General features: G+C 70.4%; 102 protein-coding genes, 2 pseudogenes and 2 riboswitches (1 of these 106 running past the window's edge). Of the genes and pseudogenes, 67 read left to right on the forward strand and 37 right to left on the reverse strand.

What is annotated here, in order from left to right; all coding sequences use genetic code 11:
- The coding region (locus tag ACIBLC_RS20845) for an IS5 family transposase (protein ID WP_399212524.1) at positions 1-645 on the reverse strand (645 nt) is incomplete at its 3' end.
- 347 nt (positions 646-992) lie between these two features.
- Between ACIBLC_RS20845 and ACIBLC_RS20850 the strand changes: the two genes are divergently transcribed.
- Positions 993-1907, forward strand: coding sequence for a transposase family protein (locus tag ACIBLC_RS20850; protein ID WP_399212838.1), 915 nt, complete (start codon positions 993-995; stop codon positions 1905-1907).
- A gap of 67 nt (positions 1908-1974) precedes the next feature.
- On the opposite strand, the pseudogene ACIBLC_RS20855 reads toward ACIBLC_RS20850, so the two are convergent.
- A pseudogene (locus ACIBLC_RS20855) lies at positions 1975-2082 on the reverse strand (IS5/IS1182 family transposase); the annotation flags it as partial.
- Positions 2083-2094: 12 nt separating this feature from the next.
- Between ACIBLC_RS20855 and ACIBLC_RS20860 the strand changes: the two are divergent.
- Positions 2095-2181 (forward strand): annotated as a pseudogene (locus ACIBLC_RS20860) (IS5/IS1182 family transposase); the annotation flags it as partial.
- A gap of 78 nt (positions 2182-2259) precedes the next feature.
- Here the strand turns inward: ACIBLC_RS20860 and nadA are convergent.
- Positions 2260-3444 carry a quinolinate synthase NadA gene (gene nadA, locus ACIBLC_RS20865; protein WP_399212526.1) on the reverse strand — a complete coding sequence of 395 codons (1185 nt, stop codon included), beginning with the start codon at positions 3442-3444 and terminating at the stop codon, positions 2260-2262.
- 301 nt (positions 3445-3745) lie between these two features.
- Here nadA and ACIBLC_RS20870 point away from each other — a divergent pair, with 301 nt between their 5' ends.
- The gene (locus tag ACIBLC_RS20870) at positions 3746-4102 is read left to right on the forward strand and encodes an iron-sulfur cluster assembly accessory protein (protein ID WP_365427349.1); all 357 of its coding nucleotides are present in this window, start codon (positions 3746-3748) and stop codon (positions 4100-4102) included.
- A gap of 196 nt (positions 4103-4298) precedes the next feature.
- Here the strand turns inward: ACIBLC_RS20870 and ACIBLC_RS20875 are convergent, their stop codons facing one another.
- Together ACIBLC_RS20875 and ACIBLC_RS20880 are read right to left on the reverse strand one after the other, a co-directional pair.
- Entirely contained in the window at positions 4299-5852 is a 1554-nt protein-coding gene (locus ACIBLC_RS20875) for a hypothetical protein (RefSeq protein ID WP_399212527.1), read from the reverse strand.
- A 201-nt stretch (positions 5853-6053) separates the two neighbouring features.
- Positions 6054-6263, reverse strand: coding sequence for a hypothetical protein (locus ACIBLC_RS20880; RefSeq protein WP_399212528.1), 210 nt, complete (start codon positions 6261-6263; stop codon positions 6054-6056).
- A 144-nt stretch (positions 6264-6407) separates the two neighbouring features.
- Here ACIBLC_RS20880 and ACIBLC_RS20885 point away from each other — a divergent pair, with 144 nt between their 5' ends.
- Positions 6408-7382, forward strand: coding sequence for a carbohydrate kinase family protein (locus tag ACIBLC_RS20885; protein ID WP_399212529.1), 975 nt, complete (start codon positions 6408-6410; stop codon positions 7380-7382).
- On the opposite strand, the gene ACIBLC_RS20890 is transcribed toward ACIBLC_RS20885, so the two are convergent.
- Entirely contained in the window at positions 7383-8765 is a 1383-nt protein-coding gene (locus ACIBLC_RS20890) for a cysteine desulfurase/sulfurtransferase TusA family protein (RefSeq protein ID WP_399212530.1), read from the reverse strand.
- Positions 8766-9128: 363 nt separating this feature from the next.
- On the opposite strand from ACIBLC_RS20890, the gene coxB reads away from it, so the two are divergent.
- The 4 genes from coxB to ACIBLC_RS20910 all read left to right on the forward strand — a co-directional run bounded on the left by coxB (position 9129) and on the right by ACIBLC_RS20910 (position 13642).
- Complete coding sequence (gene coxB, locus ACIBLC_RS20895) at positions 9129-10121, forward strand: cytochrome c oxidase subunit II (RefSeq protein ID WP_399212531.1); 993 nt, start codon at positions 9129-9131, stop codon at positions 10119-10121.
- Complete coding sequence (ctaD, locus tag ACIBLC_RS20900) at positions 10118-11854, forward strand: cytochrome c oxidase subunit I (RefSeq protein ID WP_399212532.1); 1737 nt, start codon at positions 10118-10120, stop codon at positions 11852-11854. The genes coxB and ctaD overlap by 4 nt, the downstream gene beginning before the upstream one ends.
- A complete protein-coding gene (locus ACIBLC_RS20905) occupies positions 11851-12249 on the forward strand; it encodes a cytochrome c oxidase subunit 4 (RefSeq protein ID WP_383683581.1) in 399 nt (132 codons plus the stop codon). The genes ctaD and ACIBLC_RS20905 overlap by 4 nt, the downstream gene beginning before the upstream one ends.
- Positions 12250-12379: 130 nt before the next feature.
- Positions 12380-13642, forward strand: coding sequence for an Ig-like domain-containing protein (locus ACIBLC_RS20910; protein WP_399212534.1), 1263 nt, complete (start codon positions 12380-12382; stop codon positions 13640-13642).
- A gap of 86 nt (positions 13643-13728) precedes the next feature.
- Here ACIBLC_RS20910 and ACIBLC_RS20915 read toward each other — a convergent pair whose 3' ends face one another.
- Positions 13729-14130 carry a hypothetical protein gene (locus ACIBLC_RS20915; protein WP_399212536.1) on the reverse strand — a complete coding sequence of 134 codons (402 nt, stop codon included), beginning with the start codon at positions 14128-14130 and terminating at the stop codon, positions 13729-13731.
- 187 nt (positions 14131-14317) lie between these two features.
- On the opposite strand from ACIBLC_RS20915, the gene ACIBLC_RS20920 reads away from it, so the two are divergent.
- From ACIBLC_RS20920 to ACIBLC_RS20945, 6 genes are all read left to right on the forward strand, one after another.
- Complete coding sequence (locus ACIBLC_RS20920) at positions 14318-14938, forward strand: heme-copper oxidase subunit III (RefSeq protein ID WP_399212538.1); 621 nt, start codon at positions 14318-14320, stop codon at positions 14936-14938.
- Positions 14939-15002: 64 nt separating this feature from the next.
- Entirely contained in the window at positions 15003-15809 is an 807-nt protein-coding gene (locus ACIBLC_RS20925; protein ID WP_399212539.1) for a c-type cytochrome, read from the forward strand.
- On the forward strand, positions 15809-16876 hold the full coding sequence (locus tag ACIBLC_RS20930) for a Rieske 2Fe-2S domain-containing protein (RefSeq protein WP_399212540.1): 1068 nt from the start codon (positions 15809-15811) through the stop codon (positions 16874-16876). Before ACIBLC_RS20925 ends, ACIBLC_RS20930 begins: the two co-directional genes overlap by 1 nt.
- Positions 16873-18525, forward strand: a complete 1653-nt coding sequence (locus tag ACIBLC_RS20935; protein ID WP_399212541.1) for a cytochrome bc complex cytochrome b subunit — start codon at positions 16873-16875, stop codon at positions 18523-18525. Before ACIBLC_RS20930 ends, ACIBLC_RS20935 begins: the two co-directional genes overlap by 4 nt.
- 155 nt (positions 18526-18680) lie before the next feature.
- On the forward strand, positions 18681-19745 hold the full coding sequence (gene trpD, locus ACIBLC_RS20940) for an anthranilate phosphoribosyltransferase (protein WP_399212542.1): 1065 nt from the start codon (positions 18681-18683) through the stop codon (positions 19743-19745).
- A 117-nt stretch (positions 19746-19862) separates the two neighbouring features.
- Positions 19863-19979: riboswitch (SAM riboswitch) on the forward strand.
- 189 nt (positions 19980-20168) lie between these two features.
- Positions 20169-21530 carry an aminotransferase class V-fold PLP-dependent enzyme gene (locus ACIBLC_RS20945; protein WP_399212544.1) on the forward strand — a complete coding sequence of 454 codons (1362 nt, stop codon included), beginning with the start codon at positions 20169-20171 and terminating at the stop codon, positions 21528-21530.
- 57 nt (positions 21531-21587) lie between these two features.
- Here ACIBLC_RS20945 and ACIBLC_RS20950 read toward each other — a convergent pair whose 3' ends face one another.
- Positions 21588-21869, reverse strand: coding sequence for an Lrp/AsnC family transcriptional regulator (locus tag ACIBLC_RS20950; RefSeq protein WP_383683564.1), 282 nt, complete (start codon positions 21867-21869; stop codon positions 21588-21590).
- The gene (locus ACIBLC_RS20955; RefSeq protein WP_399212840.1) at positions 21866-22597 is read right to left on the reverse strand and encodes a rhomboid family intramembrane serine protease; all 732 of its coding nucleotides are present in this window, start codon (positions 22595-22597) and stop codon (positions 21866-21868) included. The genes ACIBLC_RS20950 and ACIBLC_RS20955 overlap by 4 nt, the downstream gene beginning before the upstream one ends.
- Before the next feature lie 153 nt (positions 22598-22750).
- Here ACIBLC_RS20955 and ACIBLC_RS20960 point away from each other — a divergent pair, with 153 nt between their 5' ends.
- The 5 genes from ACIBLC_RS20960 to ACIBLC_RS20980 all read left to right on the forward strand — a co-directional run bounded on the left by ACIBLC_RS20960 (position 22751) and on the right by ACIBLC_RS20980 (position 28205).
- The gene (locus ACIBLC_RS20960) at positions 22751-22990 is read left to right on the forward strand and encodes a hypothetical protein (protein WP_266465096.1); all 240 of its coding nucleotides are present in this window, start codon (positions 22751-22753) and stop codon (positions 22988-22990) included.
- 33 nt (positions 22991-23023) lie between these two features.
- The gene (locus ACIBLC_RS20965) at positions 23024-24370 is read left to right on the forward strand and encodes an NYN domain-containing protein (RefSeq protein ID WP_399212546.1); all 1347 of its coding nucleotides are present in this window, start codon (positions 23024-23026) and stop codon (positions 24368-24370) included.
- Positions 24371-24675: 305 nt separating this feature from the next.
- Positions 24676-25710 (forward strand): NlpC/P60 family protein, encoded by a 1035-nt coding sequence (locus ACIBLC_RS20970; protein WP_399212547.1) that lies wholly within the window; start codon positions 24676-24678, stop codon positions 25708-25710.
- A gap of 253 nt (positions 25711-25963) precedes the next feature.
- Positions 25964-26977: an NlpC/P60 family protein gene (locus ACIBLC_RS20975; protein WP_399212549.1), complete on the forward strand. Its 1014-nt coding sequence runs from the start codon at positions 25964-25966 to the stop codon at positions 26975-26977.
- Positions 26978-27008: 31 nt separating this feature from the next.
- A complete protein-coding gene (locus ACIBLC_RS20980) occupies positions 27009-28205 on the forward strand; it encodes a hypothetical protein (protein WP_399212550.1) in 1197 nt (398 codons plus the stop codon).
- 51 nt (positions 28206-28256) lie between these two features.
- Here ACIBLC_RS20980 and ACIBLC_RS20985 read toward each other — a convergent pair whose 3' ends face one another.
- Positions 28257-29495, reverse strand: coding sequence for a glycosyltransferase 87 family protein (locus ACIBLC_RS20985; protein WP_399212551.1), 1239 nt, complete (start codon positions 29493-29495; stop codon positions 28257-28259).
- Between the two features lie 148 nt (positions 29496-29643).
- On the opposite strand from ACIBLC_RS20985, the gene ACIBLC_RS20990 reads away from it, so the two are divergent.
- Positions 29644-30786 carry a glycosyltransferase family 4 protein gene (locus tag ACIBLC_RS20990; RefSeq protein WP_399212552.1) on the forward strand — a complete coding sequence of 381 codons (1143 nt, stop codon included), beginning with the start codon at positions 29644-29646 and terminating at the stop codon, positions 30784-30786.
- Between the two features lie 139 nt (positions 30787-30925).
- Here ACIBLC_RS20990 and ACIBLC_RS20995 read toward each other — a convergent pair whose 3' ends face one another.
- Complete coding sequence (locus ACIBLC_RS20995) at positions 30926-32722, reverse strand: AMP-dependent synthetase/ligase (RefSeq protein ID WP_399212554.1); 1797 nt, start codon at positions 32720-32722, stop codon at positions 30926-30928.
- Positions 32723-33019: 297 nt separating this feature from the next.
- Between ACIBLC_RS20995 and ACIBLC_RS21000 the strand changes: the two genes are divergently transcribed.
- The 6 genes from ACIBLC_RS21000 (at position 33020) to ACIBLC_RS21025 (ending at position 38383) form a co-directional block, all read left to right on the forward strand.
- The gene (locus ACIBLC_RS21000; protein ID WP_399212555.1) at positions 33020-33817 is read left to right on the forward strand and encodes a metallophosphoesterase; all 798 of its coding nucleotides are present in this window, start codon (positions 33020-33022) and stop codon (positions 33815-33817) included.
- A gap of 122 nt (positions 33818-33939) precedes the next feature.
- On the forward strand, positions 33940-34380 hold the full coding sequence (locus ACIBLC_RS21005) for an SRPBCC family protein (protein WP_399212557.1): 441 nt from the start codon (positions 33940-33942) through the stop codon (positions 34378-34380).
- 204 nt (positions 34381-34584) lie between these two features.
- Positions 34585-35757, forward strand: coding sequence for an ArsA family ATPase (locus tag ACIBLC_RS21010; protein ID WP_399212558.1), 1173 nt, complete (start codon positions 34585-34587; stop codon positions 35755-35757).
- A gap of 58 nt (positions 35758-35815) precedes the next feature.
- Positions 35816-36289 carry a DUF5304 domain-containing protein gene (locus tag ACIBLC_RS21015; protein WP_399212560.1) on the forward strand — a complete coding sequence of 158 codons (474 nt, stop codon included), beginning with the start codon at positions 35816-35818 and terminating at the stop codon, positions 36287-36289.
- A 54-nt stretch (positions 36290-36343) separates the two neighbouring features.
- On the forward strand, positions 36344-37297 hold the full coding sequence (locus tag ACIBLC_RS21020; protein WP_399212561.1) for an ROK family glucokinase: 954 nt from the start codon (positions 36344-36346) through the stop codon (positions 37295-37297).
- A 315-nt stretch (positions 37298-37612) separates the two neighbouring features.
- Positions 37613-38383 carry an endonuclease/exonuclease/phosphatase family protein gene (locus tag ACIBLC_RS21025; protein WP_399212562.1) on the forward strand — a complete coding sequence of 257 codons (771 nt, stop codon included), beginning with the start codon at positions 37613-37615 and terminating at the stop codon, positions 38381-38383.
- A gap of 18 nt (positions 38384-38401) precedes the next feature.
- Here ACIBLC_RS21025 and ACIBLC_RS21030 read toward each other — a convergent pair whose 3' ends face one another.
- A complete protein-coding gene (locus tag ACIBLC_RS21030) occupies positions 38402-39082 on the reverse strand; it encodes a hypothetical protein (RefSeq protein WP_399212563.1) in 681 nt (226 codons plus the stop codon).
- Positions 39075-39884, reverse strand: coding sequence for an alpha/beta hydrolase (locus ACIBLC_RS21035; protein ID WP_399212564.1), 810 nt, complete (start codon positions 39882-39884; stop codon positions 39075-39077). The genes ACIBLC_RS21030 and ACIBLC_RS21035 overlap by 8 nt, the downstream gene beginning before the upstream one ends.
- Positions 39885-40146: 262 nt before the next feature.
- Between ACIBLC_RS21035 and ACIBLC_RS21040 the strand changes: the two genes are divergently transcribed.
- The 5 genes from ACIBLC_RS21040 (at position 40147) to ACIBLC_RS21060 (ending at position 45410) form a co-directional block, all read left to right on the forward strand.
- Positions 40147-40971, forward strand: a complete 825-nt coding sequence (locus ACIBLC_RS21040; RefSeq protein WP_399212566.1) for a lysophospholipid acyltransferase family protein — start codon at positions 40147-40149, stop codon at positions 40969-40971.
- A 37-nt stretch (positions 40972-41008) separates the two neighbouring features.
- Positions 41009-42313, forward strand: a complete 1305-nt coding sequence (gene macS, locus ACIBLC_RS21045) for a MacS family sensor histidine kinase (protein ID WP_399212567.1) — start codon at positions 41009-41011, stop codon at positions 42311-42313.
- The gene (locus ACIBLC_RS21050) at positions 42310-42990 is read left to right on the forward strand and encodes a response regulator (RefSeq protein WP_399212568.1); all 681 of its coding nucleotides are present in this window, start codon (positions 42310-42312) and stop codon (positions 42988-42990) included. Before macS ends, ACIBLC_RS21050 begins: the two co-directional genes overlap by 4 nt.
- A 204-nt stretch (positions 42991-43194) precedes the next feature.
- Positions 43195-44223, forward strand: coding sequence for a 6-phosphofructokinase (locus ACIBLC_RS21055; protein WP_399212569.1), 1029 nt, complete (start codon positions 43195-43197; stop codon positions 44221-44223).
- A 191-nt stretch (positions 44224-44414) separates the two neighbouring features.
- Positions 44415-45410 (forward strand): 2-hydroxyacid dehydrogenase, encoded by a 996-nt coding sequence (locus ACIBLC_RS21060; RefSeq protein ID WP_399212571.1) that lies wholly within the window; start codon positions 44415-44417, stop codon positions 45408-45410.
- Here the strand turns inward: ACIBLC_RS21060 and ACIBLC_RS21065 are convergent.
- Both ACIBLC_RS21065 and ACIBLC_RS21070 read right to left on the reverse strand, forming a co-directional pair.
- On the reverse strand, positions 45362-47290 hold the full coding sequence (locus tag ACIBLC_RS21065; RefSeq protein ID WP_399212572.1) for an anthranilate synthase family protein: 1929 nt from the start codon (positions 47288-47290) through the stop codon (positions 45362-45364). The genes ACIBLC_RS21060 and ACIBLC_RS21065 overlap by 49 nt on opposite strands.
- A 116-nt stretch (positions 47291-47406) precedes the next feature.
- Positions 47407-47595: a trp operon leader peptide gene (locus tag ACIBLC_RS21070; RefSeq protein ID WP_399212574.1), complete on the reverse strand. Its 189-nt coding sequence runs from the start codon at positions 47593-47595 to the stop codon at positions 47407-47409.
- Positions 47596-47737: 142 nt separating this feature from the next.
- Between ACIBLC_RS21070 and ACIBLC_RS21075 the strand changes: the two genes are divergently transcribed.
- The 3 genes from ACIBLC_RS21075 to ACIBLC_RS21085 all read left to right on the forward strand — a co-directional run bounded on the left by ACIBLC_RS21075 (position 47738) and on the right by ACIBLC_RS21085 (position 50805).
- Positions 47738-48799, forward strand: a complete 1062-nt coding sequence (locus ACIBLC_RS21075; protein ID WP_399212575.1) for a glycoside hydrolase domain-containing protein — start codon at positions 47738-47740, stop codon at positions 48797-48799.
- A gap of 238 nt (positions 48800-49037) precedes the next feature.
- Positions 49038-50393, forward strand: a complete 1356-nt coding sequence (locus ACIBLC_RS21080) for a class II 3-deoxy-7-phosphoheptulonate synthase (protein WP_399212576.1) — start codon at positions 49038-49040, stop codon at positions 50391-50393.
- 169 nt (positions 50394-50562) lie between these two features.
- Complete coding sequence (locus tag ACIBLC_RS21085; RefSeq protein WP_399212577.1) at positions 50563-50805, forward strand: bacterioferritin-associated ferredoxin; 243 nt, start codon at positions 50563-50565, stop codon at positions 50803-50805.
- Between the two features lie 8 nt (positions 50806-50813).
- Here the strand turns inward: ACIBLC_RS21085 and bfr are convergent, their stop codons facing one another.
- Positions 50814-51293, reverse strand: a complete 480-nt coding sequence (gene bfr, locus ACIBLC_RS21090; RefSeq protein WP_399212578.1) for a bacterioferritin — start codon at positions 51291-51293, stop codon at positions 50814-50816.
- Positions 51294-51450: 157 nt separating this feature from the next.
- Here bfr and ACIBLC_RS21095 point away from each other — a divergent pair, with 157 nt between their 5' ends.
- A complete protein-coding gene (locus tag ACIBLC_RS21095; protein ID WP_399212580.1) occupies positions 51451-52083 on the forward strand; it encodes a sulfite oxidase-like oxidoreductase in 633 nt (210 codons plus the stop codon).
- A 31-nt stretch (positions 52084-52114) separates the two neighbouring features.
- Here the strand turns inward: ACIBLC_RS21095 and ACIBLC_RS21100 are convergent, their stop codons facing one another.
- The 6 genes from ACIBLC_RS21100 to thiO all read right to left on the reverse strand — a co-directional run bounded on the left by ACIBLC_RS21100 (position 52115) and on the right by thiO (position 57899).
- On the reverse strand, positions 52115-52594 hold the full coding sequence (locus ACIBLC_RS21100) for a DUF4396 domain-containing protein (protein WP_399212582.1): 480 nt from the start codon (positions 52592-52594) through the stop codon (positions 52115-52117).
- A gap of 87 nt (positions 52595-52681) precedes the next feature.
- Entirely contained in the window at positions 52682-53548 is an 867-nt protein-coding gene (locus ACIBLC_RS21105) for a deoxyribonuclease IV (RefSeq protein WP_399212583.1), read from the reverse strand.
- Positions 53549-53618: 70 nt separating this feature from the next.
- Positions 53619-55562, reverse strand: a complete 1944-nt coding sequence (pknB, locus tag ACIBLC_RS21110; protein ID WP_399212584.1) for a Stk1 family PASTA domain-containing Ser/Thr kinase — start codon at positions 55560-55562, stop codon at positions 53619-53621.
- 115 nt (positions 55563-55677) lie between these two features.
- Positions 55678-56472: a thiazole synthase gene (locus ACIBLC_RS21115; protein WP_399212586.1), complete on the reverse strand. Its 795-nt coding sequence runs from the start codon at positions 56470-56472 to the stop codon at positions 55678-55680.
- Between the two features lie 3 nt (positions 56473-56475).
- Positions 56476-56688, reverse strand: a complete 213-nt coding sequence (thiS, locus tag ACIBLC_RS21120) for a sulfur carrier protein ThiS (RefSeq protein ID WP_399212587.1) — start codon at positions 56686-56688, stop codon at positions 56476-56478.
- Positions 56685-57899, reverse strand: coding sequence for a glycine oxidase ThiO (gene thiO / locus ACIBLC_RS21125; RefSeq protein ID WP_399212588.1), 1215 nt, complete (start codon positions 57897-57899; stop codon positions 56685-56687). The genes thiS and thiO overlap by 4 nt, the downstream gene beginning before the upstream one ends.
- A riboswitch (TPP riboswitch) is annotated at positions 57897-58010 on the reverse strand. (Overlaps the previous gene by 3 nt.)
- Positions 58011-58062: 52 nt before the next feature.
- On the opposite strand from thiO, the gene ACIBLC_RS21130 reads away from it, so the two are divergent.
- From ACIBLC_RS21130 to ACIBLC_RS21155, 6 genes are all read left to right on the forward strand, one after another.
- Positions 58063-58461: a hypothetical protein gene (locus ACIBLC_RS21130; RefSeq protein WP_399212589.1), complete on the forward strand. Its 399-nt coding sequence runs from the start codon at positions 58063-58065 to the stop codon at positions 58459-58461.
- A gap of 95 nt (positions 58462-58556) precedes the next feature.
- The gene (locus ACIBLC_RS21135; RefSeq protein ID WP_399212841.1) at positions 58557-59726 is read left to right on the forward strand and encodes an NAD(P)/FAD-dependent oxidoreductase; all 1170 of its coding nucleotides are present in this window, start codon (positions 58557-58559) and stop codon (positions 59724-59726) included.
- Positions 59727-59863: 137 nt separating this feature from the next.
- On the forward strand, positions 59864-60235 hold the full coding sequence (locus ACIBLC_RS21140) for an Rv2175c family DNA-binding protein (RefSeq protein ID WP_399212590.1): 372 nt from the start codon (positions 59864-59866) through the stop codon (positions 60233-60235).
- 91 nt (positions 60236-60326) lie between these two features.
- Positions 60327-60995: a thiamine phosphate synthase gene (gene thiE, locus ACIBLC_RS21145; protein ID WP_399212591.1), complete on the forward strand. Its 669-nt coding sequence runs from the start codon at positions 60327-60329 to the stop codon at positions 60993-60995.
- A gap of 159 nt (positions 60996-61154) precedes the next feature.
- On the forward strand, positions 61155-62078 hold the full coding sequence (metF, locus tag ACIBLC_RS21150; protein ID WP_399212592.1) for a methylenetetrahydrofolate reductase [NAD(P)H]: 924 nt from the start codon (positions 61155-61157) through the stop codon (positions 62076-62078).
- Between the two features lie 56 nt (positions 62079-62134).
- Entirely contained in the window at positions 62135-63115 is a 981-nt protein-coding gene (locus ACIBLC_RS21155) for a hypothetical protein (protein WP_399212594.1), read from the forward strand.
- A gap of 85 nt (positions 63116-63200) precedes the next feature.
- Here the strand turns inward: ACIBLC_RS21155 and ACIBLC_RS21160 are convergent, their stop codons facing one another.
- The 5 genes from ACIBLC_RS21160 to ACIBLC_RS21180 all read right to left on the reverse strand — a co-directional run bounded on the left by ACIBLC_RS21160 (position 63201) and on the right by ACIBLC_RS21180 (position 69421).
- Positions 63201-64709, reverse strand: a complete 1509-nt coding sequence (locus ACIBLC_RS21160) for a phytoene desaturase family protein (RefSeq protein WP_399212595.1) — start codon at positions 64707-64709, stop codon at positions 63201-63203.
- A gap of 43 nt (positions 64710-64752) precedes the next feature.
- Complete coding sequence (locus tag ACIBLC_RS21165) at positions 64753-65367, reverse strand: DUF4126 domain-containing protein (protein WP_399212596.1); 615 nt, start codon at positions 65365-65367, stop codon at positions 64753-64755.
- Between the two features lie 499 nt (positions 65368-65866).
- Positions 65867-66496, reverse strand: a complete 630-nt coding sequence (locus ACIBLC_RS21170) for a TetR/AcrR family transcriptional regulator (protein ID WP_399212597.1) — start codon at positions 66494-66496, stop codon at positions 65867-65869.
- Between the two features lie 35 nt (positions 66497-66531).
- Entirely contained in the window at positions 66532-68616 is a 2085-nt protein-coding gene (locus tag ACIBLC_RS21175; RefSeq protein WP_399212598.1) for a YhgE/Pip family protein, read from the reverse strand.
- On the reverse strand, positions 68588-69421 hold the full coding sequence (locus tag ACIBLC_RS21180; protein ID WP_399212842.1) for an ATP-binding cassette domain-containing protein: 834 nt from the start codon (positions 69419-69421) through the stop codon (positions 68588-68590). Before ACIBLC_RS21180 ends, ACIBLC_RS21175 begins: the two co-directional genes overlap by 29 nt.
- A gap of 228 nt (positions 69422-69649) precedes the next feature.
- On the opposite strand from ACIBLC_RS21180, the gene ACIBLC_RS21185 reads away from it, so the two are divergent.
- The 3 genes from ACIBLC_RS21185 (at position 69650) to ACIBLC_RS21195 (ending at position 71830) form a co-directional block, all read left to right on the forward strand.
- Positions 69650-70189 carry an SAV_6107 family HEPN domain-containing protein gene (locus ACIBLC_RS21185; RefSeq protein ID WP_399212599.1) on the forward strand — a complete coding sequence of 180 codons (540 nt, stop codon included), beginning with the start codon at positions 69650-69652 and terminating at the stop codon, positions 70187-70189.
- 199 nt (positions 70190-70388) lie between these two features.
- The gene (locus tag ACIBLC_RS21190) at positions 70389-71159 is read left to right on the forward strand and encodes a methyltransferase (protein ID WP_399212600.1); all 771 of its coding nucleotides are present in this window, start codon (positions 70389-70391) and stop codon (positions 71157-71159) included.
- Positions 71160-71434: 275 nt separating this feature from the next.
- A complete protein-coding gene (locus tag ACIBLC_RS21195; protein WP_399212602.1) occupies positions 71435-71830 on the forward strand; it encodes a DUF3040 domain-containing protein in 396 nt (131 codons plus the stop codon).
- 334 nt (positions 71831-72164) lie between these two features.
- Here the strand turns inward: ACIBLC_RS21195 and ACIBLC_RS21200 are convergent, their stop codons facing one another.
- The 4 genes from ACIBLC_RS21200 to ACIBLC_RS21215 all read right to left on the reverse strand — a co-directional run bounded on the left by ACIBLC_RS21200 (position 72165) and on the right by ACIBLC_RS21215 (position 77773).
- Positions 72165-74564, reverse strand: coding sequence for a DUF3488 and DUF4129 domain-containing transglutaminase family protein (locus ACIBLC_RS21200; RefSeq protein ID WP_399212604.1), 2400 nt, complete (start codon positions 74562-74564; stop codon positions 72165-72167).
- Positions 74561-75925, reverse strand: coding sequence for a DUF58 domain-containing protein (locus ACIBLC_RS21205; RefSeq protein WP_399212605.1), 1365 nt, complete (start codon positions 75923-75925; stop codon positions 74561-74563). Before ACIBLC_RS21205 ends, ACIBLC_RS21200 begins: the two co-directional genes overlap by 4 nt.
- Positions 75922-76962, reverse strand: coding sequence for an AAA family ATPase (locus ACIBLC_RS21210; RefSeq protein ID WP_399212606.1), 1041 nt, complete (start codon positions 76960-76962; stop codon positions 75922-75924). The genes ACIBLC_RS21205 and ACIBLC_RS21210 overlap by 4 nt, the downstream gene beginning before the upstream one ends.
- A 262-nt stretch (positions 76963-77224) precedes the next feature.
- Positions 77225-77773, reverse strand: coding sequence for a beta-class carbonic anhydrase (locus tag ACIBLC_RS21215; protein ID WP_399212607.1), 549 nt, complete (start codon positions 77771-77773; stop codon positions 77225-77227).
- A 421-nt stretch (positions 77774-78194) separates the two neighbouring features.
- Here ACIBLC_RS21215 and rsmH point away from each other — a divergent pair, with 421 nt between their 5' ends.
- The 16 genes from rsmH (at position 78195) to ACIBLC_RS21295 (ending at position 96084) form a co-directional block, all read left to right on the forward strand.
- The gene (gene rsmH / locus ACIBLC_RS21220; protein WP_399212609.1) at positions 78195-79151 is read left to right on the forward strand and encodes a 16S rRNA (cytosine(1402)-N(4))-methyltransferase RsmH; all 957 of its coding nucleotides are present in this window, start codon (positions 78195-78197) and stop codon (positions 79149-79151) included.
- Between the two features lie 56 nt (positions 79152-79207).
- On the forward strand, positions 79208-79756 hold the full coding sequence (locus ACIBLC_RS21225; protein ID WP_399212611.1) for a septum formation initiator family protein: 549 nt from the start codon (positions 79208-79210) through the stop codon (positions 79754-79756).
- Between the two features lie 5 nt (positions 79757-79761).
- Positions 79762-81714, forward strand: coding sequence for a peptidoglycan D,D-transpeptidase FtsI family protein (locus ACIBLC_RS21230; protein WP_399212612.1), 1953 nt, complete (start codon positions 79762-79764; stop codon positions 81712-81714).
- A gap of 188 nt (positions 81715-81902) precedes the next feature.
- Complete coding sequence (locus tag ACIBLC_RS21235) at positions 81903-83435, forward strand: UDP-N-acetylmuramoyl-L-alanyl-D-glutamate--2,6-diaminopimelate ligase (protein ID WP_399212843.1); 1533 nt, start codon at positions 81903-81905, stop codon at positions 83433-83435.
- Positions 83436-83439: 4 nt separating this feature from the next.
- A complete protein-coding gene (gene murF, locus ACIBLC_RS21240; protein ID WP_399212614.1) occupies positions 83440-84843 on the forward strand; it encodes a UDP-N-acetylmuramoyl-tripeptide--D-alanyl-D-alanine ligase in 1404 nt (467 codons plus the stop codon).
- Positions 84843-85916 carry a phospho-N-acetylmuramoyl-pentapeptide-transferase gene (gene mraY, locus ACIBLC_RS21245; protein ID WP_399212615.1) on the forward strand — a complete coding sequence of 358 codons (1074 nt, stop codon included), beginning with the start codon at positions 84843-84845 and terminating at the stop codon, positions 85914-85916. Before murF ends, mraY begins: the two co-directional genes overlap by 1 nt.
- The gene (gene murD, locus ACIBLC_RS21250) at positions 85898-87325 is read left to right on the forward strand and encodes a UDP-N-acetylmuramoyl-L-alanine--D-glutamate ligase (RefSeq protein ID WP_399212616.1); all 1428 of its coding nucleotides are present in this window, start codon (positions 85898-85900) and stop codon (positions 87323-87325) included. Before mraY ends, murD begins: the two co-directional genes overlap by 19 nt.
- A gap of 146 nt (positions 87326-87471) precedes the next feature.
- Positions 87472-88842, forward strand: a complete 1371-nt coding sequence (ftsW, locus tag ACIBLC_RS21255) for a putative lipid II flippase FtsW (protein WP_399212617.1) — start codon at positions 87472-87474, stop codon at positions 88840-88842.
- A gap of 6 nt (positions 88843-88848) precedes the next feature.
- Positions 88849-89940, forward strand: a complete 1092-nt coding sequence (gene murG, locus ACIBLC_RS21260; RefSeq protein ID WP_266465266.1) for an undecaprenyldiphospho-muramoylpentapeptide beta-N-acetylglucosaminyltransferase — start codon at positions 88849-88851, stop codon at positions 89938-89940.
- Positions 89941-89975: 35 nt separating this feature from the next.
- Entirely contained in the window at positions 89976-90761 is a 786-nt protein-coding gene (locus tag ACIBLC_RS21265; protein WP_399212618.1) for a cell division protein FtsQ/DivIB, read from the forward strand.
- A gap of 275 nt (positions 90762-91036) precedes the next feature.
- Complete coding sequence (ftsZ, locus tag ACIBLC_RS21270) at positions 91037-92230, forward strand: cell division protein FtsZ (RefSeq protein ID WP_399212619.1); 1194 nt, start codon at positions 91037-91039, stop codon at positions 92228-92230.
- Positions 92227-92964 (forward strand): peptidoglycan editing factor PgeF, encoded by a 738-nt coding sequence (pgeF, locus tag ACIBLC_RS21275; RefSeq protein ID WP_399212620.1) that lies wholly within the window; start codon positions 92227-92229, stop codon positions 92962-92964. Before ftsZ ends, pgeF begins: the two co-directional genes overlap by 4 nt.
- 6 nt (positions 92965-92970) lie before the next feature.
- Positions 92971-93690: a YggS family pyridoxal phosphate-dependent enzyme gene (locus ACIBLC_RS21280; protein WP_399212621.1), complete on the forward strand. Its 720-nt coding sequence runs from the start codon at positions 92971-92973 to the stop codon at positions 93688-93690.
- 129 nt (positions 93691-93819) lie between these two features.
- Positions 93820-94461 (forward strand): cell division protein SepF, encoded by a 642-nt coding sequence (locus ACIBLC_RS21285; protein WP_399212622.1) that lies wholly within the window; start codon positions 93820-93822, stop codon positions 94459-94461.
- Between the two features lie 62 nt (positions 94462-94523).
- Positions 94524-94808, forward strand: a complete 285-nt coding sequence (locus ACIBLC_RS21290) for a YggT family protein (RefSeq protein ID WP_028803186.1) — start codon at positions 94524-94526, stop codon at positions 94806-94808.
- 46 nt (positions 94809-94854) lie between these two features.
- A complete protein-coding gene (locus ACIBLC_RS21295; RefSeq protein ID WP_399212623.1) occupies positions 94855-96084 on the forward strand; it encodes a DivIVA domain-containing protein in 1230 nt (409 codons plus the stop codon).
- 321 nt (positions 96085-96405) lie between these two features.
- Here the strand turns inward: ACIBLC_RS21295 and ileS are convergent, their stop codons facing one another.
- Positions 96406-99549 carry an isoleucine--tRNA ligase gene (ileS, locus tag ACIBLC_RS21300; protein WP_399212624.1) on the reverse strand — a complete coding sequence of 1048 codons (3144 nt, stop codon included), beginning with the start codon at positions 99547-99549 and terminating at the stop codon, positions 96406-96408.
- Between the two features lie 606 nt (positions 99550-100155).
- Between ileS and ACIBLC_RS21305 the strand changes: the two genes are divergently transcribed.
- From ACIBLC_RS21305 to ACIBLC_RS21325, 5 genes are all read left to right on the forward strand, one after another.
- Positions 100156-101214, forward strand: a complete 1059-nt coding sequence (locus tag ACIBLC_RS21305; protein WP_399212844.1) for a TraR/DksA C4-type zinc finger protein — start codon at positions 100156-100158, stop codon at positions 101212-101214.
- A gap of 88 nt (positions 101215-101302) precedes the next feature.
- A complete protein-coding gene (gene lspA, locus ACIBLC_RS21310) occupies positions 101303-101998 on the forward strand; it encodes a signal peptidase II (protein ID WP_399212625.1) in 696 nt (231 codons plus the stop codon).
- Between the two features lie 85 nt (positions 101999-102083).
- Positions 102084-103028, forward strand: coding sequence for an RluA family pseudouridine synthase (locus tag ACIBLC_RS21315; protein ID WP_399212626.1), 945 nt, complete (start codon positions 102084-102086; stop codon positions 103026-103028).
- Positions 103025-103492, forward strand: a complete 468-nt coding sequence (locus tag ACIBLC_RS21320; protein WP_399212627.1) for a GNAT family N-acetyltransferase — start codon at positions 103025-103027, stop codon at positions 103490-103492. The genes ACIBLC_RS21315 and ACIBLC_RS21320 overlap by 4 nt, the downstream gene beginning before the upstream one ends.
- A 100-nt stretch (positions 103493-103592) precedes the next feature.
- Positions 103593-105185, forward strand: coding sequence for a Na+/H+ antiporter (locus ACIBLC_RS21325; RefSeq protein ID WP_399212628.1), 1593 nt, complete (start codon positions 103593-103595; stop codon positions 105183-105185).
- Positions 105186-105250: 65 nt separating this feature from the next.
- Here ACIBLC_RS21325 and ACIBLC_RS21330 read toward each other — a convergent pair whose 3' ends face one another.
- Positions 105251-106366: a mechanosensitive ion channel family protein gene (locus ACIBLC_RS21330; RefSeq protein WP_399212629.1), complete on the reverse strand. Its 1116-nt coding sequence runs from the start codon at positions 106364-106366 to the stop codon at positions 105251-105253.
- A 122-nt stretch (positions 106367-106488) separates the two neighbouring features.
- On the opposite strand from ACIBLC_RS21330, the gene ACIBLC_RS21335 reads away from it, so the two are divergent.
- Positions 106489-107058, forward strand: a complete 570-nt coding sequence (locus ACIBLC_RS21335) for a dienelactone hydrolase family protein (RefSeq protein WP_399212630.1) — start codon at positions 106489-106491, stop codon at positions 107056-107058.
- A gap of 16 nt (positions 107059-107074) precedes the next feature.
- Here ACIBLC_RS21335 and ACIBLC_RS21340 read toward each other — a convergent pair whose 3' ends face one another.
- The 4 genes from ACIBLC_RS21340 to ACIBLC_RS21355 form a co-directional block, all read right to left on the reverse strand.
- A complete protein-coding gene (locus tag ACIBLC_RS21340; RefSeq protein WP_399212631.1) occupies positions 107075-108745 on the reverse strand; it encodes an alkaline phosphatase D family protein in 1671 nt (556 codons plus the stop codon).
- A gap of 160 nt (positions 108746-108905) precedes the next feature.
- The gene (locus tag ACIBLC_RS21345) at positions 108906-109718 is read right to left on the reverse strand and encodes a thioredoxin domain-containing protein (RefSeq protein ID WP_399212632.1); all 813 of its coding nucleotides are present in this window, start codon (positions 109716-109718) and stop codon (positions 108906-108908) included.
- Between the two features lie 94 nt (positions 109719-109812).
- Positions 109813-110502 carry a hypothetical protein gene (locus ACIBLC_RS21350; protein ID WP_399212633.1) on the reverse strand — a complete coding sequence of 230 codons (690 nt, stop codon included), beginning with the start codon at positions 110500-110502 and terminating at the stop codon, positions 109813-109815.
- A gap of 67 nt (positions 110503-110569) precedes the next feature.
- A complete protein-coding gene (locus ACIBLC_RS21355) occupies positions 110570-111898 on the reverse strand; it encodes a DUF2252 domain-containing protein (protein WP_399212634.1) in 1329 nt (442 codons plus the stop codon).
- Between the two features lie 258 nt (positions 111899-112156).
- Between ACIBLC_RS21355 and dnaE the strand changes: the two genes are divergently transcribed.
- Positions 112157-115343, forward strand: partial view of a DNA polymerase III subunit alpha gene (dnaE, locus tag ACIBLC_RS21360; RefSeq protein ID WP_399212635.1) — the 5' portion only. The gene runs 350 nt beyond the window's last position; 3187 of the gene's 3537 nt are visible here — the first part of the coding sequence; it begins with the start codon at positions 112157-112159; the stop codon falls past the right edge of the window.

Here is a 115343-nt window from a genome sequence, read left to right on the forward strand (position 1 = left end):
GATGACCGGCAGGATCCGGCGCTTGCGCAGCTCCTCGCGGTGAGGGTTGGAGTCGTAGCCCTTGTCGCCGAGCAGTGAATCGGGGCGACGGCGTGGCCGGCCGGGCCGCCCGGCCACGGATGGGGTGCCGTCGACCAGGGCGAGGGTCTGGGTGACGTCGTTGACGTTTGCCGCGGTCGTGATGACCGTGAGGGGAGTGCCGAGGCAGTCGCAGATCAGGTGGTGTTTGCTGCCCGTTTTCCGCCGGTCGACCGGCGACGTACCAGTGTCGGCGCCCCTTTTTTTTGCGCGGATGTGAGAGCCGTCCACGCAGGCCCTCGACCAGTCGAGGCGGCCGACCGCGTTCGGTTCGGCCAGCACGATTCGGTGCAGCTGGTCGAAGACCTCTGCCTGCTGCCAACGTTCCAGGCGTCGTCGGCAGGTCTGCCCGGAGCCGAACCCCAGCTCCAGCGGCAGGAGTTGCCAGGCTATGTCGTTGTAGAGGACGTACAGGATGCCCTGCAAGCAGTGTCGGTCAGCCGCCGACCGTGGCCCCGGTGACTTCTCGGGCCAGGGTGGCAGCAGCGGCTCGATCAGTGCCCACAAGTCGTCGTCCACGATCCACGGCCGAGTACTCACAGCATCACGAACGGCGAATCGTCGCACCGGTCACGCCCGACCAGGACATCTCACCAAGATCCTGTTACGAGCTCTAGGCTTCGAATTGAACACGGTCGCGGTAAGGGAGTCGATTCCCCGGGTACGGACCATTGCAACAGCGACGGCATGCTTCCGGCCGTGGACTGGCGGTGGCTTATCAAGCAGGCTGAGATTCGATTCATGGTCGCGACGCGCGCGTGGCTGGTTCCCTCAGATATCGTCTGATGATGCGGGCGAGGCTGAAGAAGGCTTGGTGAGGATGCATGCCGAGACCTGAGCCGGGTTACGAGTTGGTGCGTGATAGCGGGTGAGGCGTCGTGCCGGTCTGGTGACATGATCCGGATGTGGCGATCATGGTCAATCGGACAGTGCTGGCGCATCGGCTGTTCACGGGGATCTCGCAGTGTCATCTTGCATGCCTGGTGGAGGAGTTGGCGCTGCCGTGGCAGGCCGACCTCGAGGGCCGCCGTCATGCTGTACGGGGCGGGGCCAGGAAGCGGGCTGCGGGTGCCGGCGCTCGCCACCAGCTGGTGTTCGTCGACCGGTTGGTGGCCACGCTGATCCATCTGCGACACGACCTGTCGCACGCGGTGCTCGGCCTGCTGTTCGGTGTCGACCGCTCCACCATCACCCGCGCGATCACAGAAGTACGCGCGCTCCTGGCCGAGCGGGGGTGCGCGGTCCCCGACCGTCCCGGCCTGCGATTGCGCACGCTGACGGACGTGTTCGCCTACGCGCAGGCCGAAGGCATCGAGCTGCGGCTGGACGCAACCGAGATTCAGGTCCGTCGGCCACCGGCCGGCCGTGGTGGCCGGCGCGCGTTCGTCTCGGGCAAGAAGAAGCAGAACACGATGAAGGCCACCGTCATCGCGGACTGGCGGGGTCGCACGTTATGGACCGATGCCCTGCGGCCTGGTCGTATGCACGACGTGAGGGCCGCCCGCAATGAAGGCATCGCCGTGTGCTTCCAGCACTTCCCCGACGTCGAGGTCCTCCTGGACGACGGCTACCTCGGCCTGAGTCGCGACCACCGCGGGCAAGCGATCACACCGCCGAGAAAGCCCCGTCCGGGAGCACCGCGCAGCAGAGTTGAGCAGTGGGAACGTGACCGCCACTGGCATTCGTCCGACCGCATCACCGTCGAACACGCCCTCGCCGACCACAAGCGCTGGAAGCAACTGATGCGCTGGACCCATCGACGCGACCGCCTACCCGACACCTACCGCGCCATCGCCAACATCGTCTCCGATCGCACCATCACCGTCTGAAAAACAGACGACGACCAGGCCAAACACGCCACACCCGCTATCACGCACCAACTCGTTAGACGTCGTCTCACTTGGTGAGTTGGCGGTGATTGTTGAGGCTGGTGGCAAGGGCGGTGAAGGCCAGGAAGTGCTCGGCCTTGCGTTCGTAGCGCAGATGGAGCTGGCGGCATTCGCCGACCCAACCGTCTGGCTCATGCACCACCGACGCCTCGCCCGCACCCTCATGACCCGCCGCCTCACCCACGAAACCACCCCCAACTGGCGCGGCAGCTAAGCCAAATCAAACAGACATCGGAGAACTAGACGCTCACTAACTGCGGGCGCCCCTTACCCATGTCACTCATGCCAGGGTCTACGGCAGCGCCAGCATCCGCTCGAGCGCCAGCTTGGCGAACCGCTCCGTCTCCCGGTCCACCTCGATGCGGTTGACGAGGTTGCCCGCCGCCAGGGACTCCAGGGTCCACACCAGGTGGGGCAGGTCGATGCGGTTCATGGTCGAGCAGAAGCAGACCGTCTTGTCGAGGAAGACGATCTCCTTGTCCTCGCTCGCGAAACGGTTCGCCAGCCGCCGTACCAGGTTCAGCTCCGTGCCGATGGCCCACTTGGAACCGGCCGGAGCCGCTTCCAGGGCCTTGATGATGTACTCCGTGGAGCCCACGTAGTCGGCCGCCGCGACGACCTCGTGCTTGCACTCGGGGTGCACCAGCACGTTCACACCGGGGATCCGGGCGCGCACGTCCTCGACCGATTCGACGGAGAAGCGGCCGTGCACGGAGCAGTGGCCGCGCCACAGGATCATCTTCGCGTCCCGAAGCTGCTCGGCGGTGAGGCCGCCGTTCGGCTTGTGCGGGTTGTAGAGGACGCAGTCCTCCAGGGTCATCCCCATGTCCCGGACGGCGGTGTTGCGGCCCAGGTGCTGGTCGGGGAGGAAGAGCACCTTCTCGCCCTGTTCGAAGGCCCACTCCAGGGCGCGCTGGGCGTTGGAGGAGGTGCAGATCGTGCCGCCGTGCTTGCCGGTGAACGCCTTGATGTCCGCCGAGGAGTTCATGTACGAGACGGGCACGACCTGCTCGGCTATCCCGGCCTCGGTCAGTACGTCCCAGCACTCGGCGACCTGCTCGGCGGTGGCCATGTCGGCCATCGAGCAGCCCGCGGCGAGGTCGGGCAGGACGACCTTCTGGTCGTCGCCGGTCAGGATGTCCGCGGACTCCGCCATGAAGTGCACACCGCAGAACACGATGTACTCGGCCTCGGGCCGCGCGGCCGCGTCCCGGGCCAGCTTGAAGGAGTCACCGGTGACGTCCGCGAACTGGATGACCTCGTCGCGCTGGTAGTGGTGGCCGAGGACGAAGACCTTGTCCCCAAGCTTCTCCTTGGCCGCGCGGGCGCGCTCCACCAGGTCCGGGTCGGACGGCGAGGGCAGGTCACCTGGGCACTCGACGCCACGCTCGCTCCGCGGGTCGGCCTCGCGGCCGAGCAGCAGCAGGGCGAGAGGCGTCGGCTGTACGTCGAGCTCCTGGGCTTGGGCGGTGGTCACGACACCAACCCTTTCTTTTGCGCGGCTCGCTCGGATCGCGGTGGCGATCCAGCGGAACATGCCTTTTCGTCGAATTGACGTTATCTATCATAACTGCTTCACGTCACTTTGACGACTGGCATAGCGTCGATGTGACGTGAATCCCGGAGGGGTTGTCCACAGGGCGCTGTGCGTGCCGAGGCCCGTGTGCGAGCATGAAGAGAGAACGCGAAGACACTAGGGCTCGGCCCGGAATGAATCCGCGGCCCCGACGGTTGGAAACGTCGGCAAGCAGTCTCCGAACAACCCGGGAGAGAAGCAGATGTCCGTATCGGACGAGACCACCACCGTGAACGACGGCATCATCCTGTCCGAGTCGGCCGCGGCCAAGGTCAAGGCCCTGCTCGACCAGGAAGGCCGCGAAGACCTGGCGCTGCGCGTCGCCGTCCAGCCCGGCGGTTGCTCCGGCCTGCGTTACCAGCTCTTCTTCGACGAGCGCTCCCTCGACGGCGACGTCGTCAAGGACTTCGGCGGCGTCAAGGTCGTCACCGACCGCATGAGCGCCCCGTACCTGGGCGGCGCGTCCATCGACTTCGTGGACACGATCGAGAAGCAGGGCTTCACGATCGACAACCCGAACGCGACGGGCTCCTGCGCCTGTGGCGACTCCTTCAGCTGAGCCGCGACGCACGGCCGAGCTCCTGGCTCGCCCCCGCACGCACGCGTACGAAGGCGGCGTCCCCCTCCGAGGGGGACGCCGCCTTCGCGTATGCGCTCAGCCGGCCTGCGCCGACTCGGGCGCGCAGGACGTCACCGAGGCCTGTGCCGACTCCCGCGGAGCCGTCACCGAGCCTGTACCGACTCCCGTGCGGCTGTCACCGCGGCTGTGCCGACTTCTCCACGGCTCCCAGGTCCTTGCCCTCCGGGATCTCCTTGCCGTTCTTTCCCACGACCTCGCGGTCGCCGAGGGGCTTGTCCAGACTCACCTCGAGGTCGATCGCCTCGGCGATCGCGATGCAGACCTGGCCCGGCTTCGACGTGCCGGTCACCGTGACCGTCACCTTGCCGGCACTCTCGCTCGCCGAAGCCGAGTAGTCGCTGCACACCCCGCCCCAGAAGCTCACGGTCAGCTCCTTGCCGTCGGCGGTGTAGCCCTGCACCTCGACGTCACCGGACGTGGGCTCCCCGCTCGGTGAGGGGACCGGGTCCTGGTCGGCCTTCGGCGAGCTCAGGTACCGCGGCTCGACCGCCGGATTCGTCACCGTGACGCTGTCCCGCACACCCGGGGTCCGGACCTCGAACAGCCAGGACGGCACCAGTGCCTGCCGTCCGTCCACCGAGTGCGCCGCCAGCCCGAACGTGGCCTTCTCGACAGACACCGACGCGGGCTCCGGAGCCACGGTCGACGCCTCGCACGGCACCTCGTCCCGGTCCTTCAGCGGTACGGGACTGGCACAGCCACCGATCCCCTTGCGCCCGCCGCCCGACGCCTGCCCGTTCATCAGGTCCAGGGTCTCCCGCGCCGTCATGACGGGGTAGGTGTCCCCCTTCGCGGGCACCTTCAACTGCCCGCTGCCGCCGATGATCCGGCCCTCGGAGCTGACCTGGACGCCGGTCGTCCAGCCGTACGTCGGCAGCCCGCCGACCACCGGGTCCGCGTTCACCACCCGTACCCGGTCGTCGTTCATCAGCTGACTCGCGTCCAGCTTCGCGTCGTCCTGGCCGACGGCCTTCAGTACCGGGGCCGCCGCCTTCTTCGCCGCCGCCTCGCTCACCGCCGCCGGGCGCAGCCCCGCCAGGCCGCTGGACCCGACGGGAACGCAGCGCTTGTCCTTGGGGCAGTTGTCGCTCCCCGGCACGGAGGAGCGGTACGTCCAGGTCCCCGGCGCGTCCCTGCTCACCCGGAGACTCGGCTCCGCCGCGTCGTTCGTGGAGCCGACCGTCCAGTCGCCCCCGTCCGTCCGCGGGGTGCCCGCCACCCCGAGCGCCTCGGCCAGCCGCGCCACCTCGGCCTTGGTCACCTCGCCCTTCGCCGCGTACACGGGCGCGGAGTCCGGGCCGTCGGCGAGCTCGCCGTCCGCCCGGTAGGTGGTGCCGTACGGGTTGGGTTCACCGGGCGCGATGCCGTTCGGGGAGCCCGTACCACCGGTGCCGCCCGTGCTGCTCTCGGCGCTCCCGGAGTAGTTGTCGAGGGCGAGTGCCCGGGGAGTGCCGCCGGCCGCGGGCGTTCCGGAGCCGCTGCTCCCCTTCCCGCCGTCCGACGCGGTCGTGGCGAAGTACGCCCCGCCGCCGCCCATCAGCAGGACCGCGGCCGCGACGGAGACGACGGCCACCGGGGAATGCCGCCGGCGTGGCTGCGCCGTCCCGCCGTCCGTCTCGCCACCCTCGGGGGGTTCGGTCGCCTCGTTGTCGGGTCGCTCGGTGCTCACCGCATCGCTCCTTAGCTCCACTGCTGTCCTGACGGCCCGGCCCGGTCAAGATGGGGCGCCGGAAAAGGCGCTGTGGGTCGTATACCGCATCCCCTCTACGGGGGACAGCGATGGGACGCAGCGGGGGAGCGCACGGTTCCCTGCGAGCGCGGTTTCCGCCCGCTTTTCCCGTCGGCCTCGGCCGGCCTCCGTCCGTTCCCGTCAGTTGCCGTAGTCGGACATCGCGTCCAGCAGCCGGGCCGACGTGGGCGGCACCGTCACGCCGCGGATGAGGGAGGGCGGTACGGGAAGGGCGGTGACGCGGTCGGGCGCGGTCCAGTGCCCGGCCATTCGCGCGCAGTCGCCACGCAGCGACGCCAGATCGCCCTCGAGGTCTTGCGGAGCGGTGCCGTGGACCTTCAGGTTTGTCATAGCGGCACCGTAGGCACGGTGGAGCTCGCGAAGAAAGATCTACTATCGGGTAGTTTCTGCCGCTTCAGTGCGCGCGCGTCGACCGGGTAGCGTGAACTGTCAACGCCAGCCCCTCCACATCCCTCGCAGGAGCGTGTCCTCGCCGTGCGTATCGCAGTCACCGGCTCCATCGCCACCGACCACCTCATGACCTTCCCCGGCCGTTTCGCCGACCAGCTGGTCGCGGACCAGCTGCACACGGTCTCCCTCTCCTTCCTGGTCGACAACCTCGACGTGCGCCGGGGAGGGGTCGGCGCGAACATCGCCTTCGGTATGGGCCAGCTCGGCACCGAACCGATCCTGGTCGGGGCGGCGGGCGCCGACTTCGACGAGTACCGCGCCTGGCTCGACCGGCACGGCGTCGACACCAACTCGGTGCGCATCTCCGAGGTGCTGCACACCGCCCGCTTCGTGTGCACCACGGACGCCGACCACAACCAGATCGGCTCCTTCTACACCGGCGCCATGAGCGAGGCCCGCCTCATCGAGCTCAAGTCCGTGGCGGACCGCGTCGGCGGCCTCGACCTCGTCCTGATCGGCGCGGACGACCCCGAGGCGATGCTGCGCCACACCGAGGAGTGCCGCTCCCGTTCGATTCCGTTCGCGGCCGACTTCTCGCAGCAGATCGCCCGGATGAGCGGCGAGGACATCCGGGTCCTGCTGGACGGCGCGACGTACCTCTTCTCGAACGAGTACGAGAAGGGGCTCATCGAGTCCAAGACCGGCTGGAGCGACGAGGAGATCCTCGGCAAGGTCGGCACCCGTGTGACGACCCTCGGCGCGCAGGGCGTGCGCATCGAGCGGGTCGGCGAGGAGCCGATCGAGGTCGGCTGCGCGGAGGAGGAGCGCAAGGCCGACCCCACCGGAGTCGGCGACGCGTTCCGCGCGGGCTTCCTCTCCGGCCTCGCCTGGGGCGTCTCCCCGGAGCGCGCCGCCCAGGTCGGCTGCATGCTCGCCACCCTGGTCATCGAGACGGTCGGCACGCAGGAGTACCAGCTGCGCCGCACCAACTTCATGGACCGCTTCACCAAGGCGTACGGCCATGAGGCCGCCGCCGAGGTCCAGACCCACATGGTGTAACTAGGACACCCGGCGGACCACATAGGCGAAGCCGTGGTCCGCCGGCTCCTCGCCCACGTACTCCTGCCCCCGCATCTCGCACCACGCCGGAATGTCCAGCCGCGCCGCCTCGTCGTCCGCCAGGACGCGGACGGTGCCGCCGACCGGGACATCGCCGATGACCTTGGCCAGCTCGATGACCGGGATCGGACACCGCCTGCCCAGCGCGTTCACGACCAGCGAGTCGGAGGCCGCGGGCGTCCTCACCGGCACGGCAGGGGCGCCCAGCTTCTCCCGTACGGCCGTGACCGCGCCCGGCAGCACCGACAGGAACCGGTCGATGTCCGCCTCCGGGACACCCGGCGGCAGCGACACGCGGACATTTCCCTCGGTCAGTACGCCCATGGCCGCCAGGACATGGCTGGGCGTCAGCGTGCTGCTCGTGCACGACGAACCCGAGGAGACCGAGAATCCCTCCCGGTCCAGTTCGTGCAGCAGAGTCTCTCCGTCGACATAGAGACAGGAAAAGGTGACGATGCCGGGCAGCCGGCGGTCCGGGTCGCCGACCACCTCGACGTCGGGGACCAGTTCGGGCACCCGCAGCCGGATCCGGTCCGTCAGCTCCCGCAGCCGGGCGCCCTCCGCGGCCGCCTCGGCCCGCACGGCCCGCAGCGCCGCCGCGGCGGCCACGATCCCGGGAATGTTCTCGAACCCGGCGGCCCGCCCCGACTCCCGCTCGTCCACGGGCCCTTGAGGGGCGAACCGCACCCCCTTGCGTACGACGAGCAGCCCGACACCCGAAGGGCCGCCCCATTTGTGGGCACTCGCGGTGAGCAGCGACCAGTCGCCCTCCACCCGGCCCCACCCCAGCGACTGCGCCGCGTCCACCAGCAGCGGTACGCCCGCCGCCCGGCATTCCTGAGCCACCGCGCCGACCGGCTGCTCCGTGCCCACCTCGTGGTTGGCGGACTGGAGGCAGGCGAGCGCGGTGTCCGGGCGCAGGGCCGCCGCGTACGCCGAAGGGGAGACCGCGCCCGTACGGGCGACCGGGACCCGGGTCACCGAACCGCCCGCCGACTCGTGGACATCGGCCGAATGGAGCACCGAAGAGTGTTCGACCGCTGACACGATCAGGTGGTCGCCCACGCGTCGGCGTCCGGCCAGCGCGCCCGAGATCCCGGAGTGCACCGCCCGGGTTCCGGACGAGGTGAAGACCAGTTCGTCCGGGCGGCAGCCCACCGCGTCGGCCGCCGCCTCACGCGCCGCGTCGAGCAGCAGCCGGGCCCGCCGCCCCTCCCTGTAGAGACGTGCGGGATCCGCCCACCCCTCGTCGAGCGAGGCCTGCAGGGCCTGCCGGGCAACGGGATGGAGAGGAGCGGCGGAGGCGGCATCGAAGTAGGACACGCCGTAACGCTAAAGCTTCCGGTCGGGGGAGCGCTCCGGAGGGCGCGGGGCTGTGACAGGTGCGGCTCCGCCGCGTTGGCGCGATCGGCCACGACGCACCGGCAGCCGCACGACGAGGATCACTCTCCGGAACCATCGGGCACCCCGGATCCCCCGTCAGAAGCAGCCCGGAGCAGGGCAACCCACCCCCTTCGACTGACCCGGCGGCGCGTTGCGCACCCCTCCCCGCGCGACCCCGATTAGCGTCCAGTAGGGTTTGCTCCGCATAAACATCCAAACCCCTGCCCGTGTGCCAGGGCGGCGAGCGACCAGCGAGAAGGCCGTAGCCAACCAGCGCGGGCGAGACTCTCGGGAAGGCGCTACGTGAGTCCCAACGGCTCCGACCTCCCCCGCTCCCTGAAGGGCGCGGGCGGTACCCCCACGCCGCGGCGCCCGATGTGGCGGAAGCCGCTGCAGGCGATGACAGCGGGCCTGGTCCTGTCGACCGCCACCGGTTGCACATACAAGGACTTTCCCCGCCTTGGTTTCCCCACCCCGGTTACGGACGAGGGTCCGCGGATCCTCTCTCTCTGGCAGGGCTCGTGGGCGGCCGCGCTCGCCACGGGCGTGCTGGTCTGGGGCCTGATCCTGTGGAGCGTGTTCTTCCACCGGCGCAGCCGTACCAAGGTCGAAGTTCCCCCGCAGACCCGGTACAACATGCCCATCGAGGCGCTGTACACCGTGGTCCCGCTCATCGTCGTCTCGGTGCTGTTCTACTTCACAGCCCGCGACGAGACGAAGCTCCTCAGCCTCGAAAAGAAGCCCGACGTCACCATCAACGTCGTGGGCTTCCAGTGGAGCTGGGGCTTCAACTACATCGAGAACGTCGACGGTTCCACCGGTGACGCCGCGACCGACAAGAACCTGGCCGCCATTCCGAGCCGGTTCTACAAGGACTTCCCGGCGAACGCCGGCGGTGTCTACGACGTCGGCACGCCGAGCACGCGGAACCCGCAGACGAACAACCCCGGTCCGACCCTCTGGCTTCCCGAGGGCAAGACGGTCCGCTTCATCCTCACCTCGCGTGACGTCATCCACTCCTTCTGGGTGGTGCCGTTCCTGATGAAGCAGGACGTCATTCCGGGGCACACCAACTCCTTCCAGGTGACCCCCAACAAGGAGGGCACCTACCTGGGCAAGTGCGCCGAACTCTGCGGCGTCGACCACTCCCGGATGCTCTTCAACGTGAAGGTCGTCTCTCCCGAGCGCTACGAGGCGCACCTCAAGGAACTCGCGGAGAAGGGCCAGACGGGTTATGTCCCGGCCGGCATTGAGCAGACGGACCCCGAGAAGAACCGGGAGACGAACAACCTGTGAGCATCCTCAACGAACCCCAGGGTGCCGCCGAAGCCGAGGACTCGTACGAGAACGAGTTGCCGCTACGGCGCAAGGAGCCCGGCAGCGTCGTGATCAAGTGGCTCACCACCACTGACCACAAGACGATCGGCACGCTCTATCTGGTCACGTCGTTCGCGTTCTTCTGCATCGGCGGCGTCATGGCGCTGCTCATGCGTGCCGAGCTGGCGCGTCCGGGTCTGCAGATCATGTCGAACGAGCAGTTCAACCAGGCGTTCACGATGCACGGCACGATCATGCTGCTGATGTTCGCGACGCCGCTGTTCGCCGGTTTCACGAACTGGATCATGCCGCTTCAGATCGGCGCGCCCGACGTGGCGTTCCCGCGGCTGAACATGTTCGCCTACTGGCTCTACCTGTTCGGCTCGCTCATCGCGGTCGGCGGCTTCCTCACCCCGCAGGGCGCGGCCGACTTCGGCTGGTTCGCCTACAGCCCGCTGTCGGACGCGGTCCGCTCGCCGGGCATCGGCGCCGACATGTGGATCATGGGTCTGGCCTTCTCCGGCTTCGGCACGATCCTCGGTGCGGTCAACTTCATCACCACCATCATCTGCATGCGCGCTCCCGGCATGACGATGTTCCGCATGCCGATCTTCGTGTGGAACGTGCTGCTGACCGCCGTACTGGTCCTGCTCGCCTTCCCCGTTCTCGCCGCCGCGCTGTTCGCGCTGGAGGCGGATCGGAAATTCGGGGCACATGTCTTCGATGCAGCCAACGGCGGGGCACTGCTGTGGCAACACCTCTTCTGGTTCTTCGGCCATCCAGAGGTGTACATCATCGCGTTGCCCTTCTTCGGGATCATCTCCGAAGTGATCCCGGTGTTCTCGCGCAAGCCGATGTTCGGCTACATGGGCCTGATCGGCGCGACCATCGCGATCGCGGGCCTCTCCGTGACCGTGTGGGCGCACCACATGTACGTCACCGGTGGCGTACTCCTGCCGTTCTTCTCCTTCATGACGTTCCTGATCGCCGTGCCGACAGGCGTGAAGTTCTTCAACTGGATCGGAACGATGTGGAAGGGGTCCCTGTCGTTCGAGACCCCGATGCTCTGGGCGACGGGCTTCCTGATCACCTTCACCTTCGGTGGTCTGACCGGCGTCATCCTGGCCTCGCCGCCGATGGACTTCCACGTCTCCGACTCGTACTTCGTGGTGGCGCACTTCCACTACGTGGTCTTCGGCACCGTGGTGTTCGCGATGTTCTCCGGCTTCCACTTCTGGTGGCCGAAGATGACCGGCAAGATGCTCGACGAGCGGCTCGGCAAGATCACCTTCTGGACGCTGTTCGTGGGCTTCCACGGCACGTTCCTGGTGCAGCACTGGCTGGGTGCGGAGGGCATGCCGCGTCGGTACGCGGACTATCTCGCCGCCGACGGCTTCACCGCGCTGAACACGATCTCGACGATCAGCTCGTTCCTGCTCGGCCTGTCGATCCTGCCGTTCCTCTACAACGTTTGGAAGACCGCCAAGTACGGCAAGAAGGTCGAGGTCGACGACCCGTGGGGTTACGGCCGTTCGCTCGAATGGGCCACGTCCTGCCCGCCGCCCAGGCACAACTTCCTCACCCTGCCGCGGATCCGTTCCGAATCCCCGGCATTCGACCTGCATCACCCGGAGATCGCCGCTCTCGACCAGCTCGAGAACGCCGGTCACGGTGAGAAGGCCCTCGCTGGTGGCAAGGAGGCCGGCAAGTGAAGGTCCAAGGCAAGATGTTCATCTGGCTGGCCGTCTTCATCCTGGTCATGGCCATCGTCTACGGCGTGTGGTCGAAGGAGCCCGCCGGTACGACGGCGCTCTTCCTGGCCTTCGGCCTGAGCATCATGATCGGCTACTACCTGGCCTTCACGGCCCGGCGGGTCGACGCGCTGGCACAGGACGACAAGGAGGCCGACGTCGCGGACGAGGCCGGCGAGGTGGGCTTCTTCAGCCCGCACAGCTGGCAGCCGCTCACGCTCGGCGTCGGAGGCGCGCTGCTCTTCCTGGGCGTCGTCTTCGGCTGGTGGCTGGTGTACTTCTCGGCCCCGATCCTGCTGATCGGCCTGTGGGGCTGGGTCTTCGAGTACTACCACGGTGAGAACCGCACCCAGTAGCACGCGCTGAACGCCAGGGAGCCCGGACACTCCGTCAGGAGAGTCCGGGCTCCCTCGTTCGCCACACTTCCCGTCCCTCGCTCGGGTCACCCGGCGCGCCGTAGTCGACGGCGGTTCATAGCGTGGGCTCATGAGCCACTCACCGCGATTCCGCACGGTAGCCAGCTGCACCACGCTGCTGGTCGTCCTTGGCGCGGGCATCACCGCCTGCGGCTCCGACGGCCACCCGCTCTCGGCCGCGCCGTACGACGCGGCGGGGCAGATCTCCTTCAACACGCCGACGGGCGAGAACCGCAGGGCCGACCCCGACAAGCCCCTGGAGATCACCGCCGACGGTGACGAGGGGCGCATCACCGACGTGACGGCCACGGACGCCTCGGGCCGGTACGTCGCGGGCGAACTCTCCGCCGACGGCGGACGCTGGCACAGCACCTCACCGCTGGCCGCGGGCGCCCGCTACACCGTGCGGGTGAGCACGGAGGACGAGGACGGCGCCCCCGGCCGCAAGGTCGTCGCCTTCGACACGAGCACGCCCAGGACGAAGAAGCGGCTGAACGTGACCTTCGGGCCCAAGGCGGGCAAGTACGGCGTCGGCCAGCCCGTCACGGCCGAACTGAGCGCCCCCGTCAAGGACAAGGCCGCCCGCGCGGTCGTCGAGCGCGCCCTCAAGGTCGACTCGAAGCCCGCTGTGGAGGGCGCCTGGCACTGGGTGGACGACAAGACGCTGCACTACCGCCCGAAGGAGTACTGGCCCACGCACGCCACCGTGCAGGCGCACAGCAACATCGGCGGCATCAAGGTCGCGGAACGCCTGTGGGGCGGCGAGGCGAAGCCCCTGAAACTCACCATCGGCGACCGTCTGGTCGCCGTCACGGACGCCTCAGCGCACTCCATGACGGTCTACCGCAACGACGAGGCGATCAACGAGATCCCCGTCACCACCGGCAAGCCCGGCTTCGAGACCCGAAACGGCGTCAAGGTCGTGCTGGGCAAGGAGTACTTCGTACGGATGCGCGGTACCAGCATCGGTATCGCCGAGGGCACCTCGGACTCCTACGACCTGCCCGTGTACTACGCGACGAGGGTCACCTGGAGCGGCGAGTACGTGCACGCCGCGCCCTGGTCGACCGGCTCCCAGGGGTCCGCCAACGTCAGCCACGGCTGCACCGGGATGAGCACGGACAACGCCGCGTGGTTCTACGAGACCGTCCGCGAGGGCGACATCGTGAAGGTCATCAACTCGTACGGCGAGGACATGGACCCGTTCGGCAACGGATTCGGGGACTGGAACGTCAGCTGGAAGAAGTGGCGCAACGGCAGCGCCCTGGTCGACGGGGCCCCCGACGGCCCGAGCCGGGCGGACCGGGCGCGCCTGCGTCCCGAGTCGGCGTGAGACCCGCGTCACGTCAGGGGCGCGGGGAGCGGCGCGGCCGGCCTCGGAGCGCCCGCGGTCGCGGGGCCGTGCGGCCGGCCGGGCTGTCAGGTGCCCGCGAGGGCCTTACGACGCAGCAGGGAGGCCAGTGTGGCGGCGAACTCCACCGGATCGACCGGCAAGGTCACCGCGGCCTCCGCACGGCTCCAGGTGGCCAGCCAGGCGTCCTGGGGGCGTCCCATCAGCACCAGGACGGGCGGGCAGTTGAAGACCTCGTCCTTGATCTGGCGGCAGACACCCATTCCGCCCATCGGCACGGCCTCGCCGTCCAGCACGCAGACGTCGATGCCGCCCTTGTCCAGCTCGGTCAGGACGGCGGCGGGTGTCGCGCACTCGACGAACTCGACCAGGGGGACGTCGGCTGCCGGCCGGCGGCCTGTCGCGAGCCGCACCTGCTCCCGGGTGTTGGAGTCGTCGCTGTAGACCAGCACCGTGGCGGTCGGCTGCATTCTTCCTCCGAGACGTCGGTGTCATCGAGACGGGACGGACAGGGTCCGCTGCGCGGATGTTACTCCTCCGGACACCTCGTCAACACCGGTTCGGACAGGCCTTCGATGGGCCATTCGGGCTGGACACACCCCATCAACACTCCGAACGGGACCCCCCGGGGTGAGGGCGGGATAAGCGACCGACATAATGTCGGTCGTGGCGACAGCAACGACAGTAGAAACCGGGCACGCGCACCCGTCGGTCAATCGGCCGAACCTCACCAGCGTCGGAACCATCATCTGGCTGAGTTCCGAGCTGATGTTCTTCGCGGCCCTCTTCGCGATGTACTTCACCCTGCGATCGGTGACCGGGCCGGATCACTGGAAGGAAATGGCCGAGTCGCTGAACATCCCGTTCTCAGCGACGAACACCACGATCCTGGTGCTCTCCTCACTCACCTGCCAGCTCGGCGTCTTCGCCGCCGAGCGCGGTGACGTGAAGAAGCTCCGGATGTGGTTCATCGTCACCTTCGTCATGGGTGCGATCTTCATCGGCGGTCAGATCTTCGAGTACACCGAGCTGGTCAAGAAGGACGGGCTCTCGCTCTCCTCCGACCCGTACGGCTCGGTGTTCTACCTGACCACCGGCTTCCACGGCCTGCACGTGACGGGAGGTCTGATCGCCTTCCTGTTCGTCCTCGGCCGCACCTACGCGGCCAGGAAGTTCACCCATGAGCAGGCAACCGCAGCCATCGTCGTGTCCTACTACTGGCACTTCGTCGATGTCGTCTGGATCGGCCTTTTTGCCACGATCTACCTGATCAAGTAATCGGGCCCACCGCCCGAAACATCCAGAAGCACCGACTCAGAAGATCCTGACACCGGGGTAATCCGTGAAAAAGCTCTCCGCACGACGACGCCATCCGCTGGCGGCGGTCGTCGTCCTACTCCTCGCGCTGGCGGCCACCGGGGGGCTCTACGCCGCGTTCGCACCCGCGAGCCAGGCGCAGGCCGACGAAACCGCCCAGTCCCTTGCCATCGACGAGGGCAAGAAGCTCTACGCCGTGGGCTGCGCAAGCTGCCACGGAACCGGCGGTCAGGGCAGCTCCGACGGTCCGAGCCTGGTGGGCGTGGGCGCAGCCGCCGTCGACTTCCAGGTCGGCACCGGCCGTATGCCGGCCCAGCAGCCGGGCGCGCAGATCCCGAAGAAGAAGAACATCTACTCCCAGGCCGAGATCGACCAGCTCGCGGCGTACATCGCCTCGCTGGGCGCCGGTCCCTCCGTGCCGACCAAGAACCAGGTCAGCCCCGAGGGCGCGGACATCGCCAAGGGTGGCGAACTCTTCCGTACCAACTGCGCGCAGTGCCACAACTTCACCGGCAAGGGCGGTGCGCTGTCCGAGGGCAAGTTCGCGCCGGACCTGGAAGGTGTTTCCCCGAAGCACATCTACGAGGCCATGCAGACCGGCCCGCAGAACATGCCGTCCTTCCCCGACACGATCATGTCGGAGCAGAACAAGAAGGACGTCATCGCGTACCTCCACGCGGTCAACGGCGACGACACCGTGGAGCCGGGCGGCCTCAGCCTGGGCGGCCTCGGGCCGGTCAGCGAGGGCCTGTTCGCCTGGATCTTCGGACTCGGCGCCCTGATCGGTGTCGCCGTCTGGGTCGCCGCTCGGACCGCAAAGGCCAAGAACTGATGAGTAGCCAAGACACTCCAGAAGAGAACCTGCCCGCAGAGCGGGCCACCGACGACCATGGACACGGTGCCGTGTCGGTGGCGAACGAGCAGGACCCGTTCGCCGACCCGGGGCTGCCGCCCCACGAGCACCGCGTCCAGGACATCGACGAGCAGGCCGCCAAGCGCTCCGAGCGCGTGGTCGCCTTCCTGTTCACGCTGTCGATGGCCGCCACGGTCGGTTTCATCGCCTCGTATGTGGCGATCCCGGCCGACCGGGCCGTCTACATCTTCCCGATCGGGCACACCAGCGCGCTGAACTTCGCGCTGGGTGTCACGCTCGGCATCGCGCTGTTCTCCATCGGCGCGGGCGCGGTCCACTGGGCCCGCACCCTGATGTCCGACGTGGAGATCGCCGACGAGCGTCACGCGATCGAGGCGCCGCCCGAGGTCAAGGCCAAGGTCATGGCCGACTTCAAGCAGGGCGCCAAGGAGTCCGCGCTCGGCCGGCGCAAGCTGATCCGCAACACGATGTTCGGCGCGCTGGCCCTGGTCCCGCTCTCCGGTGTCGTGCTGCTGCGCGACCTCGGTCCGCTGCCGGGCACGAGCCTTCGCCACACGATGTGGCGCAAGGGTCTGCAACTCGTCAACATGAACACGAACGAGCCGCTGCGTCCCTCGGACGTCGTCGTCGGCTCGCTCACCTTCGCCAAGCCCGAGGGCCTGGAGGAGCACGACGAGGACTTCCAGGTCCAGATCGCCAAGGCCGCCCTGATGATCGTCCGCATCCAGCCGGACAACATCAAGGACAAGCGGGAACTCGAGTGGTCGCACGAGGGCATCGTGGCCTACTCGAAGATCTGCACCCACGTCGGCTGTCCGATCTCCCTGTACGAGCAGCAGACGCACCACGTCCTCTGCCCGTGCCACCAGTCCACCTTCGACCTCGCCGACGGGGCCCGAGTGATCTTCGGCCCGGCGGGTCACGCCCTGCCTCAGCTGCGCATCGGTGTGAACGCTGAGGGCTACCTCGAGGCGCTCGGCGACTTCGACGAGCCCGTCGGTCCTGCTTTCTGGGAGCGCGGATGAGTACTGCTGCTGCGAACACCTCCGACCCGGTCGACGCGAACTCGCGGAAGAAGGCACCCGCGGGCGAGCGGGTCGCCGACTGGGCCGACGGCCGGCTGGGCATCTACGGCCTGGCCAAGACCAACATGCGCAAGATCTTCCCGGACCACTGGTCCTTCATGCTGGGCGAGGTCTGCCTCTACAGCTTCATCATCATCATCCTCACGGGTGTGTACCTGACGCTGTTCTTCCACCCGTCGATGAACGAGGTGGAATACCACGGCAGCTACATCCCGCTGCAGGGCCAGCTGATGTCCGAGGCCTTCAACTCGACCATGCACATCTCCTTCGATGTGCGCGGTGGCCTGCTGATCCGGCAGATCCACCACTGGGCCGCGCTGATCTTCCTCGCGGGCATGTTCGTGCACATGATGCGCGTGTTCTTCACGGGTGCGTTCCGCAAGCCCCGCGAGGTCAACTGGCTCTTCGGTTTCCTGCTGTTCGTCCTGGGCATGTTCACCGGCTTCACCGGCTACTCGCTCCCTGACGACCTGCTCTCCGGAACCGGTGTCCGCTTCATGGAGGGCGCGATCCTGTCCGTGCCGATCGTGGGCACGTACCTCTCGTTCTTCCTCTTCGGCGGCGAGTTCCCGGGCGGCGACTTCGTGGCCCGCTTCTACTCGATCCACATCCTGCTGCTGCCGGGCATCATGCTCGGCCTGGTGGTCGGCCACCTGATCCTGGTCTTCTACCACAAGCACACGCAGTTCGCGGGCCCCGGAAAGACGAACAAGAACGTCGTCGGAATGCCGCTCCTTCCGGTCTACACCGCGAAGGCCGGCGGCTTCTTCTTCCTGGTCTTCGGTGTCATCACGATCATCGCGGGCATCGCCTCGATCAACCCGATCTGGACGATGGGCCCCTACCGGCCTGACCAGGTGTCCACCGGCGCCCAGCCCGACTGGTACATGGGCTTCTCCGAGGGCCTGATCCGTGTCATGCCGGGCTGGGAGATCAACCTGTGGGGTCACACGCTCGTCCTGGGTGTGTTCGTCCCGCTGATCATCTTCCCGCTGGTCCTGGTCGCGATCGCGGTCTACCCGTTCATCGAGTCCTGGGTCACCGGCGACAAGCGCGAGCACCACATCCTGGACCGCCCGCGCAACGTCCCGACCCGTACGGCCTTCGGTGTCGCGTGGATCACCTGGTACATGGTCCTGCTCATCGGTGGTGGAAACGACCTCTGGGCCACGCACTTCCACCTGTCGATCAACACGATCACCTGGTTCGTACGGATCGCGTTCTTCGTGGCGCCGGTTCTCGCGTTCATCGCCACCAAGCGGATCTGCCTCGGCCTTCAGCGCCGGGACCGGGACAAGGTGCTGCACGGCCGCGAGTCGGGCATCATCAAGCGCCTGCCGCACGGTGAGTTCATCGAGATCCACGAGCCGCTCAGCCAGGAGTCGCTGCACACGCTCACCGCGCACGAGCAGTACAAGCCGGCCGAGATCGGTCCGCCGGTCGACGAGAACGGTGTCGAGCGCAAGGTGAAGGGTGCGCAGAAGCTGCGCGCCAAGCTCAGCAAGGGCTACTACGGGGAGGACAACCAGATCCCCAAGCCCACCGTCGAGGAGTACAAGGAGATCACGAGCGGCCACGGCCACCACTGATCACCCGCACGATCCTCGCTGATCGCCACGGCTCGAGCCCCGTCCATTGCATGGACGGGGCTCTTTGCCGTCTCCCGGGCTGGATAGGGTGGACTCACCCCTACGTGCCCGGGGTGAGTCCACCCGCGCACCTCTCTGAGAACCCAGGAGCGACCATGAGCGCTGTGAACCCCGCTGGAGGCGACACCGCGGCGGACCGTTCCTGGCCCAGGTTGCTGAACGGCCTGCTCGACGGCCGTGACCTGAGTGCGGACGACACCGCCTGGGCGATGAACCTGATGATGCGCGGTGAGGCGACCGACGCGCAGATCGCCGGGTTCGCGGTGGCGCTGCGGGCCAAGGGAGAGACCGTCGAGGAGATCACCGGGCTCGTACGGATGATGTACGAGCACGCCAACGTGATCGAGGTGCCCGGGCGGACCGTCGACATCGTCGGTACGGGCGGCGACGGGGCCAAGACCGTCAACATCTCCACCATGTCGGCGATCGTCATCGCCGGGACGGGCGCGAAGGTCGTCAAGCACGGCAATCGGGCGGCTTCCTCCGCCTCCGGCGCGTCCGACGTCCTCCAGAAGCTCGGGGTCAATCTGGAGCTGACGACGAAACGGGTGGCCGAGGTGGCCGAGGAGGCCGGGATCACCTTCTGCTTCGCGGTGAAGTTCCACCCGGCGCTGCGTCATGTGGGCGCCGCGCGCGGGCAGTTGGGCATCCGGACGGTCTTCAACGCGCTCGGTCCGTTGACGAATCCCGCCCGGGTCAAAGCGCAGGCGGTCGGGGTCGCCGACCCCCGCATGGCGCCGATCGTCGCGGGCGTCTTCGCCGAGCGGGGCAACTCCTCGCTGGTCTTCCGCGGCGACGACGGCCTCGACGAGCTGACGATCACCTCCACCTCCCGGGTGTGGGTCGTACGGGACGGAAAGGTCACGGAGGAGTCCTTCGACCCCCGGGACGCCGGTATCGACCTGGCCCCGATCGAGGCGCTGCGGGGCGCGGACTCCGCGTACAACGCGGACGTGGCCCGGCGGCTCCTCGACGGTGAGACGGGGCCCGTACGGGACGCCGTGCTGCTGAACTCGGCGGCGGCCCTGGTGGCCCTCTCGCCGGGCGAGGGACCGCTCGCCGAGCAGATCCGCGCCGGGATGGCGAAGGCCGCGGAGGCCATCGACTCGGGGGCGGCCAAGCGGTCGCTCGAGCGATGGGTGGCGGCGACCAACGCGTAGCGCGGGGCCGTTGGTGTGAAGAGGAGGGGCCGGGCCGACCAGGTCCGGCCCCGTTCGTGTTCCGGGATCCGGACACGGGTTGCGCCGTCGCGATGACGTCGCGTAGGTTTTTCGGCAGGTCATGAGTGACAGTCATGAGGCCCCGGCCGACTGTCCGGCAACCCTCCGTCCGTGGCGGGGTGCCCCGGGTGAAGACCAGGCCGTAGGCAGCGAGGTCTGCGGCAAGCGCGGACCCCTCGCACTCTTCTGAGTGGTTTACAGCCCAGGGGTCCTGGTGTTCGAGGGAGCCTTCTGTGAGCAAGCGAATGCGATAGGGCGTAGAGCCCCTTTTCCGCGTACCCCTTTCGCCTTTTCCCGCGCTGAGCCCCGCCCTGGTTGCGGACCGGTCTCGCGCGCCGCCCCCGCGTCTCACAGGAGTTCGCCATGTCTGTCTCCACCGTTGCCACCGGCCAGGCCGTTTGTTCCCCTCTGTCCGTTCTGGGAGGGGATGTCGCCGTCCCGCTCGTCACCGGTGGCGAGGTCACCTACGCCGCTCTCGACTATGCCGCCAGCGCCCCGGCCCTCCAGCGGGTCTGGGACGACGTGGCGGCGTACGCCCCGTACTACGGGAGCGTGCACCGTGGCGCCGGGTACCTGTCCCAGCTCTCCACCGACCTCTTCGAGAACTCCCGCGAGACCGTCGCCGAGTTCCTGGACTGCCGGGACGACGACCAGGTCGTGTTCACCCGGTCGACCACCGACTCGCTCAACCTGCTGGCCGCCGCCCTTCCGGCCGACTGCCAGGTCTTCGTCTTCGAGACCGAGCACCACGCCTCGCTGCTGCCCTGGCGGGACGCGCGGGTGACGTACCTGAACGCCCCCCGTACGCCTGACGAGGCCGTCGCGACGCTGGAGCGGGCGCTCGCCGAGCGCGACCCCCGCGGCCCGGCCCTCGTCTGCGTGACGGGCGCCTCGAACGTCACCGGCGAGCTGTGGCCGGTGCGAGAGCTGGCCGCCGCCGCGCACGCGCACGGTGCGCGCATCGTTCTCGACGCCGCGCAGCTCGTCCCGCACCAGCCGGTGTCGGTGCGCGACCTCGACGTCGACTGGGTGGCCTTCTCCGGGCACAAGCTGTACGCCCCCTTCGGCTCCGGTGTCCTCGCGGGCCGCTCCGACTGGCTCCGCACGGCCGAGCCGTACCTGGCCGGCGGGGGAGCGAGCCGTAAGGTCACCCGGCGGGTGGACGGCGGCGTGGACGTGGAGTGGCACGACAGCGCCGCCCGGCACGAGGCCGGCTCGCCGAACGTGATCGGTGTCTACTCCATCGCCTCGGCCTGCAAGGCCCTCACCGACGAGGGCTTCGACAAGCTCGTCGCCCGCGAACGGCACCTGATCCACACGGTTCGCGCGGGTCTCGCCGAGGTCCCGGAGGTCCGGGTCCTCTCCCTCTTCGGCGACGACGCCCCGCGGGTCGGCGTCATCTCCTTCGTCGTCGAGGGCTGGAACAGCTCGCACTTCGCGGCCGCGCTCTCCGCCGAGTACGGCATCGGGGTGCGCGACGGCCTGTTCTGCGCCCACCCGCTGGTGCGCACCCTGCTCGGCAGCGACCCGGAGACCCAGGGGGAGTGCGGCGCCCCCGAGGCCGCGCCCGGCGAGAAGTCCCTCAACGCCATCCGGGTCAGCTTCGGCGCGGGTACGCCGGACGAGCACGTCGAGCGGTTCGTGGGCGCGGTGAAGGAGCTCGTCCGGGACGGTGCGCAGTGGAACTACCGTACGGAGGGCGGGCGTTGCGTCCCCGCCGTGTGACGGCCCGACCGCACGGCCGTGACCGGGGCGTGGCCCGCCCGTGACCGGGCGCGGCCGTCAGCCGTCCAGGCCGATCGCGAACGCCGCCTCCAGGTCGTGCTGGGAGTAGGTGCGGAAGGCGACGTGCGTGTCCGTGCCCTCGACGCCCGGGATCTTGCTGATGCTGCCGGGGATGACGTCCGCCAGGTCGTCGTGGGCCTTCACCCGGACCATCGCGATCAGGTCGTAGGTGCCGGTGACCGAGAAGACCTCGCTGACGCTTTCCAGGGCGGCGATCGACTCCGCGATCTCGGGGATCCGGTCCACGCTGGTCTTGATGAGAACGATCGCGGTGATCACGGCTGGTTTTCTCCCTCGGGGGCCGCTGCTGGGGCTTTCACTCTAGTCGTCCGGCCGAAACGCACCCACGCGTAGGCGAAGCCGAGGGAGAAGCCCACCAGGTGGGCCAGATAGGCGACCCCGGGACCCGCGGCGACCCGGCTCGCCGCCAGCCACTGGAGAGTCACCCAGAAGGGCAGTACCACCCAGGCCGGGAAGCGCAGCGGCAGGAAGAAGAGGAACGGGAAGAGACTGGTCACCCGGGCCTTGGGGAACAGGTACAGGAACGCCCCGAGCACCGCGGAGATCGCCCCGGAGGCGCCGACCAGGGCCTGCCCGGACTCCGCGTTCGCGACCGCGTAGCCCAGCAGGGCGAGACAGCCGCAGCCCAGATAGAAGAGGGCGAACTCCACATGGCCCATCCGTTCCTCGGTCATCGTCCCGAAGACGTAGAAGAACAGCATGTTGCCGAGCAGGTGGAGCCAGCCGCCGTGCACGAACTGTGCCGTGGCGGGGGTGAGCGCCGCGCGCGGGTCCCCGGTGAGGAGCTCGGAGGGCACCACGCCCCAGCGCCGGAAATAGGCCCGCTGGGCGGCCAGCAGCTCGTCCCCGGTGCCGTACGCCGGATTGAGGCCGGACGCCGGGCCGATGACGAAGATCAGACAGGTCACGACGATCAGTCCGTACGTCACCGGTGCCGACCGACTCCGCACGGCTCTGCCGACCGTCGTACTCCAGTTGCCGATCATGGTGCAGAGCATGGCGTAATCGGACGGATGCACACAGACCGCCTCGCCGTAGTGGACGGCCGAGCGTCGAGTACCCGCCAGGCCTTAGGGTTACGAGCCATACGCGCCGGGTCGACCGGCGAGGTACGGACACCCGAAGGAAAGCGACGCCACATGACGGTTCCCCTCCCGACCGCCGAGACCCGGTGGCGCTGCACGCTCTGCGGCAACCTCACGCGTTTCGACGTCACCCGTTCGTCGAAGGTCGTCGAGTACGTGCACCTCGACCTGGCCGGGGAGCCCAAGGTCGAGGAGCGCGAGGTGGTCAGTGAGACCATCGAGTCGGTGCGCTGTCGCTGGTGCAACGCGTTGGATCAGGTGGAACTCGTGGACAGGCCGGGTGCCGGCTCCTGAGGGAGCGGGCCCGCACGGATATTGGGGTGACGGATGGTGGAGACCAGCGGGGAGCCGGACGACGGCACCGCCGAGGTGCTCGACCGCCCGCTGCCCGACGGTGTGCGCCGACGCGTGGTGCAGATCGTCTCAGACGGGTTCGGCGGCCTCACCATCGGTGAACTGCCCACGCAGTTGCGGCAGTTCGCGCGCTTCGCACCCAACAGGCGGGCCAAGTTCGCCGGCAACGCGATGGCGGCGGCGCTGGAGACGGACCCCATCTTCAGGCAGCGCATCGCCGAGAAACTGAGAGAGGCGCAGCCGGAACTGACCGGCGCTCTCGACTCGGGCGCGCCGCCCCCGGCCGCGGATCCGCTGGATGTGGCGGCCGCGGCCTATGTGCTGCGGCCCACCGGCTGGGTGAAACTCGTGGCCGCGGCGGGCGAGGAGGCCCTGCGGGCGGACGCCGAGCGTGCCGACGAGGAGAGCCGCGCCGAGCTGGAGCGGCTGCGGCAGGAGCTCGTGGAGGCCCGCGGCCAGACGAAGGCGGAGACCGAACGGCTGCGCACGGAGCTGGAGTCGGCCAAGAAGGAAGCCGAATCGCTTCACCGCAAACTGCGCGGGGCCTTCAGCGACGTCAAACGCGGCGAGGCGGCCGTGCGCAAGCTCCAGGCCGAGATGGACACCGCGCGGGCGGAGGGGCAGACCCAGGTGTCCGCCGCCGAGAGCGAGACCCGGCGCCTGAAGGCACGGCTCGGGGAGGCCGAGGCCGCCCTGGAGACGACGCGGAGAGCGGCGCGCGAGGGTCGCAGCGTCGAGGACATGCGCGTACGACTGCTGCTCGACACCGTGCTGGAAGCCACCCAGGGCCTGCGGCGTGAGCTCGCGCTGCCACCCGTGTCCGTGCGGCCGGCCGAGACGGTCGACGCCGTCGAACCGGGACGGATGACCCCGAAGGACATCGCGGCGCGCGCCCTGTCCGAGAACGACCCCGCGATCCTCGACCAGTTGCTCGCGCTGCCGCAGGCCCATCTGGTGGTCGACGGCTACAACGTCACCAAGACCGGCTATCCGCAGATGCCGTTGGAGAAGCAGCGGCTCAGGCTGCTCGGGCAGCTCTCGCAGCTCGCCGCGCAGACCGGGGCCGAGGTGACGTGTGTCTTCGACGGGGCCGAGCTGGCCGCGCCGGTGCTGCTCGCGCCGCCGCGCGGGGTGCGGGTGCTGTTCTCCAAGGCCGGTGTCACCGCGGACGAGTTGATCCGCAGGCTGGTGCGCGCCGAGCCGCCGGGACGGCCGGTCATCGTGGTCTCCACCGACCGTGAGGTGGCCGACGGGATCGCCAAGGCGGGTGCGCGGCCGGTGGCTTCGGTGGTGCTCCTCAAGCGCTTCTCGCACGGATAGCCGACTGGGCCGTACGTCCCATAGGTAGCCTACGCACCATGCGTAACGTCTGGGCCTGATGCCTGAATTGATCGGATCTTCACGCAACGTAGCGTCAAGTGCGCGTTACTGCTGGTGAGTTGTCGGCAAAGAAACGTTCGGTGACCGAGATTTTTCCTATCAGGATTTGAACTGATCACAAGAAGGTCACTAGGGTCAGGCCTCGAACCTCTGCTCGGGTGATCACTCATTGGGAGTGACGGTGGAGGGGGCCCCGCCCGTCGGAGTGATCGGCAGGCGGCTGGAGGAAGAAGGAGCTCGCCTTCGTGGCGTCCCACCGTCGACCCAAGCAGCCGAGCCGCACCCGTGTGACCGTGCTCACCACCGCCGCTGCCGCCGCTGTGGTTCTCAGCGCCAACGCCGCCAACGCCGCGCCGAGCGAGAAGCCGAACGTGGACGAGGTCAAGTCCAAGGTCGACAAGCTCTACGAGCAGGCGGAGCAGGCAACCGAGAAGTACAACGGGGCCAAGGAGAAGCAGGAGAAGCTCCAGAAGGAGATCGACACTCTCCAGGACAACGTGGCCCGCGGTCAGAGCGACCTCAACGACCTGCGTGACGGCCTCGGTTCGATGGCCACCGCCCAGTACCGCACCGGCGGCATCGACCCCTCCGTGCAGCTCTTCCTGTCGGCCGACCCGGACGATTACCTCGACAAGGCGTCCACGATGGACCAGCTGAGCAATCAGCAGGTCGAGACGCTCAAGAAGGTCCAGGAGAAGCAGCGCTCGCTCGCCCAGCAGCGCTCGGAAGCCTCCGAGAAGCTCGAGGACCTCGCGGACACCCGCACCGAGCTCGCGAAGAAGAAGACCGAGGTCCAGGGCAAGCTCGCCGACGCGCAGAAGCTCCTGAACAGCCTGACGGCCGCGGAGAAGGCGGCCCTCGACGCGAAGCAGGCGCAGGCCAGCACCACCGCCAAGACCGCCGCCACCAGCGGTTCCACGGCCCCCGCCTCCGGCCGTGCCGGCTCCGCGTACGGCGCCGCGCAGTCCGTGATCGGCTCGCCGTACGTCTACGGCGCCTCCGGCCCGTCCTCCTTCGACTGCTCGGGTCTGACCTCCTGGGCCTACGCCCAGGCCGGTGTGTCCATACCCCGGACCTCGCAGGCGCAGGCCAACGCCGGTACCCGGATCTACTCGCAGAGCGACCTCCAGGTCGGCGACCTGGTCATCTTCTACGGCGACATGCACCACGTCGGCTTCTACGCGGGCAACGGCCAGGTGCTGCACGCCCCGCGCTCCGGCACGGTCGTCCGCTACGAGTCGATCAACAACATGCCCTTCCAGTTCGGCGTCAGGATCTGACCCGAGCGCGCTGAGACGCCTCCCCCGGCCCCGGGCCGGGGGACCCCGTCCCGTTTCGCTCGCCGCGCCGCCCAAACGGGCGAATTGCGGTGGCTCCCGCTGACCCCGTGCCCCGTCGGTGACCTGCGTCTCCGGCGGGGTGTCACGTTGTGTGCCCGCCGGGGTCTTTGGCCAGTGCGTAGTCGCACGGCTACTGTCTGCCGCGTTTCCCCCAACTCCGGGGGACCGTCAGCGGAAGGGAGAGCGGCTACTCGTGGGGTCTCATCGCCGCCTTGTACCGTCCGGCCTCGACCGGGGCGCCGGTCTCGCCGTCTGCGTGATGTCCGCCGCCGCGGCGGCCCTCGGTGCCGTACCGGCCGCCGGAGCGCCACAGGACGACACCCGGGCCGAGGTGGACCGCCTGTACGAGCAGGCCGAGAAGGCCACCGAGTCCTACAACAAGGCCGACGAGCGCGCGGACTCGCTGCGCGAGGAGGTCCGCGTGGCCCAGGACGAGATCGCCCGGCAGCAGGAGCGGGTCAACACGATGCGGGACGCGCTCGGTTCGCTCGCCGGGGCCCAGTACCGCTCGGGCGGCATCGACCCGTCCCTCGCGCTGCTGTTCTCCGACGACCCGGACGACTACCTCGACAAGGCCGCCGTGCTCGACCGGATCAACACCCGGCAGGCCGGCGAGCTCAAGGACCTCCGGTCCGCCATGCGCGACCTCTCCCAGCACCGCGAGGAGGCCGCCGCCGATCTCGCCGAGCTGGAGAGGAGCCGCGCGGCCGTCGCCCGGCACAAGCGCACCGTCGAACGGAAGCTGACCCGGGCCCGGCAACTGCTCGACGCGCTGCCGGACTCCGAGCGCGACGCCTACGACCGGGCCTCCCGTTCCGGACGCGCCGACCTGCCCGGCCCCGGGAGCGCCGCCCCCGCCTCGGGGCGCGCCGCGGCCGCCGTCGCCGCCGCCCGCTCCGCGCTCGGCCGCCCGTACGTGTGGGGCTCCAACGGGCCCGGCGGCTTCGACTGTTCGGGCCTGATGCAGTGGTCGTACGGGCAGGCCGGCGTCGGGCTGCCGCGCACCTCGCAGGCACAGCGGTACGCCGGGCAGCAGGTGTCGCTCTCCCAGGCGCAGCCCGGCGACCTGATCGCCTACCGCGACGACGCCAGCCACATCGGGATGTACGTGGGCAACGGGCAGGTGATCCACGCGCCCTACCCGGGCGCACCCGTCCGCTACGACCCCGTGGGCATGATGCCGGTCTCCTCGGTCACCAGGGTCTGACCCGGCGCGAAGTCCCCGTACGATCGGGAACGTGGCTGGTCGAAGGCGCGCGTCGGGGGCGGGGCTCTGCCTGGTGCTGCTGCTCGCCGTGCTGGTCGGCTGCGGCGGCGGCACGGCCTCGGACCCCGCGGCGGCCGAGGTGCGGCGGGTCCTCGACCTGCGGGCGGCGGCCGTCCTGGACCGGGACGAGCCGGCGTACCGGGCGACCGGGCGGCCGGGCACCCCCGTCACCGGGTTCCGGAACCTCAGCGCCGTCCCGCTGGCCGCCTGGTCGTACCGCGTCACCGGCTTCGACCGCTCCGGCGACCGGGCCACCGCCGACGCCGAGCTGAGCTACCGCGTCGAGGGCTACGACAGGGCACCCGTGACGGCCGCCCGCACCCTGGACCTGACCCGTGCCGACGGCAGGTGGTACGTCGCCTCCGACAAGCCCGCCGAGGGCGCGAGTGAGCAGTTGTGGGAGCAGGGGGCCGTGACGGTCGTACGGGGCGCGCACAGCCTCGTGATGGGGGTCGGGCAGCCGGGCGAGGGTCTGCGGGCGTACGCGGAGCTCGCGGACCGTGCCGTGCCCGCCGTGTCGCAGGCGTGGGGCACCGACTGGTCGGGGCATGTCGTGGTGCTCGTACCGAAGTCGCTGGAGGGCATGGCGGGGCTGCTGGGCGCTCCGGCGTCCGGGTACCAGGGCATCGCGGCGGTCACCACCGGCGAGTCGGGGGCCGGCGCGAAGGCGCCCGCGGACCGGATCATCGTGAACCCCGACGCGTACGGCGTCCTCGGCGACTTCGGCAGACAGGTCGTGCTCACCCACGAGACCACGCACGTCGCCACCCGCGCCCACACCGCCGCCGCCACCCCGCTGTGGCTCTCCGAGGGCTACGCGGACTGGGTCGGCTACCTCGGCAGCGGGCGCACCGCCGCGCAGGTCGCCCCGGAGCTGGAGCGCGCCGTGGTGGACGGGCATCTCCCGGCCGCGCTGCCGGACGACGCGGACTTCGGGTTCTCCGGGGACGCGGCGCGGCTGGCGCAGGCGTACGAGGGCGGCTGGCTGGCCTGCCGGATGATCGCCGGCCGCTGGGGAGAGGACAGCCTCGACGACTTCTACCGGGCCGTGGGCGGGCACGACAGGCGGGCGGGAGCGGTCGAGGACGCGCTGCGGGACGTGCTGGGCACGACGCCGGAGAAGTTCACGGAGCAGTGGCGTGAGTACCTGCGGGCACAGCTCGGCTGAGGCGGACGGGGGCCGGCCCGGCCATGGCCGGAGGGTGTCCGGCGGGCCGGGTCAGGAGGAGGGCAGGCTCTCCTTGGCGCGGGACGTCCGGGCGGGGAGCGCCGCGGCGGGCCGCGGCACCGTGTCGCGCCACAGGGCCACGGCGGCGGTGACGGTGGCGAGAACCAGCAGGCCGTTGCGGACGAACATGAGGGTGACGCCGAGAGCGTCGCTGACCACGACGTGCGAGAACCAGATCGGGAACTCCAGGACCGTCACGAACGAGGCGATCAGCACCAGGCCGGCCGGCAGGGCCATCCGGCTGGCGTGGAAGCACATGCAGACCGCCGCGAGCCCGACCAGCCACACCATGTACTGCGGGCTGATCACCCGGCTGGTGGTCGTGAACATCAGCACCGCCACGAACGCCGCGTCGGCGAGCGTGTGCGACCGGAACCGCCTGGCGCGCAGCCGCCACAGCAGCAGCCAGCCGAGACACATCGCGCTGAGCACCAGCGCCAGTCCGCTCACCAGGTCGACGCCCTCGCCCACGAACTCCACGGAACCGTAGTTGAGCAGCACCTGACCGTCCCAGCCGAACTGCTGGGCCACATGGAAGACGAGGGAGCCGAGCGACTCCACCTCGGTGCCGCGGTCGCGCTGGAAGGTCAGGAAGGCGAAGGCGCCGGGCATCGACACCGCGAACAGCACCGCGATCCCCGCCGCGGAGACCGCCGCCGCGGCCCACGCGCGGCGTTTCACGGCCCCGACGAGCAGCAGCACCGGCCACACCTTCAGCATCGCCCCGAAGCCGACCAGCGCCCCCATGACCCGCGGATGGCGTGCCCCGGCGAGCAGCGCCGCCACCGCGACGGCCGTCACCATGATGTCGTAGCGCGCGTACACGGTCGGCCCGAGCAGCGGTACGCCCACCACCCACACCCAGGCGCCGCGCAGCGACCTGCCGGCGCGCAGGCCCGCGTACTGGAGGAGCCCGAACACCACGAAGTCGGCGATCACGGCCAGGACGAAGAAGGCCGACGTGTAGCCGAGGGAGGGCAGCAGGGCGGGGAAGAGGATCGGCAGGGCGGCGGCCGGCGGGTACTGCCAGGTCACGTCGTCCAGCGGGAAGGTGCCGGTGCGCAGGACCTCGTACCAGCCCTGGTAGATCACGGAGACGTCGGTGGTGACGTCCGGGCCCGGGAAGATGAGGAGCTTGATGACGAAGAGCAGCAGTACCAGCCTGGTCAGGCCCCAGATTCCCGTCAACGCGTACGGAGCCATCGCCCCCCTTGCGCCCGTCATTCGCACCTGGCCCTCGTTCGTCCGGATCTCGCGTGCTCTGGAGATGTTCCGCGGATGTGTTTTGGCGGGGTCATGATGGCGCGCGGTGCTGTGCGGGAGCCATCAAGCGCGGCCGTGCGGAGCTGTGAGTATAGGTTCGATAGTGTCGAACACGATGCACAAGACCCTGATCGTGACGAACGACTTCCCGCCCAGGCCGGGCGGCATCCAGGCCTTCCTGCACAACATGGCGCTGCGGCTGGACCCCGAACAGCTCGTCGTCTACGCCTCCACCTGGAAGCGCGGTCAGGAGGGCGCGGAGGCCACGGCCGCCTTCGACGCGGAGCAGCCCTTTCCCGTCGTACGGGACCGCACGACGATGCTGCTGCCCACCCCGGCCGCCACGCGCCGCGCCGCCCGGCTGCTGCGGGAACACGGGTGTACGTCGGTGTGGTTCGGGGCGGCGGCGCCGCTCGGCCTGATGGCGCCCGCGCTGCGGTCGGCGGGCGCGCGGCGGCTGGTGGCGACCACCCACGGGCACGAGGCCGGCTGGGCCCAACTGCCCGCCGCGCGCGGTCTGTTGCGCCGGATCGGCGAGTCCACGGACACCATCACGTATCTCGGCGAGTACACGCGCTCCAGGATCGCCGGTGTGCTGACCCCGGAGGCGGCCGGGCGGATGGTCCAACTGCCGCCCGGCGTCGACGAGAAGACCTTCCACCCGGGCTCCGGAGGCGCCGAGGTCCGCGCCCGGCTCGGGCTCACCGACCGTCCGGTCGTCGTCTGCGTCTCGCGGCTCGTCCCGCGCAAGGGGCAGGACACGCTCGTCCTGGCGATGCCGCGCATCCTGGCCGCGGAGCCGGAGGCGGTGCTGCTGATCGTCGGCGGCGGGCCCTACGAGAAGCAGCTGCGGGCGCTCGCGCGGGAGACCGGGGTCGCCGGCTCCGTCCGCTTCACCGGAGCGGTGCCCTGGTCGGAGCTGCCCGCGCACTACGGCGCCGGGGACGTCTTCGCGATGCCCTGCCGTACGCGGCGCGGCGGTCTCGACGTGGAAGGGCTCGGCATCGTCTACCTGGAGGCGTCCGCCACCGGGCTGCCGGTTGTCGCCGGCGACTCCGGGGGTGCGCCGGACGCGGTGCTGGACGGTGAGACGGGGTGGGTCGTTCGCGGCGGTTCGCCCGAGGAGGCGGCCGAGCGGATCGTCACCCTGCTCGGCGACTCCGAGCTGCGGCGGCGGATGGGGGAGCGGGGGCGCGCGTGGGTCGAGGAGAAGTGGCGCTGGGATCTGCTGGCGGGGCGGTTGCGGGAGCTGCTGTAGCGCCTGCGGGTTGTCCTGGGCCGGCCGCGCAGTTCCCCGCGCCCCTTCAGGGGCGCGGGGAACTGCGCGAGCAACCACGGACGGCCGGTGGGTCGTGACCAAACCTCCGCCCCTACGGCGGGAGTTCGTTGCTGGGGCGTCAGCCCTGGTAGATCGCTTCGATCTCGTCGGCGTAGTCCTTGGCGACCACGTTCCGCTTGAGCTTCAGAGACGGAGTGAGATGGCCCGACTCCTCGGTGAACTGCGAGCCGAGGATCCGGAACCTCCGTACCGACTCCGCCTTCGACACCGCCGCGTTGCCGTCGTCGATCGCGCCCTGGACCGCGGCCAGCAGATCCACGTCGTCGCGCAGCGACACCGCGGTGGAGCCGGCCGGCTTGCCGTGCTCGGCGGCCCAGCGGCCCAGGAACTCGTCGTCGATGGTGACCAGCGCGCCGACGAACGGGCGCCCGTCGCCGACCACCATGCACTCCGCGACCAGCGCGTGCGCGCGGATGCGGTCCTCGATCACGGCCGGGGCGACGTTCTTGCCGCCCGCGGTGACGATGATCTCCTTCTTGCGGCCGGTGATCCGGAGGTAGCCGTCCTCGTCGAGGGTGCCGATGTCACCGGTGTGGAACCAGCCGTCGGCGAGCGCCTCGGCGGTCGCGGCCTCGTTGTTCCAGTACTCCTTGAACAGGTGCTCGCCGTGCAGCAGCACCTCGCCGTCGTCCGCGATCCGCACGACCGACCCGGGCAGCGGCTGGCCGACCGTGCCGATCTTCTGGCGGTCCCACGGGTTGAAGGCGGTCGCCGCGCAGGACTCGGTCAGGCCGTAGCCCTCCAGGACCGTGAAGCCGATACCGCGGAAGAAGTGCCCGAGGCGCTCACCGAGCGGGGCCCCGCCGGAGATCGCGAACTCGCCCTTGCCGCCGAGCACCGCCCGCAGCTTGCTGTAGACGAGCTTGTCGAAGGTCCGGTGCTTGACCTTCAGGCCGAGGGACGGCCCCGAGGGGGTGTCCAGCGCGCGGCTGTACGCGATCGCCGTGTCCGCCGCCTTGTCGAAGATCCTGCCCTTGCCGTCCGCCTGCGCCTTGGCACGCGCCGAGTTGTAGACCTTCTCGAAGACGCGCGGCACACCGAGGATCAGCGTCGGCCGGAAGGAGGCCAGCTCGTCGGTGAGGTTCTTGATGTCGGGCACCAGGCCGAGCTTGATCGGAGCCATCATCGGCGCGACCTGGACCAGCCGCCCGAAGACGTGCGCGAGAGGCAGGAAGAGGAGCACCGAGCACTCGCCCGTACGGAACAGGGGGCGCAGCCGTTCCACGATGTTGCCGCACTCCGCGAAGAAGCTGCGGTGCGTGAGGACGCATCCCTTGGGGCGGCCGGTCGTCCCGCTCGTGTAGACGATGGTCGCCGCGTCGTCCGCCTTGGCGCGCGAGCCGCGTTCCTCGACCGTCTCGTCGGTGACGTCCTTGCCGGCGCGGCCCAGCTCCTCGATGCCGCCGCCCTCGATCTGCCACACCGTCCTCAGCGCGGGCAGCCGGTCGCGCAGCGACTTCACGACGGCCGCGTGCGCGTCCAGCTCGACGACGCAGGCGGTCGCGCCCGAGTCGCTGAGGATCCACTGCACCTGCTCCGCCGAGCTGGTCTCGTACACCGGCACGGTGACCGCGCCCGCGCTCCAGATCGCGAAGTCGAGCAGCGTCCACTCGTAGCGGGTACGGGACATCAGGGCGACCCGGTCGCCGGGCTCCACGCCCGAGGCGATCAGACCCTTGGCCGCGGCCCGCACCTCGGCGAGGAAGACGGTGGCGGTGACATCCGTCCACGCGCCGCCGACCTTGCGGGCGATGACGGCGACGTCCGGATGCTGCGCGGCGTTTCTCCGGACGATGTCGGTCAGATTTCCGTCCGCGGGGACCTCGTACAAAGCCGGAAGGCTGAACTCGCGCAAGACTGCTGCTCCTCATAGGGCGCCGACGCCACGACTCTGTGTGATGCGACGATGCGGTCCAAGACTCGGGCAGGCACCCAGGGAGATCATTGTTGAAATCCTGAGTACGACTGGACTGCCCGGACGTTACCCGTCGGTATGGCTTCTTCGACAGGGGGGTCCGACGAGATGTTCGCTGCGTCACACAGGTTGGTGCTCCTCGCCGCACAGTAGTCGACGGCTTTCTCGACTGGCCAGTAAGCGCAGGTCCGGCCCCCTTCTGTTCACGTATGCCGCACAGGCCTACGCTTGATCGTCATGGCACCCACACCAGGCGGCAACGGCAGGACGCGCGTTCATGTGGTCAGTGACGTGCACGGCAACGCCCGTGACCTGGCCAGGGCCGGAGACGGCGCGGACGCGCTGATCTGCCTCGGTGACCTCGTGCTCTTCCTCGACTACGCCGACCACTCGCGCGGCATCTTCCCCGACCTCTTCGGCGTCGAGAACGCGGACCGCATCGTCGAGCTGCGCACCGCGCGCCGCTTCGAGGAGGCGCGGGAACTGGGGACCCGCCTGTGGTCCGGCGTCGGCACGGACCGGGCCACCGCCATCGAGGGAGCGGTGCGCAAGCAGTACGCCGAGATGTTCGCCGTCCTGCCGACACCGACGTACGCGACCTACGGCAATGTGGACATACCGATGTTGTGGCCGGAATACGCCGGATCCGGCACGACGGTGCTCGACGGGGAACGGGTGGAGATCGGCGGCCGGACCTTCGGCTTCGTCGGCGGGGGGCTGCGCACGCCCATGCGCACGCCCTACGAGATCAGCGACGAGGAGTACGCCGCCAAGATCGAGGCGGTCGGTGAGGTCGACGTGCTGTGCACGCACATCCCGCCCGAGGTGCCGGAGCTGGTCTACGACACGGTGGCGCGCCGCTTCGAACGCGGCAGCCGGGCCCTCCTCGACGCGATCCGCCGTACCCGGCCCCGCTACTCGCTCTTCGGCCACGTCCACCAGCCGCTGGCCCGGCGGATGCGGATCGGGGCGACCGAGTGCGTGAACGTGGGTCACTTCGCCGGCACCGGGCGGCCGTGGGCCCTCGAATGGTGAGACCTGCCCTTCTCCTGCCCGGTGCGGGTGACGGCGCCCCGTCCGGTGCGCGGTAGCCTTCACGCTGCACACACGTGCCCACCACCCTCCCTCACCGGACCGCATCTGGAGGAGCCACCTCGATGGCTGAACACACCAGCTCGAGCATCACGATCGAGGCGGCACCGGCTGACGTCATGGCGGTCATCGCCGACTTCGCCCGTTACCCGGACTGGACCGGCGAGGTGAAGGAGGCGGAGGTACTCGCCACGGACGGCCAGGGCCGCGCCGAGCAGGTACGCCTCGTCATGGACGCCGGTGCGATCAAGGACGACCAGACCCTCGGCTACACCTGGACCGGCGACCACGAGGTCTCCTGGACCCTGGTCAAGTCCCAGATGCTCCGCTCCCTCGACGGCTCCTACATCCTCAAGCCCGCGGGCACCGGCGCCACCGTGGTCACCTACCTGCTCACGGTCGACGTCAAGATCCCCATGCTGGGCATGATCAAGCGCAAGGCCGAGAAGGTCATCATCGACCGGGCGCTGGCAGGCTTGAAGAAGAGGGTCGAGGAGACCAAGTAAGGGGAGCTTTCAGCCCGTCCGGCGTTTGAGGACGAGCGCGTCAGCGCGATACGGGGGCCCGGGGGCGGAGCCCCCCGAGACGGGAAGGGGCGGAGGGGGCGAAGAAAGCCCCTACGCCGACAGGGACGCAGGGTGCCAGGAAGAGGCAGGGGTGCGCCCGGCCCGGCTGAGGCGCCCCCACCGGCCCAGGTACCGTTCACCCCCATGCGCACCATCCTGATCACAGGCCCCGGCGGCTCCGGCCGTACCACCGTCGCCGCGGCCACCGCGCTGAAGGCCGCCCGCGAGGGCACCCGCACCCTGGTGCTGACCGCCGACCGCACGGACACCCTGGGCGACGCCCTGGGCGTACGGACGGGCGCGCACCCGGCGGAGGCCGGGCCGAACCTCACCACCTGGCGCCCCGACGCCACCGAACGCTTCCGCGCCGACCTCACCGCCTTCCAGGACCGCGCCTCCACCGTCCTCGACCTGCTCGGCGCCACCCGTCTGGACGCCGAGGAGGTCACCCCGCTGCCCGGCGCCGAGGAACTCGCCCTGCTCCGCGCCCTGCGCGACGCGGCGACCTCGGACACGTACGACCTCCTCGTCGTGGACCTCCCCCCGGCCCCCCAGGCCCTCGCCCTGCTCTCCCTCCCCGAGGAACTCCGCCGCTACCTGCGCCGTCTGCTGCCGCCCGAGCGCCAGGCGGCCCGCGCCCTGCGCCCCGTCCTCGGCCGCCTCGCGGGCGTCCCGATGCCCGCGGAGTGGCTGTACGAGACGGCGGCCCGCTGGGACCTCGAACTGGCCGCCGTGGAGGCGGTCGTCGAGGACCACGCCACGGCCGTACGGCTGGTCGCCGAGCCGGGCCCGGCCGGTACCGACGCCGTACGGGGCGCCCGCACCGCCCTCGCCCTGCGCGGCCTCCGCGTCGACGCCCTGGTGGCGAACCGCGTCCTGCCCGCCGACGGCCCCGACACCTGGCTCGCCGCCCTCGCCGCCCAGCAGCGCAAGGCCCTCGACGAGTGGCAGGAGACGTACGACGTCCACGTGGTCCCGCACCGCGGGCACGATCCGCGCGGCACCGACGACCTCACGGCGCTCCCCGTGCCCGGTGTCGTCAACGAGACGCCGCCCTCCGTCGAGTGGCCTGTCGAGGACCGCCTCGCCGACGAGGGCGTCCTCGTCTGGCACATTCCGCTGCCCGGCGCCGTACGCGACGAACTGGACCTGATCCGGCGCGGCGACGAACTCGTCGTCACCGCCGGGCCGTTCCGCCGGATCGTGCCGCTGCCGTCCGCCCTGCGGCGCTGCACCGTGGAGGGCGCGGCCCTGCGCGAGGGCACTCTGAGGATCCGATTCGCGCCGGACCCCGGACTGTGGCCGCGGACACGCTGAACGACGTACCTCCGTTCGGGTACCGTCGGAAGGACGAAACGTAGTCAGGAGAGCCGCCATGAGCGAAGAGCGACCGACGTCCGACTCCGCTCGGGAGGCGGCTGACGAAGTCCGTACGACTGACGCCGACGCCGACGCCTGGGCGACGGCATGTGCCGAGGATCTCGCGGCGGAGAAGGCCCGCCGCCGCACCCAGTACGGCACACCGCCCGGCTCGGCCGCCGACGAGCTGCGCAAGCTCGTCGACGCCGTCGCCGACAAGCTGACCGGACTCCAGTCGCCGCTGTTCGGCGCGGTCGCCGGCGGCGCCGCCCAGCAGATGGTCAACCAGGTCGTGCAGCAGGCCAAGGCCGCCGTCGAACCCGTGATAGAGCGCAACCCCGACGTCTTCGACCATCTCGCGAGCGCGGGCTCCGAGCTGCTCGCCGCCTACCGCTCGGCGGTCGATGCGCAGGAGCGGCGCTGGACCACCCGGGACACGGGTCCTCGCGACGAGGGCACCGGTCCTGGGGAACACATCGACTTGGACTAAGGGCAGCTCGGGTACGGTTGGCCGTAGCGGGGCTCGACCGAAACTGAGGGATTCATGGGACTCACCATCGGCGTCGATATCGGCGGCACGAAGATCGCGGCCGGTGTGGTCGACGAGGAAGGCAGCATCCTCTCGACCCACAAGGTGCCGACTCCCAGCACGCCGCAGGCCATCGTGGACGCCATCGCCTCCGCCGTGGAGGGTGCCCGTGCCGGGCACGAGATCGTGGGTGTGGGTATCGGTGCGGCCGGATACGTGAACCGCCAGCGCTCGACGGTGTACTTCGCGCCGAACATCGACTGGCGGCAGGAGCCGCTGAAGGCCGAGGTCGAGGCGCGCGTGGGGCTGCCGGTCGTCGTCGAGAACGACGCCAACGCGGCCGCGTGGGGCGAGTACAAGTTCGGCGCGGGCAAAGGCCACCGGAACGTCATCTGCATCACGCTCGGCACCGGCCTCGGCGGCGGCATCATCATCGGCAACAAGCTGCGCCGCGGGCACTTCGGGGTGGCCGCGGAGTTCGGCCACATCCGCATGGTGCCGGACGGTCTGCTGTGCGGCTGCGGCTCGCAGGGCTGCTGGGAGCAGTACGCCTCCGGGCGCGCCCTCGTCCGGTACGCGAAGCAGCGGGCCAACGCCACCCCCGAGAACGCGGAGATCCTGCTCGCCCTCGGCGACGGCACCCCCGACGCCATCGAGGGCAAGCACATCTCGGTCGCCGCACGCCAGGGTGACCCGGTCGCGGTGGACTCCTACCGCGAGCTGGCCCGCTGGGCCGGTGCCGGCCTCGCCGACCTGGCCTCGCTCTTCGACCCGTCCGCCTTCATCGTCGGAGGCGGGCTGTCGGACGAGGGCGAGCTGGTTCTCGACCCCATCCGCAAGTCGTACAAGCGCTGGCTGGTGGGGGGCAACTGGCGCCCCGTCGCCGACGTCATCGCCGCGCAGCTCGGCAACAAGGCGGGGCTCGTCGGAGCGGCGGATCTGGCCCGGGAGCCGGACCCGATCATGTGATGTTCGCGTGACGTGCGCCCGCCGTGTCCCTCTCCGGGGGCGGCGGGCGTTGTCGTGTCGCGGTGCGCATGGTGGGTGTCTTTCGCCTGCTGCGCCGTTGTGGGTCGGGGCCGCGCCGGTACATCCGCCCGCATCCGAACGGATCGGCTGTGGGTGTCAGGGAGCCGTTTCTTTTTGATCCGTTCGGATGCGGGCATTCGATGTACCGACGCGGCCCCTTCCGTGCGTGGGCGGCTGCGGGTTGTTCCGACGTCTGCCATTTGTGCGGGTGCGGGTGCGCAGGGTGCGGGGCTGTGTTGTCGTATCTTGATCGTCATGCCGACCAACTCGCCCAGTGCGATCGGGCCGCTGCCCAACTCCCGTACCGAGCCCGACGGTTCGGCCGTTGTCCGGGTGCTCAGTTACAACATCCGTTCTATGCGGGACGACACGGACGCGCTCGCCCGGGTGATCGGTGCCTGCTCGCCGGACCTTGTGCTGGTGCAGGAGGCTCCGCGGTTCTTCCGCTGGCGCAAGAAGCTGGCGCGCCTCGCGGCGGCGTCCGGCCAGGTGGTGCTGTCGGGCGGGGCCACCGCGTCCGGGCCCGCGCTGCTGTGCTCGCTGCGGGCGACCGTCGAGCGCGCCGAGGACGTGCTGCTGCCGCTCACCCCCGGGCTGCACCGGCGCGGGTTCGCCACCGCCGTGGTCCGTTTCGGTGACGTACGCCTGGGGGTGCTGAGCTGTCACCTCTCGCTCCAGAAGGACGAGCGGTACGCGCAGGGCGGCGAGCTCCTGGAGTGCCTGGCCGGCCTTGGCACCCCGCACGCGGTGGTGGGCGGTGACCTCAACGAACGGCCGGGCGGCCGCACCTTCGAGCGTCTTGCCGCCGCACTCCAGGACGGCTGGGCGACCCGGCCCTGGGGGACCGAGCAGACCTCCACCCCGACCGATCCGCACCAGCGGATCGACGCGATCTTCGCCACGGAGGGCGTGGAGGTCCTCGGCTGCGGGGTCCCGCTTGGCCTGCCCGGCGTGACGGAGGCCGACCTCAGGAGGGCGACCGATCACCTGCCGGTGCTGGCCGCCCTCAGAGTGCCGGCCACGTAGGGCGCGGAGAGCCCGGGGTCAGACGACCGCGCCCCGGCCCGGGTCGCCCTCGTCCTCGTCATCGCTCTTCATCCGGGTCACCAGCGTGCCGAAGCCGCCGAGGAAGCCGCCGATGCCGAGGGTGGCGAGCCACCAGGTCATGTCCCAGCCGAGCAGTATGGCCAGCAGGAGCAGGACGGGGCCGCCGAGGACGGCGAGCCAGGCGAACTTGGCCGTGGTGTCGGCGGCGGGCAGCGGGGGCGGCTCGGGCGGTACGAAGTGGCCCTCGTCGTCCTCGTCGAAGTCCTCGTCGGTGGGCTCGGGCGACTGGAAGTCACGCGGGCCCGCGACGCCGGGGGCGAAGGCGACCGAGCTGCCGAGGGGCTTCACGGGGGAGGACTTGCCCCCGGTCGGGTCCCCGGCACTGTCCCCGGACCTGCCCTCCTCGCCCCCTTTGTCGCCGCTCTCGTCCTTGGCGTCCTTGCTGCCCTCGGCGTCGTCGATGTCGTCGTTCGTCTCGGGTTCGAGGAGGGCCAGGTCCTCGACCGACTTGAACGGTTTCGCACCGGGCGGGTCCTTGGGCTCCTGGCCGTAACCGGAGACGATCGCCTGCCACGCGGCCTCCTCGTCGAAGGGCACGCTCTGCTCGTCGCCGGGGGACTCACCGATCGGCACGCCCTTCTCCTCGGAATCGTCGCGGTCCGCCTCGTGCTCAGCCACCGGTGGCCGTCCCTTCCTGCTGAACCCGTCGACCCGTGTCGGACTCCTCGCCGACAGCGGGTGCGAGCCGGCCGATGAACGCGTAGCTCTGCTCGAAGATCCGGTCCGCGTCGTGGTCCAACGTCGCGACGTGGTAGCTCTGTTCCAGCAGGATCTCCGTCACGTCCGTGGACGACACCCGGCTGAGGATCCGCGCCGAGTCGGCGGGCGGCACCACATGGTCCTGCGGGCTGCGCAGAAGCAGCAGGGGCTGGGTCACCTGGGGCAACTCGCCGTCGAGCAGCCGGTAGAAGTTACGCATCGAGTGCGCCGCGTGCAGCGGGACCTTGTCGTAGCCGACCTCCTCGCTGCCGTCCTTGGCGATGTCGCTCGTGATCCCCTTCACCGTGGGCACGACGTGCCGGATCACCGGAAGGGCGTACGCCGCCAGGCCGTGCACCTTGTTCGCCGGGTTGACGACGACGATTCCGCTCACCTCGTCCCCGTGCTTCGCGGCCAGCCGAAGGGCCAGCGCACCGCCCATGGAAAGGCCGAGGACGAACACCCGGGAACACCGCTCGCGCAGGGCGCGCAGCTCGCGGTCCACCTCGGCGTACCAGTCCTGCCAGCCGGTGAGCTGCATGTCCTCCCAGCGGGTGCCGTGCCCGGGCAGCAGCGGCAGCGCGACGGTCAGACCGCGCTCGGCGAGATACTCCGCCCAGGGGCGCAGCGACTGCGGGGACCCGGTGAAACCGTGGCAGAGAAGGACGCCGACCTCTCCGCCCTCATGGCGGAACGGCTCGGCTCCAGGCAGGACCGGCACCTTCGGTCTCCTGTTCATGGGACGGGCGGGACAGAACGCGGAATGTGGAACAAGACAACGGAACACGACAGCAGGGCAGAGCGGTGGAACAACGGCGGTGGAACGGCGGTGGTGAGAGCGAAGACTCGACCCCTGCACTTCGGGGCGTACTTCACCGTACGCGACCGCACTGACACCGACCAGGGTCGTCGGGGCCTTTGACAGTGCTCCGGGTTAAGGTCTGACCTACGACACAGGAGGCACTCGGTTGATCTATGGCGCAATGAAGTTTTCCGTCGGAGGGCCGCTGAAGCTTGCCTTCAGGCCCTGGGTGGAAGGCCTCGAGCACATCCCCGCCGAGGGCCCCGCCATCCTGGCGAGCAATCATCTGTCGTTCTCGGACTCGTTCTTCCTGCCCGCGGTCCTCGACCGCAAGGTGACCTTCATCGCGAAGGCGGAGTACTTCACGACGCCCGGCGTCAAGGGCCGGATGACCGCCGCCTTCTTCAAGGGTGTCGGCCAGCTCCCGGTGGACCGCTCCGGCGCGCGCGGCGCGGGCGAGGCGGCCGTCAAGAGCGGCATCGACGTCCTGGAGCGCGGCGAGCTGTTCGGTATCTACCCTGAGGGCACGCGCTCGCCCGACGGCCGTCTCTACCGCGGCAAACCCGGCGGGCTCGCGCGCGTGGCGCTCGCCTCCGGCGCGCCCGTCGTCCCGGTGGCGATGATCGACACCGAGAAGATCCAGCCGCCGGGCAAGGTGATGCCCAAGCTGATGCGCCCGGGCATCCGCATCGGCAAGCCGCTCGACTTCAGCCGGTACAACGGCATGGAGAACGACCGTTTCGTGCTGCGCGCGGTGACCGACGAGGTCATGTACGAGATCATGAAGCTCTCCGGCCAGGAGTACGTCGACATCTACGCGACGGCCGCCAAGCGGCAGATCGCGGAGGTGGCGAAGGCCGAGAAGCAGGCGAACAAGGAAGCCGAACAGGCACAGAAGCAGGCCGAGAAGGCCGCCGTCGAGGCCGAGAAGGCCACCGAGGCGGCAGCGGCGGCCGAGGCAGCGGCGGCAGCCGCTGCCGCCGCGAAGGAACGGGCCGGCTCCTAGACGCGTCGTCAGGGGTGTGGGCCATGGGGTGGGGGACGTGACCAAGCGCGAGCGAGTCATGAGGATGTCGGTCGAGCAGCCGATGTGGCGTGCCCTCAGCGGCTACCGCTTACTGACGATGGTGTACGCGATCGGGCTCTTCGTGAGCGCGTACGACAGCTTCGGCCGGCCCTGGGTGGCCATCGCGTACTACGTCGTGCTGGCCGGGTGGACCGTCGCGACGCTCCCCAGGGTCGCCAACGCGGCGAGCTGCACCAGGGGCTTCCTCGCCGCCGACCTGACCATCGCGCTGGCCGGCATCCTGCTCACCCGGGTCGCCGACGACGCGGCCCGGATCGAGGCAGGCGGCCCGACCCTGCCGTCGATATGGACCGCGGGCTCCGTACTGGCGTTCGCGATCAAGGGCGGCTGGCGGTGGGCGGCGTTCGCCTCCACGCTGGTCGCGGCCGCCAACGTCGTCCAGCGCGGCGCCCCCACCCGCGACACCGTCCACAACGTGCTCCTGGTCTGGGTCGCCTCCATCGCCATCGGGTACGTCGTCGAGGTCGCCCGCGCCTCCGAGCGCACCCTCGCCCGGGCCCTGGAGATCGAGGCGGCCACCCGTGAACGCGAACGTCTGGCCCGCGACATCCACGACGGCGTGCTCCAGGTGCTCGCCATGGTGCAGCGGCGTGCCTCCGCGCTGGGCGGCGAGGCCGCCGAGCTCGGCCGGATGGCCGGCGAGCAGGAGGTGGCGCTGCGCACGCTGGTCTCGGGCGGCCTGGTGCCCGTCTCCCGGGTCTCCGAGGATGCCGCGCTGGGTGCCGTCGTACGAGCCGTCGACGAACCCGACGAGGACGAGGACGCCGGGGGTCCCATCGACCTGCGCGCGCTCCTCGCGCCGTACGCCAGCTCGCAGGTGACGTTCTCCGAGCCCGGCGCGCCCGTGCCGCTCGACCCGGCCGCCGCCAGGGAGCTGACCGCGGCCGTCGGCGCGGCCCTGGACAACGTCCGCAAGCACGTCGGCGAGGACGCCCGCGCCTGGATCCTGGTCGAGGACGAGCCGGACGCGGTGATCGTGACCGTCCGCGACGAGGGCCCCGGCATTCCGGAGGGGCGGCTCGTCCAGGCCGAGGGGGAGGGGCGGCTCGGGGTGGCCCTGTCGATCCGCGGCCGGCTGCGTGAGATCGGCGGCACGGCCGAGCTGATCTCGGTCCCGGGGCAGGGCACGGAGGTCGAGCTGAAGGTGCCGAAGCCGCCGGAGGATCCGGCGGCATCGAAATCGAAGATCACGAAGGCCTCGGAAGACGCGCAGATCGCGAAGGTCTCGAAGGTTTCACGGGGGAAGGCGGAGCGGGCATGAGTGAGCAGCACACGGGGCCGATCAGGGTCATGGTGGTGGACGACCACCCCATGTGGCGGGACGCCGTCGCCCGTGACCTCGCGGAGGCCGGCTTCGACGTGGTCGCCACCGCCGGCGACGGCGAGCAGGCCGTGCGCCGCGCCCAGGCCGCCGCGCCCGACGTCCTCGTGCTCGACCTGAACCTGCCCGCCAAGCCCGGCGTCCAGGTCTGCAAGGAACTGGTCGGCGCCAACCCGGCGTTGCGCGTCCTCGTCCTGTCGGCCAGCGGGGAGCACGCCGACGTCCTGGAGGCGGTCAAGTCGGGTGCGACGGGCTATCTGCTCAAGTCGGCGTCCACGGAGGAGCTGACCGACGCGGTGCGCCGTACGGCCGTCGGCGATCCGGTGTTCACGCCGGGCCTCGCGGGCCTGGTCCTCGGTGAGTACCGCAGGCTCGCCTCCGACCCCGGGCCCGCCACGGGCGGCGACGGGCCGAGGGCCCCGCAGCTCACCGACCGCGAGACCGAGGTGCTCCGCCTGGTCGCCAAGGGCCTCAGCTACAAGCAGATCGCCGAGCGCCTGGTCATCTCCCACCGCACGGTCCAGAACCACGTGCAGAACACCCTGGGCAAGCTGCAGCTCCACAACCGGGTCGAGCTGGTGCGCTACGCGATAGAGCGCGGACTCGACGACGCGTAGAGCCCGCGCACAGGAGCCCGTCGCCCGCGCGTGAAGGTGACAGGCGACAGGCGACAGGCGACAGGCGACGGGTGACGGGTGACGGGTGACGGGTGATCAACACCCGCACATTTCAACGGAATTGACCTTCCGCACCATGCCGAAGTGACCTGTATCACTATTAGCGTGAGTCCTGTCAGCCATCCATGGCGAAGGGACTTTTCCATGCGGGTCGGAGTACTGACCGGAGGCGGCGACTGCCCCGGGCTCAACGCCGTCATCCGGGGCATCGTCCGCAAGGGCGTGCAGGAGTACGGCTATGACTTCGTCGGCTTCCGGGACGGCTGGCGAGGGCCGCTCGAAGGTGACACCGTCCGGCTCGACATTCCCGCCGTGCGTGGCATTCTGCCCCGCGGCGGCACCATCATCGGCTCCTCGCGCACCAACCCGCTCAAGGTCGAGAACGGCATCCGCCGGATCAAGGAGACCCTCGCCACGCAGGACGTCGGGGCGCTCATCGCGATCGGCGGTGAGGACACGCTGGGCGTCGCCGCGCGTCTCACCGACGAGTTCGGCGTCCCTGTCGTCGGCGTACCGAAGACCATCGACAACGACCTGTCCGCCACCGACTACACCTTCGGCTTCGACACCGCCGTCAACATCGCCACCGAGGCGATCGACCGGCTGCACACCACCGCCGAGTCGCACATGCGGGTGCTCGTCTGCGAGGTGATGGGGCGGCACGCGGGCTGGATCGCCCTCCACTCGGGCCTCGCGGGCGGCGCGAACGTCATCCTCATCCCCGAGCAGCGTTTCGACGTGGAGCAGGTCTGCGGCTGGGTGACCTCCCGTTTCAAGGCCTCGTACGCCCCGATCGTGGTCGTCTCCGAGGGCGCCATGCCCAAGGACGGCGACGTGGTCCTCAAGGACGGTTCGCTCGACGCCTTCGGGCATGTCCGGCTCTCCGGTGTCGGCGAGTGGCTGGCCAAGGAGATCGAGCGGCGCACCGGCAAGGAGGCCAGGACCACGGTCCTCGGGCACGTCCAGCGCGGCGGTACCCCCAGCGCCTTCGACCGCTGGCTCGCCACCCGCTTCGGCCTGCACGCCATCGAGGCCGTCCGGGACGGCGACTTCGGCAAGATGGTCGCCCTGCGCGGCACGGACATCGTCCGGGTCCCGATCGCGGAGGCCACGGCCAGGCTGAAGACGGTGGACCCGAAGCTGTACGAGGAGGTCGGCGTCTTCTTCGGCTGACGGGGGCCGGACGGGGGCCGGACGGGCCGGCGCCGACCCAGGCGGAGTCCGACTCGGGTGACCCGGCACCGTCCGAGGCAGGGTCCGTCCGAGGCACGGTCCGTCCGAGCCCTGGTCCGACCGAGGCCACCCGGCGCCGAGGTGGTTACCGTTCTATATTCGGCGGTAACCACCTCAGACCGGGAGGAACCGTGGAGATCCTGGCCTTCGGCGTGCAGTCCGACGAGAGACCGCTGATCCAGCGGGCCTTCGCGGGACACCACGACGTCCGCTGCCTCGACGTCTTCCTGACCGAGGACACCGCTCCCATCGCGGCAGGCCACGAGATCATCTCCACCAGCGTCAACTGCGGACTGGGCCACCGCGTCCTCCAGACCCTCGCGGCCGGCGGCACGCAGATGATCGCCCAGCGCTCCACCGGCTTCAACAACATCGATCTCGACGTCGCCGAGCGCCTAGGCATGACCGCCGCACGCGTCTCGTACTACTCGCCGTACTCGGTCGCCGAGTTCGCCTGGACCCTCGGCATGGCCGTCAACCGCCGTATCGTCCGCGCCGCCACCCGCACCCGGGACTTCGACTTCCGGCTCGACGGCCTGATGGGCCGCGACATGCACGGCCGCACCGTCGGCGTGGTCGGCACCGGCAAGATCGGCGAGGCGTTCACCCGGATCGCCCACGGCTTCGGCATGGGTCTGCTCGGCTGGGACGTCGCCGAGAACCCGGCCTGTCTGGAACTCGGCATGGAGTACGTCTCCAAGGAGCGGCTCCTCGCCGAGTCCGACCTGATCACCCTGCACGTCCCGCTGATGCCCGAGACCCAGCACCTCGTCGACGCCGCCGCGCTGCGCGCGATGAAGGACGACGCGATCCTCGTGAACTCCAGCCGCGGCGGCCTCATCGACACCGCGGCCCTCGTCGACCAACTGCGCGAGGGCCGCTTCACGGGCGTCGGCCTCGACGTGTACGAGGCGGAGGCCGGTCTCTTCTTCCTCGACAAGTCGATGGAGGCCGTCGAGGACGACACCCTGGCCCGCCTCGTCACCTTCCCGAACGTCCTGGTCACCTCCCACCAGGCGTACTACACAGTCGACGCCGTGGGCCAGATCATCGACACCACCCTGGGCAACGTCCTCGACTACACCGCGGGCCGCCGCTCCGAGAACGTGCTGGTCCCGCGCAGCTGACCCAGCAGCTCCCGTACGACATCGGCGCCGCGCAGCGACAGCACCGACTCGGGGTGGAACTGGACGCCGGCGACCGCGTTCATCGGCGAGCCTCCGGCACGACCCGCCCCGCGCAGCGCGTGCACCTCGCCGGTGCCGCTACGGCTGACCTCGATGCCACGGGCCGACAACTCGGCCGCCGCCCCGTCGTCGCACAGCGCCACGAAGCTGTTGTAGAAGCCGACGGTCTCCGTCCGCCCGAAGAGGTCGATCTCGGTCTGCGCGCCCTGGCAGGGCACCTCCTTGCGCACGATCTCCAGCCCCAGTTCGGCCGCGATCAGCTCATGGCCGAGGCAGACGCCGAGCACGCCGTGGCGGTGGGTGCGCAGAACCTCGGCGGTCAGCTCGCGCAGGAAACGCATCTTGGGGTCGTGGTCGTCGCCGGGATCGCCCGGACCGGGGCCGAGGACGACCGGCCCCCCGTGCCGCAGGACCGCCTCCCGCAGCCCCGGCTCGTCGTACCGCCGTACCGTCACGTCGAGACCCGACGACCGCAGCACATGCGCGAGCATCGCCGTGAACGTGTCCTCGCCGTCCACGACCAGCGCGTGCCCCTCCAGCGCGTCGGTCCGCTCCTGCATCCGCAGCCAGAACGGCGCGAGCGAGGCCCGCCGCCCGTCGAGCGCCGCCCGCACCCGCGGATCGTCGGCCGGCCGACCTCGAACGCCCTCCTCGCGCGGCCTGCCCTCCCGGACCCCCAGAGCGGCCAGGACGCCCGCCGCCTTCGCGTGCGTCTCGGCGACCTCGCTCGCCGGCTCCGACCCCCGTACGAGGGTGGCGCCGACCGGCACCCGCAGCCGCCCAGCCGCGTCGATGTCGGCGGTCCGGATGAGGATGGGGGAGTCGAGGGTCTGGGCGCCGGCACCACCTTCCCGCCCACCGCCCGCGTATCGCCCGATGAGGGCCAGCGCGCCCGCGTAGTAGCCCCGGCCGCCGACCTCGTGCCGCTCGATGACCCGGCACGCGTTCTGCACCGGAGACCCGGTCACGGTGGCGGCGAACATGGTCTCGCGCAGGACCTCCCGCACGTCCAGCGACGAGCGGCCCCGCAACTCGTACTCCGTGTGCGCGAGATGGGCCATCTCCTTGAGCCGCGGCCCGATCACCACCCCGCCCATGTCACCGACCGTGCACATCATCTTGAGCTCCTCGTCGACGACCATCGAGAGCTCCTCGATCTCCTTGCCGTCGGCGAGGAAGGCGAGCAGATCCTCGGGCGTCGGCCCCCCGGCCGGGTAGCGGTACGTCCCGCTGATCGGGTTCATGACGACCGTCCCGCCCGCCATCCGGACATGCACCTCGGGGCTCGCCCCGACCAGCGTCCGCTCCCCGGTGTGCACGACGAACGTCCAGTAGGCGCCCCGCTCGCCCACGAGCAGCCGCCGGAAGAGGGCCAGCGCGTCGGCCCTCCCGAACCCCGGGATCTCACCCTCGTACGTACGCCGGATGACGAAGTTCGCGCCCTCGCCGCTGCCGATCTCCTCGTGGAGGACGCGCCCGACGATCCCGGCGTACTCCTCGTCGGCGACGTCGAAACCGCCGCCCTCCACCCGCACGTCGTGCGCCGGCAGCTGCGCCAGGGCCCGCTCCAGCGGCAGTTCGTACGTCTCCTCGGGGATCAGCACCGCGAGCGGCGTGCCGTCGTCGCGGACGTCGAAGCCGCGCTCCCTGATCTGGCGGAAGGGGATCAGCGCGAGGCCCTCGTCGGGGAGGTCGGCGAGACGGTCGTACGTGCTGACGGGGCCGAGCAGGACCTCGACCACGTCATGGTCGTGGCCGGGCGTGCGGCGGCGCAGCAGGGCGAACGGACGTGGATCGTCCAGCAGATCGAGCAGGTTCATCGGTCCCGTTTCCTTCTCGGAGAGGTCTGAGTGACTCAGAGCGGAGAGGGACGGGCTCCGGAAACGCCGAAGGCCGCCCTCTGGGGCGGCCTTCGCGAAGTCTTGAGTACGCGCAGTCAGCGGGCCGCCGGATGAGCGGTCCACCACCAGGTCTGGATCGAGTGCGCGAACATGCGCCGCACCCTACCCGAGTACCGGGGCCGGGCAACAGCGTGAACCGCGCGGCCAGCGGGTTCGGACCGCCCGGCCGCGGCCATCCATGGGTTCACAGCCCTGCTGAGGAGCCCGACCGAGGAGAGAGTCATTCACGCAGCTCGTTCACCCCTGTCCCGTCGCGGCGGCGCGCGCGCCCTCACCGCCCTCGCCGCCGCCGCGGTCCTTGCCGCCGGCTGGCCGGGCGCCGCCCGGTCGGCCCCGCGCACCGCCGAATCCGACGACACCACCCAGGTGACCTACCGGGGCCACGAGTTCACCGTCCCCGACTCCTGGCAGATCGTGGACCTGGCTCAGAACCCGCAGGCCTGCGTCCGCTTTGACCGGCACGCCGTGTACCTGGGCACGCCCGGGGGCCGGCAGGACTGCCCGGCGCGACTGCGCGGAAGTACCGAAGCGCTCCTCGTCCAGCCCGGCACCGCCGCCGGGAACGCCGTCACCGAGAACCGCACGGCCCGCACCTACCGGGCCACCGCCGACCGCATCGCCGTGACCGCCGCCTACGGCGAGGACCGCACGGGCATCCAGCGGATCCTGCGCAGCGCCGGTCTGCCGGTCGCCGCCGCGGACGCCGAGCAGGCCGCGGCCGAGCCCGTCCCCGCGGACGCCACGTCCTTCCGGGGCGAGGGCTTCGACGCCTGCACCGCGCCGAGCCAGTCCGCGATGAACGCCTGGCGGGACGCGTCCGGGTACGGCGCCGTCGGCGTCTACATCGGCGGCCTCAACCGCGCCTGCGCCCAGCCGAACCTCACCGCCGGGTGGGTGCGGACGCAGTACGCCAACGGCTGGCGGTTCTTCCCGCTCTACGTCGGCCGGCAGCCCTCCGCGGACGGCGGCAGCTGCGGAGGCGGCTGCGCGTCGATCACCGACCCGGTCCCGCAGGGCACCGCGGCCGCCGACGACGCCGCCAAGCAGGCCGCCGCGCTGGGCCTCGGCAAGGGCTCGGTGATCTACAACGACCTGGAGCACTACGCCCGCGGCGGCACGGTGACCGCCCGGGTTCTCGCCTACGTCGACGCCTACACCGAGCGCCTGCACCAGCTCGGCTACCGCTCGGGCGCCTACGGCAGCGTCTCGTCCCTGGTCGCCGACCTGGTGGCCAACGCGAAGAGCATCACCCTGCCCGACGTCATCCACTTCGCCCGCTGGAACAACGAGTCGACGACCACCGACTCGGCGATCCCCGCGGACCTGTGGCCCGGGCACCAGCGGATCCACCAGTACGTGGGCGACACGACGGAGACCCACGGCGGTGTGAAGATCAGCATCGACCGCGACCGGCTCGACGTGGACTAGGGGGTGGGGGGGGGGGGGGGGGGGGGGCGGCGGGGGCGGGGGGCCCCCCCCCCCCCCCCCCCCCCCCCCCCCCCCCCCCCCCCCCCCCCCCCCCACCCCCTAGGCCCGTCCGGCCTGCTCCGGGCGGCGGCAGGGCCCTGTCGTACCGCCGCCCGGGGCGCGCCGCGATCGAGCGTGCCCCGTCTCAATTGATGAGCAGGTGGATGGACGCCCGACACGACCCCGTAATGTTTACGGAGTGACCGTGAACGCTGAATCCCAAGCCGTCGCCGCCAAGGCGACCTGGCGTGACCTGCCCGCGGCGCAGCAGCCCGAGTACCCCGATGCCGAGGCTCTGCGCGATGTGATCGCGGACCTCGAGTCGTATCCGCCGCTGGTCTTCGCCGGCGAGTGCGACCAGTTGCGCGCCCGTCTGGCGGCCGTCGCGAAGGGCGACGCGTTCCTGCTCCAGGGCGGCGACTGCGCCGAGTCCTTCGACGCGGTGAGCGCCGAGCACATCCGGGCCAAGCTCAAGACCCTGCTCCAGATGGGCGCCGTCCTCACCTACGCGGCCTCGGTGCCGGTGGTGAAGGTCGGCCGGATCGCGGGCCAGTACTCCAAGCCGCGTTCCAAGGGCACCGAGACCCGCGACGGCGTGACCCTGCCGACGTACCGCGGTGACTCGGTCAACGGCTTCGCCTTCGAGGAGAAGTCCCGCATTCCGGACCCCGAGCGGCTGAAGCGGATGTACAACGCCTCCGCTTCGACGCTCAACCTGGTGCGCGCCTTCACCACCGGCGGCTACGCCGACCTGCGCCAGGTGCACGCCTGGAACCAGGACTTCGTGAGGTCGTCGCCGTCCGGCCAGCGGTACGAGCAGCTCGCGCGGGAGATCGACAACGCGCTGAACTTCATGCGGGCCTGCGGCACCGACCCGGAGGAGTTCAAGACCGTCGAGTTCTACGCCTCCCACGAGGCGCTGCTCCTGGACTACGAGTCGGCGCTGACCAGGGTCGACTCGCGTACGGGGCACCTGTACGACGTGTCGGGGCACATGGTGTGGATCGGTGAGCGGACCCGCCAGCTGGACGGCGCGCACATCGAGTTCGCCTCGAAGATCCGCAATCCGATCGGCATCAAGCTGGGCCCGACGACGACGGCCGAGGACGCGCTGCAGTACATCGAGCGCCTCGACCCGGACCGTGAGCCGGGCCGGCTGACGTTCATCGTGCGGATGGGCGCCGACAAGGTCCGCGACAAGCTGCCCGAGCTGGTCGAGAAGGTCACCGCCTCCGGCGCGACGGTGGTCTGGGTGACCGACCCGATGCACGGCAACACCTACGAGGCGGCCTCGGGTCACAAGACCCGCCGTTTCGACGACGTGCTGGACGAGGTCAAGGGCTTCTTCGAGGTCCACAAGGGCCTCGGCACGCATCCGGGCGGCATCCACGTCGAGCTCACCGGTGACGATGTCACCGAGTGCGTGGGCGGCGGCGACGAGATCTTCGTCGACGATCTGCACCAGCGCTACGAGACGGCCTGCGACCCCCGCCTGAACCGGAGCCAGTCACTTGACCTGGCATTCCTCGTCGCCGAGATGTACCGCGACCAGTAGTAGATCAGCAGGCGATTGACCTCTTACACAGGGCTGCGGTGGGGTGCGGATCACATACGATCCGCGCCCCACCGCACTTTTATGGCTCCTGCGAGACGGGTAAGGTTAGGTTTGCCTCACCGTTCATCGGGATGGCACGACCAAGGAATCCCCGTCGGGAGGTGCCCGCGTGTACGTCTGCAACTGCTTCGGTGTCACCGAGGCGCAGGTGAAGAAGCACGCGGAGGGCGGTGCCTGCACCCCCCGCCAGATAGCGTCGGCGAGCAAGGCGGGCACGGACTGTGGTTCGTGCGTCCGCCACATCCAGGCCCTGCTCGGCCGGGGGTCGTGCCCGCGCCGTGAGCTGATGGACAGGGGCGCGCCGGTCCTGTCGCAGGTCCCGGTGCCCGCGTCGTTGGACGAGGCCGCCTAACGGGCCGTTCAGCTCTCCGGCTGCTCGATCTGCTGCGCGATGTAGAGCGCCTCACCGAGCTTCTCGACCAGGTCGAGCTGGGTGTCCAGGTAGTCGATGTGGTGCTCCTCGTCCGCCAGGATGTCCTCGAAGATGTTCGCCGACGTGATGTCGCCCTTGGCTCGCATCACCTCGATCCCGCGCTTGAGGCGGTCGATCGCCTCGACCTCCACCTGCCGGTCGGCCTGGAACATCTCGGTGAGCGTCTGCCCCACCCGGACGTGGAAGAGCCGCTGGTAGTTCGGCAGCCCGTCCAGCATGAGGATGCGCTCGGTGATCTTGTCCGCGTGCTTCATCTCATCGATGGACTCGGAACGCGTGTACTTGGCGAGCTTGGTCCAGCCGTTGTTGTCCTGGATGCGGTAGTGCAGCCAGTACTGGTTGATCGCCGTCAGCTCGCCGGTGAGCTGTTCGTTCAGAAACTCGAGGACCTCGGGGTCGCCCTGCATTGCAGAGGCTCCTTCCAGGCGGGGGGACTTGGCAGATTGCGCCGCATCCTCGCACCGGTGATCTCGGGACGTCCAGTAAGTGCACGCTTAGTAGGAGTTGCCGGAATCGGAGCCGGGCTGGTCAGGCACATCGCCCCGGGTCTGTCAGGATGGAGCCATGGGTCAGCCGGTGGAGCGTGAATCTGGAGCGGCGGCGCGGTCGGAGCTCCCACCGGGACAGCGGCTCCAGCGCGGCTGGCCGGTCACCCACTACGGTCCCGTACCCAAGTTCCGCCCGGAGCGCTGGGAGTTCAGGGTCTTCGGCGCGACCGCCGACGGTGAGAAGCGCTGCTGGACCCACGAGGAGTTCACCGCCCTGCCGTACTCCTCGGTGCTGGCCGATCTGCACTGCGTCACGAAGTTCAGCATGGTCGGGGCGGAGTGGGGCGGTATCCCGGCCCGTACGATCCTGGAGATCGCCCCGCCGGCGCCCACTGTCACCCACGTGATGGTCTGGGCGGAGTACGGGTTCAGCTCGAACCTTCGGCTCGACGACTTCGCCTCCGAGCGCACGATCTTCGCCACCCACAAGGACGGCGAACTGCTGACGGCGGAGCACGGCTTCCCGCTCCGCCTCGTCGTCCCGCAGCTCTACGCCTGGAAGGGCCCCAAGTGGGTCCGCGGCGTGGAGTACATGACGGCGGACCGCCGCGGCTTCTGGGAGGAGCGCGGCTACCACAACGTCGGCGACCCGTGGCGCGAGCAGCGCTACTCCTACCAGGAGGAGCCCGGGGACGGCCCCGAGCTCTGATCCCGGCCGCGTAGGCCGCCGACGGCTTTCGTCAGTGGTGGTACCGGTGCACCACCGCGTGGCCCTTGCCGCGGCCGATCATCCACTTGTTGACCGGGGTGGTGATCACGAACGCGGCGGCGAGCGCGATGGCCAGGGTCCACCAGAACGCCGGGTCGGTGAGCTCCGCGTCCATCGCGCCCGGCCACAGGACGATCACGCCGTTGTCGATCAGCTCCATCACGGCGATGGAGAGGGTGTCGGCGGCGAGCGCGACCCGGATCGCGGCCTTCACGCCGATGCCCGCCTTCAGAACGCCGCGCAGCGTGAGCAGGTAGCCGAAGAAGAAGGCGAGGGCGATCGCCAGGATCAGCGTCGGCACGTTGCCCCAGCCCAGCGCGGTCCCGATCACCATGCCGAGGATCTCGCCGATGGCGCACCCGGTGAGACAGTGCAGGGTCGCCCGCGCGGCCATGGACCAGCTCGCCCCGCCGGTTCCGTGCGGTTCGTGAACGTGTGCGTCGTGCTGCATGTCGAAGCCCCCGATCAGGTTGCGATGCCTGTCACCGAGCGACAACTGAATACCCCTGGGGGGTATTCCCGCTCCCGGAATCCGGGGTCACTCCCGGAGCTTCTTCAGGCGCTCGACGTCCCCGGCATGCCCTTCCTTGCCGCCCGGCGTCTCGATGATCAGGGGCACCCCCTCTGTCGCGGGGTGGGTCATCAGGGCGCGGAACGGGTCCTCGCCGATATGGCCCGAGCCGATGTTCTCGTGGCGGTCCTTGTGGGCACCGACCACGTCCTTGGAGTCGTTGGCGTGGATCAGCCTGAGCCGCCCCTCGCCGACCGTGTCCACCAGCAGGTCGAGGGTCTGGTGCATCCCGCTCGGCCCGGTCAGGTCGTGGCCCGCCGCGTAGATGTGGCAGGTGTCCAGGCAGACGCCCAGTTTCGGGTGGGCGTCGAGCGCCTCGAAGTACGGCCCGAAGTCCCAGGTGCGCGAACAGAGCGAGGCGCCCTGGCCCGCGGTCGACTCGAGAAGCAGATACGGGTCGTCGTCGTGCGTCAGCTCGTCGAGCAGCGGCAGCAGGTGCTCGCGCACCTGTGCGAGCGCCACGGAACGCTCCCTGCCCCCGGTGGCGCTCCCCGTGTGCACGACCACACCCAGCGCGCCGATCTCCCGGCCCCTGCGCAGCGAGTGCCGCAGCGACTCCACGGACCGCTCGACCGTCGCCTCGGTGTGCGAGCCGAAGTTGATCAGATACGGGGCATGGACGTACGCCGGAATCGACTCGGCGGCACAGGCCGCCCGGAACTCCTCGTCCTGCCGGGGGTTGCCGGGCGGCGTCGCCCAGCCGCGCGGGTTGGCGACGAAGACCTGAACGGTCTCGGCCCGCAGATCACGGGCGTAGCTCAGACCGACGGAACTGAGACCGCCGGCCACGGGGACGTGGCCGCCGACGGGGTTGCGGAGCTGCTTGCTGGTCACACCCGTCAGGGTGTCACGCGCTCGCTCCCGCCCCGTCGGCGGACCTGCGTCCCCGCTCCGCCGAGGAGCCTCATTCGATCTCGATGGTGATCGTCGACCCCTTGGGAGCCGTGTCGCCGCCTTCCACCGACTGGCCCTTGACCGAGGTCCCGAAGAGGTTGAGCAGTCCGCGGTCCTCGTCGACCTCGAAACCGGCGTCCTCGAGCTCCTGCCTGGCGTCGTCCACGCTGTCGCCGACGACGTCCGGGACCTCGACCAGTTCGGGGCCCTTGGAGATGGTCAGCGTCACGGTGTCGCCCTCGGCGGCCTCGCGGCCCGCGCCCGGGGACTGTTCGGCCACCTGTCCCTTGTCGAACTCCGAGTTGACCTGCCCGGCGGCGATCCTCACCTTCAGACCGGCCTCCTCCAGCTCCGCGGTGGCGTCCTCGACCGAGGCTCCCGTGACGTCGGCCACCTCCACCGGGCTGCCCTTGCTGACCGTGATCTTGACGGCGGAACCCGTGCGTCGCTCCGTGCCCGCTTCCGGGTCCGTGCTGATCACCGAGCCGTTGGGGACGTCGTCGCTGAACTCCCGGGTGACGATGCCCGCCGCCAGACCCTTGTCCTTCAGCACGCTCCTGGCCCTGTCCAGCTCCGAGCCCTGGAGATCGGGCACCTTCACCGTCTCCGGGCCGTCGGACACGGTCAGCTCCACGGAGTCGTTGTCGCGGATGCGGTCGCCGACGGCCGGGTCGCTGCTGATGACGCTGCCGCGCTCCACGGTGTCGCTGTACGCGTGCTTGACCTGCCCGGCGTCGAGGCCGGCGTCCGCCAGCCGGTCCTTGGCCTGAGCCTCGGTGACCGCCAGGACCGCCGGGACCCGGGTGAACTGGCCCGAGTTGATGTACCAGACGCCCGCGCCGAGGCCGAGCACCAGAAGGAGCGCGGTGACGATCGCGAGCGTGGTGCGCCGGGACCGGCCGCGCCGGGAGGGCGCGACCCCCTCGGACGCGAACTGGCCGGTCCGCTCGAACCGGCTGGTCGCGTTGAGCGCGGGGGCGTCGCTCCCATGCTCGTTCACCGGCAGCGGGCGCGGCACGGACAGCGAGCGCGGGAGCACGCTCGTACGGTCGTCGGCGTTGTGGTGGCCCGTGGCGAGGGCCTGCGGCGGTACGGCGTCGAGCTGGTCGGCGCTGAGCTCCGTCCGGGCCTCCAGCACGTCCCTGAGCAGTGCCACCGCGTCGGGCGGGCGGACCGCGGGGTTGCGCGCGGTCGCGGTGGTGACCAGCTCGTCGAGCTGGAAGGCCAGCCCCGGCACGACGGCCGACGGCGGCGGTACGTCCGCGTGGAGGTGCTGGTAGAACACCTGGGCGGGGGAGTCGCCGGAGTGCGGCTTGCCGCCCGTGAGCATCTCGTAGAAGACGATTCCGCACGCGTACACGTCGACGCGGGCGTCCGCCGTGCCGTGCTCGATCTGCTCGGGGGCGAGATACGAGACGGTGCCGAGGACCGCGCCCGTCGTGTTCGTGACGGTGTCCACGCCCCGGACGAGCCCGAAGTCCGCGACCTTCACCCGGCCGTCGTCCCCTATCAGGACGTTCTCCGGCTTCATGTCGCGGTGCACGAATCCGGCGCGGTGGGCCGCGCCGAGCGCGGCGAGCACCGGCTCCAGGATGTCGAGCGCGGCCCGCGGCTGGAGGGCGCCGCGCTCGCGCAGGACGTCGCGCAGGGTGCACCCGGCGACGTACTCCATGGCCAGATAGACGTACGACCCGGCCGTCCCCTGGTCGAAGACCTGCACCACGTTGGGGTGCGCGAGCCGGGCCACCGACTTGGCCTCGCGGATGAACCGCTCGACGAACGAGCCGTCGGCGGCCAGCGCCGGGTGCATCACCTTGAGGGCGAGCACGCGGTCGAGGCGGATGTCCAGGGCCCGGTAGACCGTGGCCATCCCGCCGACCGCGATCCGCGCGTCGACGCGATAGCGGCCGTCGAGCAGCTGCCCGACAAGCGGGTCCTGAAGGGTCATATCCACGCAGGTGAGTGTACGAGCCGCCACTGTCACGCCCCACCCGTTCGGCCCATACCGGCGCCGGACTGCAGCCGACCTGTGACGCACCTCGCACGCACCGGACCACTGGACGGAACCCCTAGAACGCCGGCCGCTCCGGATCCAGCCGGGCCAGGCCCTCCGCCGGGGAGGACGCCTCGGCGAAGTGCCGCCGGGGAATCCGGCCCGCGCGGAAGGCGAGCCGCCCGGCCTCCACCGCGTGCCGCATGCCCTCGGCCATGAGCACCGGCTCCTGCGCCCGTGTCACGGCCGAGGCGAGCATCACACCGGCACACCCCAGCTCCATCGCGAGCGCGGCGTCGGACGCCGTACCGGCCCCCGCGTCCAGAATCACCGGCACGCGCGCGTGCTCCACGATCAGCTGGAAGTTGTGCGGATTCCGGATGCCGAGACCGGATCCGATCGGCGACCCCAGCGGCATGATCGCGGCGCACCCGACGTCTTCCAGCTTCCGCGCGAGCACCGGGTCGTCGTTCGTGTACGGCAGCACGGTGAACCCGTCGTCCACCAGTGTCTCCGCCGCGTCGAGAAGCTCGATCGGGTCGGGCAGCAGCGTGCGCTCGTCGGCGATGACCTCCAGCTTGACCACGTCGGTGCCCAGCGCCTCCCGCGCGAGGCGGGCGGTCAGGACGGCCTCGCCGGCGGTGAAGCACCCCGCCGTGTTCGGCAGCACCCGGATGCCGAGCCGGTCGAGCACGGACAGCACCGAACCGTGCACGTAAGCGTTTACGCGCCGCATCGCGACCGTCGTCAGCTCCGTGCCGGAGGCGACGAGCGAGCGCTCCAGGACGTCGAGGCTGGGCGCGCCCCCCGTACCCATGATCAGCCGGGACGAGAAGGACGTACCACCGAGGACGAAGGGATCGTCGGCCATGGGTCAGCCTCCTTGGACGGCGGTGAGGACTTCGACGCGGTCTCCCTCGGAGAGGGACGTGGACGACCACCGCCCGCGCGGGACGACGGTCTCGTTGAGGGCGGCGGCGACGCCGGACGGGGCCGGGGTGAGCGCCGCGACGAGGGTGTCGAGAGCGGTGCCCGCGGCGATCCGCCGCCGCTCCCCGTTGACGAGGACGCTGACGAGGACGCTCATGCGGGCTGCTCCGTACGGGCCGGGCTGAAGCGCTTGGGCGTGAAGGGGCTTGCCACGTCCGGGAGTTCGCCGGTGGTCAGGACATGCGCCATCGTGTCGCCGGTGACCGGGGTCAGCAGGACGCCGTTGCGGTGGTGCCCGGTGGCGAGGAGGAGACCGTCGAGCTCGGTCGGACCGAGCAGCGGCGCGTTGTCGGGCGACGCGGGGCGCAGTCCGGCGCGGGTCTCGGTGAGCGGCAGCTCGGTGATCCCGGGAACCAGCTCATGGGCGTCACGCAGCAGCTCGTACACACCGCCCGCGGTCACCGTGGTGTCCCAGCCCAGCTCCTCGCTGGTCGCGCCGACCACGAGCTCGCCGTTCTCGCGCGGCACCAGATAGACCTGGCTGCCGCGCACCACGGCGCGCACGGTACGGCTCAGGAAGGGCGCGTACCGCTTCGGCACGGTCAGCCGCAGCACCTGCCCCTTCACCGGGCGCACGGGCGGCAGCACGGCCTCCGGAACGCCCGCGAGACGCCCGCTGAGGCTGCCCGCGGCCAGCACCACCTGCTCCGCCGACAGCTCGGTGCCGTCCGTGATGACGACTCCGGTGGCCCGGTCCGCCGCGACGGCGAGCCGCTCGGCCCACGTCCGGCGGAACACCACCCCGGCCCTTTCGCACGCCGTGACCAGAGCCTTCGCCAGCCGGCGCGGATCGACCTGGTGGTCGCCGTCGACGCGCAGGCCACCGCGTACGCCGGGCGCGAGCATCGGCTCCAGGCGACGGCACTCACGGCCGCTGAGCCACTCCGGGTCGAGCCCCGACCGACGTTGCAGGGCGTGCAGTTCGCGCAGGTGGGCACGGTCGTCGGCGTCCAGCGCGACGGCCAGGGTGCCGCACCGGCGGTAGCCGAGGTCCTGGCCGGTCGCCTCGGTGAGCTCGGCGGCGAAGTCCGGATAGCGCCGCGCGGAGGCGAGATTGAGGCCCAGCAGGGTCTGCTCGCCGTAGTGCAGTTCGGTGACGGCGGCGAGCATTCCGGCCGCGACCTGCGCGGCGCCGCCGCCGGGCTCGGGGTCGACGACCGCGGTCGTGAACCCGCGCTGCGCCGCCCGCCAGGCCGTCACCAGCCCGATGATCCCGCCCCCGACGACCAGGACGTCCGAGGTGTCTGATGCCTGGGGTGTGCGGGACGTGCGAGATGTGTGGAACGCGTCCGATGGTGTACGCGACATGGGCGTCCAGCCCCTCCCTTCGCCGGCATGACCCGGATCAGGTTCGTACGGTCGGAGGCCGTTCCAGCCTCCCTCTCAGCCCGGTGCGTCCGGACTCCCGCGAGTGCCTTACGTTGGCCAGCGTAGCCCGCTGCCGTATGTCTCAGTAAGGGAGCCTCCGCCCATGGCCCGTTCGCTCGACGGCCTCGTCCTGGCCCCGGTCGCCGACCAGGCACCCGGACAGGTGGGTACCCGCACCCGCTTCACCTACCGCGAGCGGGAAGGCGTGATCTGGGCCGACTACGCGGGCGGCGACGTCGTACGCGGGCACCTCGTGGGCACCCGCGAGGGCGACCGTCTCGACTTCCGGTACGTACAGCTCAAGCACGACGGCAGCACCTCCTCGGGGCACTGCGTGTCGCGCGTGACGGAGCTGCCCGACGGGCGCGTACGCCTGGAGGAGACCTGGGAGTGGGAGTCGCAGCGCGGCAGCGGGACCAGCGTCGTGGAGGAGACCGGGGCGGGCGACGCCGAGCAGGTCGTGGCGGGCGGTGTGGAGCAGGTCACCGAGCCCGCCCCCTGACTGACAATCTGTCAGCTGACTATGGTGATCAGGTGACCGAGAAGACGCGGGTTCAGGAGCGGGCGGTACGACAGGTCGTCATCGTGGGTGCCGGCATGGCGGGCGTGCAGACCGCGGTCGCCCTGCGGGAACAGGGCTTCGCCGGCGACGTGACACTGATCGGCGCGGAACCGCACCAGCCGTACGACCGGCCACCGCTGTCCAAGGCCGTGCTGCTCGGCAAGACCGAGGGATCCGCCTTCGATGTCGATTTCGAGGCACTGGGCATCGCACTGCGGCTCGGCAACGAGGCGCTCGGTGTACGCCCCGGGGACCACGAACTGGACACCGACACCGGCCCGGTGCCGTACGACGCCCTGGTCATCGCCACGGGCGCGGAACCCATCCGGCTGCCGGGCACGGAGGGTGTCCCCGGGGTTCATCTGCTGCGCACCCTTGACGACGCCGAGCGGCTGCGCCCCGTGCTCGCCCGGCAGCACGACATCGTGGTGGTCGGGGCGGGCTGGATCGGCGCCGAGTTCGCCACCGCCGCGCGTGAGGCGGGGTGCGCCGTGACCGTCGTCGAGGCTGCCGACCGGCCCCTCGCCGGTGCGCTGCCCGCCGAGGTCGCCGCGCCTATGGCCGCCTGGTACGCGGACAGCGGGGCCTCGCTGCGCACCCACGCGCGCGTGGAGCGCGTCGAGCCGGGCGCGGTGGTGCTGGACGACGGCACCCGGGTACCCGCGGGCGCCGTCGTCGTCGGCATCGGCGCGCGCCCCGCCACCGAATGGCTCAGCGGCTCCGGCATCGAGCTGGGCGCCCACCGCGAGGTCGTGGCCGACGACCATCTGCGCAGCTCCCTGCCGGACGTCTTCGCGGTCGGCGACTGCGCTTCCTTCCCTTCGGGGCGTTACGAGGGCCGCCTTCTGGTCCACCACTGGGACAACGCCCTCCAGGGCCCGCGCACGGTGGCGGCCAACATCATCGGCGAGTCCCCGGTGGCGTACGACCCCGTCCCGTACTTCTGGTCCGAGCAGTTCGGCCGCTTCGTCCAGTACGTCGGCCACCACGCCCCCGCCGACACCACCGTGTGGCGCGGCGACCCGACCGGCGCCGCCTGGTCGGTCTGCTGGCTCCACGACGGCCGACTGGTCGCCCTCCTCGCGGTCGGCCGGCCCCGGGACCTGGCCCAGGGCCGGAAAGTCATCGAGGCGGGCACCCCGATGGACCCGGAGCTGCTGTCGGACCCGTCGCGACCGCTGAAGACGGCGACGCTCACGCCGTAGCGGGGCCTGGTTCGCCGAGGGCGCAACCGCCGCGGGGCGGGCGATCCGGCAGCTCGGCGGGCGATTCGGCCGCGCGCCGACCCGTTCCTGACGGGGCTCGGCTACCGAGTGTCAGTCCGGGATGGCAGGCTTGTCCTGTGACCGAGATTGACGCAAAGATCGATGCTCTCGTCCCCGCCTGGCTCACTCTCCCCGACATCGCCGAGCAGTTCGGTGTCGAGGTGACCCGCGTCCGGCAGTTGGTCAGGGAGGGCCAGCTGATCGCCGTACGCCGTGGTGAGAACCGCGCGCTGCACGTCCCCGCCGCTTTCGTCGACGGGGCCGAGCAGAAGGTCGTCAAGGGCCTGACAGGCACCCTGACGCTCCTGCGGGACGACGGCTTCTCCGACGAAGAGATGCTCGAGTGGCTCTTCACCCCCGACCCGAGCCTGCCCGGCACCCCCGCGCAGGCTCTCAGCGAGAATCGCGGCACGGAGGTGAAGCGTCGCGCCCAGGCGCTCGCCGTCTGACCTGAACAGACCGTCCGACGTTCGGACCACGGCGGCCATGGACCACCCCGGCCGCCGTGGTCCGCACGCAACGACAACGGGGGACACACGCATGCCCGACACCGCCGCCACCGTCCGCGCCCGGCTCGCCGACGCCCGCGTCTACCTGTGCACGGACGCCCGCCGGCGCCAGGGCGACCTCGCCGAGTTCCTGGACGCGGTCCTGGCGGGCGGCGTCGACATCGTGCAGCTGCGCGACAAGGGCATGGAGGCGGCCGAGGAGCTGGAGCACCTCCAGGTCTTCGCGGACGCCTGCGCCCGCCACGGCAGGCTCCTCGCCGTCAACGACCGGGCGGACGTGGCGCACGCGGCCGGCGCCGACGTGCTGCACCTGGGCCAGGGCGACCTGCCGGTCCCCGCGGCCCGCGCCGTCCTCGGCGACCGGGTCCTGATAGGCCGCTCCACACACGCCGAGTCCGAGGCCGCGGCGGCCGCCGTCCAGGACGGCGTGGACTACTTCTGCACCGGCCCCTGCTGGCCGACCCCCACCAAGCCCGGCCGCCACGCACCCGGCCTCGACCTGGTCCGGTACACGGCCTCGCTGGGCACCGGCCGCCCCTGGTTCGCCATCGGCGGCATCGACCTCGGCAACCTCGACGAGGTGCTGGAGGCGGGTGCCCGCCGCGCTGTCGTCGTACGGGCGATCACGGAGGCGGACGACCCGGGAGCGGCGGCGGGAGAGTTCGCGAAGCGGCTGCGCGGCGTACCGCTTCCCCAGTAGCCGCGCCCACGTACCGTCCATGCACCCGTCCACGCGGCGGCCCTCGATTGCCGGAACGGGCGTCCTGATCCTGTCCGAAAGCTGGACAAGAAATCGACAGACCGGACAATTCTCGGGCGTTCGGTTGGGGAGGACGGCCACCCTGACTAACCTGCGGGTATGGCCCACGGATCTGCTTCCACCAGGACTGACCGCGCGCGAACCGTGCGTGACATGCTCGCGACCGGCAACAAGACGTACTCGTTCGAGTTCTCCGCGCCGAAGACCCTCAAGGGCGAGCGGAACCTGTGGAACGCGCTGCGCCGGGTGGAGGCGGTCGCCCCCGACTTCGTCTCCGTGACCTACGGTGCCGGCGGGTCCACCCGCGCGGGCACGGTCAAGGAGACCCAGCAGATCGTCGCCGACACGACGCTCACCCCGGTCGCCCACCTCACCGCGGTCAACCACTCCGTCGCGGAGCTGCGCAACATCATCGGCCAGTACGCGGACGCCGGGATCCGCAACATCCTCGCGGTGCGCGGCGACCCGCCGGGCGATCCCATGGGCGACTGGGTGCCGCACCCCCAGGGACTGACCTACGCGGCCGAACTCGTCCGTCTCATCAAGGAGTCCGGCGACTTCTGCGTCGGCGTCGCGGCCTTCCCCGAGACGCACCCGCGCTCCGAGACCTGGGACCTGGACGTCGCGCACTTCGTCGACAAGTGCCGTGCCGGCGCCGACTACGCGATCACGCAGATGTTCTTCCACCCCGAGCCGTATCTCCGGCTGCGAGACCGCGTAGCCGCGGCAGGCTGTGCGACCCCGGTGATTCCCGAGGTCATGCCGGTCACGAGTGTGAAGATGCTGGAGAGGCTTCCGAAGCTCAGCAACGCCTCGATCCCGGACGTTCTGAAAGAGCGGATCCTCACAGCCAAAGACGATGCGGCGGCTGTACGCTCCATTGGCATCGAGTTCGCGACGGAGTTCTGCGCGAGGCTGCTGGCCGAGGGAGTACCCGGACTGCACTTCATCACGCTCAACAACTCCACGGCGACGCTGGAAATTTACGACAATCTGGGTCTGCACCACCCGCAGCAGACCTAGACCGGTCGCACCCGCGTACGACACACTGCGTAGCGGCCACTGGGAGAGGGGCGTACATGGGCTGGACGGTCCTCTATATCGCGTTCGGTGTTGTCGCGCTGTGGCTGCTGGGCGAGGTCCTGCTGCAGTACAAGGCACGGCTGCGCTACCGGCTGCTCGCCTTCGGGGGCTTCCTCGGCGTGGTCCTCGGCGTGCTGATCCCCTCCGTGGTGGTCATCGGCCTGGGTGCGGCGGCCTTCGCGGTCGGCCAGACGTACGTCACGCTGTCGTTCCGCCGCGGCTTCGCGGAGGGCTGGGCCGTCGGCAACCGCCAGGGCGCCGACAACGCCCAGGGCAAGAGCAAGCGCCGCCGCGGCGAGCCGGAGTTCCAGGACCCGACGCTGTCGGTCTCAGGCCTGGAAACGGCCGAGGCCACGGAGTTTCCACGACAGGGCGAGTACCCGGGCGAGGACAACGTATTCTCGCCCGCGCCGTCCGACCGCTTCATGCCGCCGGGTTCGGGTGAGCCCGCCGCCGATTCCACCGCCGTGTACGAGCCGCAGCCCCTGCCCGACGACACCGGCTCCTACGGCGTCTACGACGCCAACGCCTACGCGGCGGCGGCCGACCAGTCCTACGCGAACCCGGCCCAGGGCCAGGACCAGCAGGCCTACGCGTACGACGGCTACTCCGGTTACGACCAGCAGCAGTACGGCTACGACAACAACGGCCAGCAGCAGTACGCCGCCTACTCCGACCCGTACATCGGCACGCAGACGTACAGCGGCACCTCGTACGACAACACCACGTACGGCGGCGGCGAGCAGCAGCAGTACCAGCAGCAGGGCTACGGGCAGGACCAGTACGGCACCGGCGACTACGCCGGAGACGGCACCCCGCCCGGCGGCGTCTGGGTGCCGCAGCAGCGCAACACCGACGACCCGTACGGCGGCGAACTCCCGCCGGAGCAGCCCTACCCCTACCCGGAGAACGGCAACGGGAATGGGAACGGCAACGGGAACGGCACGGGGTACGACGAGCAGCAGTACCGGTACTGAGGGCGGCCCGCACCAGCTCCGTGCGGGCCTCCGCACGTGTCGTACGGGCGTCTGTTCGTCGGCGTCTCCCAGCGCGCCGTGAGGCTCACTGAGAGCCTCGGAACTCCGGTCCCTCCACGACCAGTCCGGCCACCAGCGCCCCCGACATGCCCGCGTGCGGCAGGCCGCCGCCCGGGTGTGCCCAGCCGCCGACCGCGAACAGGCCCGGCAGGCGGGTGCTGTTCGCCGGATGCAGCAGGGCCCCGGCCGCGCCCGCCAGCGAGGGCGCGGGTATGCCGCCGCCCTGGGCGCCGGTCTCCTCCTCCGTGTGCACGGGAGTGCGCACCTCGCGCCACAGCACCCGCTCACGCAGCCCGGGAACGGCTCGCTCGGCGGCGGTGACCATGCGGTCCGCGAAGGCGTCCGCGGCCCCGGCCGCCGTCCAGTCGTGGTGGGCCCCGGACGGCACCGTCGACGTGAGCACCACGGACTCGTGCGCGTCATCGGGGCGCAGCCGCGGGTCGTCCGGGCGCTCGACCCACACGGTCGGCAGTTCCGGTGGTGTGCCGAGCCCGAAGAGGTCGAACTCGCGCTCCCGGTCGGTGGTGTGCACGACCGTGCGGTGCGCGGCGCCCGCCTCGCGCGCGCCGCGCAGGGCCAGGCAGACCACGACCTTGCCGGCGAAGAGGGACTCCGCGGTCGGCTCGACGTCGTCCGCCACGTACAACTCGGGGCGGCTCAGGCCGCTCAGCCGCCAGGGGCCGCTGCCGACGACCGTGTCCGCCTCGGCGACGGTGCCGTCCCGCAGCTCCACCCCCGCGGCCCGGCCGTCCTTCTCCACGATCCCCGTGACCTCGGCGCCGAAGACGAACTCGACCCGCCGGGCGACACACCGCTCGTACACGGCGCGCGCCAACTCCCGCAGGCCGCCGCGGACATACCAGGTGCCGAAGGCGTGCTCCATGTACGGCAGCACCGCGGCGCTCGCCGGGGCGACGCGCGGGTCCAGCCCGCAGGCGAGGGCGTGGCTCTCCAGGAGGGCCGTCAGGCGCGGGTCGCGCAGCTCCCAGGCGCCGACCTCGGCGAGGGTGGCGGCCCGCCGGGTGCGCAGCAGCCGCTTGTGCGGCACCGCCGGGTAGGGCTCGCGCTCGGCGAGCACCGGCCAGTTCGGCCACAGGGGCTCCTCCAGGAGCGGTCTGCGCGTGCGGTCCCACGCCTCGCGCGCCCGCACCAGGAAGTCGCCCCAGCGCTCGCCCGCGCCCGCGCCGAGCGCCTCGGTGAGCGTGGTGACGACGCCCGCGCGGGACGCGTTCGGCAAGGACACGTCGGTGCCGTCCGCGAAGACATGGCGTGAGGACGGGTCCACCTGGACCAGCTCGACGCAGGCTTCCAGCGGCTCCTTGCCGGTCTTGAGGAACAGGTCGCGGTAGACCGCGGGCAGCGGCAGCAGCCCCGGTCCCGTGTCGAACGCGAAACCGTCGCGCTCGAAGCGGCGCACCGCACCGCCGTACGTCGCCGTGCGCTCGTACACCACCACCCGGTGGCCCGCGACGGCCAGCCGGGCGGCGGCCGCCATCGCGCCCATCCCGGCGCCCATCACCGCAATTCGTGCCATGCCAGGGACTTTATCGGCCGGCACCGACAATCCCGCCCGGCGGTCAGTCGGGCCGGCGCCCCACGCCGGCCGCCAGCCGTTTCTCCTCCCGGCGCTGGGCCCTGCGGCGCCGGAACCGTCTGATCCGCGAGACCAGGAAGCAGAGCACCATCAGCCCGGCGATCAGCAGGACGGCCGCGATGATCGCGGCGGCCTCGGGATGGAACATCGCGAAGGTGAGGATCCCCGCGACCCCGAGATCCTCGGCGGTGCTCATGATGATGTTGCTGAACGGCTCGGGCGAGGTGTTGATCGCCATCCGCGTCCCGGCCTTGACGGTGTGGCTGGCCAGCGCCGTCGAACCGCCGATCGCGCCCGCCGCCAGTTCGGGGAGCGAACCGCTCTGTCCGGCGAGCAGCGCCCCGACCACGGCGCCCGACACGGGCCGGATCACCGTGTGCACGGTGTCCCACACCGAATCGACGTACGGGATCTTGTCGGCGAACGCCTCACACAGGAACAGAACGCCCGCTGTGACCAGGATCTCAGGACGTTGGAGGGCCTCGGGGACGTCGTCGGTCAGGCCGGTGGCGCCGAAGACGCCGAGGAGGAGCACCACCGCGTACGCGTTGATGCCGCTGGCCCAGCCGCTGGTGAAGACCAGGGGGAGTACGGACACGGAGGCGATCGTAACCAGTCGGGGACGGCGCGTCCTGGGCTTGAGTGCCTACGGCTGAGTACTCGTACCCAGGGGGAGAGATGAGTACATGCGCGGATGGGCCCCGACCTGCGTGAACGAGAGAGTGGAGGCACGGAAGGGGGCGCGGTTCCGGCACCGCCGACACGGGGCGGCGGAACGGTTCTCGCGCCCTTGGCCGCTCCTTCCGCCGATTCGTCGGCGGGAGCGAGGCAGGGGGACCCGGGGGTGACCGGACGGGTCCCGACGGGGGTTGGGGGAAGTACGGGGGAGCACGACGAGGCGCCGGTTCGACTGGCCCGCGGGGGACGCGGCCACATCGGACCGGCGCTTTCGTGTACCGCGGGTGCGGTGGGGTCTTGGCGGTTGTCGTCGCGCCCGTAAGAGCTCGGCGGTCGCCCGCCGGGCCCGGACAGCGCTCCGCCGGCGCCGCCGTGCCCCGTACAGCGCTCCACGGTTGCCGCCGTGGCCCGGGAATTTTTCAGCGGTTGCCGCTCACCCGTCCCTGGAGCAGCCGGGAGAGGGCCGCGTGGACGTCGTCCAGGGATCGCTCGGGCTGGAAGGCCTGCCAGTCCAGGGCGGCCACCAGGACCATGCCGACCAGCGCGGCGGCCGTCAGCGGGATGTCGATCTCGTCGCTGAGCTCGTCGTTGGCCACGCCGTCGCGCAGGACGCCCTCGACGACCGCGACCGCCTCCTGCCGGACCACCAGGAGCGTGGACTGCCAGGCGCGGTTGGTGCGCCAAAGCTCGGCCACGTAGAGCTGGGTGAAGGCGGGATAGCGGTCGATGAAGACGAGCCCGGCCCGGATCATCGCGTCCAGCGCGTCGACCTTGCTGCCGCCCTCGGCCGCGGTCCCCTCGGCCGCCTCCCGGAGAGAGGCGGTGAGGAGGCCGACACCGTGCCGCAGCAGTTCCTCGAAGAGGACGGACTTGCTCGCGAAGTTGTAGTAGACGGTGCCCTTCGCGACTCCGGCGCGTTCGGCGATCTCGTCCACCGTGGTGGCGGAGAAGCCCTGTTCGGCGATCAGGGTGACGGCCGCCTCGTAGAGCTTCTGCCGGGTCGCCTCGCGGCGGCTGCCGCCGGCCGCCGTGGTGCTGCTGCTTTCCATGGCCCTGATTGTCACAGCACCGCCCGCGCGCGCGGTCACAGGCTCAGCTCCGGGTGCAGCCGGTCGAGGGTCCACACCTGCTTACGGCGTGCGGACAGGGCGGTCAGAGCCAGGGCGCCCACGGTGAAGGCCGTGAGGACGGCGCAGGCCTGCCATACCGGCCCGAGACCGCCTCCCGTGATGAGCCTCCTGAGGGCGTCGACCACGTAACTCATCGGCAGGAAGGGGTGGATCGCGTTGAAGAAGCCCGGACTGGTCTGGACGGGGTACGTGCCGCCCGCCGAGGTCAGCTGGAGCATCAGGAAGGCGAGCACGAGGATCCGGCCCGCCGCTCCGAAGCGGGCGTTCAGCCACTGCACGATCGCCGCGAAGCATGCCGTCACCAGGAACAGGAAGCCCACCGTCCCGGCCGCGTGCGTCATCTCCAGGCCGATCGCCCAGTGCAGCACGGACATCAGGGCCGCCGTCTGAAGCACCCCTATGGCGGCCACCGGCAGCCAGCCGGCCAGTGCGATGCGCCAGGCCGAGGCGCCCGCCGCGAGCGCGCGCCGGTTGAGCGGCTGGATCAGCATGTACGCCACCATCGCGCCCACCCACAGGGACAGGGGGATGAAGTACGGGGCGAAGCCGGTGCCGTAGTTGGGCGCCTTGTGGAGGTCCTGGGAGGCGAGCCGCACCGGGTCCGACATGACGCCGGTGCGCTGGTCGCGGTCCTGCTTGTCGTAGTCGGGGATCTGCCCGGCTCCGTCGTGCAGTCCGTCGGCGAGGGTCCCGGAGCCGTCGACGAGCTTGTAGAGGCCGGTGCCGAGGTCGCTCGCGCCCGTTTTCAGCTTGCCGACGCCCGTGTCGAGGTCCGCGGCGCCGGTCTTGGCCGTGCCGAGCCCCGAGTGCAGCGTCTTGGCCCCGTCGGCGACCTTCCCGGCTCCCGCGTTCAGTTTGTTGATCTTGGAGACGGCGTCGTCGAGGTCCTCGGAGAGGTTCGGCGAGCGGTCGGCGAGTGTCTGGGCCTGCTTCTGGAGCGTGGCCAGGTTCTTGTCGAGCTTGTCGAGATCGCCGTCCTGGTCCGCGACCAGCGTGTTGACGTCGTCGGCGACCGTGGCCACGTCCGCGGCCGCCTGCTCGGCCTTCTTCAGGTCGGGGCACGCGGCGTCCGGGATCGGCGGGGTCTCGCAACGCGCCCGGTAGACCGTGTCCAGCGTGGCGGAGGCCGTGTGAGCGCCCTTGGCCGCGGCCGGAGCGGTTTTGGCCAGGGTGTCGAGGTTGGCGCGGATTCCGGCGGCGGCGTCGGCGACCAGCTGGGCCGTGTCGCCGATGGCCTTCTCGTTGTCCTTCAGGAAGGGACCCACCTCGTCCGCGACCCCGTTGACCTTGTCGGCCAGGGTCTGCGTACCGTCCGCGACCTGCCGTGAGCCGTCCTCCAGGTCGCCCGCGCCCGTGTTGAGCTTCTTCAGGCCCGCGGAGAGCTTCCCGCTGCCCGCCTTGGCGTCCTTGAGGCCGTCCGTGAGGTCCTTCGCCCCCTGCTCCGCCGTGCCGATCCCGCTCTCCAGCTTGTCGGCCCCCTTGGCGGCCTTCTCGGTCTCCCCGTGGATGTCCGAGAACGAGACGAAGATCTTGTCGAGGAACGACCGGGAGGCCTTCGTGGAAGCGGCCGTGCGCACCTCGCTGAACACCGTCCGGGAGATCTGCCCGACGATGTAGTTGTTCGCGTCGTTCGTACGCACCTGGAGCGCGCCCGTCTCCGGTGACTCCCCGGAGCTGGAGGCGATCCGCCTGCTGAAGTCGCTCGGCATGGTCAGCGACAGGTAGTAACTGCCGTCCTCGACGCCCTCCCGGGCCTCGGCCGCGCTCACCTCGTGCCACTCGAAGGTGTCGCTGTCGCGCAGCCCCTTGGTGATCTCGTCTCCCGCCGTGATCTTCTGGCCCGCGGCCGTCGCCCCCTTGTCATCGTTCACCAGCGCGACGGGGATGCGGTCGAGACGGCCGTACGGGTCCCAGAACGACCACAGGTAGAGGGCGCCGTAGAGCAGGGGCAACAGCAGGAGCGCGGCCAGCGCGGCGCGCGGGAGCCTGCCCCTGCCGAAACGCCTGAGCTCAAGCGAGGCCAGTCTCGGCGAGCCCATCGGCCGTCTCCTTGTCGTGGTTCTTGTCGCTGTCGCTGTCGCTGTTGCTGTCGCTGTCGCTGTCGGCGTCGGTGTCGTCGTCGAAGCCGGTGTTCCCGTGGTCGTGCGGCCGCCTGTCCGTGGTTGCCGGGATGTCCTTGGGCCTGGTGGACACGATCACGGCGTCCTCCGGAGCCTCGTCGCACACCGCGAGGACCGTCGTTCCGGACTCGGCGAGCGACCGCAACAGGGCCCAGGCCTCCGCCCGCTCGGCATCCGGCAGCTTGAGGTCGAGGTCGTCGACGGCCAGCAGGCGCGGCCGGCCGATGAGAGCCAGCGCGACCGACAGCCGCAGTGCCTCCAGGCGCTCCAGGTCGCGAACGGACGTCCGGGAACCCTTGGGCAGCGTCTCCCGGTCGAGCCCGGCGGCGGTCAGCGCGGCGTCGATCCGCAGCTTCGCCTCGGCCACCCGCTCGGCACGCGGTCGCAGCAGCCCCCGCAGCGAACCTCCGAACCGCCGTTGCAGCAGCGCCCGTTCCAGCAGGTGCTCCCCGACGGTCAGGGCCGGGTCCAGATCGGTGACACCGGGCACATGGGCAGGCGCGCTGATCCGGCGCACCGCCGACATCTGCTCGGGCAGCCGGTAGGAGCCGACCACGGCCTGTCCCTCGCTCGGCTTCATCCGCCCGCTGAGCGCCAGAAGCAGACATGTCCGGCCGGAAGCGGACGGGCCCACGACAGCGATCAGCGAGCCGGGCCCGGCGGAGACCGCCACGTCCCGGAACGCCCAGCCGCGCGGCCCCTCGAGCCCGAACCCCTCCGCCATGACGGCGACTCCGCGGTGCTCGCCCACAGCTTCCCCTCCGATCCCCCTCCGAGAGCCGACCCGCACGGCCGACTCCTGAACCCACTTTTGAACTGACTGGTCAGTGCAAAAACTATCTCGAACCTTCGATCGAAGCAAAAGTGCAGGTCAGGATGGATTGTCAGTGGCATACCTCACGATGGACACATACGGCCACAGGGCCGTCGCACAGACGACAGGAGGTTCGTCATGGCCAACTCATCCGCAGCCGCCTCCCACCGGCGCCGCGCCACCGGCCCTGCCCCCTCACTGAACGGCCCCGCGAGCGACGTGCACCCCGTGCTCCGCCGGGCCACCGCCCCGCCCGCCGCCCTCGAACTGCTCGCCCAGGCCCACGCCGGACTCGACGAGGCGACGACCCTCGAAACGCCGAACGAGCGCTACGCGACGGCCCACCTGGCCGCCCTGCGCACCGCCGCCGCCGTCCTCGCCGCGCGGGGCCGCCCCGAACCCACCCCCCGACGCAGGGCCCGCATCCGGAGCGCCTGGGAGGTGCTCCCCGAGATCGCGCCCGAACTCGCCGAATGGAGCGCGCTGTTCGCCTCCGGAGCGACCCGCCGCGCCCGTGCCGAGGCGGGCATACAGGGCGCGGCACGCAGCCGCGACGCCGACGACCTGATACGCGACGTGGCGATGTTCCTGCGCCTCGTCGAGCGGATGCTGGTCCTGCAGCCCGTGCTGCCCCAGCCGAGGCAGGAAGGAGACCACCAGGTCCCGGACGCCGGCTGACCGGCGTGGGCCCCATTTCCCTCGGTGGGCCGACGAGTCCACCGAACCGGGTTGGTGACCCGGTGCCGGTCGGCGGTGAGCCCTTCGCGGCCCACTAGGGTGGAGGCGCCTGAAGCCTTCCGACCCGAGAACGGGGAACGGGAGGCCCCCCGATCGCTCCGCCGCGCAAGAGGCGGTGCCGCGCCGAGGAGTCACTTCCGTGTCGGACCCGATGCGCCCCCGCGCTTCTCTCCGTACCGCCGTGGTCTGGGAGGTCCTCAAGGACGCCCTGGACCGCCGGGTCAAGGCCACCGGCCGGGAGTCCCTGGACGTCCTCGACACCGGGGGCGGCAGCGGCAACTTCGCCGTGCCCGTGGCCCGGCTCGGCCACCGCGTCACCGTCGTCGACCCCAGCCCGAACGCGCTGTTCGCGCTGGAGCGCCGGGCCGCCGAGGCCTCGGTCGCCGACCGGGTGCACGGCGTCCAGGGCGACGCGCACGGCCTCTTCGACGTCGTCGAGCGCGGTGGCTACGACGCGGTGCTGTGCCACGGCGTCCTGGAGTACGTGGACGACCCGGCCCAGGGCGTCCGCAACGTGGTGGACGCGCTGCGTCCCGAAGGCGTCCTCAGCCTCCTCGCCGCGGGCCTCGGCGGAGCCGTGCTGGCCCGCGCCCTCGCCGGGCACTTCACGGAGGCCAGGCGGGCGCTCGGCGACCCGGACGGACGCTGGGGCGAGGGTGATCCCGTACCCCACCGTTTCACCGCCGAGCAGCTCACCGCGCTCGTCGAGGGCGCGGGCCTGAACGTCGCCGCCGTCCACGGTGTGCGGATCTTCGCCGACCTGGTCCCCGGAGTCCTCGTGGACACCGAGCCCGGGGCCCTGGAAGCGTTGCTGAAACTGGAGGCGGCAGCGGCCGAACTCGCCGCCTTCCACTCCGTGGCGACGCAGCTTCATGTGCTCGGTGAGACGCCGGGGACCGGCGGGGCTTGAGTCGTCCGCTGTGGTGCGCCGCTGATCAGGGACTTGGCTGCACATGGAGTACGCCACAGGCCCCCCGATACGGCGCTCGGCGCCGTATGATCGAGGGAGACCGTTCGGCATGAGAGGCCGGTCGCTGGGGAATGTACGCCTCAGTGGATCCGGGCGTCATGGCGGCTTCCGGTCGGCGAATTGGCGTAGAGGGGCGGGTTTCACGGGGGCGATTCCCTGCCTATCCTGAACGGGACCCCCGGTCGCCCCGGCGACTGCACGATGAGGAGGACTCCGTGCCGCTCTCGGAGCACGAGCAGCGAATGCTCGAGCAGATGGAGCGAGCGCTGTACGCCGAAGATCCCAAGTTCGCGACAGCGCTTGAGGGAAGCGGGCTGCGTACGTACACCCGGCGACGGGTGTATCAGGCGGTCGCGGGCTTCCTTGTGGGTATCGCGCTCCTCATGGCCGGGATGGTCACGGTGCAGATCTGGCTGAGCGTGGTGGGTTTCCTCGTCATGCTGGGCTGCGCTGTGCTCGCCGTCACCGGTTGGCGCAAGGCCCCCAAACCGGGTGAACAGCCGACCGCCCCAGGGGCGCCGGCCGCACGCGGTCAGGGCCGGCAGCGCCGCTCCATGATGGACCGCATCGAACAACGTTGGCAGCGTCGCCGCGACGAACAGGGCCAGTAGCCCTCCAGGCGTCGCAGTCGCAAACCTTCTGTGAGGGGGTGTCCACCTGATGTGGTGGACACCCCCTCACGCACGCCCTGAATCCCGCGCGGTGCGGCGAAGCCGAGAGCCTGGGGGAGGGGCGGGAGCACGGTGCCCGTAGACGCTGAGGTGTGGGTGACCCACCACCGCAGGCCCATCAGCCGGGGTTAACGACTCTCCGCCGCGGGCTCCTGTCGGGATGAGCGACTCTCCTCTCGGGCCCGTCTGCCCGGGTGAACGACTCTCCACCGGAGGCCCGCCTGTGTGCGGCCCCCGCCCAAGACGGGGCGGGGGTCGCACACAGGCGCTCAGGTCAGCTGCTCTGGCCCTGGCCCGCCGAAGGGCGGTGCAGCCAGGTCTCCCACCGGGCAGCGAGGCGGGCGGTCAGGGCCGTCCAGCGGTCCGAGGCCGCCCAGGCCACCCGGATGGCCGAGCGAGGGGCGAGGAGTGCTCGGAGTCGGGCAGGGCGGCTCGCCGAGGAGCGGAAGAAGTCCGCGATCTGGCGGGCGTCCTCCGCGAGACCCGGTGTGGCGCGCGGATGCGGGGCGTAGAGCACCTGCTCCACGGCCGCCGCCAGCCGGTGCACCGCGTCCGCCGCCGGCGGGTCGAGGAGCCCGATACGGACGATCCGCGCGGCGGCCTTTCGGGGCGTCTGCGAGTCGTCCGGCTCGATGCCGTGGTCCCACGCCGTATCGGTCACTTCCAGCCAGGCACCCAGCGTGTACACCGGGACGTCCGCCTCGGTGCGTCCGTGCCCGCCGAGCCGCAGGGACCGTATCCGCATGCGCCACAGCATGGGCAACAGCGGCACACCCAGCAACAGGAGCCCGGCCAGGGCGAGCCCCAGGATCTGGAGCCACGGCATGCCGTCGTCGTCCGACCCCACCGCCGCCAGCGCCGACTCGCTCGCGCACGCCTCGAGCTTCCGCTCCTGCGTCGTGCAGCTCTCGCCGGCCGACGCCGCAGCGGAGGGCGCCGTGGACGCCGACTCCGTCGGTTCAGGCACGGCCGGCACGTCCGTGCCCGACGTCTCCGGCTGGGTGTACTCCGGTACCGAACCCCGGTTCGGAGTCGGCTCGAAGCGCGTCCAGCCCACTCCCTCGAAGTACAGCTCGGGCCAGGCGTGCGCGTCCTTCAGCCCCACCGTCATCGAACCGTCGGGCTGCGCGGAACCGGGCGTGAAGCCCACCGCGACACGGGCCGGTATTCCCAGCGTGCGGGCCATCGCGGCCATCGCGAAGGAGAAGTGGACGCAGAAGCCCTCCCTGTCCTTCAGGAAACGCGCGATCGCGGCGGAGCCGCTGCCGACCTGCACCTCCGTGTCGTACGTGAACCCACCGCTCACCGCGAAGAAGTCCTGGAGTTTGACCGCCTGTTCGTAGTGATTGGCCGAGCCCGCCGTGACCTCGTTCGCGGTGTCGGCGACCACCGAAGGCAGCGAATCGGGCACCTCGGTGAACTCGCGCTTCAGATTCGGATCCGGCTCGGGCGCGTTCGCGAGCTGCTCCGCCGTCGGCTGCACCAGCAGGCTCGTCACCTCGTACTGCACACCTCGGGTGTTCTGCCCGTGGTCGCCGACGAGCGTGCGCCCCACCGGCTCGTACCGCCAGCTGCCGCTGATGTCGACCTGGCTGGCCGGGTAGGGCATCGGGAGCCAGTCCTGCGCGTACCAGTCGGCCGCGGCGACACGGGTCCGGATCGCGGTCCGCCGGACGTCGCTCCCGAGGCCGATCGGCGTCGGGAACGTGTCCGGCACATCGATGATGTGCCGCTGGGCCGGCTTCCAGGCCGTCCCGTCGAAGTCGTCCAGGGAGACGATCCGCAGATACATGTCCTGGGTTTCTTCGGAGTTGGTGCGGTACGACATGACCTCGCGGTCCTCGTCCACGTTCAGGCTGTCGCGGAGCGAGACCAGCGGGTTCACCGCGGAGATCGTGCCGCCGCCACCGGAGCCCGAACCGACGCCGCCACCCGCGGCGTCCAGCAGACCGCCGTCGAGCGAAGGCAGGGCGAGCGGCACCACCAGGGCGATGCCCAGGGCGACCGCGCCGATGCGCCGTCCGGTGCGGACGGGCGCGACGGCGACGTCCGGGGCTTCGGGACCCGGTGCGCGGGACGCTCCGCCGAAGACACGGCCCCACTGCGAGAGCCGGTCGCGGCCCTCGGCCAGCAGCAGGACCAGATAGCCGACGGCCGCGAGCAGGAACCACAGCCAGGCGGCACCGCCGCCGGACAGCCCCGCGGCGACCGAGTACAGCGCGAGCAGCGGCAGTCCGGCGGGCGCCGCGCTGCGGAACGTCACCGCGAGGGCGTCCACCGCCAGCCCGATCACCAGGACACCGCCGACCAGCATCAGCCGGATGCCGTCGGACAGCGGCGCCGGGATCGCGAACCGCCCGACATCGTCACCGCCCGCCTGGAGCAGCATCCCGAACCGGTCGAACGCCTCGGGCCCCGGGATGATCCCGAGGAACGCCTGCTGCCGGGCGAAGACCAGCGTCAGCAGCAGCAGCGTCACCAACGCCTGCGCCGCCACGGTCAGCGGCCTGGCCAGCGGAACCCGCCGGGTCAGCGCGCCCACACCGGACTGCATCGCCAGCAGAAACGCCGCCTGGAAGAACCAGGTCGCCGGATCGACCAGCGGCAACAGCGCACTCGCGGCCATCAGGGTGGCCGCCGCCGCACACAACGCCAGTCGCGCACGCCCGCTCACGCACGATCACCCCCAGCCGTACTTCCCGTCGACGCCACGCCCGTGCGCTGCCGGTCCGCCTCACGCCACAGGTCGGCGATTCCCGCCCCCCGCGGCACTCTCACAGCCGTCCAGCCCGCTTCGCGCAGCATGCGCAGTTGGTCCTCGCTGTTGTCCAACGGCCCGGGGGCGTCGGTCGGTTCCCGCATCCATGCCTCGCTGTGCAGCAGAAAGGCGACGGCCCCGCCGCTGCGCTGGCGCATCTTGGCGAGCACCGTGGCCTGTTCCTCGTCCAGGTCGCCCAGGAAGGCGATCAGCAGCCCTTCGTTCCCGCCGCGCAGCACGTCGTACGCACGGGACAGCCCCGTGCCGTCCGAGTGGTCGACGACGGCGAGGGTGTCCATCATCAGCCCGGCCGCGTCCGCCGTCTCCTGGCTCGCGCCCGCGAACCCGTCCGCGCCCTCACCGGGCACCGAACTGCCGGTGTCGGTCAACAGCCGTACCGAAAAACCCCGTTCGAGCATGTGCGTCAGGGAGGACGCCGCGCCCGAGACGGCCCATTCGAAGGCCGAGTCGGGGCCCGCGCCCTCGTAGGCGAGGCCCCGGGTGTCGAGCAGCACCGTGCAGCGGGAGCGCTGCGGCTGCTCCTCGCGGCGGACCATCAGCTCGCCGTAGCGCGCGGTCAGGCGCCAGTGCACCCGGCGCAGATCGTCGCCGTAGCGGTAGCCGCGCGGGATGATGTCGTCCTCGCCCGCCAGGGCCAGCGAGCGCTGCCGCCCGTCGCCGTACCCCTTGGCCTCGCCGGTCAGCCGCACCGGCGGCAGCGGCTCCACGCGCGGGATGACGGTCAGGGTGTCGTACGTCGAGAAGGAACGCGTCAGCTCGCACATCCCGAAGGGGTCCGTGAGCCGTAGTTGCAGCGGGCCCAGCGGATAGCGGCCGCGCAGGTCCGAGCGCACCCGGTAGGACACCTCGCGGCGGCCGCCCGCCTCCACCCGGTCCAGGACGAAGCGGGGCCGCGGACCGAGCACGTACGGCACCCGGTCCTGAAGCATCAGCAGGCCGGTGGGCAGCCGCGAGACGTTGTCCATCCGCAGGTGCACCCGGGCCTCGGAACCGGCGGGCACGCGCGCGGGGGCGAGTCTGCGGCTGCCGGAGACCCGGTAGCGGGTGCGGTACAGCACGGTCGCGCAGACCAGGGGGAGGGTCGCGAGGAGCAGGCCGACCCGGAGCAGATCGCTCTGCCCCAGGACGTACGCGCAGATCGCGGCCGCGATTCCGGCGGCAAGGAAGGAGCGCCCCCGCGTGGTGAGCCCGGCGAGCGCTGTGCGCACGCCGCCCTTGTCCTCCTCCGCGGTGTACCCCGTCCCACCTTGCGTCATCCAAGCCTCCGCGGCGGCTGCTGGCCGTAGGCCGTCGCACCGCGGCCCACCGTGAAGCCGGCCTGCTGCTGGGGCGCGGCGGGAACGGCGGTGCGCTGAAGGATCTCCTGGACGACCTGCTCGGCCGAACGCCGGTTCAACTGTGCCTGTGCCGTGGGCAGCAGACGGTGGGCCAGGACTGCCACGGCGAGTGCCTGGATGTCGTCCGGCAGGGCGTAGTCCCGGCCGCTGAGGGCGGCTGACGCCTTCGCCGCGCGCAGCAGATGCAGCGTGGCACGCGGCGAGGCGCCGAGTCTGAGGTCGGGGTGCGTGCGGGTGGCCCCGACCAGCTCCACCGCGTACCGCCGTACCGCGTCGGCGACGTGGACGCTGCGGACCGCGTCGATCAGCTTCACGATCTCGTGCGCGTGCGCCACCGGCTGGAGGTCGTCCAGCGGGTTCACTCCGCCGTGGATGTCCAGCATCTGCAACTCGGCCTCCGGGCTGGGATAGCCGATGGAGACGCGGGCCATGAAGCGGTCGCGCTGGGCTTCGGGCAGCGGGTAGGTGCCCTCCATCTCGACCGGGTTCTGCGTGGCCACCACCATGAAGGGGCTGGGGAGTTCGTAGGTGGTCCCGTCGATGGTGACCTGGCGCTCCTCCATCGACTCCAGGAGCGCGGACTGGGTCTTCGGCGAGGCGCGGTTGATCTCGTCGCCGATCACGATCTGCGCGAAGATCGCGCCCGGCTTGAACTCGAAGTCCCGGCGCTGCTGGTCCCAGATGGACACACCCGTGATGTCCGAGGGCAGCAGGTCTGGCGTGAACTGGATACGGCGCACCGAGCAGTCGATGGACTGCGCCAGTGCCTTGGCGAGCATGGTCTTGCCGACGCCCGGAACATCCTCGATCAGAAGATGGCCCTCGGCGAGCAGCACGGTCAGCGAAAGCCGTACGACCTCAGGCTTGCCCTCGATCACCCCTTCCACCGAACTGCGGACACGCTCCACAGTGGCGGTCAAGTCCGTAAGGCTCGCTCGATCGTCATAGGTCGTCACCCGGCCCTCCTCGGCCCTTTCGCGGGCCGACGCCCTGTGCGGACCGGCCCACCTCGAAACACGGACACCACACGGGAAAAGTTCCGCGTGACGCCACACCCGCATTCTTGTTGCCGTTACCGGTTCGTGTCATCCGCCTGTGGATAACTGGCCGCGATATGTCTGCCTTGTATCCCTTTGGGTATCGAAGGGTCATGATTTTTTAGTGGAGAGAGAGTCCCACAAGGGTTCCGGCGGTCACCGCGGGGGCCCGGCGAAGGCGTCAGGCCGGGTCGATCTCGCGCAGCAGACCGGTCGTGACGTCGAAGACGAAGCCGCGCACATCGTCCGTGTGCAGCAGGAACGGAGAGGTGCGCACGCGCTGCATCGACTGCCTTACGTCCTGTTCGACGTCCCGGAAGGCCTCGACCGCCCAGGCGGGGCGCTGGCCGACCTCCATCTCCAGGTCGTGCCGGAAGTCCTCGGTGAGCGACTCCAGGCCGCAGCCGGTGTGGTGGATGAGGGCGACGCTGCGGGTGCCGAGTGCCCGCTGGCTGATCGTGAGGGAGCGGATCACGTCGTCGGTGACCACGCCGCCCGCGTTGCGGATGGTGTGGCAGTCGCCCAGCTCCAGGCCGAGCGCGGCGTGCAGGTCGAGCCGTGCGTCCATGCACGCGACCACCGCGACGCGCAGGACCGGGCGGGCGTCCATCCCCGGATCGGCGAAGGCCGCGGCGTACCGCTGGTTCGCTTCGACGAGGCGCTCGGTCACGGTGCCCTCGCGGGATATGGCGCCTTCGGGCTCGGTGGGAACGGATGCGGAGGTCGTCATACCTATGACGGTACTGGGCGCGTGGGAAGTGGTCCTGTCGTGAGAGGGGACAAAGAACGCCATCGTGGCTTGTTGTGAGGTAACCCACACGGGCGGTGGCGGCTCGCCCATATGGGTTGTTCTTTCCGATTTACGGCTTCGTCGGGAGCGGGACTCACGACGCGCATGCCGGTTGATTGACCGCGAGACACCGTGGACTAAAGTGACGCGAAGCGGGAGGCGAGGCCCTCCCTGCTGGACTGTTTTCCCTGGAAACCCGGCGATACTCCGGCGTTTCCCCACGTGCGCGGCGCGTACGTACGGCTCGGCCTCCTCCCGCTCCCGGTCGGCTGACGCCACTGTCCCGGCGCCGGCGGCCTCCTCTTCTCGAGCGGGCGGGGACCCGGCGGTGCGACGCCCGCGTCGGATCTGAGAGGGCCCCTTGAGCCAGAGTCGACACGTCCCGGTGATGCTCCAGCGGTGCCTGGACATGTTGGCCCCGGCCCTGACCGGGCCAGGAGCCGTCGTCGTCGACTGCACCCTGGGACTCGGCGGCCACAGCGAGGCGCTCCTCACGCGGTTCCCCGAGGCACGGCTCGTGGCCCTGGACCGTGACAAGGAGGCGCTGCGCCTCTCCGGGGAGCGGCTCGCCCCCTTCGGCGACCGAGCCGCGCTCGTGCACGCCGTCTACGACGAACTCCCCGACGTACTCGACCGCCTGGGCACCCCGCGCGTCCAGGGCGTCCTGTTCGACCTCGGCGTCTCCTCCATGCAACTCGACGAGGCGGACCGCGGCTTCGCGTACGCCCAGGACGCTCCCCTCGACATGCGGATGGACCAGACGACCGGCATGAGCGCGGCCGAGGTCCTCAACACCTACCCGCCGGGCGAACTGGTGCGGATCCTGCGGGCGTACGGCGAGGAGAAGCAGGCCAAGCGGATCGTGTCCGCGGTCGTGCGCGAACGCGAGACGGAGCCCTTCAGTAACAGCGCCCGGCTCGTCGAGCTGATCCGCGACTCGCTGCCGCAGGCCGCCAAGCGCACCGGCGGCAACCCCGCCAAGCGCACCTTCCAGGCGCTGCGCATCGAGGTCAACGGCGAACTCAGCGTCCTGGAGAGGGCGATTCCGGCGGCCGTGCGGGCGCTCGCGGTCGACGGCCGGATCGCCGTCCTGTCGTACCACTCGCTGGAGGACCGGCTGGTCAAGCAGGTGTTCGCGGCCGGCGCCGCCAACACGGCGCCGCCCGGCCTGCCGGTCGTGCCGGAGCGCTACCAGCCCCGGCTCAAGCTGCTCACGCGCGGTGCCGAACTTCCCAGCGAGGAAGAGGTCGCCGAGAACCGGCGGGCGGCTCCCGCCCGGCTGCGAGGAGCCCAGCGCATCCGGGAGGAAGCCGAGTGAGGCGCGGGGAGAGGGAGGACGAGTGAGTCGGAAACCCGAACCCACAGGGAGGGTGCGTGAGTAGGAAACCCGAACTGAGAGGGCGAGCGGCTCGGCTCGCCCGGCTTCTCCCGGCCGGTGCCGGGACAGCCGCCCGTACCCCTTTCGTCCTGCTGGTGGTGCTGCTGCTCGGCGGCGGCCTCATCGGTCTCCTCGTGCTGAACTCCGCGCTCAGCGCGGGCTCGTTCCAGCTCGACGACCTGCAGAAGGACACCAAGAGCCTCACCGACGAGGAGCAGGCGCTCCAGCGGGACGTGGACGCCTACGCCGCGCCCGACGCCCTCCAGCTCCGGGCCCGCGAACTGGGCATGGTGCCCGGCGGCGACCCGGCGTTCCTCGGCCCGGACGGCAGCGTCAAGGGCGTCCCCGGAGCGGCGGCCCAGCAGTCCGCGGCCCGCACCCCGGTGCGCCCGCCCGAGGTCCTCGCCCCCGCGCCGCCCCCGACTCCGGTCGTGACCGTGACTCCGACCCCGCCCCCGACTCCGGTGCCGACGCCCTCCGCGGCCGTCGGCACCGCGCAGCCCGCCATCCCGTCCGCGCAGCCCCCCACAACCCCCGGCAGGTGACGGAAGTGTCCGACAGGGAACCGCCGCGCCGCCGAGTGCCCGGCCCCGCCAGGCCCGTACGTCCCGGAGGCCAGCGGCGTCCGGGGCCCGGGGCCCGCCCTCCGCGCCGGCCGACCGCGTCGAGGCCCAGCGGCCCCCGGGTCATCCGCCTCGGCAGCCCGCGCCCCCGGCTCCGTATGGTCAGCCTCGCGCTGACCCTGGTGATGATCGCCTTCGTCGTACGACTGCTCCAGGTGCAGGCCGTGGACGCGAGCACGTATGTCGCGAAGGCCGAGCAGAACCGGTACGTCGGGCGCACGCTGGCCGCCGAGCGAGGTGGGATCACGGACCGCAACGGCGTCGAACTGGCGGCCAGTGTGGACGCGTACGACATCACGGCCGACCCCACGCTGTTCACCGAGAAGGCCACTAAGACGACGGACGCGCCCGAGCAGGCCGCGGCGCTGCTCGCCCCGATCCTCGGCCAGGACGTGGACAGGGTCACCAAGAAGCTCAGGACGAAGAACACCCGCTACACCCTGCTCGCCAACCGCCAGACCCCCCAGGTCTGGAAGCAGATCAAGGACCTGAGGAACACGCTCGCGGCCAAGGCCGAGACCGATCCGGGCACGGTCAACGTGCTCGGCGGCATCGTCGCGGTCCCCGCCAGCAAGCGCGTGTACCCGAACGGAGATCTCGCCGCCGGGATACTGGGCTGGGTCAACGCGGACGGCAAGGGCGGCGGCGGCCTCGAGCAGGCACTGAACAAGGAACTGGCGGGCAAGGACGGCGAGATCCGGTACGCGCAGTCCGGCGGCCTCCAGGTCCCCACCGCGGGCTCCACCGAGACGCCCGCCGTGGCCGGCTCCGACTTCGAGCTGACCATCGACCGTGACATCCAGTGGGCCGCGCAGAACGCCATCACCGAGCAGGTGGAGAAGTCCCGGGCGGACAGCGGGTACGTGATAGTGCAGGACACACGGACCGGCGAGATCCTCGCCATGGCCAACTCGCCCGGCTTCGACCCGAACGACCTCTCCGAGGCCGACCCGGCGGCGCTGGGCAACGCGGCCGTCCAGGACGCGTACGAGCCCGGTTCCACCGCCAAGGTCATGTCGATGGCGGCCGTGCTGGAGGAGAACGTCGCCACGCCCGGGACGCATGTGGTCGTGCCCAACCGGCTCCAGCGCGGCGACCGTCTCTTCCAGGACGACATCGACCACCCGACCTGGAGCCTGACGCTCAACGGCGTGCTCGCCAAGTCCAGCAACATCGGCACCATCCTGGCGGCCGGCCAGCTCGGCAAGACGCAGAAGCAGGCCAACCAGGTCCTCTACTCGTATCTGCGCAAGTTCGGCATCGGCGGCTACACCGGGCTGGACTTCCCCGGTGAGACGAAGGGCATCCTCGCCGCACCCGAGGACTGGTCGACCTCGCAGCAGTACACGATTCCTTTCGGCCAGGGTGTGTCGCTCAGCGCGTTGCAGGCGGCCTCCGTCTACTCGACGATCGCCAACGGCGGCGTACGCGTCGAACCCACGCTGGTGCGCGGCACGAAGGGGGCCGACGGCCGCTTCACCCCCGCCGCCGAGCCCAGGAAGACCAGGGTCGTCAGCGAGAAGACGGCGAAGACCCTCGCCCAGATGCTGGAGTCCGTCGTCGACGACGAACAGGGCACCGGCACCAAGGCGCGCATTCCCGGCTACCGCGTGGCGGGCAAGACGGGTACGGCCAACCGCGTGGATCCGGCCACCGGCAAGTACAACGGCTACACCTCGTCGTTCGCCGGATTCGCGCCCGCCGACAGCCCGCGGGTCACCGTGTACTGCGCGATCCAGAACGCCACCAAGGGCAGTTACTTCGGCGGCCAGATCTGCGGGCCCATCTACAAGGAGGTCATGGAGTTCGCCCTGAAGACCCTTCAGGTACCGCCCACCGGGGCCAAGGCCGCGAATCTCCCCGTGACCTTCACACCCTGATCAGCACGGAAACCAGCCAGGAACAGCTCGTGACAACGACCACCCCCGACCCCGGGAACCATGCCGTGCCGCACCTCCCGCCGCACGGCCCGTCCATGCCCTCACTTCGCTCCGGCGGGGGTGCGCCCGGTACGCTCACCGCCGTGCCAGACGCTGATCAGTCCCAAAACACCCAGAAGGGCGTTCCTGTGACATATCCGGGGCCGCCACGACCGGTTCAGAACCCCGCGACACCTCTGGCGGAACTCGCCGATCAGCTCGGTGTCGACACGCCGGGGAGCCCGGGGGATGCCGCCACGGAGGTCACGGGCATCACCCACGACTCCCGCGCCGTGCGCCCCGGCGATCTGTACGCCGCGCTGCCGGGCGCCCGCCTGCACGGCGCCGACTTCGTCGGGCAGGCGGCCGGCCTCGGCGCCGCCGCGGTGCTGACGGACCCGACGGGTGCCGAACGCGCAGCGGCCACCGGCCTGCCGGTCCTCGTCGTCGACGATCCGCGCGGGCAGATGGGCGAGCTGGCGGCCACGATCTACGGTCACCCCGGACCCGACCTGCTCCAGATCGGCATCACCGGGACCTCCGGCAAGACCACCACGGCGTATCTCGTCGAGGGCGGACTGAAGACGGTCCGCTCCACCGGCCTGATCGGCACCGTCGAGATGCGCATCGGCGACGAGCGCATCAAGTCGGAGCGCACGACGCCCGAAGCCACCGACCTCCAGGCGCTGTTCGCGGTCATGCGCGAACGCGGGGTCGAGGCGGTCGCCATGGAGGTCTCCAGCCACGCACTGGTCCTCGGCCGGGTCGACGCCTGCGTCTTCGACGTCGCCGTCTTCACCAACCTCAGCCCGGAACACATGGAGTTCCACTCCGGCATGGAGGACTACTTCCAGGCCAAGGCTCAGCTCTTCACGCCGAAGCGCAGCAGGCTGGGCGTGGTCAACGTCGACGACGAGTACGGGCGCCGGCTGGCCAAGGAGGCCACCGTCCCGGTCGTCACCTTCTCCGCGGAGGGCCACCCCGACGCCGACTGGCGCGCCGAGGACGTCGAAGTGGGCCCGATGGACTCGACGTTCACCGCCGTCGGCCCCAAGGGCGAGCGGATCACCGCCAGGTCGCCGCTCGCGGGCCCCTTCAACGTGGCGAACTCGCTCGCCGCGCTCGTCTCCCTCGCGGTGGCCGGCCTCGACCCGCAGACCGCCGCCGACGGCATCGGCGCCGTACCGGGTGTACCGGGCCGCCTGGAGCGGGTGGACGCTGGCCAGCCCTATCTGGCGGTGGTCGACTACGCGCACAAGACGGACGCCGTCGAATCGGTCCTGCGCGCGCTGCGCAAGGTGACGACCGGTCACCTGCACGTGGTGCTCGGCTGCGGCGGGGACCGCGACAGGACGAAGCGGATGCCGATGGGCGCCGCCGTCGCGCGGCTCGCCGACACCGCCGTACTGACCTCCGACAACCCCCGCTCCGAGGATCCCCTCGCGATCCTCGCCACGATGCTCGCGGGGGCGGCCGAGGTGCCGGCGCACCAGCGCGGCGAGGTCCAGGTCTTCGAGGACCGGGCCGCCGCCGTCGCCGCCGCCGTCGCCCGCGCACAGCCGGGCGACACCGTACTGGTCGCAGGCAAGGGCCACGAGCAGGGCCAGGACATCGCCGGGGTGGTGCGTCCCTTCGACGACCGCCAGGTGCTTCGCGCAGCTATCCAGAAGACCCAGGGATGAATTTGTGATCGCCCTCTCCCTCGCCGAGATCGCAGCAGTCGTCGGCGGGCAGACGTACGACATACCGGATCCGGCGGTACAGGTCACCGGACCCGTCGTCATCGACTCCCGCCAGGTGGAGGACGGCAGCCTCTTCGCCGCCTTCGTCGGCGAACGCGTGGACGGCCACGACTTCGCCCAGGCGGTCGTCGACGCGGGCGCGGTGGCCGTACTGGCCTCCCGGCCCGTCGGCGTCCCCGCGATCGTCGTGGCGGACGTACAGACGGCCCTCGGCGCCCTCGCGCGCCATGTCGTCGAACGGCTCGGCGCGACCCTCGTCGCGCTCACCGGCTCGGCGGGCAAGACCAGCACCAAGGACCTCATCGCGCAGGTACTGCGCGGCAAGGCGCCGACGGTCTTCACGCCGGGCTCGTTCAACAACGAGATCGGGCTGCCGCTCACCGCGCTCAGCGCCACCGAGGACACCAGGTTCCTCGTGCTGGAGATGGGCGCCCGGAGTATCGGCCACATCCGCTACCTGACGGAACTCACCCCGCCGCGGATCGGCCTCGTCCTCAACGTCGGGACCGCCCACATCGGCGAGTTCGGCGGCCGCGAGCAGATCGCGCAGGCGAAGGGCGAGTTGGTCGAAGGCCTTCCGGAGGACGGCGCCGCGATCCTCAACGCCGACGATCCCCTCGTACGCGCCATGGCGTCCCGCACGAAGGCGCGCGTGATTCTCTTCGGAGAGTCCGGCGAAGCGGACGTACGTGCCGAGAACGTCCGTCTCACGGAGAGCGGACAGCCCGCCTTCAGCCTTCACACACCCTCCGGGTGCAGTGACGTGACCATGCGCCTGTACGGTGAGCACCACGTGTCGAACGCGCTCGCCGCGGCCGCCGTCGCCCATGAGCTGGGCATGTCCGCAGACGAGATCGCCGGTGCGCTCTCCGAGGCGGGCACCCTCTCCCGCTGGCGGATGGAGGTCACCGAGCGCCCGGACGGCGTGACGGTCGTCAACGACGCCTACAACGCGAACCCCGAGTCCATGCGAGCCGCCCTGCGCGCGCTCGTGGCCATGGGCGGAGGGCGTCGTACGTGGGCGGTGCTCGGTCAGATGGCCGAGCTCGGGGACGAGGCGCTCGCCGAGCACGACGCGGTCGGGCGGCTCGCCGTCCGACTCAACGTCAGCAAGCTCGTCGCGGTCGGGGGCAGGGAAGCGTCCTGGCTCCAACTGGGCGCATATAACGAGGGTTCGTGGGGTGAGGAGTCGGTGCACGTGTCCGACGCACAGGCGGCTGTCGACCTGTTGCGCAGTGAACTGCGCTCGGGGGATGTCGTGCTCGTGAAGGCGTCCCGGTCGGTCGGGCTCGAACGGGTGGCGCTCGCGCTGCTCGACGGCGGTGTTGAGGGCGAGGTTGTCGCCTGATGATGAATCAGATCCTGTTCTCGGGCGTCATCGGTCTCTTCCTGACGCTGATCGGCACGCCGCTGCTGATCAAGCTGCTGGCCAAAAAGGGCTACGGCCAGTACATCCGCGACGACGGCCCGCGCGAGCACCATGCCAAGCGCGGTACCCCGACCATGGGTGGTATCGCCTTCATCCTGGCGACGATCATCGCGTACTTCCTGTCCAAGGTGATCACCGGCAAGCCGCCGACCTTCTCGGGTCTGCTGGTGCTCGGCCTGATGGCGGGCATGGGCCTGGTCGGCTTCCTGGACGACTACATCAAGATCGTCAAGCGGCGTTCGCTCGGTCTGCGGGCCAAGGCCAAGATGGCCGGACAGCTGACCGTCGGTATCGCCTTCGCGGTGCTGGCCCTCCAGTTCGCCGACAACCTCGGCAACACCCCGGCCTCCACGAAGCTCTCCTTCGTCCAGGACTTCGGCTGGTCCATCGGCCCGGTGCTGTTCGTGGTCTGGGCGCTGTTCATGATCCTGGCGATGTCGAACGGCGTGAACCTGACGGACGGTCTGGACGGCCTGGCCACCGGCGCCGCGACGATGGTGTTCGGCGCCTACACCTTCATCGGTGTCTGGCAGTTCCAGGAGTCCTGCGCCAACGCGCAGACCCTCACCAACCCGGGCGCCTGCTACGTGGTACGAGATCCACTGGACCTCGCGGTCGTCGCCTCGGCCCTCATGGGTTCCTGCTTCGGCTTCCTGTGGTGGAACACCTCGCCGGCCAAGATCTTCATGGGCGACACCGGTTCGCTGGCGCTCGGCGGCGCGCTCGCCGGTCTCGCGATCTGCTCCCGCACGGAGCTTCTGGTCGCCCTGCTCGGCGGCCTCTTCGTCCTCATCACCATGTCGGTGGTCATCCAGGTCGGCTCCTTCAAGATGACCGGCAAGCGAGTCTTCCGAATGGCGCCACTCCAACACCACTTCGAACTGAAGGGGTGGTCCGAAGTCCTTGTCGTGGTCCGCTTCTGGATCATCCAGGGCATGTGCGTGATCGTCGGTCTCGGCGTCTTCTACGCAGGATGGGCAGCCCAGAAGTGACCAACTGGCAGGGCAGGAACGTCACCGTCGCCGGCCTCGGCGTCTCCGGGATCCCGGCGGCCAGGGCGCTCCATGGTCTCGGCGCGGTCGTCACGGTCGTCAACGACGGCGACGACGACCGCTCCCGGGCTCAGGCGGCGGAGCTGGCGGCGCTCGGTGTCACCGTGCGCCTGGGTGACGGCGCCACCCTGCCGGAGGGCACCGAGCTCATCGTCACCGCGCCGGGCTGGAAGCCCGACAAGCCGCTGTTCACCGCGGCCGCCGAGGCCGGCGTCCCCATCTGGGGGGACGTGGAGCTGGCCTGGCGTCTCAAGGGCCCGGACGCGGCTCCCTGGCTCGCCGTCACCGGCACCAACGGCAAGACGACCACCGTCCAGATGCTCGCCTCGATCCTGAAGGCGGCGGGACTGCGCACGGCGGCGGTCGGCAACATCGGGGTCTCGCTCCTCGACGCGGTCCTCGGCGAGGAGACGTACGACGTCCTCGCGGTGGAACTGTCGAGCTACCAGCTCCACTGGGCGCCCTCCCTGCGCGCCCACTCCGCCGCCGTACTGAACCTCGCGCCCGACCACCTCGACTGGCACGGCTCCATGGAGGCGTACGCCGCCGACAAGGGCCGTGTCTACGAGGGCAATCGGGTGGCCTGCGTCTACAACCTGGCCGACAAGGCCACCGAGGAACTGGTGCGCGAGGCGGACGTCGAGGAGGGCTGCCGGGCGATCGGCTTCACCCTCGGCGCGCCCGGACCCTCCCAACTCGGCGTCGTGGACGGCATCCTGGTCGACCGCGCCTTTGTCGACAACCGGCAGAAGAACGCGCAGGAGCTGGCGGAGGTGTCGGACGTCAGTCCGCCCGCCCCGCACAACATCGCCAACGCGCTTGCGGCGGCGGCCCTGGCGCGCGCCTTCGGGGTGCCCGCCGCGGCCGTACGGGACGGTCTGCGGGCCTTCCGCCCGGACGCCCACCGCATCGCGCACGTCGCCGACGTGGCCGGGGTCGCGTACATCGACGACTCCAAGGCCACCAACACCCACGCGGCGGAAGCCTCTTTGGCCGCCTACGAGTCGATCGTGTGGATCGCGGGCGGGCTCGCCAAGGGGGCGACCTTCGACGAACTGGTCGCCAAGTCGGCAAAGCGGCTTCGCGGCGCCGTGCTGATCGGCGCCGACCGGGCCCTCATCCGGGAAGCGCTCGCGCGACACGCGCCGGAGGTACCGGTCGTCGACCTCGACCGGACCGACACTGGGGCGATGCTCGCGGCGGTTCGGGAGGCGCGGGGGCTCGCTCAGGCGGGCGATACGGTGCTGCTGGCTCCGGCTTGCGCTTCCATGGATATGTTCGCCAACTACAACAAGCGCGGTGACGCTTTCGCGGAAGCGGTTCGCGAACTCGGCGCCGCGAGCGCCTGACGGCGGGGCTCAGCCGCTGTCCCGGGCGCCCGGGACCCTTGGGAGCGACGCGTGAAGCCATCGTGGTCGGTGTATCTCCGGCGGACCCCCGCCGGCGGCACGACGCTGTGCCTGTCTGTCCCGCCCCGCGGCGACAGGGGCCGCTGATGCCCGGCAGTCGTACCGGCCGCCCCCCGGTCCAGCGGGCCTCCAGGCGGCCCCTCGCCGCCCGCCCGCCGCGCGACAACCCCGTACGCACTCTCTCCGTACGCGTCCGCAAAGCCTGGGACCGGCCGCTGACCGCGTACTACCTGATCCTCGGCGGCAGCCTGCTGATCACCGTGCTCGGTCTGGTGATGGTCTACTCGGCCTCCCAGATCACGGCGTTGCAGCTGTCGCTGCCGGGCTCCTACTTCTTCCGGAAGCAGTTCCTGGCTGCCTGTATCGGGGGCGTGCTGATGTTCGCCGCCTCGCGGATGCCGGTACGGCTGCACCGGGCGCTGGCGTATCCGATACTGGCGGGCTCCGTCTTCCTGATGATCCTCGTGCAGGTGCCGGGGATAGGAGTGGCGGTCAACGGCAACCAGAACTGGATCTCCGTCGGCGGCCCCTTCCAGCTCCAGCCGAGCGAGTTCGGCAAGCTCGCGCTCGTGCTGTGGGGCGCGGATCTGCTCGCCCGCAAACAGGACAAGCGGCTGCTGGCGCAGTGGAAGCACATGCTGGTGCCGCTGGTTCCGGTGGCCTTCATGCTGCTCGGGCTGATCATGCTCGGCGGCGACATGGGCACGGCGATCATCCTCACGGCGATCCTCTTCGGGCTGCTGTGGCTGGCCGGAGCGCCCACCCGGCTCTTCGGGGGCGTGCTCTCCATCGCCCTGACGCTCGGCTTCATCCTCATCAGGACCAGCCCGAACCGGATGGCCCGCCTCTCCTGCCTCGGCGCGACCGAACCCCAGGCGGGACCCGTCGACTGCTGGCAGGCGGTGCACGGCATCTACGCCCTGGCCTCCGGCGGACTCTTCGGGTCCGGCCTCGGCGCCAGCGTGGAGAAATGGGGCCAACTGCCCGAAGCGCACACGGACTTCATCTTCGCCATCACCGGGGAGGAACTGGGCCTGGCGGGGACGCTGTCGGTGCTCGCCCTCTTCGCGGCTCTAGGCTATGCGGGTATCCGCGTGGCCGGACGCACGGAGGACCACTTCGTGAGGTATGCCGCGGGAGGCGTGACCACCTGGATCACGGCCCAGGCCGTGATCAACGTCGGTGCGGTGCTCGGTCTGCTGCCGATCGCCGGTGTCCCGCTCCCGCTGTTCTCCTACGGGGGTTCCGCCCTGCTGCCGACCATGTTCGCCATCGGACTGCTGATCGCCTTCGCCCGCGAGGACCCCGCGGCGCGGGCGGCGCTCGCGATGCGGCAGCCCCGCTTTGGCAGAAAGCGGGCTGCGGTGAGAGGCTCCGCGGGGGAAAACGCGGGGCCTCGGAGATGGAACACAATGCGACGGCGTGCCTCGGCGGCGCGTTCGTCCGGAGAGCGGTGAATTTCGGTGCATGTCGTACTCGCCGGCGGGGGGACCGCCGGCCACATCGAGCCGGCGCTCGCCCTCGCGGATGCCCTGCGCAGGCAGGACCCGACCGTGGGAATCACGGCACTGGGCACGGAGCGCGGCCTTGAGACCCGACTCGTACCCGAGCGGGGCTACGACCTGGCGCTGATTCCCGCCGTCCCACTGCCGCGCAAGCCCACCCCCGAGCTGATCACCGTCCCAGGGCGGCTGCGCGGCACGATCAAGGCGGCCGAGCAGATCCTGGAGCGGACCAAGGCGGACGCGGTCGTCGGCTTCGGCGGCTATGTGGCCCTGCCCGGCTACCTCGCGGCCAAGCGCCTCGGCGTACCGATCGTCATCCACGAGGCCAACGCCCGGCCCGGCCTGGCCAACAAGATCGGTTCGCGGTACGCGGCCCAGGTCGCCGTCTCCACCCCGGACAGCAAGCTCCGCGGCGCCCGCTACATCGGCATCCCGCTGCGCCGCTCCATCGCCACCCTCGACCGGGCCGCCGTACGCCCCGAGGCCCGCGCGGCCTTCGGGCTCGACCCCGCGCTGCCGACCCTGCTGGTCTCGGGCGGCTCCCAGGGCGCCCGGCACCTGAACGAGGTCATCGAGCGGGTCGCCCCGTACCTCCAGCAGGCCGGTATCCAGATCCTGCACGCGGTCGGTCCGAAGAACGAACTGCCGCAGGTGCACCAGATGCCGGGAATGCCCCCGTACATCCCGGTACCGTACGTGGACCGGATGGACCTCGCGTACGCCGCGGCAGACATGATGCTCTGTCGTGCCGGCGCGATGACCGTCGCCGAACTCTCCGCCGTCGGGCTCCCCGCCGCCTATGTCCCGCTGCCCATCGGCAACGGCGAACAGCGGCTGAACGCCCAGCCGGTGGTCAAGGCGGGCGGCGGACTGCTGGTCGACGACGCGGAACTGACGCCCGAGTGGATCCAGGGCAACGTCCTGCCCGTGCTCGGCGACCCGCACCGGTTGTACGAGATGTCCCGCGCCGCAAGTGAGTTCGGTCGCCGGGACGCCGACGACCTGCTCGTCGGCATGGTGTACGAGGCGATCGCCTCACGCCACCGGTAGGGACGTAGAGGGACGCATGAGGGAAGGCAGGGAGCGTGGCCGGACCGACGACCGCCGAGCGCGGTGAACGGCAGAAGGTGGAATCCGGCCCGCCCCGGCCGCCCCGTGTCGGGCGGCTGCCCCGGCCTCGTATGCTCATCATCCTTTTGGTCGCGGCCGTGTTGCTCGGCGCCGCTTCCGTGTGGGTTCTCTACGGCTCGAAGTGGCTGCGCGTGGAGCGGGTATCGGCCTCGGGTGTGCGGGTGCTGACGGATCAGCAGGTGCGCGAAGCGGCCGGTGTTCCGGTCGGATCGCCGCTGATTTCCGTCGACACCGACGCCATTGAGGAACGACTGCGCCGGAAATTGCCCCGAATTGACTCGGTTGATGTCGTCCGTTCCTGGCCGCATGGAATCGGACTGAAAGTGACCGAACGCACTCCGGTCCTGATTGAGGAAAAGGGCGGAAAGTTCGTCGAAGTGGACGCCAAGGGCGTGCGGTTCGCGACCGTTTCGGGTGCCCCGAAGGGCGTGCCGGTACTGAAATTGACGGTGTCCCGGTCAGCGGGCCTGCTGCGCTTCGGGGCCGACCGGCTGGTGCGTGAGGCGGTGACGGTCGCCGGTGACATTCCGGCCGCCGTCGCCCGCGACACCCAGGTCGTCAAGGTCCTCTCGTACGACTCCATCTCGCTGGAGTTGAAGGGCGGCCGGACCGTCGAGTGGGGGAGCGGCGAGAAGGGCGCGGCGAAGGCCCGTACGCTCACCGCTCTCATGAAAGCCGCTCCCGAGGCGCGGCACTTCGACGTGAGTGTTCCCACCGCCCCTGCGTCATCAGGGAGTTGACGCACATCTGCGCAGGCCAGCACCCTGGTTGGGCAGCGCTACGGCTGATCACATAGGGTGAAAAGAAAAACGGGAGGTTCGGCGTGTTCGTTGAACGTGCGCCACTTGTCGACTTAGTGTCCTGTTCGGAAGAGTCCAAGGAACAGACACACTGGTAACCCTAAACTTCAACGTTAGGGTTCGGGTCGGCGTTCGGACCGTCCCATTCGGCATCAGTCGTCGGATCGCGAACACGCGAGGCGACGACACGTAACTCGAGGCGAGAGGCCTTCGACGTGGCAGCACCGCAGAACTACCTCGCAGTCATCAAAGTCATCGGTGTCGGCGGCGGTGGTGTCAATGCCATCAACCGGATGATCGAGGTCGGTCTCAAGGGCGTCGAGTTCATCGCCATCAACACCGACGCGCAAGCTCTGTTGATGAGCGACGCCGACGTCAAACTCGACGTCGGCCGGGAACTCACCCGCGGACTCGGCGCCGGAGCCAACCCGGCCGTCGGCCGCAAGGCGGCCGAGGATCACCGTGAGGAGATCGAGGAGGTCCTCAAGGGGGCCGACATGGTCTTCGTGACGGCCGGCGAGGGCGGCGGCACCGGTACCGGCGGCGCACCCGTCGTCGCCAACATCGCCCGCTCGCTCGGCGCCCTCACCATCGGCGTGGTCACGCGCCCGTTCACCTTCGAGGGACGGCGCCGGGCCAACCAGGCGGAGGACGGCATCGCCGAACTCCGCGAAGAGGTCGACACCCTCATCGTCATCCCGAACGACCGGCTGCTGTCCATCTCGGACCGCCAGGTCTCGGTCCTCGACGCCTTCAAGTCGGCGGACCAGGTCCTGTTGTCGGGTGTTCAGGGCATCACCGATCTCATCACCACGCCCGGTCTGATCAACCTCGACTTCGCCGACGTCAAGTCCGTGATGTCCGAGGCCGGTTCGGCCCTCATGGGCATCGGCTCGGCCCGCGGCGACGACCGCGCGGTGGCCGCCGCCGAGATGGCGATCTCCTCGCCGCTCCTGGAAGCCTCCATCGACGGCGCCCGTGGCGTGCTGCTCTCCATCTCCGGTGGCTCCGACCTCGGTCTCTTCGAGATCAACGAGGCCGCCCAGCTGGTGAGCGAGGCCGCGCACCCCGAGGCCAACATCATCTTCGGCGCGGTCATCGACGACGCGCTCGGCGACGAGGTGCGGGTCACCGTCATCGCCGCCGGCTTCGACGGCGGTCAGCCGCCCTCGAAGCGGGACACCGTCCTCGGCTCGTCCTCGGCCAAGCGCGAGGAGTCCACTCCGGTGCGGTCCTCCTCCGACAGCCGTCCGTCCTTCGGCTCGCTCGGCAGCGTCACCCCCAAGGAGACGCAGGCGCCCGCGCCGGAGCCGGTCAACGAGATCCCGGTCTCCCCGCCGGTTCCGCCGTCCCGGTCGTACTCGGACAGCGCGGCCGAAGAGCTGGACGTGCCGGACTTCCTGAAGTGATAGGACAGCGCTCCGGAACGAGCACAGTGAGCGGCGCGCACTTCGCCTTCACCGACAGGTGGGGCGGGGTGAGCGCCGTTCCGTTCGAGGAGCTCAACCTCGGCGGAGCGGTCGGCGACGACCCCGACGCCGTACGGACCAACCGTGAACTGGCCGCGAAGTCGCTGGGTCTTGACCCGGCTCGCGTGGTCTGGATGAACCAGGTGCACGGCAACGACGTCGCCGAGGCCGACGGGCCGTGGGGGGACCGGCCGGTACCGGAGGCCGACGCGCTCGTCACGGCCGAGCGGGGCCTCGCCCTCGCAGTGCTCACCGCCGACTGCACGCCCGTACTGCTCGCCGACCCTGTCGCCGAAGTCGTCGCCGCCGCCCACGCGGGACGGCCCGGCCTGGTGGCGGGGGTCGTCCCCGAAGCCGTACGGGCCATGGTCGAACTCGGCGCCGAGCCGTCCCGGATCGTCGCGCGCACCGGGCCCACCGTCTGCGGGCGCTGCTACGAAGTGCCGGACGCGATGCGCGCCGAGGTCGCAGCCGTCGAGCCCGCCGCGTACGCCGAGACCAACTGGGGCACTCCCGCCGTCGACGTCGCCGCCGGAGTGCACGCGCAGCTCGACCGGCTCGGTGTGCGTGACCGGGAGCGGTCGCCGGTGTGCACGCTCGAATCGGGGGACCACTTCTCCTACCGTCGCGACCGCACCACCGGGCGGCTCGCGGGTTATGTCTGGCTGGGCTGATAGGACATGACGGACCGTAAGGCTCAACTCGCCGGAAACCTGGCGAAAGTGGAAGAGCGCATCGCGGCGGCGTGCGTCGCCGCCGGGCGCAAGCGTGAAGAGGTGACCCTGATCGTGGTCACCAAGACCTACCCCGCCAGTGATGTGCGGATCCTGTCCGGACTCGGCGTGCGTCACGTCGCCGAGAACCGGGACCAGGACGCGGCGCCCAAGGCGGCGGAATGTTCCGGTCTTCCCCTCTCCTGGCATTTTGTCGGTCAGTTGCAGACCAACAAGGTGCGTTCCGTTCTCGGTTACGCGGATCTAGTGCAGTCCGTCGACCGCGCCAGGCTCGTCACGGCTCTGTCGAAGGAGGCGGTACGGGTGGAGCGCGAGGTGGGATGTCTCATCCAGGTCGCGCTCGACGCCGAAGAGGGTGGCCGAGGAGAGCGCGGAGGCGTGGGGGCGGGCGGAATCGGGGAGTTGGCGGATCTCGTCGCGCAGGCTCCCGGGCTCAGGCTGGAGGGGCTGATGACCGTCGCGCCCCTCACCGGAGCCTATGCGGGACGCCAACAGGCGGCGTTCGAGCGGCTGATGGATTTGTCGACTGCTATGCGCCGCACCCATCCGGCTGCGAACATGGTCTCGGCAGGTATGAGTACGGACCTCGAACAAGCCGTTGCGGCCGGAGCGACACATGTACGCGTCGGTACTGCGGTACTCGGAGTCCGACCCAGGCTCGGGTAACGTCGCCAAGAAGTCGGACCACAGCAGAAAATATGGTCATTACCGCCACTGGGCGGGCATACGACCTCGTGGATCGCGGACACTTGGCAACTCGTCAGCCGATCCACCACAGAGCGGAGGACTCAGAGCATGGCCGGCGCGATGCGCAAGATGGCGGTCTACCTCGGCCTCGTGGAGGACGATGGGTACGACGGCAGGGGTTTCGACCCCGATGACGACTTCGAGCCCGAGCTCGACCCGGAGCCCGAGCGGGACCGTCGTCGGCACGATTCGCCGCACCAGTCACACCAGGCGCATCAGTCCCAACGGGACGAATCGGTACGAGTGGTGCAGCCTCCGGCACCGCGCGACCCGGTGCCACATTCCTCTTCGCTGGCCGCGGAATCCCAGCGTCCGGCGCGGATCGCGCCCGTGGCATCCATCACACAAGAACGTCAGAGCATGGAGAAGAATGCACCGGTGATCATGCCCAAGGTCGTGTCCGAGCGGGAGCCTTACCGGATCACCACTTTGCACCCCCGGACCTACAACGAGGCCCGTACCATCGGGGAACACTTCCGTGAGGGCACCCCGGTGATCATGAATCTGACTGAGATGGATGACACAGACGCGAAGCGACTTGTCGACTTTGCGGCCGGTTTGGTGTTTGGTCTCCACGGCAGCATCGAGCGGGTGACGCAGAAGGTGTTCCTGTTGTCGCCTGCTAACGTCGATGTCACGGCGGAGGACAAGGCCCGTATCGCAGAGGGCGGGTTCTTCAACCAGAGCTGAGACGCAGTACCGGAGTCAAGGTACGGAAACGTACGGAAACAGGGGAGAGGGAAGCACGGATCATGAGCGTGGTCGGGCAGGTTCTCTACATCGCGCTGATGTGTTTCCTCATCGTGCTGATCTTCCGGTTGGTCATGGACTACGTCTTCCAGTTCGCCCGCTCATGGCAGCCAGGCAAGGCGATGGTGGTCGTTCTGGAGGCCACCTACACTGTCACTGATCCACCGCTCAAGCTTCTGCGGCGGTTCATCCCGCCGTTGCGTCTCGGGGGCGTGGCGCTCGACCTGTCCTTCTTCGTACTGATGATCATCGTCTACATCCTGATCTCCGTCGTGAGCCGGCTGTGAACGATACGGTCTTGCCGAATGCCGACGACTACGTTGAGGTGAAGAGATGCCGTTGACCCCCGAGGACGTGCGGAACAAGCAGTTCACGACCGTCCGCCTCCGAGAAGGCTATGACGAGGACGAGGTCGATGCCTTCCTCGATGAGGTCGAAGCCGAACTGACTCGTCTGCTCCGAGAGAACGAGGACCTGCGCGCCAAACTGGCGGCGGCCACGCGCGCGGCTGCGCAGAACCAGCAGCAGGGCATGCGCAAGCCGCCCGAGCAGCAGGACCAGCAGCAGGGCCCGCCGCAGGGCATGCGCGGTCCGGGTGGCCCCGTGCCCGCCGGGATATCGGGCCCGCCGCAGCAGCAGATGGGCGGCCCCATGGGCGGCCCGCCCCAGCTGCCGAGCGGTGCGCCGCAGCTGCCCGCGGGCCCCAGTGGTCAGGGCGGTCCGCAGGGACAGGGTCAGATGGGCCAGGGACCCATGGGCCAGGGCCCGATGGGACACGGCCCGATGGGTCAGGGTCCGATGGGCCAGGGCGGGATGGGACAGGGCCCGATGGGTCAGGGTCCCGGCCAGCAGATGCAGCAGATGCCCGGCCAGATGCAGCCGCAGATGCAGCAGCAGATGGGCGGACCCATGGGTGGCCCCATGGGCGGTCACGGTCCGCAGATGGGGCAGCCCGGTCAGGGCCCCGGCGGCGACAGCGCCGCCCGTGTGCTCTCGCTGGCCCAGCAGACCGCCGACCAGGCGATCGCCGAGGCCCGTTCCGAGGCCAACAAGATCGTCGGCGAGGCTCGCAGCCGTGCCGAGGGCCTGGAGCGCGACGCGCGTTCCAAGGCCGACGCGCTGGAGCGGGACGCGCAGGAGAAGCACCGCGTAGCGATGGGCTCCCTGGAGTCCGCCCGTGCCACGCTGGAGCGCAAGGTCGAGGATCTGCGCGGCTTCGAGCGTGAGTACCGGACCCGGCTGAAGTCCTACCTCGAGTCCCAGCTGCGTCAGCTGGAGACCCAGGCCGATGACTCGCTGGCCCCGCCGCGTGCTCCGGCGGCACCGTCGCTGCCTTCGCCTTCCGCGCCCTCCATGGCTCCGGCCGGTGCGAGTGCGCCGTCCTACGGCGGTGGGCAGATGGGTGGCGGTCCCTCTCCGGTTCCGCCGTCCTACGGCGGGCAGCAGCAGATGTCGCCTGCGATGACGCAGCCGATGGCGCCGGTGCGGCCGCAGGGTCCGTCGCCGATGCAGCAGGCGCCCTCGCCGATGCGTGGGTTCCTCATCGACGAGGACGACAACTGACGGCCAGTTAGTACGCCTCAGGCGTCGGCAGCCTTCAGGGCGGGGCCCCGGGATATCCCGGGGCCCCGCCCTTTTGCGCGGGTGTCTGTGCGAGGGCAAGGCCGAAGGCCCGGCGCCCACCGTGGGTCAGGTGGGTGCCGGGCCTTCTTGCGCGGGTGCGGGTGCGGGTGCGGGTGCGGGTGCGGGTGGTTGTGGGGGTGGGCGGGGAGGTTTATTCGCCCCCTCCGCCCCTTCCCGTCCCGTTTCTGGGGGCTGCGCCCCCAGGCCCCCCTTCGCGCTTCGCGCTCGTCCTCAAGCGCCGGACGGGCTGAAAGGTTGCCCTTACGCCTTGCGTAGGCGGAACGTCAGAGACAGGGGCTCGTCGGTGAAGGGGTCCCCGTAGGTGTCGTCCGCCTCGCCCTGGGCGAAGTCCGTGGCGAGGACCTCGTCGGCGATGAGGGCGGAGTGCTCGGCCAGGGCCGCGATGACGGCCGGGTCCGTGGCGGTCCAGCGCAGCGCGATGCGGTCGGCCACGTCGAGGCCGCTGTTCTTGCGGGCCTCCTGGATCAGGCGGATCGCGTCACGGGCGAGGCCCGCCTGGCGCAGCTCCTCGGTGATCTCCAGGTCGAGGGCGACGGTCGCGCCGGAGTCGGACGCCACCGACCAGCCCTCCCGCGGGGTCTCCGTGATGATCACCTCGTCCGGGGCCAGCGTCACCGTCTCGCCGTCGACCTCGACCGAGGCCGTTCCGGCGCGCAGGGCGAGGGAGAGCGCGGCGGCGTCGGTCTCGGCGACGGCCTTGGCCACCGCCTGGACGCCCTTGCCGAAACGCTTGCCCAGGGCGCGGAAGTTCGCCTTGGCCGTGGTGTCGACCAGGGAGCCGCCCACCTCGCTCAGAGCGGCCAGCGAGCTCACGTTCAGCTCTTCGGTGATCTGCGCGTGCAGCTCGCGGTCCAGGGTCTCGAAGCCCGTCGCCGCGACCAGCGCGCGGGACAGCGGCTGGCGGGTCTTGACACCGGACTCCGCGCGCGTGGCGCGGCCGAGCTCCACGAGACGGCGTACGAGCACCATCTGCCTGGACAGCTCCGGGTCGATGACGGACAGGTCCGCCTCCGGCCAGGAGGACAGGTGTACGGACTCGGGGGCGCCCGGTGTGACCGGCACCACCAGGTCCTGCCAGACCCGCTCGGTGATGAACGGGGTCAGCGGGGCCATCAGCCGCGTGACGGTCTCGACGACCTCGTGCAGGGTGCGCAGCGCCGCCCTGTCGCCCTGCCAGAAGCGGCGGCGGGAGCGGCGTACGTACCAGTTGGACAGGTCGTCGACGAACGCCGACAGGAGCTTTCCGGCGCGCTGGGTGTCGTACGCCTCCAGGGCCTGGGTCACCTGGTCGGTGAGCGCGTGGAGTTCGGAGAGGAGCCAGCGGTCCAGGACGGGGCGGTCGGCCGGAGCCGGGTCCGCCTCGCTGGGTGCCCAGCCGGAGGTGCGCGCGTACAGGGCCTGGAAGGCGACCGTGTTCCAGTACGTGAGGAGGGTCTTGCGGACGACCTCCTGGATGGTGCCGTGGCCCACACGGCGTGCCGCCCAGGGGGAGCCGCCGGCCGCCATGAACCAGCGGACGGCGTCGGCGCCGTGCTGGTCCATCAGCGGGATCGGGTCAAGGGTGTTGCCCAGGTGCTTGGACATCTTGCGGCCGTCCTCGGCGAGGATGTGGCCCAGGCACACGACGTTCTCGTACGACGACTTGTCGAAGACGAGGGTGCCGACCGCCATCAGCGTGTAGAACCAGCCGCGGGTCTGGTCGATGGCCTCCGAGATGAACTGCGCCGGGTAGCGGCTCTCGAAGAGCTCCTTGTTCTTGTACGGGTAGCCCCACTGCGCGAACGGCATCGAACCCGAGTCGTACCAGGCGTCGATGACCTCCGGGACGCGGGTGGCCGTGCCCTCGCACTGGGGACACGCGAAGGTGACCTCGTCGATGTACGGGCGGTGCGGGTCCAGGTTCGACTGGTCGGTGCCGGTCAGCTCGGAGAGTTCCGCGCGGGAGCCGACGCAGGTGAGGTGGCCCTCGTCACAGGTCCACAGGGGGAGCGGAGTGCCCCAGTAACGGCTGCGGGAGAGCGCCCAGTCGATGTTGTTGTTCAGCCAGTCACCGAAGCGGCCGTTCTTGACGGACTCAGGGAACCAGTTGGTCTTCTGGTTCTCCTGGAGGAGGCGGTCCTTGATGGCCGTGGTGCGGATGTACCAGGACGGCTGCGCGTAGTAGAGGAGCGCGGTGTGGCAGCGCCAGCAGTGCGGGTAGCTGTGCTCGTACGGGATGTGCTTGAAGAGCAGTCCGCGGTCCTGGAGGTCCTCGGTGAGCTTTTCGTCCGCCTTCTTGAAGAAGACACCGCCTACGAGGGGCACGTCCTCCTCGAAGGTGCCGTCCGGGCGGACGGGGTTCACCACGGGCAGACCGTACGCGCGGCAGACCTTGAGGTCGTCCTCACCGAAGGCGGGGGACTGGTGGACCAGGCCCGTACCGTCCTCGGTCGTCACGTAGTCGGCGTTCACCACGTAGTGGGTGGGTACGTCCGTGGGGAACTCCACCAGCTCGAACGGACGTTGATACGTCCAACGCTCCATCTCGGCGCCGGTGAAGGACTCGCCGGTGGTCTCCCAGCCCTCGCCGAGGGACTTCTCGAGGAGGGGTGCGGCGACGACGAGCTTCTCGTCGCCGTTCGTCGCCACGACGTAGCTGACGTCCGCGTGCGCGGCGACCGCGGTGTTGGAGACCAGCGTCCAGGGGGTGGTCGTCCACACCAGGAGCGAGGCCTGGCCGGCGAGCGGACCGGAGGTGAGCGGGAAACGGACGTACACGGACGGGTCGACGACCGTCTCGTAGCCCTGTGCCAGCTCGTGGTCGGAGAGGCCGGTGCCGCAGCGCGGGCACCAGGGGGCGACGCGGTGGTCCTGGACCAGCAGGCCCTTGTTGAAGATCTCCTTGAGCGACCACCACACGGACTCGACGTACTCGGGGTCCATCGTGCGGTAGGCGTCGTCGAGGTCGACCCAGTAGCCCATGCGGGTCGTCAGCTCGGCGAAGGCGTCGGTGTGGCGGGTCACGGACTCGCGGCACTTGTCGTTGAACGCGGCGATGCCGTACGCCTCGATGTCCTGCTTGCCGCTGAAGCCCAGCTCCTTCTCGACGGCCAGCTCGACGGGGAGGCCGTGGCAGTCCCAGCCGGCCTTGCGGGCCACGTGGTAGCCCCGCATGGTGCGGAAGCGCGGGAAGACGTCCTTGAAGACGCGCGCCTCGATGTGGTGGGCTCCCGGCATGCCGTTCGCGGTGGGCGGGCCCTCGTAGAACACCCATTCGGGGCGGCCCTCGGACCGCTCAAGGGTCTTGGCGAAGACCTTCTGCTCGCGCCACAGGTCGAGCACGGCGTGCTCGAGGGCGGGCAGGTCGACCTGGGCGGGTACCTGGCGGTACGTCGGCGCTGTCATCAGCGAGCTTCCTCCAACGGACTTGCTGCCTTCCGTCGGAGGGACGAGAGCCTGTGCGGCTGCCTAGCAGCCGCCGCGGACGCCGTGTGCGGCGCGCTCCCGCGGTACCACCCTCCTTGGCCCTCCGGTGCTCTGTGCGCACCGGCGAGCCCCCTCATTGGGGTCGCGATACCGGGTCTACTGGCCTTCGCCGCTGGGCTGTGGCTTTCTTCCGGTGGCTCCGGGGTGATCTTCGCGTCGCGCTGTCCCCCGGGCTTCCACCGCCCCCGGGTCGCTCCTGGCCGCTCACGCCGCTACTCGTCCCCATCCACGCTTCTCGCTCGACCCAGTGTACGGCGCCGGGGGGACAGCGCCCGACCGGTTTTCCGGGGTGGGCCGGTGGCCTGCGAGGTGACCCGAATGGCGAGGTGCGGAGTTCCGGATCCTGGGACGCCGGACTCGACGGATTACCCGGCGGGGAGCTGGGCACAACGCATGCAGGCTCGTCGCGCGGGACCCGCGGGGCGGCCGGATCGTTGGTGCGTCCCGTTGCCGTGGGCCAGAAGTCGATTTATCGTCCCAGCACGATTCGCGAGCGTGATCACGATATGTGAAGGGGCCGCGGCCATGGTGGCGAAGAAGACCGCCGTACAGCAGTCGGCGTCCGGCAGATCCACGGGTCCGGCGGCCAAGGACGTGGGTGGAAAGAAGAGCGCGCAGGCGGCACCGGAGGAGGCCGGAACCGCCGCGAAGCCGGTGAAGAACGCCTCCAGGAAGGCCGCCAGGACGTCCAGGACGTCCGAGGAGGCCGCCAGGGCGGTCACCGGGGAGGCGGCCGTCTCCCCGGAAGCCGATTCGACGGTCGGCGCCTCCGAAGCGGCTGCCTCCAAGGCGGCCGTTCCGAAGGGGTCCGCCTCGAAAAGGGCTGCCCCCAGGGCGGCTGTTTCGAAGACGGTGGCCAAGAAGGCCGCCGCGAGGAAGACCACCGCCAAGAAGGCGGTGGCCGGAAAGGTCGTCGGGAAGAAGGCCGCGGTGGCGGAGGCGACCGCTCCGGAGGGGACGGCGCCGGCGAAGGGCGCTGCCACGAAGAGGGCCGGTGCGAAGCGCGCCGCCAAGAAGAGCAGCGGCACGGCGAAGAAGACGGTCGCGTCCGCGGCCCAGGGCGCGGCGGAGGCCGCGAAGACGACGGGAGCCACGACGGTGGTTGCGAAGAAGACTCCTGGTACGGCCACGGCGGCGAAGAAGCCCGGTCCGGTCCCCAAGGCGCGGGTCTCCGCGGTGGTGGTGCCCGGCGAGCTCGCGGTGCGCTCCGGTGAGGACCCCTGGACCCCGGAAGAGGCCGCGGAGGCGCGCGCGGAGCTCCAGTCCGAGGCCCTGCGGCTGAGCTCCGAGATCTCCTCGTCCGAGGAGGCGCTCGCGGGCCTGATGCGGGACTCCGGCGACGGCGCGGGCGACGACCAGGCGGACACCGGCACGAAGAACATCACGCGTGAGTCCGAGATGGCCCTCAACGCCAACGCGCGCGAGATGCTGGAGCAGACCGAGCGGGCGCTCCAACGCCTCGACGCGGGCACGTACGGCCTCTGTGAGAACTGCGGCAACCCCATCGGCAAGGCGCGGATGCAGGCCTTCCCGCGCGCCACCCTGTGCGTCGAGTGCAAGCAGAAGCAGGAGCGCCGCTACTGATCGGCGCGGGAGCGCTCCTGAGCACGTGGGCGCCAGGGGGTGTGTCGTACCCTCGTCCTCAGTCAGGAACCTAGGTTGAGGGACTCACGTGGCAGAGGCGGAGCGCATCATCGGTACGCCGGACATCCCAGGGGCGGCGGGGTCCGGGCCGGAGCAGTCCGACGAGAACGCGGCGTCGGGCGACCGGTCCGGTGCGGACGGGCCTGCCCCGGCCGGGCGGTCCGGCGCGGACGGGAGCGAGAGCCCGGCCGAGCGCTCCGGCGCGGCCGAGGACGGGAGCCCGGGGGAGCGGCCGAAGGGCAGGCGGAGGATCGCGGTCCTGTTCACCGTCGCCGCGCTGGCGTACCTCCTCGACCTCGTCAGCAAGATGATCGTGGTCGCGAAGCTGGAGCACCACGACTCGATCGAGGTCATCGGGGACTGGCTGAAGTTCGAGGCGATCCGCAACGCCGGCGCGGCCTTCGGCCTGGGCGAGGCCTTCACCATCATCTTCACGGTGATCGCGGCGGCCGTCATCGTGGTGATCGCACGGCTCGCGCGCAAGCTCTACAGCCTGCCCTGGGCGATCGCGCTCGGCCTGCTGCTGGGCGGCGCGCTGGGGAACCTGACCGACCGGATCTTCCGCTCGCCCGGTGTCTTCGAGGGCGCGGTCGTCGACTTCATCGCGCCCAAGCACTTCGCGGTCTTCAACCTGGCCGACTCGGCGATCGTCTGCGGCGGCATCCTGATCGTGCTGCTGTCCTTCCGCGGCCTCGACCCGGACGGGACCGTCCACAAGGGCTGAGCGCGCGGGCGTACGGCGTCCTGGGAGCGCACTGACGTTCGGGCTGTGGTCGGGCGGTGTCCGACCCGTCCGGCATACTCGACGGGTGAGCACCGTTCCCGAGATCCGCAACCTGCCCGTGCCCGACGGACTGGAGGGCGAGCGCGTCGACGCCGCCATCTCCCGTATGTTCGGCTTCTCCCGCACGAAGGCCGCCGAGCTGGCCGCGTCGGGGAAGGTCACGGTCGACGGCTCGGTGGTCGGCAAGTCCGAGCGGGTGCACGGCGGTGCCTGGCTGGAAGTGGAGATGCCGCAGGCTCCCGCGCCCGTGCAGATCGTCGCGGAGCCCGTCGAGGGCATGCAGATCATCCATGACGACGACGACATCGTCGTGATCGTGAAGCCGGTCGGCGTCGCCGCGCACCCCAGCCCCGGCTGGACCGGGACCACCGTCATCGGCGGCCTCGCGGCCGCGGGCTACCGGATCTCGACCTCCGGTGCCGCCGAGCGCCAGGGCATCGTGCACCGGCTCGACGTCGGCACCTCGGGCCTGATGGCGGTGGCCAAGTCCGAGCGCGCGTACACGTCGCTGAAGCGGCAGTTCAAGGAACGCGTCGTCGACAAGCGCTACCACGCGCTGGTCCAGGGCCACCCGGACCCGATGAGCGGCACGATCGACGCTCCGATCGGGCGCCACCCCAACCACGACTACAAGTGGGCCGTGACGGCGGAGGGCAAGCCCTCGGTCACGCACTACGACCTCATCGAGGCGTTCCGCGCCGCCAGCCTCCTCGACATCAAGCTGGAGACCGGGCGCACGCACCAGATCCGCGTCCACATGTCCGCCCACCGGCACCCCTGTGTCGGCGACCTGACCTACGGCGCGGACCCGACGCTCGCCAAGCGGTTCGGACTCACCCGCCAGTGGCTGCACGCGGTGCGGCTCGGCTTCGAGCACCCCGGTGACGGGCAGTGGGTGGAGTTCGCGAGCGACTACCCCGAGGACCTGAGCAAGGCCCTCGACAAGGTCCGTGAGGAGAGCTACGCGTGAGTGATCCGTACGAGGTGCGGGTCGCCGGGGACGCCGTCGACCGCGAGGCGTGCTTCGCGGTGCGCAAGGAGGTCTTCGTCGGCGAGCAGGGCGTGCCCGAGGACATCGAGTACGACGCGTACGACGAGGGGGCCCTGCACGTCCTGGCCATCCGCGACGACGGGACGCCGCTCGGCACGGGCCGGCTCCTGTACGGCGAGGCCGCCGCCGCGAAGACCGACGGTGACCTCACCGTCGGCTCGCTCGGGCGGCTCGCCGTGAAGCGGGAGGCGCGCGGGCTCGGCGTCGGTGTCGCACTCGTACGCGCCGTCGAGGACGCGGCACGCGCGCGTGGACTGGCCGCGGTGGACCTGCACGCGCAGACGCACGCGCTCGGGTTCTACGAGCGGCTCGGGTACGTGGCCTACGGCGCTGAGTTCCCGGACGCCGGGATCGCGCACCGGGCGATGCGCCGAGAGCTCTGAGCGGAGCGGCGAGGCTGTCGTCGACGCATTGTCGTAGGCGCGTGGCACGCTTGGGGTCTGGATCTTCCCTGATCTCCCCGACCCCGCCGGAGTGTTGACCGTGGATCAGCTGGCCCTGTTGTTCGCGCTGTTGCTCGGGGCCATCCTCAGTGTCCCGCTGGGAGCCCGGCTGGGGCTGCCCGCGCCGGTGCTGATGACGCTCCTCGGCATCGTCCTCGCCGTGCTGGACTTCGTCCCCAACGTGGACATCCCGCCCGACCTGATCCTGCCCGCGCTGCTGCCGCCCCTGCTCTACGCCGCGGTGCGGCGCACCTCGTGGCGACAGTTCACGGCCAACATGCGCCCGATCTTCCTGCTGGCCGTGGCGCTGGTGTTCGTCACCACGGCGGCGGTCGCCGTGGTCGCGAGCGCGATCGTGCCCGGACTGCCGATCGCCGCCGCCGTGGCGCTCGGCGCCCTGGTCGCGCCCCCCGACCCGGTCGCCGCCACCGCCGTCGCGGGACAGCTCGGGCTGCCCCGCCGGCTGGTGTCGACACTGGAGGGGGAGGGCCTCTTCAACGACGTGACGGCCATCGTGCTGTACCACGTAGCGATCGCCGCGGCGGTCAGCGGAAGCTTCTCACCGTGGCGGGCCGGCCTCGACTTCGTGCTGTCCGCCGTCATCGCGCTCGCCGTGGGACTCGCCCTCGGCTGGGGCACGAACAAGCTGATGGGCCTGCTGGACGACGCCACCCTGCACATCGGCCTGACCCTGCTCGTGCCGTTCGCCTCCTACGTACTGGCCGAGGAACTGCACGGCTCCGGCGTGCTCGCGGTGCTCATCACCGCGCTGTTCCTCGCGGAGTTCGCCACCGATGCCGACGACGTCCTGATCCGGCTCGCCGGGCAGTCGTTCTGGGACGTGGTGGACACGCTGGTCACCGGGGTCGCGTTCGGGCTGATCGGACTCGAGCTGCACAACGCGATCAACACGGCGTCCGGGCGGTGGGGCGAGATGCTGGGCTGGGCCGCGGCCATCGTCGGCGTCGTCGTGTTCGTACGCCTGGCGTGGCTGCTCCCCGCCACCTGGCTGACCAAACGGCTGCACGCCAAGCGGGACTACGACGAGGACATCCCGATCTCCTGGCGGGAGACCGTCGTGATGTGGTGGTCGGGAATGCGCGGGGTCGCCTCGGTGGCCCTGGCGCTCGCGATTCCGCTGAAGACCGACGACGGGTCACCCTTTCCGGACCGGGACGAGATCGTGTTCATCGCGTTCGGAGTGATCATGGCGACGCTCCTGGTCCAGGGACTGACCCTGCCCTGGCTCGTCAAGAAGCTCGGTGTGCAGGCCGACACCAAGAGCGAGATGGCCTTCGAGAGGGAGCTCGCCGTCCGGGCGGCGAAGGCCGCGAGGGCGAGGCTCAAGGAGATCGAGGCGGCGGAGGAGCTGCCGGACGAGTTGTCCGAGCAGCTCCGGCGCCGGGCGCTCGACATCGGGCTGCGGATCAGTCCGGACCTGGGGGCGGCCGACGACGAGCGCCGGGAGCGGCACGAGCAGCGGGTCGAGCGGATAAAGAGGTTCCGGCGGGTTCAGGAGGAGATGCTCAGCGCGGCCCGGCACGAGATGCTGTCCGCGCGCGGCGAACCGGGGGCCGACCCGGAGATCGTGGACCGGGTACTGCGGCATCTGGACGTGCGCAGCCTGCGGTGACGCTGAGGACCGAGGGGCAACGGGGGTGCGGAGCGCGGGCCTTGCGCCGCGCTCCGCGTCTGGGGTCAGCCCCGGCCCGTCCCGGTGCGCGGCGGCTCGGTGGCCCGCGAGCGGTCCTGGCGGGGGGAGTGGCCGTTGACGTGGCTCGGCGGCAGGACCGCGTCCGCCGTGTTGACGCGGGGCAGCGCGTAGGGGTGCTCCTCGGTCAGCCAGCGGATCAACCGCTCGCGGACCGTCACCCGTACCGTCCAGATGTCGTCCGCGTCCTTCGCGGTGACCAGGGCGCGTACCTCCATGGTGTTGGCGGTCGAGTCCGTGACGGCCAGCCCGTAGTCGCGGCCGTCCCAGGCCGGGCAGTCGCGCAGGATGTCCCGCAACTGCCCGCGCATCGCCTCCACGGGGGCGGAGTGGTCGACCTGGAAGAAGACGATGCCGGTCATCTGGGCACTGCCGCGCGACCAGTTCTCGAAGGGCTTCGAGACGAAGTACGAGACCGGCATCGTGATCCGGCGCTCGTCCCATGTCCGCACCGTCAGGAACGTCAGGGTGATCTCGTCGACCGTGCCCCACTCGCCGTCCACCACGACCGTGTCGCCGAGCCGCACCATGTCGCCGAAGGCGATCTGCAGGCCCGCGAACATGTTGGCGAGCGTCGACTGGGCGGCCACACCGGCGACGATGCCGAGGATGCCGGCCGAGGCCAGCAGGGAGGCACCGGCCGCGCGCATCGCCGGGAACGTGAGCAGCATCGCGGCGACCGCCACCACACCCACGATCGCCGAGACCACGCGCTGGATCAGGGTCACCTGGGTGCGCACCCGGCGGACCCGCGCCGGATCGCGGTGGGCGTTGGCGAAGCGCGAGTACGAGGTCTCCACGATCGCCGCCGCGATCCGCACGATCAGCCAGGCGGTGGACCCGATCAGGACCAGCGACAGGATCCGGCCGGTGCCGGCCGAGTGCTCACGGGCGATGTGGGCCTGGTCGTAGGAGCCTCTCAGCAGGGCCACGCACAGCACGAGCTGGAAGGGGATGCGGGCCCGCCGGAGCAGACCCCAGAGGCCGGGCTCCTCGCGCCGGGCGTCGGCCCGCCGCAGCAGTATGTCGACGGCCCACCCGATGAGCAGCGTGAGCACGACCGAGCCGCCGAGGACGATCAGTGGGCGCAGTACGTTCTCCATGCCTGAGACCGTAACCGGCCCGGCGGGCTCATGAACACGTGTTCCTGGCCCGGTCCGGGGTATCGCGTGGCCGGTCCCGGCCTGATCAGGCGTTGTCAGTGCGGACTGGCACCATGGGACTCATGAACATCATGCTCTTTCACTCGACCTACGGGCTCCGGCCCGCGGTGGACGCTGCGGCGGACCGGCTGCGCGCGGCGGGCCACGAGGTGTGGACTCCCGACCTCTTCGAGGGGCACACCTTCGAGACCGTGGAGGAGGGCATGGCCTTCAACGACGGGATCGGCAAGGACGATCTGCTCAGACGCGCGGTGCTGGCAGCCGCGCCCTACTCCGACCGCGGTCTGGTGTACGCGGGGTTCTCGCTCGGCGCCTCCGTCGCGCAGACCCTCGCGCTCGGCGACGAGAAGGCCCGCGGCCTGCTCCTTCTGCACGGTACGTCGGACATCGCGGAGAGCGCGTCGGTGGACGACCTGCCCGTCCAGCTGCATGTCGCCGAGCCCGACGCCTTCGAGACGGACGACTGGCTGAGCTCCTGGTATCTCCAGATGGGGAGAGCCGGGGCCGACGTGGAGGTCTATCGGTACGCAGGCGCGGGGCACCTGTACACCGACCCCGACCTGCCCGACTACGACGCCGAGGCCGCCGAGGCCACCTGGAAGGTGGCGCTCGGCTTCCTCGACAGTCTGTGACAGGCCTCCGGGGCTCTCACACCGGGTCGTACGTCCGCTCCACCTTCTGCGTGCCGCTGCGCGTGCGGTACGAACGGGCCCAGGACGAGGTCGCGTTGGCCTTCGTGCGGTCGGAGAGCACGTAGTAGTCCATCTGCGCGCGGTCGGCGGTGATGTCCAGGACGCCGTAGCCGTGGCGGTCGGTGTCGACCCAGTGGACGTGCCGGTTGGCGAGCCGGATGACCGGCTCGGCGATGGCCGAGACGGAGCCCTCGGAGACCTTGAGGATGTCGTCGAGGTTGTCGGAGGTGACCGAGGTGACGACGAACTCCGTGGCGGCGGACGCGGACAGCGGGTACGTGGCGGCGTCGACCGGCACGTCGTTGGCCCAGGCCATGTGGATGTCGCCGGTCAGGAAGACCGTGTTGCGGATCGCGTTGGACCGCAGATGGGCCAGGATCTCGCGGCGGTCGTCCGTGTAGCCGTCCCACTGGTCGGTGTTGAGTGCCAGGCCCTCCTTGGGGAGGCCGAGCAGCTCGGCGAGCGGCTTGAGGAGACCGGCGGCGAGCGAGCCGATGGCGAACGGCGAGATCATCACCGAGTTGCCGACCAGCCGCCAGGTGGTGTCCGAGGCCTTGAGACCCGACTTCAGCCAGTCGAGCTGCGCCCGGCCGGTGATCGTACGCTCCGGGTCGTCGACCGAGCCGCTGCCCGTGGACGCCTGCTGGGAGCGGAACGAGCGCAGGTCGAGCAGCGAGAGGTCGGCGAGCTTGCCGAAACGCAGCCGGCGGTAGGTGGTTCCCGTGATGGCCGGGCGGACCGGCATCCACTCGAAGTAGGCCTGTTTCGCGGCGGCCTGGCGCGCGGACCAGGCGCCCTCCGTGCCCTCGGTGTGGTTCTCGGCGCCGCCCGACCAGGCGTCGTTGGCGAACTCGTGGTCGTCCCATATCGCGACGACGGGGGCGGCCGCGTGCAGCGCCTGGAGGTCGGGGTCGGTCTTGTAACGCCCGTGCCGGATGCGGTAGTCGGCGAGGGTGGTGATCTCGTTGGCCGGGGCGTGCGGGCGTACGACGGTGTCGCGGGTGCCGTACTCGCCGGCCGCGTACTCGTAGATGTAGTCGCCGAGGTGCAGCCAGGCGTCGAGGTCGCCGCGGGCGGCGAGATGGCGGTACGAGGAGAAGTAGCCCGCCTCCCAGTTGGCGCAGGAGACCACGCCGAAGCGCAGGCCGGTGACCGCGGCGTCGGCGGCGGGGGCGGTGCGGGCGCGGGCGGCGGGCGAGTCGGTTCCGCCTGCGGAGAAGCGGAACCAGTAGTCCGTGGCCGGGCGAAGGCCGCGGATGTCGGCCTTCACGGTGTGGTCGGTGGCCGCCGACGCGGTGGTGGAACCCTTGGCGACGACCGTGCCGAACGCCTTGTCCGTGGCGACGGTCCAGCTCACCTCGGTGTCCGGACCGAGCCCGGAGCCCGGTACCGCCTCGGCGGTGGGCGTCACCCGGGTCCACAGCAGAATGCCGTCGGGCAGCGGATCGCCGGAGGCGACGCCGTGCAGGAAGGCCGGGGTCCCGGTGGCGGCGCGGGCCGGGAGAGAGGCCGCGAGCGGGGCCGCGAGGACGGCGGTGGCGGCCGCGGCCTTGACGACCGTACGGCGGCGCGGGGCGCGGGAGTCGGCGGCGCCCGAGAGGTCGGATGATCTGAAGCGACTGGTCACGAGCGAGCAGGTTACCGGCCAGTACAAGGAAAGAGCGGGCGAACTCCGAAAAGTTCGCCCGCTCTTCGACTGCTGGACCCGTCAAGTCGCGGGAGGGCCAGGCTCGTCGGGTTCCGAGGCCGGCTGATCCGTCAGCTCCTGAGCCGGTCGGCCCGGTACGTCAGGCCTTGAGCGCCGCGTCGATCGCCGTGGTGAAGTCGGCCACCGTCATCGGCGCGTTCTGGCCGTCGGAACCGGTGAGCGCCTTGCCGTCCATCTTCAGGGTCGGCGTGCCCTGCACTCCGCTGTCGTCGAACTTCGAGGACATCTCCAGCGCCCACTTGTCGTAGGTGCCGTTCTTGACGGCCGTCTGGAACTTGGTGTTGCCCTTCAGCGCGGAGACGGTGTCCGCCACCTCGATGAGGTACGAGTCCTTCTTGAACTTGTCGTCGGACTCCTCGGGGTGCCACTTCGTCGAGTACAGCGCGGTCTTGTACTCGAGGAAGGCCTCGGGGCTGACGTTCAGCGCGGCGCCCAGGGCGCTGAGCGCGTTCTTGGAGCCCTCACCGGACAGGCTGTTGTCGAGGAAGGTGGCGCCTATGTACTGGACCTTGTAGTCGCCGGCCTCGATGCCCTTGTCGACGGTCGCGCCGACCGTCTGCTCGAACTGGGCGCAGATCGGGCAGCGCGGGTCCTCGTACATCTCGAGGGTCTTCTTGGCGGTGCTCTTGCCGACGACGACGGTCGTGCCGTTCGTGCCCGTGGTGTTGGCCGGCTTGACGAGCTTGTCGTCCTTCGCGGCCTCCCAGTAGCCGGGCTTGTTGCCCTGTACGACCGCGTAGCTGATGCCGCCGGCTATCGCGAGGACGCCGACGATGGAGAAGGCCACGATGACCTGGCGCTTGACCTTGTCGCGCTTCGCCTGGCGCTCGCGCTCGACGCGCAGGCGCTCACGGGCGGCCGTCTTCGCGGCCTTGCTGTTCCGCTGGCTCATATCGGTGATCTCCAGATGGGACGCGCACACGTCGTATGCGGGATGCGTATGGGGGACTGCTGGTGCTCGGGCGCTGTCGCTCAGGCGGGCCTGGTCACGCGAAAGCGACGGAGCTCGGCGGTCCGCGCCGACCCAGGGAGTGCACGAACAGGCGGATGCGGGCGGTGGCCGCCCGGCGCGTGGGGCGGGGCAGCCGGCGTACCGGCGCGAGCAGCCGCACGGTCACCGCGGCGACCGCGATCAGCAGCGGCCGGAAGGTGGACGCGGCGGCCGCGCGCAGCAACTGCTCCAGCGCCCGCTCGCCGCGGCGCAGCCAGGCGGCCGCGAGGAGTCCGATGCCGACGTGCGCGCCGAGCAGCAGCCAGGCGGCGGTCGCGTCGGCGTGGGTGAGCAGGGCGGCGGCACGGTCGCCGCCGGTGCCGGTCACCCGGGTCAGCGGGGCGCCGACGGTGCCCCCGCCGCACAGCAGGTCGAGGCCGACCGAGCGCAGCGGGCCCGCGACCGGGCCGCCCGCCCTGCCGTAACAGACGTGCTGGCCCGTGGTGAAGACGGTGTCGGCGGCCAGCTCCAGCGGTATCAGCAGCGCGGCGATCCGGCCGAAGCCGCGCTCGCGGCCCCCCAGGACGTAGGCGAGGACGAAGACGGCGGCGGCGATCGCGGCCACCGTCCCCATCGGCAGCGGGACCCGCGACAGCAGCACGTGCGACGCGGTGCTGAGCGTCACGACCATGGCCGTGAACAGCACCGCGCGAACGGCTCTGAGGTGGGTCCCGGATATGTCCATAGCGGGGAGAGTGTGTCACGTGCTCCTGTAAGGGACCCCTAAAGGGTCCCTGTGAGTTGGCCCCTCGCTACAGACCCGGGATCCGGCCGTTACGGAACAGGTCCACGAAGATCTGGTGGTCGGCGCGGGCGCGGGCGCCGTAGTGGTGGGCGAAGTCGACCAGGAGGCCGGCGAAACCCTCCTCGTCGGCGGCGATCGCGGCGTCGATGGCCCGCTCCGTGGAGAAGGGCACCAGCTCCGAGTGGCCGCTCTCGTCGTCCGCCGCCGCGTGCATGGTTGCCGTGGAGCGGCCCAGGTCGGCGACGACCGCGGCGATCTCCTCCGGGTCGTCGATGTCGCCCCAGTTCAGGTCCACCGCGTACGGCGACACCTCGGCGACCAGCTGTCCCGCGCCGTCCAGCTCGGTCCAGCCCAGCCACGGGTCGGCGTGCGCCTGGAGGGCGCGCTGCGAGATCACCGTGCGGTGGCCCTCGTGCTGGAAGTACTCGCGGATCGAGGAGTCCGTGATGTGCCGGGAGACGGCGGGGGTCTGGGCCTGCTTGATGTAGATCACCACATCGTTCTCCAGGGCGTCGCTGTTGCCCTCCAGAAGGATGTTGTACGACGGCAGGCCCGCCGAACCGATGCCGATGCCGCGGCGGCCGACGACGTCCTTCACGCGGTAGGAGTCGGGGCGGGTCAGTGAGGACTCCGGCAGTGTCTCCAGATAGCCGTCGAAGGCGGCGAGGACCTTGTAGCGGGTCGCCGCGTCCAGCTCGATGGAGCCGCCGCCGGGCGCGAAGCGTCGCTCGAAGTCACGGATCTCGGTCATCGAGTCGAGCAGCGCGAAGCGGGTCAGCGAGCGGGCGTCGCGCAGCGCGTCCAGCAGTGGTCCCTCGGCGGTGTCCAGCGTGAAGGGCGGCACCTCGTCGCTCTTGGCGCCGGTCGCGAGGGCGTGGATCCGCTCGCGGTAGGCGGCGGCGTAGGTGCGCACCAGGCCGGAGATCTGCTCGTCGCTGAGCGCCTTCGCGTAGCCGATCAGCGCCAGGGAGGCCGCGAGGCGCTTGAGGTCCCAGGTGAAGGGGCCGACGTAGGCCTCGTCGAAGTCGTTCACGTTGAAGATCAGGCGGCCCTGGGCGTCCATGTACGTGCCGAAGTTCTCGGCGTGCAGGTCGCCGTGGATCCACACGCGAGAGGTGCGCTCGTCCAGGTACGGGCCGCCCCGCCTGTCCTGCTCCAGGTCGTCGTAGAACAGGCCCGCCGTGCCCCGGTAGAAGGCGAAGGCGGAGGCCGCCATCTTGCGGAACTTCACGCGGAACGCGGCCGGGTCGGCGGCCAGGAGCTCGCCGAAGGCGGTGTCGAAGACGGCGAGGATCTGCTCGCCGCGTTGCTCGTCGCTGAGCTGCGGGTCCGACATCGCTGGGTGCCTCCTGGTGCAGGTGGTGCTTGACGTGTGGGACAGGCCCGGGACAGGCGTCCCGTCCACTTCCAACGGGCGACGGAACGCCGGAGTGCCCGGATCTCCCGGGCGAAGGTACGCGCTCACCGAACGAGTACCCGCATGAAGGTACGCGGGACCGCCCGCGGAGTGTCAGCGCCCCGGCATAGACTTCGACGCTGTCCCCCCAGACTGTCCGCAGCCCTTAGCCCAGCGTTTCCTCAGGAGGCCGAAGCCGTGTCAAAGCCGCCGTTCACGCACCTGCACGTCCACACCCAGTACTCGCTGCTGGACGGTGCCGCGCGGCTCAAGGACATGTTCAATGCCTGCAATGAGATGGGCATGTCGCACATCGCCATGAGCGACCACGGCAACCTCCACGGGGCGTACGACTTCTTCCACACGGCGAAGAAGATGGGCGTCACGCCGATCATCGGGATCGAGGCGTACGTCGCCCCGGAGTCCCGGCGCAACAAGCGCAAGATCCAGTGGGGCCAGCCGCACCAGAAGCGGGACGACGTGTCCGGTTCGGGTGGTTACACGCACAAGACGATCTGGGCGGCGAACAGTACGGGCCTGCACAACCTCTTCAAGCTCTCCTCGGACGCGTACGCCGAGGGCTGGCTCACGAAGTGGCCGCGCATGGACAAGGAGACCATCTCCCAGTGGTCGGAGGGCCTCATCGCCTCCACCGGCTGCCCCTCCGGTGAGCTCCAGACCCGGTTGCGGCTCGGCCAGAAGGACGAGGCACTCAAGGCGGCCGCCGAGTACCAGGACATCTTCGGCAAGGACCGGTACTTCCTGGAGCTGATGGACCACGGCATCGAGATCGAGCGCCGGGTCCGCGACGGCCTGCTCGAGATCGGCAAGAAGCTCGGCATCCCGCCCCTGGTGACCAACGACTCGCACTACACGTACGCGCACGAGGCGACCGCGCACGACGCGCTGCTGTGCATCCAGACCGGCAAGAACCTCTCGGACCCGGACCGCTTCCGCTTCGACGGCACCGGTTACTACCTGAAGTCCACGGACGAGATGTACGCCGTCGACTCCTCGGACGCCTGGCAGGAGGGCTGCGCCAACACCCTCCTGGTCGCCGAACAGATCGACACGGCCGGCATGTTCGAGGCGAAGAACCTCATGCCGAAGTTCGACATCCCGGAGGGGTTCACCGAGGTCACCTGGTTCAAGGAGGAGGTCCGCCTCGGCATGGAGCGGCGCTTCCCCGGCGGCGTCCCCGACGACCGCCAGAAGCAGGTCGAGTACGAGATGGACGTCATCATCCAGATGGGGTTCCCGGGGTACTTCCTCGTCGTCGCCGACTTCATCATGTGGGCGAAGAACCAGGGCATCGCGGTGGGCCCCGGCCGTGGCTCCGCGGCCGGTTCGATCGTCGCCTACGCCATGGGCATCACCGACCTCGACCCGATCCCGCACGGTCTGATCTTCGAGCGGTTCCTCAACCCCGAGCGCGTCTCCATGCCCGACGTCGACATCGACTTCGACGAGCGTCGGCGCGTCGAGGTGATCAGGTACGTGACCGAGAAGTACGGCGCCGACAAGGTCGCCATGATCGGCACGTACGGAAAGATCAAGGCGAAGAACGCCATCAAGGACTCCGCGCGCGTGCTGGGCTACCCGTACGCGATGGGCGACCGCCTCACCAAGGCCATGCCCGCCGACGTCCTCGGCAAGGGCATCGACCTCAGCGGCATCACCGACCCCGCGCACCCGCGCTACAGCGAGGCGGGCGAGATCCGGGCGATGTACGAGAACGAGCCGGACGTGAAGAAGGTCATCGACACCGCCAAGGGCGTCGAGGGCCTGGTCCGGCAGATGGGCGTGCACGCGGCCGGCGTGATCATGTCCAGCGAGCCCATCGTCGACCACGCCCCGGTCTGGGTGCGGCACACGGACGGTGTGACCATCACGCAGTGGGACTACCCGCAGTGCGAGTCGCTCGGCCTGCTGAAGATGGACTTCCTCGGCCTGCGCAACCTGACGATCATGGACGACGCCGTCAAGATGGTGAAGTCCAACAAGGGTGTCGACCTCGACCTGCTGGCCCTCCCGCTGGACGACCCGACGACCTTCGAACTGCTCCAGCGCGGTGAGACCCTCGGCGTCTTCCAGTTCGACGGCGGCCCCATGCGCTCGCTGCTGCGCCTGATGAAGCCCGACAACTTCGAGGACATCTCCGCCGTCTCGGCGCTCTACCGTCCCGGCCCGATGGGCATGGACTCTCACACCAACTACGCGCTCCGCAAGAACAAGCTCCAGGAGATCACCCCGCTCCACAAGGAGCTGGAGGAGCCCCTCCAGGAGGTCCTGGCCGTCACCTACGGCCTGATCGTCTACCAGGAGCAGGTGCAGAAGGCCGCCCAGATCATCGCCGGGTACTCGCTCGGCGAGGCCGACATCCTGCGCCGCGTGATGGGCAAGAAGAAGCCCGACGAACTGGCGAAGAACTTCACCATCTTCCAGGCCGGCGCCAAGAAGAACGGCTACAGCGACGAGGCCATCAAGGCCCTGTGGGACGTGCTGGTCCCCTTCGCCGGCTACGCGTTCAACAAGGCGCACTCCGCCGCGTACGGCCTGGTCTCGTACTGGACCGCGTACCTGAAGGCGAACTACCCCGCCGAGTACATGGCGGGGCTGCTCACCTCGGTCAAGGACGACAAGGACAAGTCCGCGGTCTATCTGAACGAGTGCCGGCGCATGGGCATCAAGGTGCTCCCGCCGAACGTCAACGAGTCGGAGCAGAACTTCGCCGCGCAGGGCGACGACGTGATCCTCTTCGGCCTCTCGGCCGTCCGCAACGTCGGGACGAACGTGGTCGAGTCGATCATCAGGAGCCGCAAGGCCAAGGGGAAGTACGGCTCGTTCCCCGACTACCTCGACAAGGTCGAGGCGGTCGCCTGCAACAAGCGCACCACCGAATCGCTGATCAAGGCGGGCGCGTTCGACACGATGGGGCACACCCGCAAGGGCCTCACCGCGCAGTTCGAGCCGATGATCGACAACGTGGTGGCGGTCAAGCGCAAGGAGGCCGAGGGGCAGTTCGACCTCTTCGGGGGCGGCGACGATGACACCAGCGAGCCGGGCTTCGGCCTGGACGTCGAGTTCACGGCCGACGAGTGGGACAAGGTCTATCTGCTCGCCCAGGAGCGGGAGATGCTCGGTCTGTACGTCTCCGACCACCCGCTCTTCGGCCTGGAGCACGTGCTGTCCGACAAGGCGGACGCCGGTATCTCCCAGCTCACCGGAGGCGAGCACTCGGACGGCGCGGTGGTGACCATCGGCGGCATCATCTCGGGCCTCCAGCGCAAGATGACCAAGCAGGGCAACGCCTGGGCGATCGCCACGGTGGAGGACCTCGCGGGCTCCATCGAGTGCATGTTCTTCCCCGCCACCTACCAACTGG

Origin of the sequence: Streptomyces sp. NPDC050535 (assembly GCF_044457665.1) — a bacterium.
Classification (GTDB): domain Bacteria; phylum Actinomycetota; class Actinomycetes; order Streptomycetales; family Streptomycetaceae; genus Streptomyces.

Excerpts from the sequence above, each read along its gene's own strand:
- ACIBLC_RS20915 (WP_399212536.1), bottom strand. The coding sequence starts at position 14,130 with ATGCAGCCGACCGCCACGGTGCTGGTCTACAGCGACGACTCCAACACC.
- ileS (WP_399212624.1), bottom strand. The coding sequence starts at position 99,549 with ATGACAGCGCCGACGTACCGCCAGGTACCCGCCCAGGTCGACCTGCCC.
- ACIBLC_RS21115 (WP_399212586.1), bottom strand. The coding sequence starts at position 56,472 with ATGGCCGACGATCCCTTCGTCCTCGGTGGTACGTCCTTCTCGTCCCGG.
- ACIBLC_RS20880 (WP_399212528.1), bottom strand. The coding sequence starts at position 6,263 with ATGACAAACCTGAAGGTCCACGGCACCGCTCCGCAAGACCTCGAGGGC.
- ACIBLC_RS21135 (WP_399212841.1), top strand. The coding sequence starts at position 58,557 with ATGGCGGGCGTGCAGACCGCGGTCGCCCTGCGGGAACAGGGCTTCGCC.
- ACIBLC_RS20990 (WP_399212552.1), top strand. The coding sequence starts at position 29,644 with ATGCACAAGACCCTGATCGTGACGAACGACTTCCCGCCCAGGCCGGGC.
- ACIBLC_RS21285 (WP_399212622.1), top strand. The coding sequence starts at position 93,820 with ATGGCCGGCGCGATGCGCAAGATGGCGGTCTACCTCGGCCTCGTGGAG.
- ACIBLC_RS21020 (WP_399212561.1), top strand. The coding sequence starts at position 36,344 with ATGGGACTCACCATCGGCGTCGATATCGGCGGCACGAAGATCGCGGCC.
- ACIBLC_RS21005 (WP_399212557.1), top strand. The coding sequence starts at position 33,940 with ATGGCTGAACACACCAGCTCGAGCATCACGATCGAGGCGGCACCGGCT.
- ACIBLC_RS21205 (WP_399212605.1), bottom strand. The coding sequence starts at position 75,925 with ATGACGCAAGGTGGGACGGGGTACACCGCGGAGGAGGACAAGGGCGGC.
- ACIBLC_RS21130 (WP_399212589.1), top strand. The coding sequence starts at position 58,063 with ATGGCCCGTTCGCTCGACGGCCTCGTCCTGGCCCCGGTCGCCGACCAG.
- ACIBLC_RS21000 (WP_399212555.1), top strand. The coding sequence starts at position 33,020 with ATGGCACCCACACCAGGCGGCAACGGCAGGACGCGCGTTCATGTGGTC.
- ACIBLC_RS20965 (WP_399212546.1), top strand. The coding sequence starts at position 23,024 with ATGGTGGAGACCAGCGGGGAGCCGGACGACGGCACCGCCGAGGTGCTC.
- thiS (WP_399212587.1), bottom strand. The coding sequence starts at position 56,688 with ATGAGCGTCCTCGTCAGCGTCCTCGTCAACGGGGAGCGGCGGCGGATC.
- ACIBLC_RS20930 (WP_399212540.1), top strand. The coding sequence starts at position 15,809 with ATGAGTAGCCAAGACACTCCAGAAGAGAACCTGCCCGCAGAGCGGGCC.
- ACIBLC_RS20920 (WP_399212538.1), top strand. The coding sequence starts at position 14,318 with ATGTCGGTCGTGGCGACAGCAACGACAGTAGAAACCGGGCACGCGCAC.
- ACIBLC_RS20935 (WP_399212541.1), top strand. The coding sequence starts at position 16,873 with ATGAGTACTGCTGCTGCGAACACCTCCGACCCGGTCGACGCGAACTCG.
- ACIBLC_RS21305 (WP_399212844.1), top strand. The coding sequence starts at position 100,156 with ATGGTGGCGAAGAAGACCGCCGTACAGCAGTCGGCGTCCGGCAGATCC.
- ACIBLC_RS21295 (WP_399212623.1), top strand. The coding sequence starts at position 94,855 with ATGCCGTTGACCCCCGAGGACGTGCGGAACAAGCAGTTCACGACCGTC.
- ACIBLC_RS20910 (WP_399212534.1), top strand. The coding sequence starts at position 12,380 with ATGAGCCACTCACCGCGATTCCGCACGGTAGCCAGCTGCACCACGCTG.
- ACIBLC_RS21280 (WP_399212621.1), top strand. The coding sequence starts at position 92,971 with ATGACGGACCGTAAGGCTCAACTCGCCGGAAACCTGGCGAAAGTGGAA.
- ACIBLC_RS20945 (WP_399212544.1), top strand. The coding sequence starts at position 20,169 with ATGTCTGTCTCCACCGTTGCCACCGGCCAGGCCGTTTGTTCCCCTCTG.
- ACIBLC_RS21155 (WP_399212594.1), top strand. The coding sequence starts at position 62,135 with ATGGGCTGGACGGTCCTCTATATCGCGTTCGGTGTTGTCGCGCTGTGG.
- ACIBLC_RS21170 (WP_399212597.1), bottom strand. The coding sequence starts at position 66,496 with ATGGAAAGCAGCAGCACCACGGCGGCCGGCGGCAGCCGCCGCGAGGCG.
- ACIBLC_RS21160 (WP_399212595.1), bottom strand. The coding sequence starts at position 64,709 with ATGGCACGAATTGCGGTGATGGGCGCCGGGATGGGCGCGATGGCGGCC.
- ACIBLC_RS21175 (WP_399212598.1), bottom strand. The coding sequence starts at position 68,616 with ATGGGCTCGCCGAGACTGGCCTCGCTTGAGCTCAGGCGTTTCGGCAGG.
- thiE (WP_399212591.1), top strand. The coding sequence starts at position 60,327 with ATGCCCGACACCGCCGCCACCGTCCGCGCCCGGCTCGCCGACGCCCGC.
- thiO (WP_399212588.1), bottom strand. The coding sequence starts at position 57,899 with ATGTCGCGTACACCATCGGACGCGTTCCACACATCTCGCACGTCCCGC.
- metF (WP_399212592.1), top strand. The coding sequence starts at position 61,155 with ATGGCCCACGGATCTGCTTCCACCAGGACTGACCGCGCGCGAACCGTG.
- mraY (WP_399212615.1), top strand. The coding sequence starts at position 84,843 with ATGATGAATCAGATCCTGTTCTCGGGCGTCATCGGTCTCTTCCTGACG.
- ACIBLC_RS21055 (WP_399212569.1), top strand. The coding sequence starts at position 43,195 with ATGCGGGTCGGAGTACTGACCGGAGGCGGCGACTGCCCCGGGCTCAAC.
- bfr (WP_399212578.1), bottom strand. The coding sequence starts at position 51,293 with ATGCAGGGCGACCCCGAGGTCCTCGAGTTTCTGAACGAACAGCTCACC.
- ACIBLC_RS21065 (WP_399212572.1), bottom strand. The coding sequence starts at position 47,290 with ATGAACCTGCTCGATCTGCTGGACGATCCACGTCCGTTCGCCCTGCTG.
- ACIBLC_RS21010 (WP_399212558.1), top strand. The coding sequence starts at position 34,585 with ATGCGCACCATCCTGATCACAGGCCCCGGCGGCTCCGGCCGTACCACC.
- ACIBLC_RS21040 (WP_399212566.1), top strand. The coding sequence starts at position 40,147 with ATGAAGTTTTCCGTCGGAGGGCCGCTGAAGCTTGCCTTCAGGCCCTGG.
- ACIBLC_RS20955 (WP_399212840.1), bottom strand. The coding sequence starts at position 22,597 with ATGATCGGCAACTGGAGTACGACGGTCGGCAGAGCCGTGCGGAGTCGG.
- ACIBLC_RS21180 (WP_399212842.1), bottom strand. The coding sequence starts at position 69,421 with ATGGCGGAGGGGTTCGGGCTCGAGGGGCCGCGCGGCTGGGCGTTCCGG.
- ACIBLC_RS21355 (WP_399212634.1), bottom strand. The coding sequence starts at position 111,898 with ATGTCGGACCCGCAGCTCAGCGACGAGCAACGCGGCGAGCAGATCCTC.
- trpD (WP_399212542.1), top strand. The coding sequence starts at position 18,681 with ATGAGCGCTGTGAACCCCGCTGGAGGCGACACCGCGGCGGACCGTTCC.
- murD (WP_399212616.1), top strand. The coding sequence starts at position 85,898 with ATGGGCAGCCCAGAAGTGACCAACTGGCAGGGCAGGAACGTCACCGTC.
- ACIBLC_RS21050 (WP_399212568.1), top strand. The coding sequence starts at position 42,310 with ATGAGTGAGCAGCACACGGGGCCGATCAGGGTCATGGTGGTGGACGAC.
- ACIBLC_RS21015 (WP_399212560.1), top strand. The coding sequence starts at position 35,816 with ATGAGCGAAGAGCGACCGACGTCCGACTCCGCTCGGGAGGCGGCTGAC.
- ACIBLC_RS21100 (WP_399212582.1), bottom strand. The coding sequence starts at position 52,594 with ATGCAGCACGACGCACACGTTCACGAACCGCACGGAACCGGCGGGGCG.
- ACIBLC_RS21095 (WP_399212580.1), top strand. The coding sequence starts at position 51,451 with ATGGGTCAGCCGGTGGAGCGTGAATCTGGAGCGGCGGCGCGGTCGGAG.
- ACIBLC_RS21330 (WP_399212629.1), bottom strand. The coding sequence starts at position 106,366 with ATGGAGAACGTACTGCGCCCACTGATCGTCCTCGGCGGCTCGGTCGTG.
- ACIBLC_RS20850 (WP_399212838.1), top strand. The coding sequence starts at position 993 with ATGGTCAATCGGACAGTGCTGGCGCATCGGCTGTTCACGGGGATCTCG.
- ACIBLC_RS21345 (WP_399212632.1), bottom strand. The coding sequence starts at position 109,718 with ATGAGCCAGCGGAACAGCAAGGCCGCGAAGACGGCCGCCCGTGAGCGC.
- ftsW (WP_399212617.1), top strand. The coding sequence starts at position 87,472 with ATGCCCGGCAGTCGTACCGGCCGCCCCCCGGTCCAGCGGGCCTCCAGG.
- ACIBLC_RS21070 (WP_399212574.1), bottom strand. The coding sequence starts at position 47,595 with ATGACTCTCTCCTCGGTCGGGCTCCTCAGCAGGGCTGTGAACCCATGG.
- ACIBLC_RS20870 (WP_365427349.1), top strand. The coding sequence starts at position 3,746 with ATGTCCGTATCGGACGAGACCACCACCGTGAACGACGGCATCATCCTG.
- ACIBLC_RS20960 (WP_266465096.1), top strand. The coding sequence starts at position 22,751 with ATGACGGTTCCCCTCCCGACCGCCGAGACCCGGTGGCGCTGCACGCTC.
- ACIBLC_RS21290 (WP_028803186.1), top strand. The coding sequence starts at position 94,524 with ATGAGCGTGGTCGGGCAGGTTCTCTACATCGCGCTGATGTGTTTCCTC.
- ACIBLC_RS21215 (WP_399212607.1), bottom strand. The coding sequence starts at position 77,773 with ATGACGACCTCCGCATCCGTTCCCACCGAGCCCGAAGGCGCCATATCC.
- ACIBLC_RS21025 (WP_399212562.1), top strand. The coding sequence starts at position 37,613 with ATGCCGACCAACTCGCCCAGTGCGATCGGGCCGCTGCCCAACTCCCGT.
- ACIBLC_RS21185 (WP_399212599.1), top strand. The coding sequence starts at position 69,650 with ATGGCCAACTCATCCGCAGCCGCCTCCCACCGGCGCCGCGCCACCGGC.
- ACIBLC_RS21335 (WP_399212630.1), top strand. The coding sequence starts at position 106,489 with ATGAACATCATGCTCTTTCACTCGACCTACGGGCTCCGGCCCGCGGTG.
- ACIBLC_RS21350 (WP_399212633.1), bottom strand. The coding sequence starts at position 110,502 with ATGGACATATCCGGGACCCACCTCAGAGCCGTTCGCGCGGTGCTGTTC.